Source organism: Petroclostridium sp. X23, from assembly GCF_030013905.1.
In the GTDB taxonomy this organism is placed as follows: domain Bacteria; phylum Bacillota; class Clostridia; order SK-Y3; family SK-Y3; genus X23.
This window is the reverse complement of record NZ_CP124862.1, coordinates 4,498,371-4,613,359: the sequence shown is the minus strand read 5'-3', so window position 1 is coordinate 4,613,359 and position 114,989 is coordinate 4,498,371. Positions and strand designations below refer to the sequence as shown.

General features: G+C 39.2%; 131 protein-coding genes (2 of these 131 cut by a window edge). 22 read left to right on the top strand and 109 right to left on the bottom strand.

The window, feature by feature from the left end; genetic code table 11:
• The 5 genes from QKW49_RS21650 to murJ all read right to left on the bottom strand — a co-directional run.
• On the bottom strand, positions 1-1,088 hold the 5' portion of the coding sequence (locus tag QKW49_RS21650; protein ID WP_282864721.1) for a glycosyltransferase. 4 nt of this gene lie to the left of the window's left edge; only the first 1,088 of its 1,092 coding nucleotides appear in the window; it begins with the start codon at positions 1,086-1,088; its stop codon lies off the left edge, out of view.
• A gap of 195 nt (positions 1,089-1,283) precedes the next feature.
• Positions 1,284-2,930, bottom strand: coding sequence for a glucosyltransferase domain-containing protein (locus tag QKW49_RS21645; RefSeq protein WP_282864720.1), 1,647 nt, complete (start codon positions 2,928-2,930; stop codon positions 1,284-1,286).
• Positions 2,927-3,982: a lysylphosphatidylglycerol synthase transmembrane domain-containing protein gene (locus tag QKW49_RS21640; RefSeq protein ID WP_282864719.1), complete on the bottom strand. Its 1,056-nt coding sequence runs from the start codon at positions 3,980-3,982 to the stop codon at positions 2,927-2,929. Before QKW49_RS21640 ends, QKW49_RS21645 begins: the two co-directional genes overlap by 4 nt.
• A 1-nt stretch (position 3,983) precedes the next feature.
• Positions 3,984-4,733 (bottom strand): dolichyl-phosphate beta-glucosyltransferase, encoded by a 750-nt coding sequence (locus tag QKW49_RS21635; protein WP_282864718.1) that lies wholly within the window; start codon positions 4,731-4,733, stop codon positions 3,984-3,986.
• A gap of 12 nt (positions 4,734-4,745) precedes the next feature.
• Positions 4,746-6,284 (bottom strand): murein biosynthesis integral membrane protein MurJ, encoded by a 1,539-nt coding sequence (gene murJ, locus QKW49_RS21630; protein ID WP_282864717.1) that lies wholly within the window; start codon positions 6,282-6,284, stop codon positions 4,746-4,748.
• 152 nt (positions 6,285-6,436) lie between these two features.
• Between murJ and QKW49_RS21625 the strand changes: the two genes are divergently transcribed.
• Positions 6,437-6,631, top strand: coding sequence for a hypothetical protein (locus QKW49_RS21625; RefSeq protein WP_282864716.1), 195 nt, complete (start codon positions 6,437-6,439; stop codon positions 6,629-6,631).
• Positions 6,632-6,706: 75 nt separating this feature from the next.
• On the opposite strand, the gene QKW49_RS21620 is transcribed toward QKW49_RS21625, so the two are convergent.
• The 5 genes from QKW49_RS21620 to QKW49_RS21600 all read right to left on the bottom strand — a co-directional run bounded on the left by QKW49_RS21620 (position 6,707) and on the right by QKW49_RS21600 (position 10,935).
• Positions 6,707-7,525 (bottom strand): polysaccharide deacetylase family protein, encoded by an 819-nt coding sequence (locus tag QKW49_RS21620; protein WP_282864715.1) that lies wholly within the window; start codon positions 7,523-7,525, stop codon positions 6,707-6,709.
• A gap of 340 nt (positions 7,526-7,865) precedes the next feature.
• On the bottom strand, positions 7,866-8,765 hold the full coding sequence (locus QKW49_RS21615) for a hypothetical protein (RefSeq protein WP_282864714.1): 900 nt from the start codon (positions 8,763-8,765) through the stop codon (positions 7,866-7,868).
• 28 nt (positions 8,766-8,793) lie between these two features.
• Positions 8,794-9,354, bottom strand: coding sequence for a zf-HC2 domain-containing protein (locus tag QKW49_RS21610; protein WP_282864713.1), 561 nt, complete (start codon positions 9,352-9,354; stop codon positions 8,794-8,796).
• Positions 9,351-9,911: a sigma-70 family RNA polymerase sigma factor gene (locus QKW49_RS21605; protein WP_282868208.1), complete on the bottom strand. Its 561-nt coding sequence runs from the start codon at positions 9,909-9,911 to the stop codon at positions 9,351-9,353. Before QKW49_RS21605 ends, QKW49_RS21610 begins: the two co-directional genes overlap by 4 nt.
• Positions 9,912-10,092: 181 nt before the next feature.
• Positions 10,093-10,935 carry a hypothetical protein gene (locus tag QKW49_RS21600; RefSeq protein WP_282864712.1) on the bottom strand — a complete coding sequence of 281 codons (843 nt, stop codon included), beginning with the start codon at positions 10,933-10,935 and terminating at the stop codon, positions 10,093-10,095.
• Positions 10,936-11,105: 170 nt separating this feature from the next.
• Between QKW49_RS21600 and QKW49_RS21595 the strand changes: the two genes are divergently transcribed.
• A complete protein-coding gene (locus QKW49_RS21595; protein WP_282864711.1) occupies positions 11,106-12,722 on the top strand; it encodes a hypothetical protein in 1,617 nt (538 codons plus the stop codon).
• A gap of 185 nt (positions 12,723-12,907) precedes the next feature.
• Here QKW49_RS21595 and QKW49_RS21590 read toward each other — a convergent pair whose 3' ends face one another.
• From QKW49_RS21590 to QKW49_RS21580, 3 genes are all read right to left on the bottom strand, one after another.
• On the bottom strand, positions 12,908-13,231 hold the full coding sequence (locus QKW49_RS21590) for a phage holin (protein WP_282864710.1): 324 nt from the start codon (positions 13,229-13,231) through the stop codon (positions 12,908-12,910).
• Between the two features lie 12 nt (positions 13,232-13,243).
• Positions 13,244-14,410 carry an N-acetylmuramoyl-L-alanine amidase gene (locus tag QKW49_RS21585; RefSeq protein WP_282864709.1) on the bottom strand — a complete coding sequence of 389 codons (1,167 nt, stop codon included), beginning with the start codon at positions 14,408-14,410 and terminating at the stop codon, positions 13,244-13,246.
• 154 nt (positions 14,411-14,564) lie between these two features.
• Positions 14,565-15,698 carry a hypothetical protein gene (locus QKW49_RS21580; RefSeq protein WP_282864708.1) on the bottom strand — a complete coding sequence of 378 codons (1,134 nt, stop codon included), beginning with the start codon at positions 15,696-15,698 and terminating at the stop codon, positions 14,565-14,567.
• Between the two features lie 388 nt (positions 15,699-16,086).
• On the opposite strand from QKW49_RS21580, the gene QKW49_RS21575 reads away from it, so the two are divergent.
• Positions 16,087-16,671: a hypothetical protein gene (locus QKW49_RS21575; RefSeq protein WP_282864707.1), complete on the top strand. Its 585-nt coding sequence runs from the start codon at positions 16,087-16,089 to the stop codon at positions 16,669-16,671.
• Between the two features lie 54 nt (positions 16,672-16,725).
• Here the strand turns inward: QKW49_RS21575 and QKW49_RS21570 are convergent, their stop codons facing one another.
• The 3 genes from QKW49_RS21570 to QKW49_RS21560 are packed head-to-tail and all read right to left on the bottom strand — an operon-like array spanning position 16,726 to position 19,583.
• Positions 16,726-17,832, bottom strand: coding sequence for a glycosyltransferase (locus tag QKW49_RS21570; RefSeq protein ID WP_282864706.1), 1,107 nt, complete (start codon positions 17,830-17,832; stop codon positions 16,726-16,728).
• A gap of 49 nt (positions 17,833-17,881) precedes the next feature.
• Positions 17,882-18,469 carry a hypothetical protein gene (locus QKW49_RS21565; protein ID WP_282864705.1) on the bottom strand — a complete coding sequence of 196 codons (588 nt, stop codon included), beginning with the start codon at positions 18,467-18,469 and terminating at the stop codon, positions 17,882-17,884.
• Positions 18,470-18,494: 25 nt separating this feature from the next.
• Positions 18,495-19,583, bottom strand: coding sequence for a glycosyltransferase family 4 protein (locus tag QKW49_RS21560; RefSeq protein ID WP_282864704.1), 1,089 nt, complete (start codon positions 19,581-19,583; stop codon positions 18,495-18,497).
• A 145-nt stretch (positions 19,584-19,728) separates the two neighbouring features.
• On the opposite strand from QKW49_RS21560, the gene QKW49_RS21555 reads away from it, so the two are divergent.
• Positions 19,729-20,742 (top strand): CotS family spore coat protein, encoded by a 1,014-nt coding sequence (locus QKW49_RS21555; RefSeq protein ID WP_282864703.1) that lies wholly within the window; start codon positions 19,729-19,731, stop codon positions 20,740-20,742.
• Positions 20,743-20,772: 30 nt separating this feature from the next.
• On the opposite strand, the gene QKW49_RS21550 is transcribed toward QKW49_RS21555, so the two are convergent.
• Both QKW49_RS21550 and QKW49_RS21545 read right to left on the bottom strand, forming a co-directional pair.
• Positions 20,773-21,858 carry a glycosyltransferase gene (locus QKW49_RS21550; RefSeq protein ID WP_282864702.1) on the bottom strand — a complete coding sequence of 362 codons (1,086 nt, stop codon included), beginning with the start codon at positions 21,856-21,858 and terminating at the stop codon, positions 20,773-20,775.
• Between the two features lie 21 nt (positions 21,859-21,879).
• A complete protein-coding gene (locus QKW49_RS21545) occupies positions 21,880-22,977 on the bottom strand; it encodes a glycosyltransferase (protein ID WP_282864701.1) in 1,098 nt (365 codons plus the stop codon).
• 183 nt (positions 22,978-23,160) lie between these two features.
• Between QKW49_RS21545 and QKW49_RS21540 the strand changes: the two genes are divergently transcribed.
• A complete protein-coding gene (locus QKW49_RS21540) occupies positions 23,161-24,126 on the top strand; it encodes a GDP-mannose 4,6-dehydratase (protein ID WP_282864700.1) in 966 nt (321 codons plus the stop codon).
• Between the two features lie 47 nt (positions 24,127-24,173).
• Here the strand turns inward: QKW49_RS21540 and QKW49_RS21535 are convergent, their stop codons facing one another.
• The 6 genes from QKW49_RS21535 to QKW49_RS21510 form a co-directional block, all read right to left on the bottom strand.
• A complete protein-coding gene (locus tag QKW49_RS21535; RefSeq protein WP_282864699.1) occupies positions 24,174-24,974 on the bottom strand; it encodes a hypothetical protein in 801 nt (266 codons plus the stop codon).
• Between the two features lie 23 nt (positions 24,975-24,997).
• On the bottom strand, positions 24,998-26,290 hold the full coding sequence (locus QKW49_RS21530; RefSeq protein ID WP_282864698.1) for a UDP-glucose/GDP-mannose dehydrogenase family protein: 1,293 nt from the start codon (positions 26,288-26,290) through the stop codon (positions 24,998-25,000).
• Between the two features lie 119 nt (positions 26,291-26,409).
• On the bottom strand, positions 26,410-27,405 hold the full coding sequence (locus QKW49_RS21525; protein ID WP_282864697.1) for a glycosyltransferase: 996 nt from the start codon (positions 27,403-27,405) through the stop codon (positions 26,410-26,412).
• A gap of 41 nt (positions 27,406-27,446) precedes the next feature.
• Positions 27,447-28,739, bottom strand: coding sequence for a glycosyltransferase (locus tag QKW49_RS21520; protein WP_282864696.1), 1,293 nt, complete (start codon positions 28,737-28,739; stop codon positions 27,447-27,449).
• Positions 28,740-28,741: 2 nt separating this feature from the next.
• On the bottom strand, positions 28,742-29,383 hold the full coding sequence (locus QKW49_RS21515; RefSeq protein WP_282864695.1) for a class I SAM-dependent methyltransferase: 642 nt from the start codon (positions 29,381-29,383) through the stop codon (positions 28,742-28,744).
• A 144-nt stretch (positions 29,384-29,527) separates the two neighbouring features.
• Positions 29,528-30,457 (bottom strand): UDP-glucuronic acid decarboxylase family protein, encoded by a 930-nt coding sequence (locus tag QKW49_RS21510; protein WP_282864694.1) that lies wholly within the window; start codon positions 30,455-30,457, stop codon positions 29,528-29,530.
• A gap of 243 nt (positions 30,458-30,700) precedes the next feature.
• Between QKW49_RS21510 and QKW49_RS21505 the strand changes: the two genes are divergently transcribed.
• Positions 30,701-31,846 (top strand): hypothetical protein, encoded by a 1,146-nt coding sequence (locus tag QKW49_RS21505; RefSeq protein ID WP_282864693.1) that lies wholly within the window; start codon positions 30,701-30,703, stop codon positions 31,844-31,846.
• A 162-nt stretch (positions 31,847-32,008) separates the two neighbouring features.
• Here the strand turns inward: QKW49_RS21505 and QKW49_RS21500 are convergent, their stop codons facing one another.
• Both QKW49_RS21500 and QKW49_RS21495 read right to left on the bottom strand, forming a co-directional pair.
• Positions 32,009-33,148, bottom strand: coding sequence for an aminotransferase class V-fold PLP-dependent enzyme (locus QKW49_RS21500; RefSeq protein WP_282864692.1), 1,140 nt, complete (start codon positions 33,146-33,148; stop codon positions 32,009-32,011).
• Positions 33,149-33,224: 76 nt separating this feature from the next.
• A complete protein-coding gene (locus QKW49_RS21495; protein ID WP_282864691.1) occupies positions 33,225-33,878 on the bottom strand; it encodes a hypothetical protein in 654 nt (217 codons plus the stop codon).
• Positions 33,879-34,218: 340 nt separating this feature from the next.
• Between QKW49_RS21495 and QKW49_RS21490 the strand changes: the two genes are divergently transcribed.
• Positions 34,219-35,664, top strand: coding sequence for a hypothetical protein (locus QKW49_RS21490; protein WP_282864690.1), 1,446 nt, complete (start codon positions 34,219-34,221; stop codon positions 35,662-35,664).
• 236 nt (positions 35,665-35,900) lie between these two features.
• Here the strand turns inward: QKW49_RS21490 and QKW49_RS21485 are convergent, their stop codons facing one another.
• From QKW49_RS21485 to QKW49_RS21435, 11 genes are all read right to left on the bottom strand, one after another.
• Entirely contained in the window at positions 35,901-38,348 is a 2,448-nt protein-coding gene (locus QKW49_RS21485) for a galactose oxidase-like domain-containing protein (protein ID WP_282864689.1), read from the bottom strand.
• 89 nt (positions 38,349-38,437) lie between these two features.
• Positions 38,438-39,748 carry a nucleotide sugar dehydrogenase gene (locus tag QKW49_RS21480; protein ID WP_282864688.1) on the bottom strand — a complete coding sequence of 437 codons (1,311 nt, stop codon included), beginning with the start codon at positions 39,746-39,748 and terminating at the stop codon, positions 38,438-38,440.
• A gap of 99 nt (positions 39,749-39,847) precedes the next feature.
• A complete protein-coding gene (locus QKW49_RS21475) occupies positions 39,848-40,783 on the bottom strand; it encodes an SDR family oxidoreductase (RefSeq protein WP_282864687.1) in 936 nt (311 codons plus the stop codon).
• A gap of 15 nt (positions 40,784-40,798) precedes the next feature.
• Positions 40,799-41,566, bottom strand: coding sequence for an SDR family oxidoreductase (locus QKW49_RS21470; RefSeq protein ID WP_282864686.1), 768 nt, complete (start codon positions 41,564-41,566; stop codon positions 40,799-40,801).
• A 200-nt stretch (positions 41,567-41,766) separates the two neighbouring features.
• Complete coding sequence (locus tag QKW49_RS21465) at positions 41,767-42,792, bottom strand: ketoacyl-ACP synthase III (protein WP_282864685.1); 1,026 nt, start codon at positions 42,790-42,792, stop codon at positions 41,767-41,769.
• A gap of 4 nt (positions 42,793-42,796) precedes the next feature.
• On the bottom strand, positions 42,797-43,024 hold the full coding sequence (locus tag QKW49_RS21460) for an acyl carrier protein (protein WP_282864684.1): 228 nt from the start codon (positions 43,022-43,024) through the stop codon (positions 42,797-42,799).
• Between the two features lie 44 nt (positions 43,025-43,068).
• A complete protein-coding gene (pseH, locus tag QKW49_RS21455; RefSeq protein WP_282864683.1) occupies positions 43,069-43,653 on the bottom strand; it encodes a UDP-4-amino-4,6-dideoxy-N-acetyl-beta-L-altrosamine N-acetyltransferase in 585 nt (194 codons plus the stop codon).
• Between the two features lie 31 nt (positions 43,654-43,684).
• Positions 43,685-44,707, bottom strand: a complete 1,023-nt coding sequence (locus QKW49_RS21450) for a glycosyltransferase (protein WP_282864682.1) — start codon at positions 44,705-44,707, stop codon at positions 43,685-43,687.
• 41 nt (positions 44,708-44,748) lie between these two features.
• Positions 44,749-45,774 (bottom strand): glycosyltransferase, encoded by a 1,026-nt coding sequence (locus tag QKW49_RS21445; RefSeq protein ID WP_282864681.1) that lies wholly within the window; start codon positions 45,772-45,774, stop codon positions 44,749-44,751.
• Positions 45,775-45,787: 13 nt separating this feature from the next.
• Positions 45,788-46,795 carry a glycosyltransferase family 4 protein gene (locus tag QKW49_RS21440; RefSeq protein ID WP_282864680.1) on the bottom strand — a complete coding sequence of 336 codons (1,008 nt, stop codon included), beginning with the start codon at positions 46,793-46,795 and terminating at the stop codon, positions 45,788-45,790.
• A 13-nt stretch (positions 46,796-46,808) separates the two neighbouring features.
• Positions 46,809-47,234, bottom strand: a complete 426-nt coding sequence (locus QKW49_RS21435; RefSeq protein WP_282868207.1) for a DegT/DnrJ/EryC1/StrS family aminotransferase — start codon at positions 47,232-47,234, stop codon at positions 46,809-46,811.
• 125 nt (positions 47,235-47,359) lie between these two features.
• On the opposite strand from QKW49_RS21435, the gene QKW49_RS21430 reads away from it, so the two are divergent.
• Entirely contained in the window at positions 47,360-49,099 is a 1,740-nt protein-coding gene (locus tag QKW49_RS21430) for an IS1634 family transposase (RefSeq protein ID WP_282863996.1), read from the top strand.
• 296 nt (positions 49,100-49,395) lie between these two features.
• Here QKW49_RS21430 and QKW49_RS21425 read toward each other — a convergent pair whose 3' ends face one another.
• The 3 genes from QKW49_RS21425 to QKW49_RS21420 all read right to left on the bottom strand — a co-directional run bounded on the left by QKW49_RS21425 (position 49,396) and on the right by QKW49_RS21420 (position 51,132).
• Positions 49,396-50,043: a DNA adenine methylase gene (locus QKW49_RS21425; RefSeq protein ID WP_349239052.1), complete on the bottom strand. Its 648-nt coding sequence runs from the start codon at positions 50,041-50,043 to the stop codon at positions 49,396-49,398.
• Positions 49,971-50,153, bottom strand: a complete 183-nt coding sequence (locus QKW49_RS26065; protein WP_349239051.1) for a hypothetical protein — start codon at positions 50,151-50,153, stop codon at positions 49,971-49,973. The genes QKW49_RS21425 and QKW49_RS26065 overlap by 73 nt, the downstream gene beginning before the upstream one ends.
• 412 nt (positions 50,154-50,565) lie before the next feature.
• A complete protein-coding gene (locus QKW49_RS21420; RefSeq protein WP_282864679.1) occupies positions 50,566-51,132 on the bottom strand; it encodes a hypothetical protein in 567 nt (188 codons plus the stop codon).
• A 75-nt stretch (positions 51,133-51,207) separates the two neighbouring features.
• On the opposite strand from QKW49_RS21420, the gene QKW49_RS21415 reads away from it, so the two are divergent.
• Positions 51,208-52,419, top strand: a complete 1,212-nt coding sequence (locus QKW49_RS21415; RefSeq protein WP_282863267.1) for a transposase — start codon at positions 51,208-51,210, stop codon at positions 52,417-52,419.
• 251 nt (positions 52,420-52,670) lie between these two features.
• On the opposite strand, the gene QKW49_RS21410 is transcribed toward QKW49_RS21415, so the two are convergent.
• The 3 genes from QKW49_RS21410 to QKW49_RS21400 form a co-directional block, all read right to left on the bottom strand.
• Positions 52,671-52,955, bottom strand: coding sequence for a hypothetical protein (locus QKW49_RS21410; protein ID WP_282864678.1), 285 nt, complete (start codon positions 52,953-52,955; stop codon positions 52,671-52,673).
• A 141-nt stretch (positions 52,956-53,096) separates the two neighbouring features.
• Positions 53,097-53,297: a hypothetical protein gene (locus tag QKW49_RS21405; protein WP_282864677.1), complete on the bottom strand. Its 201-nt coding sequence runs from the start codon at positions 53,295-53,297 to the stop codon at positions 53,097-53,099.
• A gap of 126 nt (positions 53,298-53,423) precedes the next feature.
• Complete coding sequence (locus QKW49_RS21400; RefSeq protein ID WP_282864676.1) at positions 53,424-53,606, bottom strand: hypothetical protein; 183 nt, start codon at positions 53,604-53,606, stop codon at positions 53,424-53,426.
• Between the two features lie 303 nt (positions 53,607-53,909).
• On the opposite strand from QKW49_RS21400, the gene QKW49_RS21395 reads away from it, so the two are divergent.
• Complete coding sequence (locus QKW49_RS21395; RefSeq protein WP_282864675.1) at positions 53,910-54,161, top strand: DUF2892 domain-containing protein; 252 nt, start codon at positions 53,910-53,912, stop codon at positions 54,159-54,161.
• Positions 54,162-54,446: 285 nt separating this feature from the next.
• On the opposite strand, the gene QKW49_RS21390 is transcribed toward QKW49_RS21395, so the two are convergent.
• The 53 genes from QKW49_RS21390 to QKW49_RS21130 form a co-directional block, all read right to left on the bottom strand.
• The gene (locus QKW49_RS21390) at positions 54,447-54,797 is read right to left on the bottom strand and encodes a hypothetical protein (protein ID WP_282864674.1); all 351 of its coding nucleotides are present in this window, start codon (positions 54,795-54,797) and stop codon (positions 54,447-54,449) included.
• A 12-nt stretch (positions 54,798-54,809) separates the two neighbouring features.
• Positions 54,810-55,481: a peptidoglycan recognition family protein gene (locus QKW49_RS21385; RefSeq protein WP_282864673.1), complete on the bottom strand. Its 672-nt coding sequence runs from the start codon at positions 55,479-55,481 to the stop codon at positions 54,810-54,812.
• Positions 55,465-55,962: a phage holin family protein gene (locus QKW49_RS21380; RefSeq protein ID WP_282864672.1), complete on the bottom strand. Its 498-nt coding sequence runs from the start codon at positions 55,960-55,962 to the stop codon at positions 55,465-55,467. Before QKW49_RS21380 ends, QKW49_RS21385 begins: the two co-directional genes overlap by 17 nt.
• A 76-nt stretch (positions 55,963-56,038) precedes the next feature.
• Complete coding sequence (locus tag QKW49_RS21375) at positions 56,039-56,239, bottom strand: CD1375 family protein (RefSeq protein WP_282864671.1); 201 nt, start codon at positions 56,237-56,239, stop codon at positions 56,039-56,041.
• 9 nt (positions 56,240-56,248) lie between these two features.
• Positions 56,249-56,389, bottom strand: a complete 141-nt coding sequence (locus tag QKW49_RS21370) for a CD1375 family protein (protein ID WP_282864670.1) — start codon at positions 56,387-56,389, stop codon at positions 56,249-56,251.
• Positions 56,389-56,583, bottom strand: a complete 195-nt coding sequence (locus QKW49_RS21365) for a hypothetical protein (RefSeq protein WP_282864669.1) — start codon at positions 56,581-56,583, stop codon at positions 56,389-56,391. The genes QKW49_RS21370 and QKW49_RS21365 overlap by 1 nt, the downstream gene beginning before the upstream one ends.
• Positions 56,584-56,595: 12 nt before the next feature.
• A complete protein-coding gene (locus QKW49_RS21360; RefSeq protein WP_282864668.1) occupies positions 56,596-57,291 on the bottom strand; it encodes a hypothetical protein in 696 nt (231 codons plus the stop codon).
• Between the two features lie 15 nt (positions 57,292-57,306).
• Positions 57,307-61,341 carry a hypothetical protein gene (locus tag QKW49_RS21355; protein ID WP_282864667.1) on the bottom strand — a complete coding sequence of 1,345 codons (4,035 nt, stop codon included), beginning with the start codon at positions 61,339-61,341 and terminating at the stop codon, positions 57,307-57,309.
• A 4-nt stretch (positions 61,342-61,345) separates the two neighbouring features.
• On the bottom strand, positions 61,346-61,639 hold the full coding sequence (locus QKW49_RS21350; protein ID WP_282864666.1) for a hypothetical protein: 294 nt from the start codon (positions 61,637-61,639) through the stop codon (positions 61,346-61,348).
• Positions 61,636-62,721 carry a putative phage tail protein gene (locus QKW49_RS21345; RefSeq protein ID WP_282864665.1) on the bottom strand — a complete coding sequence of 362 codons (1,086 nt, stop codon included), beginning with the start codon at positions 62,719-62,721 and terminating at the stop codon, positions 61,636-61,638. Before QKW49_RS21345 ends, QKW49_RS21350 begins: the two co-directional genes overlap by 4 nt.
• Positions 62,718-63,830, bottom strand: a complete 1,113-nt coding sequence (locus QKW49_RS21340; RefSeq protein ID WP_282864664.1) for a baseplate J/gp47 family protein — start codon at positions 63,828-63,830, stop codon at positions 62,718-62,720. The genes QKW49_RS21345 and QKW49_RS21340 overlap by 4 nt, the downstream gene beginning before the upstream one ends.
• A 17-nt stretch (positions 63,831-63,847) precedes the next feature.
• Positions 63,848-64,297 (bottom strand): DUF2634 domain-containing protein, encoded by a 450-nt coding sequence (locus QKW49_RS21335; protein ID WP_282864663.1) that lies wholly within the window; start codon positions 64,295-64,297, stop codon positions 63,848-63,850.
• A gap of 11 nt (positions 64,298-64,308) precedes the next feature.
• Positions 64,309-64,722, bottom strand: coding sequence for a hypothetical protein (locus QKW49_RS21330; RefSeq protein WP_282864662.1), 414 nt, complete (start codon positions 64,720-64,722; stop codon positions 64,309-64,311).
• Positions 64,722-65,714, bottom strand: a complete 993-nt coding sequence (locus QKW49_RS21325; RefSeq protein ID WP_282864661.1) for a hypothetical protein — start codon at positions 65,712-65,714, stop codon at positions 64,722-64,724. Before QKW49_RS21325 ends, QKW49_RS21330 begins: the two co-directional genes overlap by 1 nt.
• Positions 65,715-65,724: 10 nt before the next feature.
• Positions 65,725-66,387 (bottom strand): LysM peptidoglycan-binding domain-containing protein, encoded by a 663-nt coding sequence (locus QKW49_RS21320; RefSeq protein ID WP_282864660.1) that lies wholly within the window; start codon positions 66,385-66,387, stop codon positions 65,725-65,727.
• Positions 66,387-70,313, bottom strand: a complete 3,927-nt coding sequence (locus tag QKW49_RS21315; protein WP_282864659.1) for a tape measure protein — start codon at positions 70,311-70,313, stop codon at positions 66,387-66,389. The genes QKW49_RS21320 and QKW49_RS21315 overlap by 1 nt, the downstream gene beginning before the upstream one ends.
• 184 nt (positions 70,314-70,497) lie before the next feature.
• Positions 70,498-70,992 (bottom strand): hypothetical protein, encoded by a 495-nt coding sequence (locus QKW49_RS21310; RefSeq protein ID WP_282864658.1) that lies wholly within the window; start codon positions 70,990-70,992, stop codon positions 70,498-70,500.
• A 40-nt stretch (positions 70,993-71,032) separates the two neighbouring features.
• Positions 71,033-71,482 carry a phage tail tube protein gene (locus tag QKW49_RS21305; protein ID WP_282864657.1) on the bottom strand — a complete coding sequence of 150 codons (450 nt, stop codon included), beginning with the start codon at positions 71,480-71,482 and terminating at the stop codon, positions 71,033-71,035.
• A gap of 13 nt (positions 71,483-71,495) precedes the next feature.
• Entirely contained in the window at positions 71,496-72,920 is a 1,425-nt protein-coding gene (locus tag QKW49_RS21300) for a phage tail sheath subtilisin-like domain-containing protein (RefSeq protein WP_282864656.1), read from the bottom strand.
• Positions 72,920-73,132 carry a hypothetical protein gene (locus QKW49_RS21295; protein WP_282864655.1) on the bottom strand — a complete coding sequence of 71 codons (213 nt, stop codon included), beginning with the start codon at positions 73,130-73,132 and terminating at the stop codon, positions 72,920-72,922. The genes QKW49_RS21300 and QKW49_RS21295 overlap by 1 nt, the downstream gene beginning before the upstream one ends.
• 1 nt (position 73,133) lies before the next feature.
• Entirely contained in the window at positions 73,134-74,021 is an 888-nt protein-coding gene (locus QKW49_RS21290; protein ID WP_282864654.1) for a hypothetical protein, read from the bottom strand.
• Between the two features lie 15 nt (positions 74,022-74,036).
• Complete coding sequence (locus tag QKW49_RS21285; RefSeq protein ID WP_282864653.1) at positions 74,037-74,483, bottom strand: HK97 gp10 family phage protein; 447 nt, start codon at positions 74,481-74,483, stop codon at positions 74,037-74,039.
• Positions 74,483-74,812, bottom strand: coding sequence for a hypothetical protein (locus QKW49_RS21280; RefSeq protein WP_282864652.1), 330 nt, complete (start codon positions 74,810-74,812; stop codon positions 74,483-74,485). The genes QKW49_RS21285 and QKW49_RS21280 overlap by 1 nt, the downstream gene beginning before the upstream one ends.
• A gap of 8 nt (positions 74,813-74,820) precedes the next feature.
• A complete protein-coding gene (locus QKW49_RS21275; RefSeq protein ID WP_282864651.1) occupies positions 74,821-75,207 on the bottom strand; it encodes a hypothetical protein in 387 nt (128 codons plus the stop codon).
• Between the two features lie 3 nt (positions 75,208-75,210).
• Positions 75,211-75,615, bottom strand: coding sequence for a hypothetical protein (locus tag QKW49_RS21270; RefSeq protein ID WP_282864650.1), 405 nt, complete (start codon positions 75,613-75,615; stop codon positions 75,211-75,213).
• Between the two features lie 19 nt (positions 75,616-75,634).
• Positions 75,635-76,621, bottom strand: coding sequence for a major capsid protein (locus QKW49_RS21265; RefSeq protein ID WP_282864649.1), 987 nt, complete (start codon positions 76,619-76,621; stop codon positions 75,635-75,637).
• A 32-nt stretch (positions 76,622-76,653) separates the two neighbouring features.
• Complete coding sequence (locus tag QKW49_RS21260) at positions 76,654-77,049, bottom strand: hypothetical protein (RefSeq protein ID WP_282864648.1); 396 nt, start codon at positions 77,047-77,049, stop codon at positions 76,654-76,656.
• A gap of 1 nt (position 77,050) precedes the next feature.
• A complete protein-coding gene (locus QKW49_RS21255; RefSeq protein ID WP_282864647.1) occupies positions 77,051-77,950 on the bottom strand; it encodes a hypothetical protein in 900 nt (299 codons plus the stop codon).
• Between the two features lies 1 nt (position 77,951).
• Positions 77,952-78,359, bottom strand: coding sequence for an XkdF-like putative serine protease domain-containing protein (locus QKW49_RS21250; RefSeq protein WP_282864646.1), 408 nt, complete (start codon positions 78,357-78,359; stop codon positions 77,952-77,954).
• 65 nt (positions 78,360-78,424) lie between these two features.
• Positions 78,425-79,348, bottom strand: a complete 924-nt coding sequence (locus tag QKW49_RS21245; protein WP_282864645.1) for a phage minor head protein — start codon at positions 79,346-79,348, stop codon at positions 78,425-78,427.
• A gap of 3 nt (positions 79,349-79,351) precedes the next feature.
• A complete protein-coding gene (locus tag QKW49_RS21240; RefSeq protein WP_282864644.1) occupies positions 79,352-80,773 on the bottom strand; it encodes a hypothetical protein in 1,422 nt (473 codons plus the stop codon).
• A 104-nt stretch (positions 80,774-80,877) separates the two neighbouring features.
• Positions 80,878-82,122, bottom strand: a complete 1,245-nt coding sequence (locus tag QKW49_RS21235; protein WP_282864643.1) for a hypothetical protein — start codon at positions 82,120-82,122, stop codon at positions 80,878-80,880.
• A gap of 133 nt (positions 82,123-82,255) precedes the next feature.
• Positions 82,256-82,864, bottom strand: a complete 609-nt coding sequence (locus QKW49_RS21230) for a hypothetical protein (protein ID WP_282864642.1) — start codon at positions 82,862-82,864, stop codon at positions 82,256-82,258.
• A 181-nt stretch (positions 82,865-83,045) separates the two neighbouring features.
• Positions 83,046-83,504, bottom strand: a complete 459-nt coding sequence (locus QKW49_RS21225; RefSeq protein WP_282864641.1) for a hypothetical protein — start codon at positions 83,502-83,504, stop codon at positions 83,046-83,048.
• Positions 83,505-84,285: 781 nt separating this feature from the next.
• Complete coding sequence (locus tag QKW49_RS21220; protein ID WP_282864640.1) at positions 84,286-84,717, bottom strand: ASCH domain-containing protein; 432 nt, start codon at positions 84,715-84,717, stop codon at positions 84,286-84,288.
• Positions 84,718-84,749: 32 nt separating this feature from the next.
• Positions 84,750-85,667, bottom strand: coding sequence for a radical SAM protein (locus QKW49_RS21215; protein ID WP_282864639.1), 918 nt, complete (start codon positions 85,665-85,667; stop codon positions 84,750-84,752).
• Between the two features lie 231 nt (positions 85,668-85,898).
• Positions 85,899-86,591 (bottom strand): hypothetical protein, encoded by a 693-nt coding sequence (locus tag QKW49_RS21210; RefSeq protein WP_282864638.1) that lies wholly within the window; start codon positions 86,589-86,591, stop codon positions 85,899-85,901.
• Positions 86,592-86,601: 10 nt separating this feature from the next.
• Complete coding sequence (locus QKW49_RS21205; protein WP_282864637.1) at positions 86,602-87,240, bottom strand: putative metallopeptidase; 639 nt, start codon at positions 87,238-87,240, stop codon at positions 86,602-86,604.
• Complete coding sequence (locus tag QKW49_RS21200; protein WP_282864636.1) at positions 87,237-87,773, bottom strand: Holliday junction resolvase RecU; 537 nt, start codon at positions 87,771-87,773, stop codon at positions 87,237-87,239. Before QKW49_RS21200 ends, QKW49_RS21205 begins: the two co-directional genes overlap by 4 nt.
• A 4-nt stretch (positions 87,774-87,777) precedes the next feature.
• Positions 87,778-88,803, bottom strand: coding sequence for a DnaD domain protein (locus tag QKW49_RS21195; RefSeq protein WP_282864635.1), 1,026 nt, complete (start codon positions 88,801-88,803; stop codon positions 87,778-87,780).
• 29 nt (positions 88,804-88,832) lie between these two features.
• A complete protein-coding gene (locus tag QKW49_RS21190; RefSeq protein ID WP_282864634.1) occupies positions 88,833-89,141 on the bottom strand; it encodes a hypothetical protein in 309 nt (102 codons plus the stop codon).
• A 191-nt stretch (positions 89,142-89,332) separates the two neighbouring features.
• The gene (gene recT, locus QKW49_RS21185) at positions 89,333-90,211 is read right to left on the bottom strand and encodes a recombination protein RecT (protein ID WP_282864633.1); all 879 of its coding nucleotides are present in this window, start codon (positions 90,209-90,211) and stop codon (positions 89,333-89,335) included.
• 13 nt (positions 90,212-90,224) lie between these two features.
• Positions 90,225-91,163, bottom strand: coding sequence for a lambda-exonuclease family protein (locus QKW49_RS21180; protein ID WP_282864632.1), 939 nt, complete (start codon positions 91,161-91,163; stop codon positions 90,225-90,227).
• On the bottom strand, positions 91,163-91,384 hold the full coding sequence (locus QKW49_RS21175) for a hypothetical protein (protein ID WP_282864631.1): 222 nt from the start codon (positions 91,382-91,384) through the stop codon (positions 91,163-91,165). Before QKW49_RS21175 ends, QKW49_RS21180 begins: the two co-directional genes overlap by 1 nt.
• A 163-nt stretch (positions 91,385-91,547) precedes the next feature.
• Positions 91,548-91,715 (bottom strand): hypothetical protein, encoded by a 168-nt coding sequence (locus QKW49_RS21170; RefSeq protein WP_282864630.1) that lies wholly within the window; start codon positions 91,713-91,715, stop codon positions 91,548-91,550.
• Positions 91,716-91,735: 20 nt separating this feature from the next.
• On the bottom strand, positions 91,736-92,170 hold the full coding sequence (locus tag QKW49_RS21165; protein ID WP_282864629.1) for a helix-turn-helix transcriptional regulator: 435 nt from the start codon (positions 92,168-92,170) through the stop codon (positions 91,736-91,738).
• A gap of 99 nt (positions 92,171-92,269) precedes the next feature.
• Positions 92,270-92,581, bottom strand: coding sequence for a hypothetical protein (locus QKW49_RS21160; RefSeq protein WP_282864628.1), 312 nt, complete (start codon positions 92,579-92,581; stop codon positions 92,270-92,272).
• The gene (locus tag QKW49_RS21155) at positions 92,553-92,720 is read right to left on the bottom strand and encodes a hypothetical protein (protein ID WP_282864627.1); all 168 of its coding nucleotides are present in this window, start codon (positions 92,718-92,720) and stop codon (positions 92,553-92,555) included. The genes QKW49_RS21160 and QKW49_RS21155 overlap by 29 nt, the downstream gene beginning before the upstream one ends.
• A gap of 25 nt (positions 92,721-92,745) precedes the next feature.
• Positions 92,746-93,003, bottom strand: coding sequence for a hypothetical protein (locus tag QKW49_RS21150; protein WP_282864626.1), 258 nt, complete (start codon positions 93,001-93,003; stop codon positions 92,746-92,748).
• Between the two features lie 42 nt (positions 93,004-93,045).
• Complete coding sequence (locus tag QKW49_RS21145) at positions 93,046-93,171, bottom strand: hypothetical protein (protein ID WP_282864625.1); 126 nt, start codon at positions 93,169-93,171, stop codon at positions 93,046-93,048.
• Between the two features lie 344 nt (positions 93,172-93,515).
• Positions 93,516-93,758, bottom strand: a complete 243-nt coding sequence (locus QKW49_RS21140; protein ID WP_282864624.1) for a hypothetical protein — start codon at positions 93,756-93,758, stop codon at positions 93,516-93,518.
• Positions 93,759-93,863: 105 nt separating this feature from the next.
• Positions 93,864-94,130, bottom strand: a complete 267-nt coding sequence (locus QKW49_RS21135) for a helix-turn-helix transcriptional regulator (protein ID WP_282864623.1) — start codon at positions 94,128-94,130, stop codon at positions 93,864-93,866.
• Entirely contained in the window at positions 94,127-94,357 is a 231-nt protein-coding gene (locus QKW49_RS21130; RefSeq protein WP_282864622.1) for a helix-turn-helix transcriptional regulator, read from the bottom strand. Before QKW49_RS21130 ends, QKW49_RS21135 begins: the two co-directional genes overlap by 4 nt.
• 171 nt (positions 94,358-94,528) lie before the next feature.
• Here QKW49_RS21130 and QKW49_RS21125 point away from each other — a divergent pair, with 171 nt between their 5' ends.
• The 5 genes from QKW49_RS21125 to QKW49_RS21105 all read left to right on the top strand — a co-directional run bounded on the left by QKW49_RS21125 (position 94,529) and on the right by QKW49_RS21105 (position 98,112).
• Positions 94,529-94,876: a helix-turn-helix transcriptional regulator gene (locus QKW49_RS21125; protein WP_282864621.1), complete on the top strand. Its 348-nt coding sequence runs from the start codon at positions 94,529-94,531 to the stop codon at positions 94,874-94,876.
• Between the two features lie 164 nt (positions 94,877-95,040).
• Entirely contained in the window at positions 95,041-95,937 is an 897-nt protein-coding gene (locus tag QKW49_RS21120; protein WP_282864620.1) for an SAP domain-containing protein, read from the top strand.
• Positions 95,938-96,009: 72 nt separating this feature from the next.
• Positions 96,010-96,135: a hypothetical protein gene (locus QKW49_RS21115; RefSeq protein ID WP_282864619.1), complete on the top strand. Its 126-nt coding sequence runs from the start codon at positions 96,010-96,012 to the stop codon at positions 96,133-96,135.
• A 2-nt stretch (positions 96,136-96,137) separates the two neighbouring features.
• Positions 96,138-96,440 (top strand): hypothetical protein, encoded by a 303-nt coding sequence (locus tag QKW49_RS21110; RefSeq protein ID WP_282864618.1) that lies wholly within the window; start codon positions 96,138-96,140, stop codon positions 96,438-96,440.
• 460 nt (positions 96,441-96,900) lie between these two features.
• Positions 96,901-98,112, top strand: a complete 1,212-nt coding sequence (locus QKW49_RS21105) for a transposase (protein ID WP_282863267.1) — start codon at positions 96,901-96,903, stop codon at positions 98,110-98,112.
• 149 nt (positions 98,113-98,261) lie between these two features.
• On the opposite strand, the gene QKW49_RS21100 is transcribed toward QKW49_RS21105, so the two are convergent.
• The 5 genes from QKW49_RS21100 to QKW49_RS21080 form a co-directional block, all read right to left on the bottom strand.
• Complete coding sequence (locus QKW49_RS21100; protein ID WP_282864616.1) at positions 98,262-99,041, bottom strand: Shedu anti-phage system protein SduA domain-containing protein; 780 nt, start codon at positions 99,039-99,041, stop codon at positions 98,262-98,264.
• Positions 99,042-99,168: 127 nt separating this feature from the next.
• A complete protein-coding gene (locus tag QKW49_RS21095; RefSeq protein ID WP_282864615.1) occupies positions 99,169-99,969 on the bottom strand; it encodes a hypothetical protein in 801 nt (266 codons plus the stop codon).
• Between the two features lie 264 nt (positions 99,970-100,233).
• Positions 100,234-101,106 (bottom strand): DNA adenine methylase, encoded by an 873-nt coding sequence (locus QKW49_RS21090; RefSeq protein ID WP_282864613.1) that lies wholly within the window; start codon positions 101,104-101,106, stop codon positions 100,234-100,236.
• A 58-nt stretch (positions 101,107-101,164) separates the two neighbouring features.
• Positions 101,165-102,670, bottom strand: coding sequence for a ParB N-terminal domain-containing protein (locus QKW49_RS21085; protein ID WP_282864612.1), 1,506 nt, complete (start codon positions 102,668-102,670; stop codon positions 101,165-101,167).
• 369 nt (positions 102,671-103,039) lie between these two features.
• Positions 103,040-104,470: a transposase gene (locus QKW49_RS21080; protein ID WP_282864611.1), complete on the bottom strand. Its 1,431-nt coding sequence runs from the start codon at positions 104,468-104,470 to the stop codon at positions 103,040-103,042.
• Between the two features lie 162 nt (positions 104,471-104,632).
• On the opposite strand from QKW49_RS21080, the gene QKW49_RS21075 reads away from it, so the two are divergent.
• Both QKW49_RS21075 and QKW49_RS21070 read left to right on the top strand, forming a co-directional pair.
• Positions 104,633-104,908, top strand: coding sequence for a hypothetical protein (locus tag QKW49_RS21075; protein WP_282864610.1), 276 nt, complete (start codon positions 104,633-104,635; stop codon positions 104,906-104,908).
• Between the two features lie 7 nt (positions 104,909-104,915).
• On the top strand, positions 104,916-105,158 hold the full coding sequence (locus QKW49_RS21070) for a hypothetical protein (protein WP_282864609.1): 243 nt from the start codon (positions 104,916-104,918) through the stop codon (positions 105,156-105,158).
• An 8-nt stretch (positions 105,159-105,166) separates the two neighbouring features.
• Here the strand turns inward: QKW49_RS21070 and QKW49_RS21065 are convergent, their stop codons facing one another.
• Positions 105,167-105,787 carry a hypothetical protein gene (locus tag QKW49_RS21065; RefSeq protein ID WP_282864608.1) on the bottom strand — a complete coding sequence of 207 codons (621 nt, stop codon included), beginning with the start codon at positions 105,785-105,787 and terminating at the stop codon, positions 105,167-105,169.
• A gap of 271 nt (positions 105,788-106,058) precedes the next feature.
• Here QKW49_RS21065 and QKW49_RS21060 point away from each other — a divergent pair, with 271 nt between their 5' ends.
• Positions 106,059-106,733 carry a hypothetical protein gene (locus QKW49_RS21060; RefSeq protein WP_282864607.1) on the top strand — a complete coding sequence of 225 codons (675 nt, stop codon included), beginning with the start codon at positions 106,059-106,061 and terminating at the stop codon, positions 106,731-106,733.
• A 30-nt stretch (positions 106,734-106,763) separates the two neighbouring features.
• Here QKW49_RS21060 and QKW49_RS21055 read toward each other — a convergent pair whose 3' ends face one another.
• The 3 genes from QKW49_RS21055 to QKW49_RS21045 all read right to left on the bottom strand — a co-directional run bounded on the left by QKW49_RS21055 (position 106,764) and on the right by QKW49_RS21045 (position 108,411).
• On the bottom strand, positions 106,764-107,654 hold the full coding sequence (locus QKW49_RS21055) for a stalk domain-containing protein (RefSeq protein WP_282864606.1): 891 nt from the start codon (positions 107,652-107,654) through the stop codon (positions 106,764-106,766).
• A 103-nt stretch (positions 107,655-107,757) separates the two neighbouring features.
• On the bottom strand, positions 107,758-107,985 hold the full coding sequence (locus QKW49_RS21050; RefSeq protein WP_282864605.1) for a PF20097 family protein: 228 nt from the start codon (positions 107,983-107,985) through the stop codon (positions 107,758-107,760).
• A gap of 39 nt (positions 107,986-108,024) precedes the next feature.
• Entirely contained in the window at positions 108,025-108,411 is a 387-nt protein-coding gene (locus QKW49_RS21045; RefSeq protein WP_282868206.1) for a VanZ family protein, read from the bottom strand.
• A gap of 391 nt (positions 108,412-108,802) precedes the next feature.
• Between QKW49_RS21045 and QKW49_RS21040 the strand changes: the two genes are divergently transcribed.
• From QKW49_RS21040 to QKW49_RS21025, 4 genes are all read left to right on the top strand, one after another.
• A complete protein-coding gene (locus QKW49_RS21040) occupies positions 108,803-108,991 on the top strand; it encodes a heavy-metal-associated domain-containing protein (protein ID WP_282864604.1) in 189 nt (62 codons plus the stop codon).
• 185 nt (positions 108,992-109,176) lie between these two features.
• Positions 109,177-109,593 (top strand): Nif11-like leader peptide family natural product precursor, encoded by a 417-nt coding sequence (locus QKW49_RS21035; RefSeq protein WP_282864603.1) that lies wholly within the window; start codon positions 109,177-109,179, stop codon positions 109,591-109,593.
• 275 nt (positions 109,594-109,868) lie between these two features.
• Positions 109,869-110,375: an ImmA/IrrE family metallo-endopeptidase gene (locus QKW49_RS21030; protein ID WP_282864602.1), complete on the top strand. Its 507-nt coding sequence runs from the start codon at positions 109,869-109,871 to the stop codon at positions 110,373-110,375.
• A gap of 34 nt (positions 110,376-110,409) precedes the next feature.
• Entirely contained in the window at positions 110,410-111,927 is a 1,518-nt protein-coding gene (locus QKW49_RS21025) for a recombinase family protein (protein ID WP_282864601.1), read from the top strand.
• On the opposite strand, the gene QKW49_RS21020 is transcribed toward QKW49_RS21025, so the two are convergent.
• The 4 genes in view from QKW49_RS21020 to QKW49_RS21005 are tightly spaced (at most 31 nt apart) and all read right to left on the bottom strand, a layout consistent with a single transcriptional unit that may run on beyond the window.
• Positions 111,906-112,682, bottom strand: a complete 777-nt coding sequence (locus tag QKW49_RS21020; protein ID WP_282864599.1) for a DegT/DnrJ/EryC1/StrS family aminotransferase — start codon at positions 112,680-112,682, stop codon at positions 111,906-111,908. The genes QKW49_RS21025 and QKW49_RS21020 overlap by 22 nt on opposite strands.
• Positions 112,683-112,713: 31 nt before the next feature.
• A complete protein-coding gene (gene rfbB / locus QKW49_RS21015) occupies positions 112,714-113,691 on the bottom strand; it encodes a dTDP-glucose 4,6-dehydratase (protein ID WP_282868205.1) in 978 nt (325 codons plus the stop codon).
• A complete protein-coding gene (locus tag QKW49_RS21010) occupies positions 113,691-114,152 on the bottom strand; it encodes a dTDP-4-dehydrorhamnose 3,5-epimerase family protein (RefSeq protein WP_282864598.1) in 462 nt (153 codons plus the stop codon). Before QKW49_RS21010 ends, rfbB begins: the two co-directional genes overlap by 1 nt.
• Before the next feature lie 9 nt (positions 114,153-114,161).
• A protein-coding gene (locus tag QKW49_RS21005; RefSeq protein ID WP_282864597.1) for a glucose-1-phosphate thymidylyltransferase crosses the window boundary here: on the bottom strand, positions 114,162-114,989 show its 3' portion. Its footprint extends 237 nt past the window's final position; 828 of the gene's 1,065 nt are visible here — the last part of the coding sequence; the start codon falls outside the window, past its right edge; its stop codon occupies positions 114,162-114,164.

The following is a 114,989-nucleotide window of genomic DNA, read 5'->3' as shown; positions in this document are numbered from 1 at the left end:
TCCTTAATATATAAATTATATGTTTCCTTTAGCATGATTTCAAGATTAAATTTATCTCGTACTACAATAGGAGCATTTCTTTTATATCCGGCATAGAGGTCCTTCTCAATAATCATTTGATTTATAGCTTGTGCCATCGCTTTCTCATCTCCGAAAGGTACCAGTATTCCACAGTCGTTTTCTTTACTGATGATATCGCTGTTACCGCCCACATCCGTAGCGATTACCGGTACCCCTTTTGAAAGCACCTCCAAGATCGCAAAGCTTAACGCCTCATTAGAGGAAGAATTGATAAACAAATCGCTTCCCATAATAATATTTTCTATATCGGTCCTAAATCCCGTAAATATCACATATTCATCAAGGCCCAACTGCGTGACCATCCCTTTTATTTCGTCATATAGCGCTCCATCTCCTACCATTAAGCATTTAAATTTTTCCCGGGAAATACTGCTGAATTGTGCAATCGATTTCACTAAAAAATCAAGCCCTTTCTCGGAAGAAAACCTCGATAAGCTCAGCAGTACAAATGTATCTTCATCAATCCCCAATTCTTTTCTTATATTAGACGACTCAGGGAGGTAATCCGCATCATATTTTACTCCATTAAAAACTACTTTTATTTTTTGTTGAGGAAGACCATTAGAGATCATTACCTCTTTTCCTCTATTGCATACGGCAATCACTGCTTTCTCAAAAGGAATGAGCAGACGATTGGTAAGCTTCTGTATAATATTGTTATGTAAGATAAAATGATTGGTATATACCACCTGAACCTTAGGATTAAATATTCTGGATAAAATGGCGATATAGTTCTCTCTTAAAAACTGGGTATGTATAATATCAATTTGTAACTTCTTGCAGAGGCTGCTCAACTTTTTTGCCGCTTGAAGGTCAAAAGGATGCTTCATAGGAATTTGAAATGTTTCTACTCCCAAGCCTTCCATTTGCTCTACCAGCGGCCCATCTTCATTATACGCAAAAAAACACTCGGCCTTCTTTTGGTGAAAGTCCTCGGTAAGTATGCGCACATATTGCTCTGTTCCCCCTTTTCCTGCATGATTTAATAAATACAAAACTTTTATCATCATCATTCTCCTTGTTATATATAACGCATTACAGAAATTACAGTAACGATAGTTTTGAAGTGGTGTATGTTTCCGTAAGAGACCGTCCACTGTTTGAACGAAGTGAGTTTGGGCGCGTCTCTGAAGGACACATACACCGCCTCAAAACCGTTTGGCAATGTAAAAACTTTAATACGTTGTAAATATTATTGAACTTCAAGGCATTTGAAGCACATATGTCCCATTCCCCTGTTTTTCCAATTGTCCAAAGTAATCTCCATTACGCTTAGACAGTAAAATATCGCCATTGTTCCCGCTAGCAGCCTTTAATGGAAAAACGCTTAAATCATTATCTATACCCAATAGGATATTCTTGCTCCATATATCATCCTTAAGCGAAACAGCATGCCATTTATGCATCGGCTTTACAGATTGAATTTTGACATTCCCGGCAATCGCCCTCACTCCTCCTGTAAACGCCCAATCGCTCTCAGTAACATTGTGAATATGCTCATGAAAATACATATTCTGCTCTATATAGACCGGCCGGGTTCCAAATACGATGGCACTTTTTCTTCCCTTATAGAACTCCTTGTTTTGTATGGCAGATACGACATTGCTGCATATTTTTCTGTCTATTTCACTAATGCTTTTATAATCGGTAAGCTCCGAAACATTTACAATCAGAAATATAAATACGGCTGCAAATATCCCTAAACCTTTTATGTAATTTATGATCTTTCCACCGTTAAAAGTACTGATCATACCCTCGGCCATCAATCCTAACCCTATAAAAGATGTAAAAGCGTTACGATTGCTGATCCAAATATCTTTCAGCAGGAAGTTGACACCGAACGGTACCCAAAACAACAGCAATCCTATTGCTATCTTTAAGAGGTTTTTTTTGATATTTTTATCAGTTTTATCGTTAATTACATATAAACATGCTAAACTGCTCATTAACAAGATAAGTATCATGTAAAAATATGAATGATTGTGGAATAATACCTCTATCCCTCTTCTAAAACCATTCGTATATAAGGGCAGATGCGCGCGCCCCCATACATCGGAAATCTTGTCAATCACCTTATTGAAATGTTCTATGTACTTTCCGTCTACAACCTGCCCTCTTTGTGCAAGGTTGCCTGTATTCCCGAAGAACTTGTAATATGCACCAATGATAAACAAATTAATAAAAGGCACTGTCACAATCCATTTATTCTTTACCCTTGACCAATTTAATATGATGACTAACAATGCACTGACAAAACTTAGAATAATAACCTGTTCATAGTAACCAAACGAAGCAAGATGCGTTAACGCAAAACCAGCCAACAGTGTATTTTGCTTTTTCTCTTCACTCCCCACTCCCCACTCCCCACTCCCAACATGTATATGTAAACTCAGCAGATACAGTGATAACGCCATAAAAAACATGCCTACCACAATTCTGGAGGAAGCGGAAATCCAATAGGTGGCCTCACTTCCGAGCGGTAGAAGGAGATATATGACAGCAAAAATCATGCTTACCGGCATCTTGTTATATGCAAATACCTTGTATAACAGCCATGCACTTATAAAATGAAGGATGGTTATGATCAAAAACGCCGCCCACATATACTCCCACATTTGACCCCATATATAAGGATCGGAGAGTGACGCCAGAGGCCGTGTCGTATAGGTGCCCACCCGCAGGATTACATCTTTGAATATATCTTCATAAAGTGGATATCCTCCATATTGAATCCAATCATCTATGACCGGAAAATATCGAAACCCGTAATAGCCGTATTTAACCAGTACCAGTCCAAATAGTACGATCCAAAACATTCCGACATTGAGTCTCTTTTGCAGTTTGTTCAATTTGCGTCCCCCGCTTTTGTTCCTTCCCCGTTATCCATTTCCTCATCCGGCTCCATATCATCGGATAACTGAGAATTATTGTCTATCATCGTTAAGTTCTTATTTTTAAAAACCATCTTTTCAGTAAAAACAAAGTAAAGTGCAAGAGGCAATAAAGCAGCATACTGGACAATATGCAGCAAAACCGAAAGTACTGCCGCTGCCGTTCCCCCGATACCAAGTACACCCAGTGCATATATGCATGCATATTGGAAAACCCCTATGCCTCCGGGCGCCGCCGGAATGAGCATCGCAAGATTGGTCAATATGAGTACTGCCAGCGCACCGGATAACGCTTTTGACATGTCCAGCCCAACACTTAAAATACCTGCCAGCGTGCAAAAATACACACAAGACCATGATACAAACAAGAAACCGGCTGCTTTTAAGAGATTTACCGGAGATTTGAAGACCTGTATCTGTTGTATGATACTAATCACTCTTGCTGCAAGCGCATTATCACAAAGCCATGAAAAATCATTTCTTCCTGTCCGTTTGATCCAGATCATGCTGCCACCTGCCAACAAAGCTAATACAACCACCACCATAATGAAATTCCGCAGTTCTTCAATTTTATTTAATATAGATTCACTGAAGTTTATAAAAAAGACTGCCCCTACCGCAAGCGTCATTAATATGATGATGTCTGTTAATCTTTCTACCAGGAGGCATACACCGGCATTTGCATAGGAACGGCTTTTACCGTTTCCCAGCACAGCGATTCTCGCTGCTTCACCTAACCGAAAAGGCATAACCATGTTCGTACCGTTCCCAATGCATACAGCCTTAAAAACCCTCAAAGACTCAAATTCCCTGTCCATGCCTCTGCTCCATGCCAATGCCCTGAACCATTGAGACAGAACAAAAAAAATCACAGATATCAGTATCAGCAAATAATTGATCGGATATGCCATTGCTGCCTTTAACCCCAAACTACCCACTCTCTTATACGAAAGGTATAAAAATAATGCTGTAAATAATACTCCGATGCCAAGTTTTATATATTTTCTCAACCTATTTCCCCTCCGCATAGCGATAAGAAGCAGATGACTCATAATAACCTTTCCAGTCGTTGAATCTCACCTTAAATGCATCGGCCATCATCTTTAGGGAATCCGAAATAAGATTGACTTTCGAACCCCCAGAGTGACTCAAATTGACTGCAACCAATTTAATATTACATCCAATCTTCCTAGCTATATACAGCATTTCAAAATCAAAACCAAAGCCATTGATGGTTATAAGCGGAAAGATCGCTTTAGCAGCATCGTTACGAAAGCCTTTAAACCCACACTGTGTATCTGCAATCCCCAGATGCAGCACACTATTAATAAACATTGAAAACGCCTTAGATATAAGTTTTCGGTGAAACGGATAAGGGATATCCGGCTTTTCCTTATATAAATCCCTCGAACCGATCACCAGATAAGCGCCTGTTTTTTCAAAGATTTCTATCGCTTGCAGCATGCTCTGCAAAGGATAAGGCAAATCGGCATCGGTAAAAAAAACATATTTGCCTTTTGCTTGCATCATCCCTGTTTTTATTGCTTGTCCTTTTCCTTTATTGACGCCTTGGCATATAATTCGTAAGTTACTGCCGGCATATCTTTTTAATATATTAACTGTCTTGTCAGTACTTCCATCATCCACTACCATCACTTCATATTCGGTAAAATTCTCATCCATAAACTTCAATACATGATCTATAGTACGCGTAATTCTTTTTTCTTCATTATATGCAGGTATTACAAGAGAAACTTCCACTATAAACACTTCCTATTTCCTTAATTTAACCACATTATGTACAATCTCAGAAACCTCTTTTACCCTTAACACCATAAGACAAATGCCATATACTACCGCACCTAAGCCGACTTGAATCACCAGCGTTAAAACATATCCTGCTTTAGATGCGCTTGTTCCCATCCCGTGCAATGCTTGTCCTATGATTAATACCGCCGCACTCATTACAGCACAGGCTGCGAATGATTTTATACCGGTAAAAAATATACTTTTCATTCCAATGCTTCCTATCTTTCTCTGAATCAAAAACAAAAGCAGCACGCCCCCTGCCAATGCCGCTATTGAGTAAGATAGAGAAACTCCTTTCAAACCCATGTATCGTACCAGCATAACACTCAACCCGATATTTATAATCATGATAAATACGCCGTTGTATGCGGGGATCTTTGTATTCTTTATTGAGTAAAAAGCTCTATCTATAATTTCCTTAAATCCTATCCCAATTATTCCTATTGCATACAAAGAAAATATCTCTGCGCCCAATGCCACATCTTCCGCTCCAAATTTTTTGTAACCGTAAATGATATCCACCATAGGTGTGCTTAGCAGAATAAATCCTGCCGACACCGGTAAAAGCAAAAGAACTACAGCTTTAATGATGGCGTTCAAACTTCGCTTAAAACCTTCCATATCCTTGCTGGCTGCATATGCGGCTAGTTTGGGATACATTACCGATGTGATGGCATAAATCAGTGTCAATATGACCTGGATGCCTAAATTCTGCATATTATTCAACACGACATATTTCTCACTGTTATATGAAATAGCAATAGAACTGTTGGTCAGCAAATTGATCTGATAAGCACACACTCCGATAATGACCGGCCCCGTTAGTTTAAAGACACGTATAATATCCTTATTTTTATAATCAAAAGATAATTGAAACCTAAAACCGGTTCTAACCATGGGAGGTACCAATATTAAGGCTTGCAGTAAAAAGCCTGTCAAAGTAGCTGCCACCAATCCTCTCATCCCGAAAAATTTTGACATTGTAAAAATGTATAGGATATTTACCAGACTACTGGGGATGCTTACCATTGCAGGCATATAAAACCGGCCGGAAGCTTGTAAAACACCACTGAAAACAAAGAAAAGACTAATAAAAACAATCGCCGGCAGCATTACCCGAATAGAATAAACCGCAAAGTGAAAATTCTCTTCTTTTATGACTGATGCAATAAAAGGTGCGGCAACCATCCCTGCCGCAGCAAGTAAAGATCCGACCGCTACCGTAAGCCAAATGGTGTCATTGATAAATTTATACGCCCTCTCTTTATTATCCTCCTCCAGCAATTCAATAAATATAGGTATGACTGCTGTTGTTAGCGCAGTGCCAATCACTGCTGTAACCGTATTGGTAATAACAGTGGAAAAAGAATACGCACTGGTCTGGGCTGTTGCTCCATAAAAAGCCGTAATAATGGAGTTTGCCATAAGCGCCAATGCGCGGGACAAAACATTTATGATTAATACTATTAGTACAGTTTTTGCTGTTTTATGTACTGTTTTCATTTGGGCACCGTACTCTCTAAATATTTTAGGAATATCACCACACCTATTATATCCATTTGTTTATACTTTGTCTATATGATCAAATTTTATGTAACTTTTCCGCATTTCAAATCATATATTATTAATAGGACTTATATCAAGGAGGGACTATTATGATTGTGTGGAAATGCCCGAATCCTAAATGTAACATCAATAACGTTTTTCAACAAGAACACAATCTGCTTGCAATGAATAAAAAAGAAGTAATCCAGACCTATGAAACCCAATGCAGTAATTGTCTCAAAAAGTATGAAATCGTTATCAATACCCGGTTGAACGAGCTCAAAATTCGGGATAAGAGCAAATGATGGTTCACAGTTCACAGTTCACGGTTCACAGATTCAAATGGTGTCTCTGTGAACCGTGAACTGTGAATTGTGTGTTTAGTGACCTTCCGTATTCTGCTTTATCATCTCAATTAGTTGCTCTCCATTGATATTGCCAAAAGCTGTTAGTCTTTTTAGCTGCCGAAGGCTTGTATCATCTTCATTAACGCCTTTATCCCCGACAAACACCTGCATCTTATATCCGGCTTTCTCGGCCATTTCTTGTGCTTGATTATTATATAGACCGTAAGGATAAGCAAATACATCACATGTCTTATTTAGATTCTTTTCAATCAAATACTTTGAACGTCTTAATTCTAACTGCACACGGCCCACACTCTGTTGCATCATATTGGGATGCAGATCCGAATGACTTTGTATATCAATCACTCCGCTTTCCTGCATTTCCCTGGCTTGCTTCCATGTAAAATGAGGATATGTCACATCATCGGCCGCTCCCATTCTTCCTGTCAATATAAAAATAGTCGCTTTCATATCCAGACGCTTTAAAGTTGGAAACGCTTGTTCATAATTGCTGCTATATCCGTCATCGAAAGTAATGATAACCGGCTTCTCAGGTAAAGGCTGTCCATTGATCCTATAATCGTAGTACTGGTTAAAATCAATAGTATGGAACCCTGCATTTTTCAGTGAAAGCATATGTTCCTCAAATAGTTTGGGACTTATATGTACCGAACTCTGCTTTGGGTCAAAGTCATCCATAATGTTATGATACAATAAGATGGGAACTTTTGCGTCATGTTCAACTGTGTCGGCGATTGAACCATCGGTTAAGGTGGTGTCTGCTGCGGCAAAATTAAACACTAAAACAGCTATCAATATAATTCCAAACAAAAATTTACTTAATTTAAACATTTTTTTCTCCCTCTCATTGACATTATTTTTTCTTTTGTATTTAGAAATCATTAAATAAGGAGTGGAAAGTTTTTCATTTTCTCCCCACTATTCACTCCCCACTCCCCACTTATTATATTATGTCACAAACCATATGTCTACCTACTATTCATCAAACAGCAGAAAGCACAGAAACTTAGGTTCTGTGCCCGATTAAAAATATATCATAAATTATTAGGAGGCAAATTTTACTGAAAACTTCTTACAAGTATATTGTATAGAATTAACCAAATAATATCAATATTTTCCTGGAATGTTAACAGTTTATTCATAAAGTTTTAATGTTTGTGTAATATGAATGTCAGTTGTTCATCCGTCTAGCATTTTTACCAAACCCGGTATCAAAAGATATCCCGATAGATAGTATGGTTAAGGCAATACCGATCCATCCCGCAAAGTGAATTGTTGAAATTGTAATAGCAAAAATAATAGCTCCAATGATAAATTCCCCATATATGTTGGTATCACTATTTAGCAGCTCTAAAATCTTTCTGCCTATATAAACGCACAATGATGAAAATCCAAGAATAAATGCAATCCCTAAAAAAATAACTGCAATTGGCAGGCCAATGATGGTCAGCGCCAATAAAATAGCAATAATAGGGAAACAGAAGCATATCACTATTCCTATGATGACTTTACGAATGATATTTTGTTCTATGCACTCAGACATTCTTCTTACCCTTTCACCTGAAAAGGATATGGTAAGCAGTCCGAATAATGTAATAATCACAAATCCAATATTGCCCAAAAATCCGAAAAGCCCCAATCCGGTATTGATACGTGGAGGAAGCTGCATTCTGAAATTAGGCAAATCTACCGTCCCAAAGTTTATCCCTACAGAATCTCCATGGACTTTTGAACCTAGAGACCTGTTTATACCACCGGGCCCAATAGCTACCACATCCCCATTTACAACAGCTTCCTTTCCTAACGCTACTCTTCCGAATACCGAAACAACATCTCCGGCAACACTCGACTGTACATTCACATTTCCAAAAACCGCTACAACATCTCCACTCACCGGATATTTGGTGTCTACACTGCCGAAAATCGCCACTGCACTCCCACTTAAAGGCTTATCAATATTTATGTTTCCAAATATACTGACTCTATCCTCAAAGTTTGCTGCAGCGAAAGCAGTGTTTACAACGCCTATTAGAAAAACACACAAAATTATAACTTTAACGATCTGCTTCATATTAACCTCCGTCCATTACAGCTTCCCATCAATGCTGTCTCAGTACTCTTGAACTCATCGTATAGCTGATGACCAATATAGCAGCCATAGAAAAAAATACATCATAGTAATTTTTAAACAATACATAGTATATATCAAATATAGAATTACCCAGAACCATTAAGGCTCTATATGCATTCTCTGCTGTCAATAAGATGCTGTTTAATATATCTATACTAAATCCCTCACTTAGAATCATACTTATCAGACTAATTGTAGAAAACCCTTGTAAGAATAAAATAGTTATAACAGTGATTATCAAGAAAGAGGCCCCTATCAGCAAACATACCAACCCTGCAGGTATCCGTAAGAAATTCTTCTTTCTAGAAGAAGTATCTCTTATCGACTGCATGACACATTCTTCAAAATCCTCCGGAGGGTCCAGCAGTGGCTGTTCTTCCATAAAGCCGATCACTTCGGATAAAACCGCATACTGCTCTGCACAATCAGGACAGCTTTTTAAATGTTGCTTAAAATAATAATGGTCAATATCGTTTGTTTCACCGTCAAAGAACTTCATCATCATTTCGTTAACTTCACTGCACTTCATAGAACATCCTCCTTTCTTACTTCCGCCAATTTCTCTCTTAACATCTGCCTTGCCCTATGCAGCCGGTTTTTCACAATACTTAAAGGTTCATTCAAGGTTTTACATATTTCATCATAAGAAAATCCCTGATGATGAAATAATACCACAAGTACTTTATATTTATCCGGCAATGATTGAATAGCCTCATCAATTTGTTTAGTTCTCTCAGTTTTTAAATATACCGCTTCCGGATCTTCTTCCTGTCCGGGCGGGTAAGTTAACTCATCTACCGATACCGTTTCGATTTTTTTCTTACGTAATATATCGAGGCATAGATTCGTGGCTATCCTTACAGCCCACGTAGAAAACTTATATTCCGGATTATACTTATCAAGAGAGCGATAGATCTTTATAAATACTTCTTGGGCTATATCATTCACTTCTTCCCTGTTATGAATCATCCTGTATACAATTGTATATATCAGCTTCTTATACCTGCCGACAAGTTGTTCAAATGCTTCCCGATTTCCTTTTAAACAAAGCTGTATTATTTCATAATCGGTGAGCTCCAACACCATCATCTCCTTGAGCTGTCTTCATAATATCATACGATATTGCTTTTTATTTGTCTGATAAAATACTCTCCTTGAATAAATGTAATTCCTATATGAATAAATTATAATAGCTATATTATATCAAAAAATCAACACATAATAAAAATCCGTATGCTTTTTAGCATACGGATTTTTATTATCCTCATTAGTCACTGCATGGTCTTCTTTCGTTGAAAACGTCTTCTGCACCTTCAAATTCAAATTTCTGAGGCGGGAAGAACTCATCAACCGGGAATCTGATTCTTTCAAACAATTCACACGGATTATCTTCAGTAGCCGCGATACATTCGTTTTCAGGAATACAGAAATCATATGCCGGGATAAGTAATTGAACATTTCTTTCGATCTTGATGATTGTAAACAATCCAAGGGAAACAAATACTCTCTTTCTTTCTGCACCGGCTACCAATTCATCATCAAAGCAGTTGCAAACACTTTCAGGTACTCCTGCCAAGTCGATTTCATCTGTCTCGAACAATCTGTCGGTAATGTCAACTAGTTTTGCTGCCAGACAGATTGGATCCACGACTTCAACTTTGGACTTCGGCATATTGGTTTTTTGCCATAATTGCGGGTCAAAGGCATCTTCTTTATACTTAGATTCAAAGATTTTAGCATTACCTTCCGAACCGAACAATATGACTGTCTTGTCGAAAGTGGCCAAACCTTCTACTTCTGTAGGTCTTCCTATGCCTGTAAATACGTCTAATGTGATTCTAAAGAAGAATTTTACGCTTACAGTATAGAAACCTCTGTTAAATGGCACAGCCTCTACATCGGGGAAAACCCAGATAACTTCAGATTTTCTGCATTTAACGTTGATCGCTCTGTCAACGATTTCCTGTCCCCGTCTGGTAAGAAATACTCTTAAATCTTCCAAACAGTCTTTTTCTCTGCAGGAATCGTAAACCTTATCTGTTTGTATACATACTGCTTCTTTAAAACATGGTGAGCCTTGAATTGGACCTGGTCTAAGTCTTTCTCCCATAATCTATCCTCCTATTACTGATTTTTTATCCTTGTTAGGATAACTTCCTTCAATAACATAATATGTTAATCGTCGTTATGTGTGATTAATTCGAAAAAAAATTATAATTTGCATAAGTAAAACATATATATGTATTAAAAGATCATAACAGAATAGAACGGGGTGTTTATTTGGCTAGAATTGCTTCCAATCAATATCTGCTTCAACAATCTGCAAAAGAACAATGGCACTTTTTCCATCTTCCAAGCGTTGGAATCTGCTATAAAAAAAAATCCGAAAACCAGTGGAATGATTACGAAATCCTTCTCAAAAACGGAGAAGGAGATTTCGATGTAACTCAAGATGCGCGTGATAACATACATCTGGTATGTCAGGATAAGCTGGGGAGTATCATTTATCTGATGTATAACGGACAGCAGTGGCATAAATATACTATTCTTCAAAGCAAAACAAATAGAGCATACGCAAAGCATTTCAAGATAGTATACGTCAATAAGTGGATTAACCTGTTTTATATTATCGATTATAAAGATAAGAGTCTTCTCATTCATCACATGTTGGATAACAGTAATGTACCTCCTAACGTGATAGATTATGTAATCAAAAATGAAAGACCTTTCTCTATTTCAGTAGATAATTCCGATAATATTCATGTTTATTATCAAAGCAGCATTGACTCGGAAAGAATGGGGTATAGAATATATCTTTGGTCTAAAAAAACATGGACTGGATTTACTGCCATTGATCAACAAGATCGGAATGTTTGCCTGCCCTATACATTAATAGACCGAGACGATAATATTCATCTGGTATATCTAAAAAAGAATGAGAAATATTATGATATCTTGTATACGCGCAAGCCTTTTAACAGTTTTGACAAAGCCTTATGGGACAAAGCGTCTATCATTTACGCACGATGTCCGGGAGGCACCCAACCCGTCATGTTCAAAACAGAAGGGAAGCTATGGATTCTATGGCAGCAGGACATTAAAGTTTACAGTTCTTCTTCAGATGATGACGGCATCACATGGAGTAGAGCCTCACAATTTATTGCAGGCAGATATGGCAATATCTCGTTATTCGGATGCAGGCTGCCTCCGGCTTCGGATAAGAAAAACATAATCTGTGACCTGTGCTATGGTTACAGTACAAACTCCGATATTAACTTATATCTTTTATCCAACCTTCTCGAACGGCTGCCTTCTAAAAGCATGGAGCCGGAATATAAAAGCACTGGTTTCGAAGTAGAAGAGTTTGCTGCGAGTAATAGAAAGTCCTTTGCACCTTCTTCATTTGACCCTGCCGGTACTTCAGCTCCAACCGGCTCTATTGCCGCGGAAGATTTCTCTCAGCTATCCAGTGATCCTTCAAAGGCTGCGGAATTATTTCGTTCTTCGTCCGGTTCTTCACCTTCACCGTCGTCTTCGGGTATGGATAGCGTAGAAAACACCAAATTAAAAATTATGCTGAATATGCTGCAAGAAGACCTGACTCAAATTAAAAAGAAACTATTAGAATTAAATCAAATATCCAAATTTGATAAAGACTTAAAAAAAGACCTGGATGTACAACACAGATCCGAGATTGAAGAGTTAAAAGAAAATTTTCAAGAACTGCTGATGAAAATCGAACATATAGAAGATACCCAAAAAAATATTATCAACTCGAATATCACACGTATTGACAAAGAGATTGCGGCTCTAAAACGTAAAAGTGACAGAAAAAACTTCGAAGACTTAATTAAAAAAGCTTTAAGTGATCCTGATAAACAAACCGCCGGCATTTAGGAATGACGGAATAATAATACCCGATTTTCAAGCGAGGGATTTTTTGATAGTGCAAGACGGAGGAGGCTTAAATATCTAGATATTTAAGCCGACGACAACGAAGCAATATCGAAAAATAACCGCTTGAAAAATGGGCAATTATTATTTTATGATTCCTAAATATGCCCGGCGGTTTACCCTATATGTTATTCTTTAAGACCGTTTAAGATCAATACTTGATTCATTTCATAAACTGCTGCCTCGATGAGCTTGTCAAGTTGTTCATCGCTCAATTTTCCTTTGGTCAGATTTCTCAGCACTTGCATCGCCTCCTGCTTTTTATCGGCCCCGTTTCCTCCTCCGAAAATTTGTTCTATTGCCGTAACTACCATTTTTGAATAGCTGTAGTATGTGTTCAGTTTCTCTTCTCCAACCTTGGCTCTTATAAATTGAATAATATAAGTGCCCACAGCCAGAACAAGAATTTGTATCAATACCGATAGTAATTGTGTTATTAATTCCTCAAACATATGATAACCTCCCTATTCCAGATTTTTAATTCTTTGCTGCGTTATGACATACTCTCCCCATGTAATAGGCGTATTCAAGTCATGATCTTCAAGCACGATCCCTTTTGCTTTCCATTCATCATAAGCCTCCTGCGCATAGTGTTCTACTTGATTTTCCACGCTAACTGTTAATATTTCATTCCATATCTTTACGACATTTTCACCATAGCCATTACCGGGTACTGCCCACTTGCCGTTCAAGTCCTCCCAATAAGGTGCACTTCCTCTCTGAACCAAATTAAAACGAGGATCTACTTGTACGGTATTTAAAGGGTTGGTGGTGGCATATGCCTTCAAATGCTGTATTTGCGCCGTAATACCTTCCTCCGGTGTGCCAAAAACCGCTCCCTGAACACCGTTACCGGTAGCACCTAATCCAGCAAAATTATTTTGTGCTTTCGATACCGCCCCTTCAAATCTGAAATAGCCTGTTTCCAATATTGACTGTGCAAAAGCAAGGTCTCCTCTCACTCCTTCCAGTTTCCCCACTTTCAAATACAATTCAGCCAGATATGGCGCATCCGCATTAAACTTCCTTAAAAAGATATCCATTTGCTTTGCTGTAGCTTCCGCCCCTCCCATAATGGGGGTTTTATTTGATAGCACAGGTGTAAATCCCAGATATACACATATGGCTTCTGCCAGATAACTTGTAAATAAATCCTGCCACTGTGTGTTATTTAGCCGTTCTTCTTCCTGCTGGTTGGATAAAAACATGGTTTCGATAATAACTGCCGGCATATTCGTATATTTTAATACATAATAATTGGCTACCTTTACGCCTCTATCCTTGTTATTATTAAACTCAATCATCGCTTGCTGCAGCACTTTTGCCAGTTCATAAGCTTTTCCTCCTGTCGCGAGACAGTAGGTCTCGGTGCCGCTTGCACCGGTATCTTTAGCGCTATTGCAGTGCATGCTGATAAAGTAATCAGCCCCGTAGTTATTCGCAATATCACATCTCTTCTGCAAGCTTACTTCGCTATCATCCTCTCTGGTACAAATGACACTTATACCGCTGGCTGTAAGTTTATTCTTGAGTTTCAAAGAAAGAAGCAGGTTAATATCCTTTTCTTTGCTGTAGCTTCCCACCGCACCGGGATCACTACCTCCATGTCCCGGGTCAATTACCAACTTCATTGAATCATCCCTTTCTCCACAAAGCGGATATATTCGACTCTTTATTATTCATATTATTTAAATAACTAGAAAAATGAGACAAAAAAATAAGAATATTTTATAATTGAGGATCCCTATTATTTTCGATTCATACTATTACTTGACCACTAAACAGTCATACGATAAAAGGCCTTTCTTTTCGAATTAAAGATACTGCTTCCGCAAGGTCACTTTTCTTAGTATCTTTCAAAATATTTATGTCTTTAGCTAATACATCTGCACCATTGGTCGGGACTTTTGCAAAACTTTGGACATAGATATCCTCCATAGAAAAGCATTCACTAATACAAGCTCCTAAATTTGAAGCACTAATTTTATTTATAATGGGCAGATTATTTGACAGCAGTTTATTTAGCAAATCAATCTTAACATCTCTTTCCGGACTATCTGCTGGAACAAATAGCAACTTTTTTTTAGCAGCAATACAGTCTTGCAATATCCCCATTCCGGGTTTAGAAATCACTAATTCGCTTGCATTTACCAAATCTATGCCGTTATAGAATATTGGCGCTTTAATGATCCCCGAATGAAACGGGAACTCATGATTATCTATACTACCTGCTATTACAATTCTATGTTCACTTTTAAGTCTATTTATTGCATCATAAAACGGATATAATTTTTTATACACATTTGTACTTACCGCCGCACCGGCATGCACTAAAATAAATTTTTCATCGGGCGACAACCCCAAAAGCCTATTTACACTCTGTTTGCTCATGGAAACTTGTCTGGTTATAATAGGAATAGGGATATACATACACTTGATATCAGGTTTATTTTTCGGTTGCTCCAAATTTATATGAAAAAAAACATCATGCTGATTTGCTCGCTTACAAACACCATTTTTAAAAAAGACTACCTCTTTGCTGTCATTTTTCGAAATGCTTATATCTCCATGATATAGTCCACAAGTAATCGTTTTATTAGAGAATAGCTTCCTCAGTCTCGCATATAAGAAAAAATCATCAATAAGAACGGAAGATTTTTGGAGCTGTTGAATCAATTTTTGGTCACCTTTCTTCATATTCTTCTTCGGTTTTACTGCTTTTTCCTCCATTAATGCCAGGTAGTAATAAAGGTCATATGGTTTGCAATTGTAATTTGCTACATTACTTTCAATAAACTTTTGCATACATTCCGGTGCCAGGTATGAGATTTTTTCATCACTATACTTTCTTAAATTTTCTACCATAGCTATAAATCTGACTGAATGTCCGAATCCGGATTTAATAAGACTAGTTATCATAAAAACACCGCCATTCCAAATTGTATTATTCCGACGCTAAACTACATGGATTTCAACAAAAATATTGATAGACTGCTTGCTGTTATTCAGATAATTTATACTATGTTTAGATTATAAAATAAGTTACAAAAGCGCTACATTATGTATTGCAAGGATATAGGCGGATGTGAAAAAGTCGAGTTTAGCATGCAGAAGGGCAAGACTTGGGCACTGGTCTGCTGTCAGGCCTGGCTTTTGGCCGGACTGCGGCCCTGTCCCCATGTGTTGCCCTGACCAATTAAGCATTTTTCCACATCCACCTATCTATATTTATATATGCACCAATCCGCTTTTTTTACATATTATGTTAATAACAGTAGTGTACCGTAATAAATTTGGAGGCAAAAAAATGGACGATTTCAGATTAATATCCGTTACACGCAGGGCAGGTAAAACAGTGGAATTTGATAATCCTACTCATTATGAGTTTATCGGAAAGGGTTCCCAGGGAGCTGTTTTCAAACTTTCTCCAAGCCGTTGTGTAAAGATATATGCATTGCCCGAACATCGAAAAATAGAAAGCAAAACATATATGGCGATGCAAAACTCGCCCATCATTCCTAAATTATACGAGGTAGGGCCAAACTATATTATCATTGAATATGTTGAGGGATCAACATTAGAAGAGTACCTAGAAATAAAACATACCATAACGGAGGAACTGGTAAGACAAATTCTATTTATGTTAAAAGAGATGAAACGTCTAGGATTCACACGGTTGAATGTACGTTTAAGACATGTCGTTGTAAGTAAACAAGGAGTACTCAAAATAATAGATCATGTAAATTCATTCAGGGCCACAGAACGCCGACCAATCAGGTTATTTGATAAACTAAAGGAATTAGGATTATTGAAGCCATTTCTTAAACAAGTAAAAAAGATTGATAAAAAGACATATCGAGAATGGAAAAAATCGATGGCTAAGTATTTATAATGAATACGAAGGAAGTTTAAGACCTAACGGCGTTAAACTTTCCTTCTTATTTGTCTAGTTGCATTTGTTTTTTTTCTTTTCTTTGTCTATAAAGCCGGAGTAGATCTCTTCAAGTTTTTTTGTTTGCTTAAATCTATCAAAATTCTTTTCAACATGCTTCCTTCCCCACTGCCCCATGCTTTCCCATATTTCCGGGTGATCAATCAGATAGATCAATCTATTAGCTAGTCTATCAGCATCTTTTTCAGGAACAAGAAAACCATTTTCCCCATCTTTCACCAGATCGGGTATACCGGAATGATAAGTAGAAACTACCGGCATACCTGTTGCCATAGCTTCTTTCAATACAGTTGGCGATCCTTCCTGGTCACCGGTCGAAGAAGTAATAGATGGAAGACAGAATATATGGCATTTATGCATAATGTCTACAATTTCATCATGGGGCATGAAGTCAACAATCTTTGCTTTGGAATTGAGATTTAATTTTGAAATTTGCTTTAGCAGCTTTTGTTTTAATTCTCCCTGCCCAACGATTAACAGTTCTGTGTTAGGTTTTGCTTTTACAACATCGGCAAAAGATTGAATAAGATATTCAATTCCTTTTTTTTCTGTAAAACGTGCAACTGTTAGAATCTTCACCGTTTGATTGTTATTGATTGTCCGCGGTTGATAATGGAATTGCATTACATCAATTCCACTGGATAAAACGGTTATCTTATTTTCAGGACATCCTGCGTTTACCAGGTTATTCTTAAGATTCTGCGATACTGCTATAAAATGATCTGCTTTTGTGAATAGCTCTTTTCTATATCCGGATCGAATTGAAGGATCATTCAATTTTTTTGAAGCATCATATCCATGAAAAGTTACAATATAGGGTAGGCCGGTTAGCTTTTTCAGCTTCATATATTGAAGTCCTACCGTACCAAACTGAACATGAATAAGCTTAGCCTCTTTCTTTTTTATAACTTTGGAAAATTCTTTGAGTATTACTGAAGAATTCTTGCATACATATAAATTTTTATATGGAAACTGTTCTTTATTTTGCAGCTGTCTTGTCAATACCAGAATATTAAAGTTTTTGATTGCTGTAACTTCATCATAGACGAAAGTTTGGGTAGGAGGAAGAAATATCTGAGATATCAATGCGACTGTCTTCATATCAAAATCATCCTTTCTCATTAAATAGGCGTATGGTGTGCCCGAATCTTTATTTAAAATATTTACTCATTGTTACCTTCCATTCGTCATACATGACCCGATCTATCTCTTTTGCATATTTTAAAAAAGAACGCAGCAAGCCTAACTCATCCAAATAATCAAACAACTTGAACGGGTAGGGCTCATGATGCTTAAGTGAATTAACATGATCGATTACCTTGAATGAACGTTTTTTTGCTACAATAATATGGCGAAGGTTGACATTCAACCGGCTGATTCCTAAACGCTTCATTTCTTTAAACGCAAATAAAATTTCACAAGCCAGCGATTTGGAAATTCTACCTTTTATTTGAAGATATTTCTTTAATGTCAGCCCTGGAACATATTCTATAATAATATATTTATGTCCTATTTCGTATAGTTTGGGAATAATACGAGAACCTTGAAGGCTTTTATATACTCTGCCCTCAATTTCGGCATGTTGTTTGCAGGCATATATTTTTACACACTGTTCAGGTGAAATCTTAAACACAGCACCTTGTTTCCCTTTTCCAATAAGGGGATAATTAGTAGGATTATGAATCTTTAGTTCTTTGGTAGGTGTTTGAGTGACGTAAATAGATCTAAAGTCTTCCATCTCTGTTATCCTCCTGCTTTCTATTTTATAAGCCTTTAATAACTTTTTTAGCACGCTTTCTCCATGTATAATGCTCCGAAAATTCATGATGGGCAGTTTCGGCTAACTCTTTTCGCAGTTCAACATCATTTGTTAATCTTAGTATTGCCGTTACCCATGCTTCCACATCTTCAGGCGGACATAGCAAACCATTCACCCCATCCACAAGGACCTCCCGCAAAACCGGCAGGTCCGAAGCGATAATCGGTTTGGTATACGCCATATATTCAAATATTTTTAACGGAGACATCCACTGGCTTATATTGATTTTGCTACTTCTAAAAACGGCTACATGATACTGATAAGGAGCAAGAACAATGTCAAGATATCTATAATATGCTGTTAACTGCCCATGGGGAACAAATCCATAGAAATAAATGTTTTGACTATTCGTGTTTTTTCTCCAATATTGAATATCCTCTTTTATTCCTCCAACAATATGAAAATCAATATTCGGAAGCCTTGCTGCTATTTGTACAATCATTTCCATTCCTTTACCGGGATATAAATGGCCGATATATCCTACCTTCGGATTTGTGCCACGGCCTAAAGTTTTAATAGCAATGTCGGAGTAGTCTGATTTTTCCGGTAAATCGGCACCATCAGGTGCTACCTGTATTGTTTTTGCTTTTAAATCAGGAAATTGTCTGAGATACTCCAGCCGTAAAGCATCTGAAATAGCTATCAGTCTTTTGAAGTTTTTATAAGAAAAAAGTTTTGATATACGTTCTCTATCACGTTTACTCTCTAGAGGACGATGTACTTCTAATATAAGTGGTCTTTTTAAAGGAGCAACTTTTAGCAGGTCATTTAAATCCCTGGCATAAAACAAGTCGGGGATTTTTTTATAAGATTTTTTTATATCTTTGATGTCACCGAACTTCCGTTTTTTTATTTTAAAGCATTTCTTTACGCCATAATAAGCATATACATCCGTGATCTGCTCTTTCGAAAGGTCAGCATGCAGCACCACTTTATGACCATTATTTGCAAATGCCTGGCACATCTTCATAACATGAATGCTATTAGCAGAACGTGACGGAATGATCGAATTGGATAAATATTCAATTTCCAATGTGATTCCCCTTTCAAGTTTATATATCCTTAAAAGTATTATATTAATTAAAAAGCCGTATGGTTACTTTTAAAGGTAACATTCATTTTCTGTTTTCATATAATGCAATTAATATGATACTTATTTATGGATGGAAGTGATTATTTTGCAGCGTGACACCTGGGAAACTATTGGGGATTGCACCGACATTATCAGTAAAGGCTATGGGCTAAAGATATCTCATTATGAACCTGTCCGAAAAATAATGAAGCTTGTTACCAATAAGGGCGTAAAAGCAGTGAAAATAGTAGACACGTCATATAATAGAGTTGAATTTTCTTTTGAAGCGATGGAACATGCCCGCAAACATGGTTTCAAAAACATCCCCAAGGTATTGCCGACAAGGGATGGAAAGATAGGTATAAACACAGATGCAGGCATACTGATGATTATTGATTGGATTGATGCAAAGGAGGCTAAATATAACAATGATTTGAATTTAAAACTTGCAACAGAAGCTTTAGCGGAATTACATCAAGCCTCAAAAGGATTTAAACCCAGCAAAAATGCCAGTCCAAGGGTTTACTGGGGAAAATGGATAGAAAACTTTAATATGCGATGTAAAGACATGTTGATTTTTAAAGAAGCAGCTTATTCTAAAAAGAAAAAAAGTGATTTTGATAACATGGTTATCGAATATGTTGATTACTTTTACAGTTTAGGCATAAAATCAATTCGCCATTTAAAAAAGAATAACTATGCCAAAATATCAGAAAAGTATAAGAAAGAAAAAACTTTCTGCCATCATGATACGGGAAATCAAAATGTATTAATCACCAAAGACAATAATGTCTATTTGATTGACTTTGATTTTTGTATCCTTGATATGACCATTCATGACTTAGCAAACTTCATCATGAAAAACGTAAGATATAAAGAATTTAATATAGATAAAATTGATTTCATATTAAATACTTATCAGAATAAAAATCCTGTCACAGAGGATCAAATTAAAATCATGAAAGCGTTTATGGAGTTTCCCCAGGAATTTTGGGAATTTGGATCCCGTTATTATATGAGGAAATCTCCGGTGGAGAAGCAGAAATGCACCCAACGGATGAGACAGATTGTTAATGATATCCCCACTATAGAGAAAGTAATTAAAAAGCTTCCGGGATAATATAGATAAAAAACCGAGGATGAGGATCAGCTACCGCTTCCCCTTAGTTGACTTAAGAACGTCTGAGTAAAGTTTTTCAACCTTCTTTGCCTGTTTAAATCTTTCAAAATTTTCTTCAACATGATTTCTTCCCCAATGGCCCATACTCTCCCAAATCTCAGGATGATCTATCAGAAAAAGCAGTCTATCGGTTAACTGCTCCGTATCCTTTTCCTTAACGAGAAAACCGTTTTTCCCATCTTTTATCAATAGTGGGATTCCTGCATGATACGTAGAAACAACCGGCATGCCTGTTGCACATGCTTCTTTTAGCACATTAGGAATTCCTTCCTGATCGCCATTAGCTGCTGTGATTGATGGGAGACAGAAAATATGATGGTTGTATAATATATCCGCAACATCCCGGAAGGATATAAAATCCAAAATCTTTGCTTTATCCTGGAGCTTCAGCTCAGAAATCTGTTTTTGCAGCATATCCTTCAGTCTACCCTCTCCTATTATTAAAAGCTCTGTATTAGGCCTTACTTTTACAATATTTGAAAAAGACTCTATCAGATACTTATGCCCTTTTTTTTCTGCTAACCGGGCAATACAAACAATTTTCACTGTCTCATTGTTTTGTATTACACGGGGTTTATAATAAAACTTTTCTACATCTACCCCACTCCAGATCACAGTAATTTTACTTTTAGGGCAGCCTGCCTTTACCAAATTGTCTTTTAATGTTGGAGATACGGCAATAATATGGTCTACTTTTGGGAAGAGCTTTTTTTGGTACATAGATAGCATGCAACGACTCTTTAACTGGTGAGAAGCATCCACACCATGAAAAGAAGCAATAAAGGGTACGCCGGTCAGCTTCTTGAGTTCTAGATAGCGTAGTGCATTTTGCCCGAATTTTGTATGAATTAATTTAATATTCTGCTTTTTAATAGTTTTCGAATACTCTTTCATTTTTTTACATATATGCACATTTTCAAATGGGTATATGTCTTCACTTAATCTTTCTTCTGTTAACACAAACATATTAAATTTATTTATTGCAGTTAACTCTTCATAGATAAATGTCTGTATACCTGGAAGAAACTTCTCTATAAGGATTGCTACATTTTTCATGCTCATCACCTCTATATTGAATTAATGACCCCGTTTTGACTTTTTGATCAAATCAGCGTAGATTTTCTCTATTTTTTCCGCTTGTTTTATTTTATCAAAATTTTCCTCAATATGGCTTCTTCCCCATTGGCTCATACTCTCCCAAATTTCAGAATGCTCAATAAGATAGATTAAACTTTGAGCCAGTTGTTCAGTATCTTTTTCATTTACTAAAAAGCCATTTTTCCCATTATTAATTACATGGGGAATACCTGAGTGGCTTGTAGCTACAACCGGCATACCTGAGGCACATGCCTCTTTCAGCACATTTGGTGTCCCTTCTTCAATCCCATTGGACGCAACAATAGACGGAAGGCAAAATATATGATGATCATTCATAACATCAGGGATCTTATGGGGTGATATAAAGTCATAAATTTTAACTTTTTGATTTAGCTTTAGGTCAGAAATTTGCTTCTTTAATTCTTTCTTTAAAGGCCCGTTTCCTACTATAGAAAGCTCTATATCAGGTTTTATTTTTACAATCTTCTCAAAAGCTTCTATAAGGTATTTTAATCCTTTGGCTTCTGTTAACCGCGCGACGGAAAGAATCCTGACCGCCTCACCGTTATTTAATGTTCGGGGTTTATAATAAAATTTTTCTAAATCTATTCCACTCCACAGAACTGTAATTTTGTTAGAAGGACATCCTGCAGCTGCCAAATTATCTTTTAGTTTTTGTGATACTGTTACGATATGATCTGTATTCGGAAATAATTCCTTTTTATATTTATGCAATATCCAGGGATTCTTCAAAGCACCGGAAGCATCATATCCATGAAACGAAACAACTAAAGGAAGTCCTGTTATCCGTTTTAACTTGATATATTGAAGTGCATCGTTTCCGAACTTTATATGAATAAGCCTAGCTTTTTGCTTTTTAATCATATTTACATATTCTTTCATCGGGTTTTCTTTATTTTTACATTCATATACATTCTTAAACGGATAAATATGGCTATTTTCTCTCCGCTTTGTAAGCACAAGAATATTGTATTTTTTCATTGCAGTAATTTCTTCATAGATATACGTCCGTACGTCAAGAATAAACCTATCTGCTACTACCGCTACGGTTTTCACTTGTGTGGTCACCCTTCCTTTATAAGTTTTAATATATCGTATTCGAAAAGAATATAAACCGTTACAAGCAATATGACCTATATCTTCCTTTGAACCTTGAAAATCCGTCTATAACAAATCAGGATGCTATTGCATATGATGTTAAATAAGATAGTACCCTATTCTTAATTTGGAGGTTAGAAAATGGAAACTGTTTTAGTCACCGGCGGCGCAGGTTTTATAGGCTCTCATTTATGCGAAAGACTTATAAGTATGGGATATAATATTATAAACTTGGACTGTTTTAACGATTTTTATAAACCCACACTTAAAATGAAGAATATTGATAGCCTTTTGCTAAGTAATCATTATAAACTCGTTAAAGGAGATATAAGAGATCATCTGATTCTTGAGCATATATTCAGTACATTTCATATAGAGAAGATTGTACATCTGGCAGCGCTTGCAGGGGTAAGGAAATCTATTGGTGATCCTCTGGAATACATAGATGTGGATATCAGCGGAACGGTTAACCTGCTTGAATTTGCTGCAAAATACCATGTAAATAAATTCGTCTTTGCTTCCTCTTCTTCAGTCTATGGAAACAGCCGCCATATCCCGTTTAAAGAAAATGACCCATTAGATTTACAGATATCTCCTTACGCAACAGCAAAACGCTGCGGGGAACTTTATTGTGCAACTTATAACCGTCTATACGGTATCCCTATAGTTATTTTGAGGTTTTTTACTGTTTACGGACCAAGGCAAAGACCGGAAATGGCAATAAATCTATTCACAAGATGTATCGATAAAGGAATAAAGCTTCCGTTGTATGGTGATGGTACAACACAAAGAGATTATACTTATATAGATGATATCGTAGACGGCATCGTTTCAGCAATCGGGTATGAATGCAGCTATGAAGCATTTAATCTGGGAAGTTCAAACCCTATTAGTCTAAAAGATATGCTGGAATTAATAGAAGTCAAACTGAATAAAAGAGCGATCACAAGCTATTTACCGGATCAGTTGGGAGAAGTTAAAACTACTTATGCTGATATAAATAAGTCAAAAAATCAACTCGGATATTGCCCAAAAGTTAGTTTTGATTCCGGAATTGAAAGATTTATAGACTGGTATTTAAAAAACAAGGAGATATATGATATTTAAAAAGAGATTGCAAAAAAAATAAATCTGCCTATGATGAATAGACAGATTTATCTTTTTTTATTTTTATCTTTACTATATGATTCTACAAGGCTTCTAACGAATACCCTGGCATCATTTTTCATGTTCCGAGGAACAGGATGTACGAGATAGCATTTACTATTACTCTCTATTTTTTTCTGCAGTTGCTTTTTGGTCACGTAAGGTCGGTATCGAATGTGCTTCGCAACATCTCTGGGGTAGGCTTTTATTCTACCGCCAAGCACATTTGCAAGTGTTACGTATAATATTTCTTCAAGAGCAAAAGAACTGTTTTCAGTTATATTGCTCTTTATTTCATCAATTTTATTAAATGCGAGAATTCTTTCTACCAGTGTTTTTTTAAAAACTTGCCCAACATTAAAACAACCGTAAAAATCAGGACATTTGAATATAGGCCTCCACACATGCCACTTTTTTTTCATTTGCCGCCCGGGGCGCCATGTATCATCATATTTTTTTGCTCTTACCCCCATATAATCGGCATTTTTCATTTGAGAAGCGATAAATTGTTCAAAGCCTTTTTTACTAAATAAAGCATCCGAATCAAGGGTGCATAGATAATCGTAATCATAACCAATATCCTGAAGCCATTCCATCACTTCCAATATAAATAGCGCAAGATTACCCCAGTACATTTTCTTACTGGTTGGACAAACCGGATATCCCAAACCATTGCATAAATCAGGATCATCCCCCCCATTATACAAGACAATTGAGCTCTGTGGACAAAAGTGCTTGATGTTTGAAAGCAAATCTTTTATCACTTTTCTTTTTTCATGTACCAGTATTGCAAAGCATATTTTTTTCAAACCCACTGCCTCCTATTATACGTCTACCTTCTACCTACGGAAATATATTCAAAACCTTTTTCAGCCATTCTTTTGGGATCAAACAGATTTCTTCCGTCAATCATCAAAGGTGCTTTCATTTTACGTTTTACCAGATCTAAGTTCATATTTTTGAACTCATCCCACTCAGTAACAATCAGCACTGCATCAACATCATTACAAGCTTCGTATAAACTACTGCAATACTCTATGTCTGATATTACTTCTTTTGTTTTGCTTATGGCAATAGGATCATATGCTTTGATTCGTATACCGGTTTCTCTCAATTCTTGAATAATATATAGAGATGGCGCCTCTCTTATATCATCAGTATGAGGCTTAAATGCCAGCCCTAATACACCAACTGCAGGATTTTTGATATCACACAATTGATTTAATACCTTTTGAACAAATATTTTTTTTTGATTGTCATTTACCTGCATAACCGCATCTAGTATTTTAAAGTCATATTTGTTTTCTTTTGCAGTAGCCATCACTGCCTTTACATCTTTAGGAAAACAGGAGCCTCCATAACCTAATCCTGCATTTAAAAAGCTTGGACCTATTCTTTTATCCATTCCCATACCACATGCAACTGCAGTGACGTCGGCTCCCAGCTTTTCACATATGTTTGCTATTTCATTGATAAAGGATATCTTAGCTGCCAAAAAAGCATTTGAAGCATATTTTATCATTTCGGCACTTATGATGTCCGTAATATAGATAGGAACTCCGAAAGGCTCATAGAGATTCTTCATTATTTCTTGAGCTTTTTTATCTTCTACTCCTATTACAATCCGGTCACCATCAAAGATATCTCTCACTGCAGATCCTTCCCGTAAAAATTCCGGATTTGAAACGACAGAAAAAGGAATATGATTCATTTTATTTTTTTGTATGATTTCTTTTACTTTCATTGCAGTCCCTACCGGAACCGTACTCTTATCCACCACGATTTTATATTCATTTAATGAAGCAGCAATATCATGCGCTGCTTGGAAAACATATGAGAGATCCGCACTGCCATCTTTACAAGGCGGTGTTCCAACAGAAATAAAAATAAGTGTTGAGCTTTCTATCGCTTTCTTTATATCATAAGTAAACTCTAATCTTTGATTGCCTAAATTCTCTTTAATCAGCTGCTCTAAACCCGGCTCAAATATTGGTATTTCTCCGCTATTCAATTTTTCAATCTTTGATATATCTACATCTGCGCAAATCACTTTATTCCCCACATGTGCGAGGCAGGCTCCTGTGACTAGTCCGACATACCCTGTACCTATCATACATATATCCATCTTTAAATCCTCCACAATGTAAAAGTTTCAATACCATATTATGCAAGTAGTACATAAATTGTTATTGTCCCCCTCAAATCCTATATAGAAGATTCCTAAATTGATGCCGATATATCTTCCTATAATATTTTCTTGCTTGTATTACACTCTTTCAAAAAATCCTCAACATAATTTACAAACTGCCGGGCCCTAACCTGATTTGTATGATAGGTATGAATAAAATCGTATCCGTTTTCTATGATATATTTTCGTTCCTCTTTGTTTTTAATATAGTACATTGCTTTATCATAAAAATTTGATTCATCACATGCAACAAAATGAATCCCGTCAATAAAGCCTAAATCCAGAATGTCCTGGTTCGGTTTAGCCAATAATAACGTACGGCATGCAGGGGCTTCAAAAAATTTTGCAACAGCATAATTAAACTCTCCGCCGCAAGTAAAAAAGATTTTCGAGCGATTCAATTCCTTTGCATATTTTGCATTAACCACCAGATTTTTTGAAGGCAAGGCATAGTGCCCCGGATGAGGATGAAAAACAAATCTTCCCTCTTCCTTCATTCTTTCTAAAACAGCCTCCCTGAAAGGATATCTTCCTTTCGGAGGATTCCTCTTGGGAGGGTCATTCTTGTCATCGACATGAACTTGACCCATTAAAAGAAAGTTGATATTCTTTCTCAAACCCCAATCCTTCATTACATCAGGATTTATGGAGAAAGGCAGCCACCTGTGTTTATCTTGATGTTCCGGGAAAGCCTTAAAGAACGGCTCCCTATACGTGGAGAAGATCAAATCAACTTTACCATCTTCAAAGCAAGCTATCCTCTCTTCCCTTGGATTATGAACATCATTTACATAACAACCTTTAGGTATCTCGATCTCACCAAGGCCGGTTATATGTGGCGCATAAATAAATCCCCAACCGATATCATACTGAAATATAAAGTCAGGTTCAAAACGGATTTTCTCTAAAATTTCTCTAATATCTCCATCTTCATGCCAGTATTCTATATCTGCCAAATCCTGTATTGCGGGAATCAAATCAAATAAAAATCTTTGCTTAGGATATTTATCAGCAAACTTTCTAATAAGAATTAAAATTTTTAACTTATCCATAGAAAAGCACCACCTCGCTAAAACTTTTTCATAGGCCTTCTTTAATGATCTTTGTTTACCGGAAGACAAAGCAAATCTTTAAATCCTCTTACCAGCTCATTATAATGACCTGATCCAAGAGATTCTTTCTCTAATTGCTCTAACTGCTCTTTGACTTTTTCAGCAAAAGCAGCTTGCCACCTATCGAATCCTATTTCAGATGAACTTAACAAAGGTAAATCCAAGTTGCTTAATATCCTTTCAACATGCCATCGCAATGTCTCTGCAAGATCTCTAAAAGCGATTATAAATTCGGGGTATAAGATGCCGTGAGTCTTTTCCATTTCTTTAAAGGAGGTAACTATTTTCCCCCACCTTTCTATAGACCACTTAAATGGTTCTATGGTCAAAGCAGCTACAAGCAGCACCTCTACTTCCGGGAACTTTTTAGAAAAGTAAAGATAGTTTTCCATTCTTAAGTTTTTATTTGTGCCTATAGGATGATTCTGATGACAACAGACAATATCATCAGCATTATAAAAAGTTGCTCCCGCCTTATATAAACGATACCCCAATTCCCAATCTTCCAGCCATGCACCCTTAAACTTTTCATCAAATAATCCTACTTCATTCAGCATCTCTCTTGGAACCGATATTCCATTGGTAACAAACATAAACCACGGTGCAGCCATTCTTTCCAGGTATAAACCATAGGCATCTTGCAATGCATGATAAATTTTCGAAAGCTGCTCTGCTTTAAGCCCGAATTGTAAAACGCTGTGGTTTATGGCCTGTTTGGGAGAAATCAAACGCAGTACTTCTTTTTTATATATTTTATGCTTATCCTTTCCTTCACTACCGGAAATTTTTTTTTCTTCTTTAAGTGACTTATGCTTCGAACTATGCATTTTCTTAGAAATTTTCTTACATTCCTTCTGCTGACATCTTGCAAAATCCAGATAACAATGTGTGTAAATATATCGGCCGCTAAAAGTTGTAGTAACTACCATTTTCTCTTTTTCATGGTAATTCAAATGACCCCTGACAAAGTCCTTGTCTACTATCATTTCATCCAGAAAAATAATAATCTCTCCTTTAGATGCCATTACACCCCTGTTGCGTGAATAAGCGGCACCCCGGTTAGACTCATTATGCAAAACTTTCAATTTAAAGGGAGGACGCATCTTGCTTAAAACTTTTAGAGTTTTATCCGTAGAACAGTCATCCACTACAATAACCTCAAAGCGATTGGAGGGAACGCTCTGCTTATATAAAGATAATAGAGTCAATTCTAATAGTTCGATTCGATTAAAAGTTGGTATAACAATGCTTACAAGCTTATTGCCGCCGGCCATTATTATACCTCCTTCATTAAATCTATTTCATATATAAGCCGATAACAAGGATCATCATTTAAGTTGCCGTAAAAAAGCCGGTTGAACTTCTTATTTAATTTTTGCTTGAGCTCTTGCGGAGCATACCACTCTGCAATGGTCATAACAGCCCAAACAGCCGCATCCAAATTTCTGTACACTTTATAAGTGACAGGCAGCCCATCCAGTATATCTTCCACTTCTTTTTGTGAAGGAAGCCCTTTTTCAATATGTTCTTTTAACCATCCGTTTGTAAATTTGTTCATAAAGAGAGTTACTTCTGTGGCCTCACTGTGAGGAAATGCCAAGATAGTTTTTTTGCGGCTGACCCTCACCATTTCAGTTATAAATTTGGCCCTATCTTTTTTTATAACATGCTCGAGAGCATCAATGCTTGTTACTACATCAAAAGATCCGGTCTCATAGGGCAGCTGCGTACCATCTATTCCTTGTTTAATATCCACACTAGTGGCGCTATGGTCTTTCAAGAAATTTAAAAAACGGCCTGCACCGCCTCCTACATCCAATACACTTAAGCCTTTTTTCCCCATAGCATCAATAATTTCAGCTACGGCCTTATAACGAAAATATTCATCAAAATTCAAAAAACATTGATCTTTATACATGAAAATAACCTCCTCTTTTATATTAAATGCATTAAAGATTTTATATGGAATATATTGCTTTAGTGAGGTGAGCGTAAAGACTCCCCACTCCTCACTCCTCACTAAATAATTCCTAATGTAAATTCTTTATCGCAATTTATATAGTTATAAATTTTTAAAATATTCGATCGTCTTTTGCAAACCATCATTCAAGCCCACTTTAGGTTTCCACCCCAATAATTGCTTAGCCTTTTGAATGCAGGGTTTTCTTTTCTTAGGATCATCTTGCGGTAACGGTTTAAACTCAATATTGGAACGGCTGTTTGTAATATTTATAATTTTATTTGCAAGCTCCAGCATTGTATATTCTTGGTCATTCCCTAAATTTATCGGTCCCGAGTCAAACTCTTGGTTGGCTGCCCTGATTAATCCTTCCACCAAATCATCAACATAACAAAAACTTCTGGTTTGTTTACCATCTCCATAGATCTCCAGAGGTTCATTCTTAAGTGCTTTTACAATAAAATTGCTTACAACCCTGCCATCATCCTCAGACATGAAAGGACCATACGTATTGAATATCCTCACAATTTTAGTGTTTGTCCCATACATTCTGCGATAATCCATACATAACGTTTCAGCAGCTCTCTTTCCTTCATCATAACAGGATCTTACGCCAATACAATTTACATTCCCCTTATATTCCTCTACCTGTGGATGTTCTAAGGGGTCACCATAAACTTCTGAAGTAGACGCTTGCAATATAGGGATATTTAATCTTTGTGCAAGCTGTAATACATTGTTTGCTCCATAAATATTTGTTTTAAGCGTATAAATAGGGTCTTTTTGATACTGCTTCGGTGAAGCAGGGCATGCTAAGTTGTAAATTCCATCTACAACAATGTTCTTATTAAAGTTCAAAATATCTTCCTGAAAAAAAATAAAATTGGAATGATTGATTAAATGCTTAATATTATTTATACTACTGCTAAACAAATTATCAACACAAACAACCTTATGTCCCTCGCCGAGGAGTCTCAAACATAGGTTTACACCAATAAATCCTGCGCCTCCAGTTACTAATATAGCATCCATTTTCTTTCCCCCAGATTAATAAACTAACCTATTTATTAACTTATAGATGACTAAAAGCTAAGCTAGTACAACACGTTAAATTATGAGCATTAATGTACCTTTTACATAATATGCAAAGATACGCGAATTGGTTAAACAGTACGGTTATTCTTCTATCGTGTATAGAGATGTAATTTTTACAATCCCCTATTCATATATTAGAGTAATTGTATTAAACTATCTTAATGAAATGCAGGTGCTTCTATGATAACTAGTATTTTAAACTCCGGATTCGGTCATTCTGTGAGGTTTATAGCAATGGTAGAAAATTTAAGAACATATACTGATGAACAAGTCTCATGCCTAGTCGGCGATAGTATGAAAAACTTTATTGATATGAATGTATCCAAACACAACTGCAATGTATATAATTTATACCATTATCACTCATTCGTAAGTTCAAAAAAGAAAAAATTAAAGACGTCAATTAAAACTACAGATAAAAGAATACTACACAAGATTAAAACATCTTCCATAGTAATCAATGATTTCTTTTCAAATATAAACAGTCTCAAGAATCTGTTTTCAGATAAAACCATTACCAGTTGTCTCTACCATGGCGACATAAACATTGCAAATAGCGATGACTACAAAACAGCGTCATTTAAGAGGCTTGTCAGTAGCACTGCTTCCAGACACAATGTCTTTTTTCATATAAACCTTGAACACCCCCAGGACAAACCGAATATGAAATGTGCCTATATACCTATTCCAATTATATCGAGGAAAGTTACAATGGATAAAATGACTGTTAATAAAGTTTTAGGTCTGTCACCTGATGATCAGTTCATTTTAATCCATGCCGGTTCTGCGGTAATGGAAAATGTTTATAAAGATTTACATGATTTTTATCGTGCAGTCAATCATTTAAAACTAGATTATAGGATTGTAATATCAAGTAGTCTGGAAAATAATAGATTTCCCTTTCACCCGGATATTATCAGGGCTCCACTTTTTAATAACGGAATAAACCTGATCAACGCTAGCAAATTGGTAGTATCCAAACCTGGGATGGGCATCCTTCAAGATTGTATCGCCGCAAAAAAACCGCTGCTGTTTCTTCCGGGAGATTTTCCTGAGCGAAATCTTAAAATCAAACTGTTGAACGACTTGCTTTCCGGTAATTTACCGCTGATTGAAAATATCAGCACACAAGTACTGAAAGAATGCATTGACCAATGCTTTTCCATCAGCCATTTGTATCAATCCGCCTATGATAAAATCCCCACCAATGGTGGGGAAATATTGGCAAAAGCAATAAATATTTTAAAAGATACCAATAAAGCAGATCTCCAGGATACTATAGCGCAAATACAACAATTTAGTCCTTTTATAGATAAGCCACTTTGAAGCTATGGATGTGAAGGAGTCGGAAGAAGATGTTGTCGACACCTCCGTCTCCATCCTTCACTCCTTCTATATTTTTCATTGTACATTGTCCATTGTCCATTATTCATTATTCATTATTCACTGTTCACTATTCACTGTTCACTATTCACTGTTCACTATTCACTAATTTTTCGCTATTCTGCTAATCGCATATAAAGCCCAATCGATATCCTTTTTTGTATTAAACCAACCGATACTCAGCCGTACCGTTCCACATTCAAGGGTTCCCAATGTTTCATGTGCTATATACGCACAATGCAATCCACCCCTTGTTGCTATTTCATATGTACTATCCAGCTCTGAAGAGACATCCACACAATCTTTCCCTTCGATATTGATGGACACAACCCCTACATTCTCCTTCAATGTAGTATCTCCATATATTCTCACTCTCGGAATGCTGCGAAGACCATCAAGAAGTCTTCGTGTTAGCTCTTTTTCATGTTGCATAATACTATCCATACCATTGGCAAGTATAAATTTCACCCCTTCATTTAAGGCTGCAATCCCGGGTGTATTTTGAGTACCGCTTTCGTATCTGTCGGGAACAAAATCCGGCTGGTACGGACTTTCCGACATACTCCCGGTACCTCCTTCTGTCAGCGTGTCCAAGACAAGGTCTTCACGAACGTAGAGTCCTCCTGTACCCTGCGGGCCCATCAATCCCTTGTGTCCCGGGAAAGCCAATATATCAACATTCATATCTTCCACATCAATAGGATATACTCCTGCTGTTTGAGCCGCGTCAACCATAAATACTATTTTTTTCTCTCTGGCAATCCTGCCTATTTCTTTAACGGGATTAACAGTTCCATATACATTGGAAGCATGAATAGCTACAATAAGTTTTGTATTATTGTTTATACTATTTTCCACCATTTCCGCACTCACTCTTCCATAGGCATCCGCCTTAACAATGGTCAGCTCCACACCTAATTGTTCCAGCTTTTTCAATGGCCGCAATACCGAATTGTGTTCCATACTTGTAGTAATCACATGGTCTCCGGGCTTTACCAGTCCTTTAATGCCCTTATTTAAGGCTTCGGTAGTATTACTCGTAAAAGAAACACACAACGGGTCCGGGATCACAAATAGTTTTGCAATATTTTCTCTACACTCATAGATTTTTTCACTGGCACGCAGTGCCATTCTATGACCGCTTCTGCCGGGATTTGCACAATAATTTTTCATGCACTTTAACATTTCATCGCATACTGCATATGGTTTTGGCCAAGTTGTAGCTGCATTATCCAAATAAACCAATCATCAGCACCTACTTTCAAAGTTTTTAAAAAAAATATCGGTGATGACATCATCACCGATATTTTTTTGTTTCAGCTTACATTCCACAAGGATATATTGAGGTAGCTTGTTCCGGATAGAAGTCATCAGGAAATTCGATGGAATCAAAGTCATCACATGCACTAATGTCGGAGAAATCTTTGCATTCTCTTGGTGGAACACAATATGGGAATTGCTGATCAAGTTTCAGTTGTACTCTCCCGATTACCTTAGGAATAATAAATGCGCCAATCGCTAATGTTACGGTGCTATCTTCGTCACAGCCGCATCCTTCTTCAACTAATTCATCCAATACCTCTCCGCGTGTTTCAACAATAATATCAAATTTAAATTCACATCTTGTATCAGGATGATACATTACTATATCAAGAGGTATTTCCGGAAGTGTTGCAGGAATTTCATAACACTTACCATTACAGGTTACTTCTACTATGTAGCATATTACTACAGTCATTTTTACTCTTTTGCATCCTTCCGGAAGTACTGAGCTGTCCAAAACCTTTAGAGAACCCGGCTTGATTACTCCGTTTTCAAAACAAACTTCGATGTCGCAAAAATTAGGATCTATGCCGTCAGGCAGTACAATTTTTATATCATCGAAGCAAGCCTTCTTTAAGCAACTGTCAAATACCTTATCTACCAGTATGCATTCAAAGTTTCTTTCGTACATGCCATTGAAATCTTTTGCCATATCTTGCAGCCTCCTTAATGAATTGATTATTAATTGATAATCTCTCAGTTCAGTATATACGCCTTACTGTTAAAGTGTTACATATTAATCAGAAAAAACTTTAAGTACAGTAAATCTTTAAATCGTTCCTTCATCTTCTATGTACCTCCTGAACCCACCTCTTATACTAATATATGTTTAGTGAAAAAATCTGTTACTATCAGTTGAAAATAAATTTTATCAATTATATGCTATAAATCTATTATCTTAACCTAAAGATATCCAATATTTAAGGAAAGTCCTATAAAAATAAGCATATAAATATAGTAAACATTCAATTTTTATAAGGTGGTGAGTTCCATTGCAACAAAAAATGTTTTTGATAAAAAAATCTAGCGGCATCATCTATAATTTTCACTTCTCTAAAACAGGTGGTATATGCTACAAACTATATTCACTACATAACAATGAAAAGATAGAGCCTTTTGAGATCAGCATTACTGATGAAAAAATTTTAGAATTTTACGTAACTATTGATAAAGAAGATAATATTTATATTCTATGCCTAACCGAAGATGGAGACCTGAAATACTTTATCAATAAAGAGAATATATGGAACAGTAAGGTTTTCTCCCATTTTGATCTTCGTTCAAATATTGTAAAATCCCTTTTTATACACGTGGCAAATAAAAGACTTTTTATTATGTATGCCGCCAGCAACTTGATGAATGTAAATCTTTGGACTATCTACTTTAAATCGTGGGACGGCTCTAAATGGATGAATGCAAATATTGGGATGACGATATGCGATAGAGAGTTTCCTCCGTATTGTGCTTCGGTAGACTACCAGAATAATATTCATGTAGTATATAAGAACACCGGAAATCGGGGAACTCAGATATTCTACAGAAAATTTCACATGCAGTTTTCACTATGGAGTACACCGGAAAAAAACGTGAGTTCCCCTGAAACTATTGGCTTTTATTACTTATTCGCCGGTACTAACAACCAGTTACATCTGGTATGGACAACATCCACCGGAAATAAGTTCAAGTTATTATATAAAAAGCTTGCCACTAAGGCTTTTAACAACAAAAGTTTTGACAGGATCATAACATTAAATATGTCCAATCAATCCTACTTGCAGCCGGTAATATTCGAAATTGAAAAAAAGATATGGGTCATGTGGAAGAATGATGGAGAATTTCAGGCATGTGAGATAGAATCTTCAGGTTTGTCATGCAATAGCGTTTCCCCAGTACAATGTCCACAGCATTCTTCATCCATACTTGTGGAATTCCTTAATAACTACGATATGGAAAAGCACAGCTTTAGCGGACGTCTTCTATATGGTATTGCCGATGATTTTATAGATTTGATATTACCTGAAAGCTATGCATGTGACTTTTACCAAAATATCCCTCCTGAAATTCCGGACGATGAACCTGAGGAGTTTATATCTGGTATCCATATCGTTGAAAATAATACAAATGAATTATCTGTTGTCCCCAAACAATCTCAGCAGTTAGAAAATACATATTCAACGACAGAATCTCTGCCAGTTAAAATATCGGAAAAATTTGATGAAATGAAGGCGGATAATCAAAAAATCGCAAATGTTCTGGAAGAAGTAAAACAGCACTTGAAAGAGAGTGATATGTCTGCGTTACTGAAAGAAATCAGAACACAAAACGCGCTGCTAATGGAACTGATCACAAAAAAAATAGACGAAAGTACTTCTTTACAGACATCTGTAGATCAAAAAAACGATGGTGTATTGAAAAAAGTATTTAATATATTCAAGTAACACCTATTTGTTATACTATTAAGTTGAATTAAAGATTTGAGTCGGAACGACACAGGGGCCGTTCCCTACATAAAACACCGAATTCCATTCATACATGATTTGCAATTCGTAGGGAACGCCCCCCGTGGCGTTCCGTTGACTTGCAATATCCAATTATTTAATTCACCTTATATAATATAGCAGTAAAAATTGCCGGAACTTAAAATCCCGGCAATTTTTATTGAATGTCCGAACTGCTACTCCAAATGAATGAAATTAGCTATCGATGGGACTCCTTCATTCGACAGCAAGAATAACATATAATCCCCCTCCGGTGCAACATTGGCATTAGGAGGTGTCTCCACCGTAATGCTAGTTGAAGTACGGTCTGTAATGTCAAGTCCGATAAAGCGCTGTGACATGTTTACGGAATGTGTGACCGAACCCGGGCGGATCAATGCCGCAGACGTAATATCTTGTGCAGCAACTGCCGTATTATCTATTTCAACCGTTAATAAATCACCATAACCGGTTTCCTCATCATTCTGTATAATTACAGGTCTGGATCCTCTAAACAAGTATGGCGGACTGAACATTTCTACACGGTATTCCGGATATTGATAAGGTGTTTGATTATATACGCCGTCTTTCCCGGCGATCATTACACGGCCATCACTAAGCAGTATTGCTGTCGAATTATTTAGACGTGGCACGTTCATAGTGCACATAGTAGTCCATATTTTTGTTTCAGGATCATATATCTCAATGTTCATAACAGGCTCTATGCCGACACTACCTTCTTTTGCACTTCCCGATGCACTGCCGTTCACTACTAATACCGTCCCATCCGGCAGCAGAACACTATCCGGCATTACACGCGGATATTCCATGGGTGAGGTATATCTCCACTGCGGTGCCATCTCTCCAAGGTCAAGTACTTCTACCGTATTGGTGGCCGGGGTATCCTGGGTTATGTTTTCAGGATCTGCTCCTCCGCCGCCTGCAACAAGTATACGCGCCCGATACGGCGGAGTACTATCCGGTAATAACGGCAGTAACACAGAAGTTCCTTGATTCGGATACGAACGTGAAAATGGATACTGTGTTCTTAATTCTACATTACTCCAAGTATTGGTAGAGGGATCATAAAACCTTGTTGTGTTGCGTGAATGCACCAGCACTTCTCCATTTGGCAGTGAATAAACAAATGGATATAAATCAATCGTGTTAAATCCTTGTGGAAAATAGCTGGAAAATGGAGAGGGCAGTGCTTTCTCAGTTCCTAACCCCGTTGCCTCATCGTATATTTGCAATGTGTTATTCACAGGAGAATCCGGTGAGATATCCCCGCCTTCCCCTTTGGTTCCTGAAATAATAAACACCTTTTTTTCCGGCATACCTGCACAAGTAGGACTCCAGCGACCATTCTGCAATGGACCTTTATAAATCCATCTTTGTTCATCAGGGTTAAAAATATATAATGACTTCAAGTCTTTTCCATTTCCTCCAGCCGTTAAAAGTTTTCCATCACTCAGGAAAGTATGCCCACTATAGAATAAATGATGGCTGGTCTCTATCATTTCCATACTACCACTGTCATAATGATAAACTACAGAGAGGGGCACCCATGGAGCAAATTCCAAGAATGAAAACATCAGATTCCTATTGTCTGACAAAATCGCAGAATGTGCACCCACTACCGGCGACACATAAGAAGCTATGTTGGTCTCTCCGGCAATCTGCGGATCATACACGGGCGGTTCAGGAAGAATCGTAGGTTCAGACCATTCCCAAGGACTTTGATCCTGTCTGGAATAGTGAATATATTCTTCACCTTTTTTTGCGATTACTTCCAATTGGCCTATAGTACCATAATTACTTTGGATCAGAGATGCTTCACTAAAATCGCCTTCACCGAATATAGTTGGTCCGTACCAGTTATAGGGCAAGCTGTCATTATCCCTATACCAGTAACCTAATCCTCCGCTTTCCATAGGAACAACCAGTTCAAAATTCCCCTTAGTTCCGTAGTTACTCTGGATGAATCCGGGCTGTCCTGTTATGCCACTTGCAACTGTTCCAGTATTATACCATTCAAGTGTGCCGCTATCCCGGTAATAATGCACTAATTGATTTCCAATCGTCGCAATCACCTCAAGATTTCCGGGGTTTCCAAAATTACTCTGAATCAATGCAACTGCCTCTACATGTCCGCTTCCGAATAAATACGGTCCATACCAAGGGTGCCCGATTTCATCGTTATCTCTGTACCAGTGGGCTAGCCCGCCACCGGTTACAGGTACCACCACTTCAAAATTCCCTTGTTCCCCATAATTGCTTTGAATTAAAGCCGGAACACCCGAAATGTTCCCTCCGTCAGGAAGTACTGTAGTAAAATACCATTTCCACTGTTGGATATCGTTCCCATAGCAATGCTGAAGATTATTACCCTCCCACGATACAATCTCTAAATTTCCTGGATCTCCATAGTTGCTTTGTATCAATGATGCGCCGTTTACAGTTTTTGTGCTTCCAAACATCAAATTAGGACCATACCAATAAGGGCCATACCATGGAAAACCGGCCTCATCATTATCGCGGTAATAATGCTGTAATCCACCTCCCTTTCTGGGAACAACCACTTCAAAGTTTCCTTTAAATCCATAATTGCTCTGAATAAAAAAGCCGCTGTTTGTATCTGCCATTTTCTTTCACCTCATTTATTAATTAACTTATATGTCACAATGCTTTTTCTAATTCACATTGCTCATATCCTAAAAGACTCTTCAATCCATCACAAAACAAATATTCCATCATCATTTTTATTTATTTTTTTAAGTTCTTTTAGAATGTTACGCGTATCAAACAATGTGGAACAATTTTCAACAATCCATTCATAGTCATAGATGCTGTGATCCGTCAGTATTACCACACAGTCATAGCCATTTAATAATTCTTTGTCAAGCTCCCTTGAATAATACTTATTTGACTCGACTTCTACACTATCGATATATGGGTCATTATATAAAACTTCACATTTTTTCTTTAATAATAAATCCATAATTTTTAATGACGGTGATTCTCTTAAATCACCGATATCCTTTTTATAGGACATACCTAATAGTAAGACTTTAGATTTACTTATCGCTTTACCCTTCATATTTAGAATATCTGCTACTCTTTGGACAATAATATGGGGCATATTACTGTTAATATCATCTGATAATTGAACAAGTGTCATCATATAATCAAACTCATTGGCTTTCCATATTAAATATAATGGATCTACAGGGATGCAGTGACCTCCTACTCCCGGGCCGGGATAAAATCCCATAAACCCAAAAGGCTTTGTGGAAGCGGCATCTATCACTTCCCATACGTTTATTCCCATTCTATTGCATAAAATCGCAAACTGATTAGCCAGCGCAATATTAACATATCTAAAAGTATTTTCAAGTATTTTTGCCATTTCAGCAGTTTTAGGAGATGAAACCTTAATTAGTTGCTTGATGAATTGCCTGTAAAAAGAAAAAATATGTCCCAAGCATGCTTCAGTCATTCCACTCACGATTTTAGGCGTGTTGCCAACATCATACTTATGATTCCCGGGATCAACTCTCTCGGGAGAAAAACCTAAAAAGAAATCCTTGCCTACATGAAGTCCCTTACTCTCCAATAAAGGCAGTATATATTCTTCTACCGTACCTGGAAAAGTAGTACTTTCAAGTATGATAACCTGATTCTTTCTTAAATGTTCAGCAATCCCGTTGACTGCCATATCAACATAGTTTAAATCCGGCTGCTTATTATTTGTTATAGGGGTCGGGACACAAATAATAATAACATCAAACTCATATAAATGATTATAGTCCTCCTGTACAGCCAGTTTCTTTTGTTGTACCAATGTTTTTATTCTGCTATCGTCTATATATTCTATATATGACTTACCGGCTTTGATTTTTTCGGTTTTTTCTTTATCAAAATCAATTCCTGTTACATGAAACCCGCATTCTGCAATTCTTATGATTAAGGGCAATCCCACATATCCTATACCGATAACTCCGACTTTTGCAGTTTTATTAATAATAAGTTCATTTATTTCCATGATAAACCTCCAGTTGCGCTTATTATTTCAGACATAATACATTATATGTCTACCAACATATTAGCGTTACTGTTAATTTTCAGTTATAGAGGACTAATTTCAGTGTAATTTAAACCACTCAACCGTTCGCCTCAAGCCTTCTTCAATACTTACTACATCACCATATCCCAGGAGTTCTTTTGCTTTTGAAAGATCTGCCAATGAGTGCGATACATCTCCTTTTCTAGGCATAGTATAATCGGGCGTACATTCATACCCGGTCATATCGCATAAAAAACTGATAAGATCGTTTAGCGTAGTTCTACAGCCGCCGCCTATATTTATTGTTTCTCCATGCCCCACCCCTTCTGACAGGCACGCAAGTAAATTAGCTTTAACAACATTATCCACATAGGTAAAATCCCTCGACTGGTTTCCATCTCCATAAATAACCGGATTCATCTTATGAAGCATCCTATTAATAAATATCGGGATAACCGCAGAATATTCAGAGTCAGGACTTTGTCTAGGCCCAAATACATTAAAATACCTGAGACATACTGTTTTCACACCATAGATTTGATAAAAAATCCTGCAATACATTTCACCCGTAAGTTTTTGCAGCGCATAAGGTGAAAGAGGGTCCGGCCGCATGTTTTCGGCTTTAGGAAGAACCTCCGTATTGCCATATACTGAAGAAGATGATGCAAATACTACTTTTTTCACCTGCTCTTGTTTCGCCGCTTCCAGTATATTTAAAGTACCCTGAATATTTGTTACATTTGATAATACTATGTCATCTATAGATCTTTTGACTGATGGAAGCGCTGCTTGGTGTATGACATAATCCACATTTTTCATAGCTTCCCTGCAGGTATTTAAGTCTGTTATATCACCCTGAATAAACTTCACCTTACCAATGCTGCCTTTTAAGTTTTCCAGCGTTCCTGTTGAAAGATTATCAAGTACTACAACCTTCTGTTTTTGCCTTACCAATTCATCTACGATATTTGAACCTATAAATCCTGCTCCACCTGTTACCAAATAGGTATACATATGATTCCCTTCCTTTTACTTTTTTATTGAATAACCTCCATCTATAATCAAATTACTTCCCGTGGTCCACTTGCCTGCTTTGGACAGCAAAAATGCTGCGGCATTAGCCACATCTTCCGGCTCACCCATATCCAGCGGGTGTTCCGATATGATATCTTGAATCTGTTTCTCTGATAAAAATTTCGAATAGTTCTCAAACAGTTCTGTTTTGACCCATGCCGGTGATATGCTGTTAACTCGTATTTTCCTGTCGGCCAGTTCAAGCGCCAATGTCTTTATAGCGCTATTAAGAGCACTTTTGCTGGCACTGTAAGCCGACAATCCCGGTTTATTTATCATACTCATTACTGAAGAAATTGCAATAATACTGGCTCCATCTTTTTCATAGTTTCCTTTTTTTGAGAATCCTTTTGCCATCTCAATAAAAGAAAGACAATGAATGTTAAACATATTTAAATAATCAGCAATAGACGTATTTCTGAAACTTCTGGTAATCTGTACTCCGGCGCAGTGAACCAAACCATAAAGAGGACCATATTGCCTTGCGATGTTACAAATGGAAGTTTGAATGGTATTGATATCGGATAAATCCAGTGGGTAAATGATATGCCCTTCTCCTTCCAACATCTCTTGTGTTCGCTTTAGTTTATCTTCACTGCGTGCAATCATTATGACCCGAGCTCCTAGGCAGCTAAAAAGAATACATGATGCCCTGCCTATTCCGGACGAGGCACCTGTAACGATAATTGTTTTGTTTGATAAGTCCATTAGATTTACATCCATTTCGATATCCCTCCGACTTATGAAAGCATAAAACCAATCATCAAGGAATGACGAAATAATAATTTCCCATTTTTCAAGCGGCTATTTTTCGATATTGCTTCGTTGTCGTCCGCTTAAATATATAGATATTCGCACCTTCTCCGCCTTGCACTATCAAAAAATCCCTCGCTTGAAAATCGGGTATTATTATTCCGTCATTCCTAAGCATGATATGAAACTACAGTACCGCCCCATGAATAACCTACTCCAAAGCCTATCAGCATAATTTTATATCCGGGCTTTATAAGGCCTTTGTTCAAAGCATTTCTTATGGCAATAGGAATGGTTGCCGATACGGTATTCCCACCATCTTCCATGTCCATATAAAATCTATCAGAGGGCAGCTTCATTTTTTTTCTGAGATATTCCAGCATATATTTATTGGCTTGGTGGAAAATAAATAGCTCTATCTCTTCTACTCCCATATTGTGCTTTAATAAAGTGTCTTGTACCAGATTAGGTACCGTTCTTACTGCAAAGTCAAAGATTTCCGGACCGTTCATGTATAAGTGGTTCATACTTCTTGTATTGTTGTTCTGATCTGTAGTTAATAGAGCAGTGTCATCATCCCTGGGCATTCTTGTTCCTCCTGCCGGAATAATGAGATTGTTCGCTCCTGAACCATCGGTTCCCAAGACAAATTCTCCTATAGAAAAGTATTCTGACATACATTGACTGCTAATCATTACTGCAGCAGCACCATCTCCAAAAATACTCCTGGTACTCTTATCCATATCACATATATGCTTTGTATAAGTCTCTGCCATAATGAGTAATACATTGCTGCATATCCCTGCCATAATCAATCCCTTGGCTATGCTTAACCCATATATATACCCCGAACATCCTAAATTAAAGTCGAAGGCACCGGCATACTTCGGAATACCTAAACGGTGCTGCAGTATGCAAGCGGTAGTCGGTAAAATATAATCGGGGCTTTGGGTACACAATATAACAAAGTCTATATCACCGGCATCTATATTATATTTTTCAAATAATTTTAGCGCTGCCTTTTCAGCTAAATCGGATGCACATTCATCTTTTGAAGCAATATGCCTCTTTTGAATTCCAATCTTCTTATAAATTTTTTTTGCATCCCAATCTTTATAGACAAGCGCCAATTGCTCATTATCCAAAGTGTCTTGAGGCAAATAATATTCTATTCCCGTAATATATACTTGCGGCATATCACTACTCATCCCCTAATGCAATACCTATTAAATCTTTTACTGTACTACAGCTGGCAATATCGGATACCTTAATAGGTTTTCCAAAAAATTCATCCAAACCTACAGCAAAAGAAAGTGCGGCTACCGAATCCCATTCATCGATATCATCCAATGATTGTTCTGCTTGAATAGAACCGGCTTCCACCTCCAATATCTCTTCCAAAAACTCAATAACCTGTTGTTGTGTCATATTCTAAAGGCCTCCTTTTTATAAATCACAAATAGTAGTTTTATTTATTCAGTAAAAGTACTGCTCTTCCTAAACATATCAATCATTTTTTTATAAACCGGTTGCTGCGCAAAATATTCTTGCTTCAATAATCCTACAACAGCAACATTTTTATATTCTCCTTCATGGTAAACATGTTCCCTTAAGATTCCTTCTAGTTGGAAACCAAACCGCTTATGCATGGATATTACCTTTTTATTAAATGTAAAGACGTGTCCGTAAAGTCTATGAAGATTCAGATATTCAAAAGCATATTTAATCAAAAGATATTCGGCTTCCACTGCATATCCGGCATTTCGGCCTTCTTTGCTCCCCATAAAGAATCCCCATTCAGCAGTACGGTGTAGATTATCGATATTATTGAGCCAAACTAACCCCACAGGCTTCATATCTTTTTTTTCTATCACCATCATATATAACTTGCTTTTATCGCGAAGTAAGTTTTCATACCAACTTTGCTGCTGTTCGGGAGTAATAAAATAATGTGAAAATAAATACCTGTAAACATCCGGACTATTTCTCCAATTTCTTATCACATCAATATATTCTTTTGACAACGGTGTCAAATCAACCAATATTCCCTGCATCATTGGCATTCCTCCCAAAGTATCTTCCGGCATATTAGGAATTTTTTTTAATACACATGTTGCATATTTGGATAGCTCGCCGTGCTGCATAATCCAAAGAATAGTGTTGTATCACATCATTATAAGCATTCGCCGCAATCTTCTCACGAAATCCTTGGTCATAGTAGACCTTCTTAATGGCTTCCACCCAATCTGATACCGTATCATCCACTAAAACTCCATTTTCATTGCTTCGGACAGCATATTGATACGATTCGGTTTTGCTTGACATGATGGCTGTTTTGGCAGCACCTGCAAGCACATATTTTATCTCCGACTTACAATCTAAAAATTCTTTTACACTTTTCTTGCTTCTTTCTTCTACAACGCGAATACTCTTTTCTATGAGTGACATAGGATTGATTAATAACTGGCACCCTTTCAAATAAGATACAAACTTCTCAAAAGGAATAATCGGATACCTGATGATCTTTTCACCCTTATCAATATATCTTGCTCCTCCTCCAATGCAAATAAATCGCACATCCAGTTCTTTTAATGTATTTGCAATAATGGAAGGCACAATGTCCAACCCTAGACCTCCCGTACTTGCCCACAAAATGTTAAAACCATAAAAATCAGTTTTCTGGACAGATTCTATCTCTTCCATATCAGCAAATGTCCTCATAACATATACATTTTTGTTGTATTCAAAAAGAATCTGTTTCATCTTATTAGTAGAGCAAATAACAGCATTGCAATGTGCCGACATTCTTTTTGGCAGCTCTTCTTGGTCCTCTAAAACAGCATCATCAATAAGATAGATAAATACCCGGATATTTTTAAACTTATCGATCAAGCCAAACATCTTTTTTTCTTCCTCTTTTGAAATGATGACGGCATTCGCTCCTATCCGTTGAAAAATGATCACATCATGTTCAATGATGTGGTTTTCCTCTAACTGCGTATAATGAATAATCATGTTATCGGAATATTTCTTTAATCCTTTCGCCAGTTCGAAGCATGCTTTTTTAGTACACGCACAATTTTTATCAGAATATACAAATAATATCTTCATAGTGCCTTCCTTCTCTAAAATAGTAATAACATCAACAACTACTAAGATTGAGTGATAAACGGAGGAATATGTTTTTTAAGTGCCTCTAGAAAAACATCTACGCATTTTTGGTAGCTATATTGGCTTTCTACGGCATTCCTGGCATTTAACGAAAACTTTCTTCGTAACTCCGGTTTTAAAATCAGGTCTTCAATTTTTGCATACCATTCATCCTCATCTTTTGCTAAATATCCGTTCACTCCATCTATAATTAACTCCTGATGCACACCAAAATCAGAAGCAACAACAGGAATTCCCATCATCATGGTCCTTTTTAGCCCATAAGCACTTTTGCCATATCTATCCGGAATATCTATATATGGCGCAATACATATATCACATTTTGATATTTCAGGTACGATTTCTTTTAAATAGTTTTCTAGCGGCTGAAATGGAATAAACTTTGCAAAGGGCATCTCTTTTCTTACCTCTATGCTTTTATCAGGCCAGCCATAGTGTCTGCCTTGATGCCAGCCGTATAACCGGATTTCAACATTATAATTCTCATAAATCCGGATTAAAGTATCTTTCACCATCAACAAATCCTGTACATATGCGTCAGCTAAGTTCTGCTGCCAAAATATCTTAAGAGGATGATTATTTCTTTCCTCAAAAGATACATAAGGATAGTTCTGGAAATCCGAAATGGAATAGATGACTTCTCCCGGTATCTTAGTATAATCTTTCAATAACTGAGCATGCTTTTGGTTGCCGACTAAAATCAAGTCAGCTATATCCAATGCTTTCAAATGGGGCACCTGGTTCATGCCTAAAAAATCATCATCAATATAAATCAAATAAACTTTTCCTTTTAGATGCTCCACATCTTCATATTTGTGTCCCGGATAAAATGTCTTTTGGAAAAATATTACATCACAATCCGCATTGATTAATATATTTTTCTTTTTATTTGCATCCTGTACGATTTCTACATTATAGCCTTGGTCTTGCAGCGCTTTTGCCAATTGTTTTCCGGCGATGGTAGTAGGCGCCATTTCCACATCCGATAAAAAAAACTTAATGTTCAATTTTATCACCGCCTTAGGTATTCATAAGAGTATTGATTTGTTCATAGTATTTTCCACACATTTCTTCCTGCAAAAACAGTTGTGCACGTTCTTTTACCTTTACCTTATAATGATCATACTCTTGCAGGGTCTTTTCAATTTTACCGGTAAGATCTTTCACATTCACCTCAGGAAATGTTTCAAAAGATTGTACACATTGGGCTGTTAATCCTGCATCTCCCAATACTTCTGAAGTCCCGCCAAGATCTAAGCCCACAACCGGTTTTCCTACGTGCAAAGCTTCTATGATTAAATTAGAGCATGCTTCATTAGGACGGATATGAAGGATTATATCTGCTGTCCTGATATATTCAGGCATATTCTCATGTTTAACAGGATTTCTCAACTCATAGCGTGTCACATTAGGCAACGCCGCTTCATGTATGAACTTCTCGGTTTTAGGATAAGCGGCGCCTAAAATCCAAAACTCAATGTCTTTCCGTTCCCTAAGCGATGAAGCCACAGCCAATATATTTTTTATACTATAATCCGCCATTAAGGGAGTGCCCCAATAAGCAATAGATAGTACTATTTTTTTATTATCCGGTCTTGACAATATACTTCCTTCCTGTTTAAATATATTCGGATCTGCCCCGTTATATATAATCACTCCCGGAATGTCTTTTCCGTCAAATAAGAAAGATGTGATCTTCTTGGAAAAATCACTTTGATATATCACTAAGTCAGCAATTTCTATAGAATCTCTGATCTCTTGGTTAAACTTTTTTATATAATTCTGATCATCATAAAGATATTTAAAGAAAATGCCGTCCATCCTGTGAATGATTTTAGCCCCTCTTTCCTTATGTTCTTTCAACTTAGATAATGACGAAAGATTCGCAAGTGTAATAAATACATCGACGGGGTCACTGATTGAATAGGACACGGCGTCACCCTTAGCAATACAATAATCGCTGAATATTTTAACCCATGTTCGCACTCCTCCCGGACCCTCCGGTGATATAGGAAAACCTATTCTCATATTGACATCACTCCTAAAAATGTTGTTTTACCGCATCGATCACTTTTTCGGTCTCAGCTTCTTGCATGTCAGGATATACAGGAAGCGTTAGAATCCTTTTCCATATCTCACTCGCAATAGGTACATTCGCCCTAACACTTCTATAGCATGGATGCATATGGATAGGCATGTAATGTACTCCCGGTGAGATATCCTGCTCTTTTAGATGATTAATCAAGCTATCTCGCATTTCTTGGGTTGGCAATTTTACCTGGTACAAATGCCAACTGCTCTCTGCATATAACTTTTCATTGGGAATCTCCAACCACTCCACAGCCTTAAATGATTCGGTGTATTTTTGGGCGATTTTTTTCCTTTTCTCATTTAGTTGATCCAATTTTTTCAACTGTGCAAGTCCTATTGCTGCATTAATATCGCTCATATGGTACTTATATCTTATTACATGTTGTCTATTAACTCACATTCAGCATGAATAAATTACCATGCATTATTTATGTAAACTTGAATGGAATTTAGAACTTTTGGCGAATCTCTTTTATATACAAAATTATAGGAGTGATTCGTATGGCAAAAGCTTCAAAGAAGTCACATAAACACAAAAGAAATAAAAAGCGTAAAATTACTATACTGCATCCGGCAAAAGTAGAGCAACCTTTGATCCTTCCTTTTGCTTTACTGCTTGCAAACAAGTTTTTAAAACTCATTGGTTTTGTTGAATTCATAGATGGTAGTGTTGAATGGGATGAAAGTCATTGGAAAGTGTCTCCCGGTAATTTAGCTAAGGCCGTGATATTGGCAACATTTATGCAGGTACGAGCCCCACTTTACAGGATCAAGCGGGCATTTGCCGGTTATGATACTGAAGCATTGTTTGGCAAAGGGGTTATGCCAGAACACTTAAATGACTATTCCATCGCACGTGCATTAGACCGAATCAGTGAAGCTAAACCTGAAGGATTGTTTTCATCTATCTGTTTGTCTATGTACAGCGTGTTTCATATTGCTTTCAATCGGCTGCATTCTGATACAACAACATTGTCCTTTTATGGGCAATATATGTGCGACGATGCGCCGGAGGGTGCTTTGAACATCACCAAAGGATATAACAAGGATCACCTTCCGCATTGCAAACAGGCCGTAGTAGGTAAGATTGTCAATGAACATGGTATTGCCGTAGCCAGTTCAACTATGGATGGAAATACTTCCGATATTGAATGGAATCAAAAAGCCTTAGCCCTTACAAAGCAAATATTCGGAGATTGTTTGAATGAAGTAACTTATATTGCTGACTCTAAGCTTATTAATCTGCCAACGTTCAAGCAGCTTACCGATCCAGACAACAGGATACGGTTCATATCGCGGTGTCCTGCAAATTTTTACGGCAAGGTTGCCGGAAGACTGATCGAGAAAGCTTATAAATTTGATCAATGGACTGATATCGGTCAGATAGGTTCTGGCAAGAACGCATGTACCTATGAAATGCAGGAGTTTATGGAGGCTGTTGAAAATTGTGATACCCGGTTTATTGTTGTCCGCAGTAGTGCGGGAAAAGATCGTTTTGAGCATAAGCTGGAGAAGCAACGTATGGAGCTTAAAAAAGATATCCTGACATTATCGGGCAAAGTATTTGTTTGTGAAGCGGATGCCCGTGAAGAGTGGGCTCGCTTTGAAAAAGCTCACAAGAAGAGTCTTTTTCTATTTGACGTCTGTTTCAAGGAAGAAAAAACAGAAAAAAGACCACGTGGTAATCCGGGAAAAAATCCTAAACCTCCAGTTATCGTAATATCTTGGCGTGTAACTGTACACATACAAGCAGAAAATGCTACAGCTGTGGAGAAACTAAAACACGAAGAAGAATGCTTCGTGCTGATCACAAGTATTCATGAGACAGAATTTGATGGCAAGGAGATCCTCCGTCAGTACAAAGAACAAACTGTTGTTGAGGCGCAGTTTAGACTGTTGAAAGAACCTGCACTTGCAGCTTCAATCTTTTTAAAAACGCCAGAGCGAATTAATGCCTTGGTCATGCTCATGAACATCTCACTTCTGATTCGTGCAATTGTTCAGTACAAGATTCGTAAAAGTATCAATGAATCAGAAGAGGAGCTTCCACGTATTGGCTGGAATAACAAGAAGCTTGAAAACCCTACCATCAAATATGTGCTTGAAGCTTTAGAAAAAGCATACTTTGTGAAAGAACAAGAAGATACCTACAGTTATGGGTTTTATAGCGAACACCAACAATTAACTGTAACAACAGTGCTGGAACTGCTAGATATAGACATTGAAGAATTCTTAGAATGACAGTTAACACGACATCCATAGTAATCTCGAAAATGTATTATTAATAAAAGGGATATATTGGGTTGCCGGAGTTAGTGGTATACCTTGGTTCAGTGCGCTTTTTTTACGTAAGCTATGGTAAATCCACTAATTCTGACCGTAATCATGCTCATTAGCAAGTTGATATATCGCTACGCAACATAAAAGGGTAGTGGTAATTTATTCATGCTGAATGTAAGTATTAAAGATAATAAATAATGATCCTCCGGTATACCGGAGGATCATTATTGCAGTAAACAAATTAAATATTTAATATTCTAGTAATTTTTAATAAGCAATTCACAATAAGTATTGTTTTTGTCACCATATCTATTTATAAGATTGTGATTCCTATGTATTTCTTCAATGGTAAAATTTTTATACATTTCTCGGATATACTCACAATCGTTATAAGATAATAAGAACTTTCCCTTTACCTGCTGCAAGGTATTATTTAACCTGATGTGATCATCTGTAGAAAATTTGGCCTGGTAGTACCGCTCTGTTCCGTAGTATGGTGGATCTAAGTATATTAAGGCATCAGGTTTATCATAAACCTTTATCAGGCCTTCAAAATCTTTATTTTCAATAACAACAGTTGATAAACGTTCTTCTATCCGGTCCAAGTACTCACACATGACATGGATATTTTTCTTAACGCATCCGAAGTTCTTTTGGTTGCTACCGTAGCTTGTTTTTAGTACCATAAAGAATCGGGCTGCTCTTTGAATATCGGTCATCCCACGAATATTAAACTGTGCCAGGAAATCCTCGAACATTTCCCGGGCATTAAGAAAATATGACAATTCCCGCTGTAATTCAGGACGGTGATACTTCACACACCGGAAGAGATTCACGAGTTCGCTGTTGTAGTCATTGTACACTTCCATGTCCGCATGCTTGTCCTTATAAAACAGTACCCCCATGCGGCTCCCCCAAACACTTCAATATATCTGCCGAATTTCTCCGGAAATCTCTTTACGATTTCCTTCTTCAAGTAGTTCTTTCCACCAATCCATCCAATAAAGCTGTTCAATATATTATTCCTCCTGTTGCTTCAGCCTTGCTGTAATTAAAATCACACTGCTTGTTTGTTTACATTTTTTCTGTAGTAAGACGCTGACAAAATGTTCTCAAGCTTGAAAATCCGGTTTTGATTTCTCAAATAACAAAAAGCTCTTATACTATTTCCTGAAATACTCAAGACCTTAATATTCCTTTGCGTGATTTCCTTACCTTTTTGGTACATGATTGTGACTATCCAGTTACGTTCTAATGATGTGCTTAAAATGTGCTGTACCATAATATCACCGTCCATATTATCCCATTTATTTATATTATATACGAACACTTGTTCGTTGTCAAGATAGAAAAATAAGCTCCGGTAATTCTCGAAGCTATACGTCAAAATTTAGTTCCCTATTATACAAGCAAACAAATCAAGTATATTAGTTTATCTGGATTAACTCTTTGATTTTTTCTCCTTCATATTGTTCTGCATCTCTTACTAAAAATTTCGCATTACTACTTGCAAATTTAAAGTTATCCAATCTAAAAATAACAGATAATTCATCAGAAGAGGTTATTTGTGATAAGACAACTTTACTATCCTTTTTAAATACTATTAAGTAATCACTATCATCTACAGACTCATGCTCTATATCATGAAACAGTAGAAATCCAATAAATGTTTTATATTCTGTCCACTCTGTTCCCGTCTTTTCGTAAACCCTCTCAGGTGGATAGTATGGAGGAAATACATAACATTCATCCCAGTTAAAATTAATAAATTTTTTTATATCTATTTCAGAATATGTTTTAGAAGCTTCTTTAATCTTAATTGCAAAATCCGAAAAATCTTCACTTTTTATTTTCATTGACTGATATTTCGGTGTTCCAAATATGAAAAAAAATATTATGATAAAAATTATTCCTATAACCATCATCGTTTTTTTATACATTGAGTTAATTTCATAATTTCTAATCCTTGAAAACACAAGGTTAGAAAAAAGCATAAAAAATAGTTTACCCCAATCCGATAAATAATTCGTCCAAACAATCCACAGAAAGGAGTAAACGTTGTACGAATTATGAATCGGCAAACAACATTATTTACTTTAGAGCAAATTATAGAAATTCAACCATTAACAAAATTACAAGCTGTTTTAACATTTATTGATTATTCAATTATGCTTGAAACTTTTAAAATTGATGTCAGCAAACGTGGTCCTAAAGGATTTGCGTATACCAGCTTGCTCAATGCTTTACTTGCAATGCAAATAGATCAAATACCTACTATTAAAGCATTAGTTAAAAGGTTGAAAACAGACCCCGTTTTAAGAGTAACCTGCGGGTTTGATACTATTGGCAAAACGCCTAGTGCTTCAACTTTCTCTAGGTTTATAGAAAAGCTCTCTAAAACCGATGTACTTGAAAAAACTTTTCAGAGAATGGTTCGTAGAGCCAAAACCTTGGGACTTATTAATGGTTCCCATGTCTCAATAGATGCATCGAAAATTGATGCCTTTGAGCATGCTGTACCAAAATCAAAAATACCAGAAAACAATCCAGAGTTTCCTCACTGGGGTGCCAAGCAAGATACCAATGGCAATATGATAAAATGGTTTGGTTGGAAGATGCATGCTGTAGTAGATACAACAAGCGGAATCCCATTAGGGTACATCATAACCCCTGCAAATGTTGCAGATATGGTAATGGCAATACCACTAATGAATAAGCTTAAGGCAGATTATGAAGACTTATTCAAACCATCTTACTACATTATGGATACAGGCTATGATATACCATCTATCTATCAACATGCTGTATCATTTGGTGCTCAAGCTATTATGCCAATTAACTGGAGAAATACGAAAACTCCACCTGAAGGCATTAACTGGGAAGGTCAACTTGTTTGCACCATGAATTATCCGTATGTGAATGGTGGAAATGATAATGGAACCATTCGGTTATTATGTCCCCACGCTTGCGGAAAAGCCAATTGTCCTATGGGTTCAAGTTGGTGTACGAGTACAAAATCAGGATACATTGGCAAAGTTAAAATTAAGGATAATCCACGGTTTATATCTTATCCATTACGAGGAACAGAAGCATGGGACAATCTATATGATGAAAGAACATCCGTTGAACGCTTTTTTGGTGATGGAAAAGAAAACTATGCTTTAAACAATCTGCGTGTAGCAGGGCTAAAAAAAGCAAAAGTATTCATGGATTTAGCCTGCATTGCAATTATTGCTACAAGAATTACAAAAGCAGAACAATCAAAAAATATTGCAGCTTAGTATTTTAATTATCAAGGAACAGGAGATGATATTTCTTAATTTCAAAACTATATAGTTGTGGATAACTATCTATTGTAAGGATAGTCTAACCTTTTTTTGCACAATTTCAAAAATATCAGTAGGAATTATCCACATTCTTGATTTTTGAATTATGAAATATCCTCACATTACTATTTAAACTCCATTTATTTTTATGAATTCGCAGTATAATGTAAAATTCTAGTTTCGTATAATATAAATATTATTTAGAATCAAAAAACATTTTTCTGTAGCCCGACATAAACTGTAAAAATCATCACAAATAGCAAAAACCCGGAAACAATCCATAGAAAAGAACCCACTACTTTTTGCTTGTGATATACAAAACAGTTAACCCCATGGAACAGCATTGTTAGGAGTAGACTCCCTTGAGTTAAAATACGCAATACCCAACTTTCTCCATCATAGATAGATAGCGCTGCACATACTACACCCAAAATGGAAGCAAATATTATTGCAATTACAATTGGTCGTTTCTTTTTAAATTCTATTTTCATAAACATTAACCTTTCTTATTTACTTTAGTTTTACATTATCCTACAAGTACAAAATTTATAATATTAACCGGTAACTTTTAGTTTCGTATAATAAGAATGCTGTAACATATGAAAGACCGAAGATAATGCTCATAACCTTTGTTAGCTAAAAGCAGGTGCAACGACTCCGGCTAAAATAATCAAAAGAGAAACGGCTGCAATCAATATGTTTTTTCCAGAAGCATTTTCATCTTTTATAATTTCAGCAAGGCCAAAAGCAAATGAAAATATGAATACAAAGGGCCAAATAAACCAAGTCCAGTAATAAAAAATTCCAATTCCTTGCATAAGTCCAATTAACATTTTGATTCCCTCCGACTTCGTCCAAATATAAATAATCTTCGTTTCACATTAATCTACCTATCCGACACAAAACTTTAGTCTCGCATTATCAGAAGATTGTGCCTTAACTGCAATTACAGGTTAGGCTCATTTTACAGGATTGTTCTTTCTTTCAATAAGAAAGGCAACTGTATACAATATTGCGGTAATAATCAACAATAATACTCCCAACCAATTCGGAAAAGGAATATTCGCCAGTTGAATTAATGCAAGAGCCATAGTAACGATGGGTGCAACCCATTTCATTACAGAAACATATTTTTTGCTCATTGCCCTCACCTCAAAAAATATAAATAATCTTTACTACACATTTAATTACCTATGCAACGTAAAATTTTAGTTTTACGTATGTTTTATTCAGTTATCCATTCTCTGAAAATCCTATAAAATCCTTCAAGAAACAAAAACTAAATATCGCAAGTTTCGACAAAGCTTTTGCAAAATCGTTAGTAACGCTATGCTAAACTATCCTTTAAGATAAAAATATTTTTACTTTCAGGTGAATAATTGATTGAATATATGAAAACATAAAAGTAGTTAAATAAATAAGTTTATAAGAAAAGGGTGGAAATTTTGGATTTAGATTTTGAAAAAAATTTAGGCATAACTGAAAGAATAATAAGAGCAGTTATTAGTTTGTTACTCCTAGGATTGGCTTTTTCTAAGATATCAAAAAAATGGTTAGCAACTATCACAAAAGTATTTGCTATAATATCATTAGTTGAAGCACTTTTCGCTTACTGCTTTGTACATGACCTCATGGGATGGTCAACGCGAAAAACAAAGTACCCTTTTGTACTGAGTCGCATGTATCATAAAAAATAACGCCCCAGGGCTCTCCGGTGCAATAGTATTATAGAGATTTATTTGTATCAGGGGTTTATAGATGTCATTTATTTGTCGTCTAGATTATCTTTTGATAAAACAAAAAATCGCCCTACCCGGACGACTTCTTTATATAAAAGGCCTTACGCCTGTATGAAGAAAGGAGGGGAAAATGAAAAAAGTTTGTCAGTTGCCTTGATAATATATTATCACTTAAATATAGATATTTTATGAACAGATTGTAAACAAAAAAATAAAGCCCCAGGTCTCCCCGGGGCAATAATATTATAGAGATGCATCTGTACTAGACGATTTATAACTATCATTCAGCTGGCCATCATCCGCATAATCTTTAAGCTTTGCAAACAAAAATTTTACAAAAGCTTTGAGACGTTCATCCGGAAGGAAAACAAGGATCTCTTTTGGCAAATAAATTTTTGCTTTCTGAACTACCCAATCTTCTTGCTCCTGGCCGGACTTGAGGACCATATCTTTCGCCATCCGCTTTGCTTGCAGCATCAAAGCATATAATATAGTTATTGCCCTTTGACGCTCAAATAAAAACACCAGCAAGAATGCTAGTACCAAGATGATAATAAACCGATACTCCCATGCGATTTTAAGAAATTGTTCCATCGTTAAGCCTCCTTAAATATTTTTTGCAATCTTTATTAATAGATCTCTTAGGTACCCTACATAGTCGCAAGCACCTTTCCAGTACTTTACATCAATACCAATCTTCTGATCCAGTTTCTCCAGTGCTTCATCGATGTTCATCTGCTTTCCCCCCATCAATTCGTTATATTCTGCTTGTATGTCTTTAACCAATTGCTCAATTGACATTCCATGAGATGCTAAGTATGCCACCGGATCCGTGTGGTTGGTGCCTCCTAGGTTCTTACTTACCCAATCGTGCGTCACAAGGGTTTTACCGTATTCAACCCCTAGTTTCTTTTGTGCCAATCTATATGCCGCAAGCCATACATACCGGCTATACGATTCTTTAAACTTTGCCGAATCCTTGGTATTGCATAGTTCGATGTGGACATATAAATCATTTCCTTTCCGTCCTGCTGCCCAAGCACGATAGTTGATATCCGCCATATTAGTGATAGAATCATAATCCACAAAATCATGTGCAAATGCCTGTACTTTTTCCCAGTTATCTTTGAAATACTTTAAATTGCTTTCATCCGTATCCTCTTTTCCGGAAGATGGCGCTGTGTGGTGTAGGCATACGCCAATATAACCACCTATTCCATTCGTATACGATTTTTGCGGTAGTCCTGTAATTAGATCCTGCTTAATTTGATACTTCATCTTTTTTCTCCTCTCCTTTCGATAATGCCTCATTTCCTCTTTTTTTCACCCAAAACAAAAGGGGCTGTAAATAATCAGCCCCCGCATCGATTAGATTTTCAATGTTACTGGCAAATTCCCGGAAAAACATAAAAGAATAGACTACTGTGGCTACAATATTGCTTATGTAAGGAATGGACGCAAACCTTAATGACAAGCCGGCAAGAATCTGTATAACCAGATAGGCTACTATTTTAACAAAAGTCTTTTTAAACATCGCCTCAGAATTCCATGCCTTAGACTTTAGTGATTCATTGACTCCTCCGCTCTTTATAAAGATAGCAAACCACCTAGTTAAAAGATCTAGCACCATTGCTGTCCATAGAGCAATGCACCAGGCAATAAAACTTTGCTCCGGAAACATCAAATAAGTCGCAATAGCACTAAAAAATGCTATGGCGGGCCTAACAGTGTCCACAGTCTTATTAAATAGTTCATGCATATACCGTCCTCCTTTTTAGGGGAAATAAAAAAAGCTCTCTTCTGAGCTTCTCTATTTCCCTTAAATTCTTTTACTATTATTCTGCAGAGATCGAATTTCCGTATCCATCCAATCCAAGCACTGTAAGGTCCGCGAGTACAGCATCTTTTAGCTGTGCCGGTACCTGGTCAATGGATCTTCTTTTGTTGATTATTAATGCGACGTAAATATCAACCATGGTTCTTGTTCCTCCTTTCCAAAGTGTTATAAAAAGCCTCAATTTGTTTATTATGCTCATGGCTCCCTCCTATTCTGCCGGCGGCTCACTTGCTGCCTGGCTGTCAAGTATGGCCTGAACTTCTGTTTTTATTTGGGCGGGTACCTGGTCGATGGTCTTTCGATTTGCATCTATCAATGCTGCATATGCTTCAGCTATTTTACTTGCCATTATACGGTTCCTCCCTTCAGTGCTTCCACTTCTATTTGCAATGTGAGGGCCAATTCATAAACTTCTGTCATGGCCTCATATGCTGTTAAAGTATCGTTTTTTGCCTGGTTTAGTTCCTGCTGCAGAGTGGCGATCTGCTCCTCCGGGGTCGGGTCTTTCGGTACCACCGGTGTGGTTCTAGTTGCTTTTATCACGGCTCTCCCTCCTTAGTACCCTATTGCGTAGGCTCTTACGCTCTTGGGTTTGTCGATAGTATTCTCAAATCTAATCGTGCAGCTGGCTACTGCTGATGTCAGCTGCAGCTTCCCATCGGTGAATGGTTGGCCGGCAAGGTAGATCACTACCCCATCGTCTGCATCAAATTCTAACAATGCAAATGCGTCCGCTGCCTGATCCAGTGTAATGGACTTAGTCTTGGCTTGGCCTCCTGGGAGCAATTGCAGGATTCCCACACCGGTGTTTGCGCTGTGACTTGGGTCTGCAATGTCCAGGTCGTTCTCATCCAAGAATACGTCGGCCAACAGGTGTGTGAAGCTGCTCTCCTCTAATGCCTGGCGGTACTTCTCCTGTATGACTTCCTCCAGCGTGAATTCATACGGTGCCTTTTGAAACCCCACGGTCTCTTGGACTTCGTTGGGTACCATGACCGGCTCCAGTGCTTCTCCATCTATCTCCTGTGTTGTTACCTCATCCCATACTTCTTGTCCGTCTTCTCCTATACGGACGTTGGTCTTGTAGAGCAGCTGGCCTTCTTCGTTGGTCTTTTGCTTTTCTCCGTCGATCCGGATAACGGTCTTGGTAAAATTAAAACTATCCGGAACGGTTATTTGAATTCCACTCTGTAAATCGGACCGGTCTATGCCGGTCACTTTTTCGGTGAATCTGTCAATTGCTATTTTCATTATGCTTGCCCTCCTTTACTTGAGTAATGGCTTTTTGTTTAAGCTGAACATAATTCCTCTACCGCTTGAATTATCCATGCCTAACCCTATATTTGATGTTCCTATTACCGACAGTAGAACCATATAAAGTTGTCCTGTGGTGTCTTTCACCAACATCGCCACAAGTGGCTTATACTTTGCTGTACTTCGTACATTTGTCATGTCAAAATATGCGTAGTAATACTGTTGTCCTACTATTGTTTGAATCCTGTTTAATGAAAAACTAGCTTCCCTTCCTGCCCCAAAGTTTTCATATGCCTTATTTGTTCCTTGAATTTCCCGACGCACAGTATGGTCTGCCACTGATTCGCTCACTGGTGTTTGATATATGTGCCCTCCATCCGTATAAATTGAATTTATTTCGGGTGTATTTACTGCAAACTCGTTTAACAAATCAAAGTTTGATATTAGATTGGCACTAGGCGCTGGGTTTGTAGTTCCTAAAGTCGTAAAAAATGCCATAGGAGTCGTCAATATTGTTCCTTTTCCTATGTTTAGAGTGTCTGCTTGCTTTGGAACAAAATCCCCATATGTGATTAAACCATCGGTCTCTGCGACGTTAAAATAACTTTGTATTTCTTTAGTCGCTTTCCTTACTAACAGGACTGCTGCTGCTCCATCGTCTCTGCGTGGGTTTTCGGGTACCAGCATATCGTAACCTGTAGGACACGTTAATTCTATATCAATACTTACATAATCTGTATATATCGTACTGGCTGTGGTTCCATTGCTTGCATCGGTATACACAATTACTTTATACGTACCATCGCTGTCTATTAATGCTGGAATTGACGCGGCGCTAATAGTCAAAAGCGCTGTTTGACCATATGAATGACTAGCAGGCGTCCCCCAAGCATTATTGTAGTATGGTGCTACGTAAACCTTATAACCGTTAGGTCCAATACCGTATCCGTACCAATGGGGCGTTATTTTTACAATATTTGTTTCCAGCCACCCTACCTTATCTACTGCAGGAATAGTTCCGTATTTTTCTTCTATCATTTTCACCAGGTCAAAGCTGAAAAGCTGCTGTGGTATCTCGCCGTTTACGGAAGTGGTTATACTAGAAGTAGTTCCGTCTAATGCTTCGGAGGTATCGTATCCTGCCTGGTCAAACTCTGTACTAAAGTTTGTAGGCGCCTGTAGCGTAGTCGCTGCTATCTTTTTAGCCAGGTTCGGGTTTTCTGTTGTGCTTCCTACTACCTTACCGACAAAATCGTCCTGTACTGCTACAGTTCCGGGTACTAGCTTTTTCCCTTTCGCTTCCCCTGCCAATGTTGCCGTATAAACTTCAGCGATTCCGCCCTGCCCTGCAGGCATGTCCAAGCTGTACTCTATCTGAATATCTGCATTCACCAAACTTGCGTTAGTTCCAAGCGTGAACGTTGCTTCATTGGTTCCTAATCCTGCCCATGTTCCGGTTACGGCCGTAAGTGTTCCTGCACTCATAAATTTAACGACTGGAGAACTGCTGCTGGCTGTGGTTTCAACCACCATATCCCCGACTGCGATTCCTGTGACGCTGCTAAACGTCGCCGTCTTTGCTGTGGTATCAAGTGCGCTTATGGTGATATCGCTTGTTACGGTACCATCGGCTTTTAAGACTTTCACCGTGTCTGAATTTGCTAGGCCGGTTACGCTATCAAGTGTTACGGTGGTTCCGCTTATTGCTGTAACCCTGGCCAGGATTGTATCGCTATCTATTACCCCACTTATCAGCTCTCCTGCTAATCCTTTAACCTTTATGGTATCTCCTGCTGCCCATGTCCCCGGTGTTGCCTGGGTTACTGTTACCCCTTTACTGTGTCCGCTGCCGGTCCCTTTTGCTACTCCTGTGGTGTACTGACCGGTTATTGCGTCACTGAGGGTTTTCCGCTGGCCAGTCATAGCTGGCATAATTCTAGCATATCCTGCGATGAAATCCTTTGGCAATGTAGCGAATTCATCGCCACGGTCTATGTTGGAAACAGACATATCTGATATGGTTACACCATAGATGGTTTCTGCTATGTCAATCTGTGTAGGCCGATTTATATTACCTGTAGGGCTTTTGAGTGACGAAATTTGAGTAAGTTCTTTTCCATTTATATATGCCTTAAATAATACCCCGTTAATTGTTACCCTTACGTGTATAAATGGTTGTTTATTACTATCTATTTTACAAGTTAATAAACCATCATAAGGTGAAAAATTGTCGCCCGTACTCCCTCTATATGTCCTTACCTGTATATCTTTATTAGAATCGAAACTAACTAGAAAAGCAGAATTCCCCGCAGCATCCCATGCTTTCATTATGATATCAGAGGTTGATATCTTCACTTCTTCATAATTTACCCAAAAATCCACCGTTATTTTTTCATTTACATTTGAAATAGAATATCGCGTTGTATTTGTGGCATGATTAAACTTCAACCCTCCACCCGTTGGCGATGGCTTATAGCCAGGACTCCCGGCTACAGTAAGTTCCCCGCCAACTTCTGCTGTCGTAGTTCCATCCAATGAAGCATAAAACACTGTATTCGCATCTATCGGCGTTTTTCTTATACCATGGTATACCTTAAGCCGTCTTTTGCGCTCTTTTGTCTGCAATTCTCCCCGGAGCAGCTTATCGAAGTTTTCTTCTAGCAGCTGCTGGTAATTAAACCCGGTCAAACTCACCTGGTGGCGTAGGTCTATGATGTCACGATCGTCTATGATGCGGGCACCTAGCACAAATCGTTTATGCCAATCGCTTATGCTGTTTATTTCGGGGTTGATTTGTTCCACCGCCAATTGATAATTGAGCGCAAGTATCCCCTCAATTTCCGTTCTTGCGGTTGCTACTGTGCCTTTTTCAATTATGAAATATATTCTGTTTTCGCCTGAAGCATTTCCAGTAAAAAATTTTCCAACTTCTGCTGTTGGAATTTCACTTTGGTATATAGATTCAGTTTTATTTGGTATATAAACTTGACCTGTTATAGTACCTGTAAGACCAAGATTTGCACAGTCGCTTGGCATTTTGTATACCGCATAATCAACATATGTTTGACTTGTTGTTGTAGTAATATAGTCGCTTCCTTGTAACGTATATGGTTTAACCTTCTTCGTTAACAACCCATCAACAACGTCAATTACATCTGTAACGCCGTTATCCAGCGTTAAAATCTCGATTATTCCTAGTTCATTTCCTTCGTGGTCCAGCGCTCTGTAATGGGTATCATCTATATACTCATAGCTGGTTGCTATATCTCCGATGCCTCCATTGGGGTTCTGTGCACTGTACTGTAGTTTGTTTCTTCTCCTAATCCTAAACATTGGTATGGCGTAAACGTAGCCGTCTGAGGTATTCAAGGTATCTTTTGCTGTTTGGGTCCCATCCCCAGCTACGTAAACCCCCACATCTTTTAATGCTACTTTGAGGTTTGCGATCCCCGTGATATTTCGTAATTGCATGCTAGACCATTGAGCAACGTTACCTATAACATAACTTACAGGTGCTACGTTTCCCCCCTGTGGTAGTATAGCTGCATTATTATCTGACCACGCACTGTTTGCTTGCTTAAAAAACCCGTCTATCGGATAGGTTGCAAAATCTACTCCAGGCAGTACCCTTATTCTCCAGTTCGGTTTCACACCTTCAGTATCGGTAGCTTGATCCAGCCATGCTTCCAAGAACACCACATCGTCCCTCTCTCCAGTCGCTGGTGGGTCCGGCATTGTAATAACAGTTCCATCCGGTATTTCTATCTTGTACCCATTCATCATGGCCACGCCGCCACCGGTTAGTTTGATTTTATTGTTTTGGTTTGCTGTCATATACGAAAAATCAAAACCACTGAACTTCGTAAATCCGCTAGGTATTGCTTCTCTCACGGCTCCGGCCAGGTTGTTAATTTCATTTTTGGCCCATGCCTCCCCATCCTCTATATTGTTCAGGTTAGCAGCATTCACCGGGGTACCTTGCTGGATCACCGCTCCGGTGCTCTCATCCACTATATGGTCGAACCATTTCTTTTTTGTGTACTCCATTTCATTACACCTCACTTATTGTAATTTTAAAACTAACGAGAATACCCTTATTCGACGCCTTGCTTATGCTGTCCGGCCGGTCCGCATAAATGTCACCGTCTTTGTCTATTAACTTTAGGTTTGTTATTGTGCCGGCATCCTCATTTGCAATATAAAGATATTTTGTAATGGTATTTCCGGAAACCTCGGTTTTGTAAATATCAATGTACTTTACCACGCCGCCTATTGTGTATCTTCCTCGGGCAATAAGGTCATTGATAAAATTCGTTGTCTTGGTCAGTCCGGTTGCTGATATCATATATTCCCCTCCCCGCAATTGAATGTTCCTGCTATCAGGAATGTTTTTACTGTGACCACCGCTGTGTCGCCTACTTCTATACCTGTTTCGTAGTTCTTACTTTCAAATTGCTGCGCTACCTCCGGATAAGTACCGCATAAAAATGTTGTCCCGGCTAATTTGTATTTATATTCATACATTTTTGTTGCAATATCCGCACTTACTCCTACGCTCGCTTCGTAGTTTTTGCTCTCGAATCTCTGCGATATAAACGGGTATGCCTCGTCTCCACAAAGAATAGTTCCAGTTAAGTTATATTTATATTCGTATATGCTTACTGCAAAATCTCCGCTTACTCCTATCGCTGCTTCGTAGTTCTTGCTCTCGAATCTCTGCGATATAAACGGATATGCTTCGTCTCCGCAAACGGTCGTACCGGCTAAGTTATACTTATACTCATATACTTTTGTTTCTGTACCTACTTCTATTACAATTGAAGCTTCATAGCTTCTGCTCTCATAACGCTGCGCTATCTCCGGATAAGTGCCGCATAAGAATGTTCCGCAAAATATCAAATCGTTTTTTGTTATGTGCTTAAACTCTGCATTGATTTGTAATTCTTTCTGATAAGCGATTCCATACTCTGCTGTCAAATGGGCCGGTTTCGCGTAATTCATGGCCTCGTTGAGTTTTACCAGGTCCACTCCGCTGCCGTTGCTCTCTATGGTCACCCGGAACGTATATGGACTTATCCGGTTTTCCACCCTTGCCGTCTTGCCGGTATCCCCCTCGGCGATTTGCCTTATCTTCGCTGGGGTTATCGGTATCCTGGTCACCATTTTTGAGAGGATAGCTTGCCGCCTTTTTTCTATCGAGGTACTCTCTTTAGTGGGTAATCCAAGAACATACTCCCAATACGGCAGTCCCCATGTGGCCCGCTGCGGGAATAGTTGGTCTCTTATCTCCGCCGTCCACTGCTGCAGATCGTCGACCTCGGTTCCGGTGGCCTGGAATATGGCCTGCATGACCAGGCTGCTGTAATAGACCGGCGCTACGTAGCCTAGCATCCTCTTTCCGCTCACGCTGGTTAAAATATCATTCATACGCCGTTCACCGTCCCGGTGGCAGGGTATTCTTCATCGGTTACTTGTATGTTTTCAGTGCTGCCGTTCATGGTTAGGCCGGTGAAGTCGCTGACTCCTTCCGTGCCGGCTATAATGGCCGCTATCTTAATGTATTTAACCTGGCCGCCTACTCCTACGGTTTTATAATACTCGTTAAAAGACTCTTTAATGGCCGCAATAACTTCTGTTTCTCCGTATCCGGCTTCAAGCTGCAGGGTAAAGGCGTAATTTATTACATGGGCCGTCGGTGCTATCACGGTTACGATGGCGCCTATCGGCGCTTTCCCTTCTTGATCATCCGGTGCTATGTATTCTTTTACCGTTTCCACCAATGCTGTGCTGGCCGGCTGGTTGTTGCTGTCCACAACAATGACTTTAACCGTTCCGGTCCCAGGCCCTTCCCACTCGGGTACAATATATGCCTCACCGACGCCGTCCACTTCCTTTGCCCACAGCTTGTAGTCTGTTACAGAGCCGCTCATGGGTGTTAATCGCCTTGCTTCCAGTATCCTCTTACGGAGGCTGTCATCGTCTTCTTTCGTTGTTCCTCCGGTGGTGGGTGCTGCATTGGCTATCCCGGTTATTCCTGTTACCGGCGTAACCATTAAGGTGATGGTATTGGCTGCTACGTTTCCGGATATGCCCGCTTCCTCCGCTTCAATAGCCACCATTCCTGTTCCGGTTTCATCCAGTGTTAATGCCTCTGTCGTTTTGAACACAATGGAAGGCTGGTCTCCTACCGCCGGTGTTGCCAACTTGGTTCCTGCCACCATTGACGCGCCTGCCTGCCCGGTAACCGTAACCGTACCGGTTGCCGGTACCGCTGCTTTTCTTTCAACACCGGCGCTTTCGGCGTGCAAGTCCAGGTATTCGCCGTATGCCCACTGTGGGAATATCAACTGGATTACTTCGTTTAGCTGAAATTCTACCATCTCCGCTTTTTCGATCGCTACAGGCCTTGTAGCGTCCCAAAACATGGACGCCTCACTAGTATCCAGGTTCGCGGGTGCATCTGCCACCATGCGGCTGTAAACGCTGTCAACATCTTGATTTCTTAGGAAGCTTGGCGGTGTGTATGCAATTGCCACGGTTATCCCTCCTTCCCTTATGTAGTAACCGATGTATTGATGGTGATGGCCACTCCTTCTTTCGGGTATACTGTAAACTCGGTCCCCAGGTTATCTCCATCCCACTGAAAGCTAAAACCCCGGACAGACTCGGTCATGGGGTGAACCAGCAGCGCTTCTGTGATGGTTCTCTCTAGAACAGCTTCTGCCGCTTTCCTGGTTGGCTGCTTTCTTACTTCTTCCATCTCTATCCCAATATCGCTGCTGTATGCCAGGCATGCGTACCGCTCTATCTGAACGATTTTTAGGCACCACTGTGCCCACGCCGTATGTCCGTCTGCCTGCCGTACCCGGTTCCCTCCGTCTTTCGCGAAGTCCCCGGTTTCATAATCGAAGTAGTAACTGCGTTTAAACTTCTGCGTCTCTGTTGTTGTCTCTTGTAGCACTTCCGGTGCCTCAAACACCGGGAAAAGCTGTTTATCTGCCATTGTATTCCCTCCTAACTTGGGATAACGATGTCAATAATGACCGGGTCTGTTCCCTGATTCACCCATGCCACCAGGACGCGGTCCCCTGGTTTTAGCCACCGCATTTTTTCCGGTATGAGGATATCGTGCTTGTGGTCCACACCTATGCCCACATGGCTGTACACAGGGTCCGGATATGGGTCGCTGTATACGTCGTGGCTTCCATCAGTGGCGCTAACAGTGAGGTTGCCGCCGGTATCCCCGAGTGTAAGCTGCCGGGCGATTAAGTATTCACCCTTTGGGATGGGTATCGGGAAATGGTCTGTCAGCAGGCTCATATCGTCTTTTATCGTGCCAAGTTCCAGCTGGTCCTGGTTTTTGTTGGTTCTTTTCATCCTGTCAAACAGTACCCTGGCCAGTTTGTTTGTGCCTGCATTCCCTGCCATTATTCCTCCACCTCCATCGTCATAATCTGATTGGTTGCGTCGTGCTGTACACCCTTTACATAGAAGTATCCGCTTAGGCTCCCCGCGCTTACGCTTATTTTATCACCCTTGCGTAAGAATGGCAGATCGGGTGATTGCAGCTTCCTGGTGATTTTTGGGGTTCCGCGTTCCTCCAATATCGCTTGTGCTGAGGCTTTGGCGGCTACCAGGGTGTCGTCTTGGTTTCTTTGTACCACGTCCTGCAGGATGCCGAATTCCGTCTTTCCATCCATTACCGCTTCCACCGGTGCCCGCTCGTCTTTGTCTTCTTTCCCGATAATCTTAACCCTTGTGATTAAATCGTCTAAGTCCATGCTGTGGCCGGTCATCACGACGTTTTCTCCCGCCTCAAACACGTATACGTCGGTATTGCTTCCTCTCGGGATAATCTGCGCTTTGCCCTGGACGCTCCTGGCGATAAACTTGCCGGCGCCTTTTTTCCTGGCATCGTCCAAGATTTCCATCACCATGTCGGCGATATACTTCCCTTTGAACACTTTCTTTCCCATGGGCACGTCCGGACCTTCGTATTTGCCTACTGGGATTCCCCACTCGTTGAAAATATCCATGAGCATAGTCTTGCTGCTGGTCCCGGCGGCGTACCACCGGTAGTCCTTGCTTTTTTGATGGTATATTAAATTATCATAGGCCATGTTGGTAAGTTCCTTCTTGGTAGAACTATCGTAATTGTAGTTCCATATCGGCCCTTGGAATATCTCCTTGCTGCCTTGGCCCCAATCGGCATATATAAAAAACTGCGCTCCCGGTACCGCTATTGCCGACAGCCATGTGCTGCCGTATGCCTGGTTTTTGAACGCCAGGTTTGCCCTCTGGGCCAATTCTCCGGGGTTGTCTTCCCATGAAAGGCTCTGCAGCAGTTCGTTGGCGTCTAACGCCTGGCCGTCGGCCGTCAGTATTGCAGTCTGATATGTGATTCGTCTAATATCAATCATGGTTTTTCCCTCACACCGGTATGGTTAGCACTTGGCCCGCATATATCACATTTGGATTGCTCCCGATCGGCGGCTTGCTGGCCTCATATATCTCCCGGTACCGGCTGCCGCTTCCCAGGGTCTTTTGCGCTATCTTCCACAGCGTATCTCCTGGTTTTACTGTATAGGTTTTCTGTACCGGTTTGCTGGCTCTGCTGGTGCTTGTGGCCCCTCCGGTGTTCTCCTTTTTGGTCTTGGCTTCGCCTACGGTGTATATCTTCAGTTCCCTGGCTTCTGTAAGCGTAATCCGGTAGTCGATATCTCCCATCCCTCCCGACCATCTCGGCACGATTTCTTCGATGAACACGTCTATATTAATGGGGGTTTCGGTAATCAAAAGCCGCAGCTTGCTGCCGGCCGTTTTGAACTTCTTCAGCAATCCATATATTTCTGCCGGGTCCATCCAATCTTTCACAAAACTCATAGCCGACCTGGAGGAGCCTGGGAGTTTTCCCTCCCAGGTCACCACGTCAAGCCTATTGCCGTAGGGAAACCGGACTTCTCCTAAGTTCATAATGTTGTAATCTTGGGTAACCACCCCGGATGTCAGCGACACTTCTTCCGGATTCATGGGAAAGTGTATCTGCGTTCCTTCCTGGTTGTTCGCTTTGATTTCTGTTAGGTAAAAATCCATTATGCTCCCTCCACTTCCGGCATGTTGTTAAAGATTGCAACCAGCTTTTCCGCGATCTGATCACTGAACTCGTCAACAATCTTTGATTGATATTGCCTAATAACCGACAGAATTTCTTTGTCGCCTGCTGCGCTCTTTATCTCAAATTTCGGATTTGCGCTGACGTCTATTTTCACGCTGACCGGCTTTTTATTGCTGCTGCTTGTTGGAATGTATGTTGGCACCGGCACGGATGTCGGCACCTCCACTGTCCTGGTTGTTCCGTGCTCTTGTGTGTGGCCCACGATACCACCATTGGCGTATGGCAGGACACCTAAGAACCGGCCGGTCTTTTCCCAAAGGTCAAGGCCACGCTGGCGCTTCCCTTCGCTTAGTGGAATAATCGCTTCGGGTCCTGCTTCCGCGACTAATCCCATGTGTGGACGTGTCATAATTCCTCCTACAGCGTGTTTTGTTGGGTTCATGCCTGTTATACCTTCCCCTCGGGTCCTTGCTGTTTCAACGGCAACACTAACCGTTCCTGCAGCGCCGTTCCATAAACTTGCTATCCATTCTTTAGCGTCTGTGAACTTATCGCTTATCCAATTTGCCGCTCTTTCAGCTCCACCTTTGACCGGTTTCCATACGGTGTCTTCAAACCATGCATCGAACCCGGTCCATGCTTCGGTAACTGTGTTCTTTGCGTTGGTCCACTTATCATTTATCCAAGTACCCGCTACTTCCGCTCCGGATTTTACCGGAGATAATACCACCTCATCGAACCATCCGGCAAATCCGGCCCATGAGTCGCTTGCCCAGGTTTTTGCGTCAGTGAAGCGATTGCTTATCCATAAACCGGCCGCGCTGGCTCCGTTTTGCACTGGTGTCCACACGGAAGCACCGAACCATCCGGAGAAATCAGACCATGCGCCGCATACCCATGATTTTGCCTCGGTAAACCGGCCGTTTATCCATTTTCCTGCTGCGGTCGCTGCATTTTGAATAGGAGTCCATACGCTGGCACCAAACCAGTTGGTGAAAGTACTCCACTTATTTATAACCCATGTATTCGCTTCGGTAAATTTATTGCTTATCCATTGGCCGACAGCTGCAGCTCCGTCTTTGACCGGCTCCCATACATTGGTGTTAATCCAAGCACCAATAGGTGCTAATGCCATGGTAACTCCTTCTCTGGCTATGTCTGCGGCACCAGCAAGTGTATTTACCGTATTTATAGAATTATCTTTTATCGGTGTAATAATATTATCTGAGAACCACCCACTGACGGTACTCCATGCAGTAGTCGTCCAGTTACTAGCATCGGTAAACCGATCTCCTATCCATGTAGCTGCATCACTAGCTCCTTGCTTGAGTCCTCCCCACGTATTACTCACCCAATCTTTTGCGTCACTGAATTTAGCACCTATCCATTGACCGACATCGGAAGCACCTTGTTTTACTCCTGTCCATGCATCCCCAAAAATTTTGCCGACATCTGCAGCCCATGCGGTAGCAGCATCTTTTTGATCATATAACCATTCGGTGAATTTCTCTCCGCCAATTGCCCCGCCTATGCCGCCGAGAATGCCTCCTACTGCAGTTCCGATTGCCGTTCCTGCTCCTGGTACTATAGAGCCTCCTACTGCTCCTCCAGCTGCTCCCGCTGCCGCTCCTGCTGCAATGGAACCTATCCAGCTTCCGGCTTCTCCTGCCGTTTCCCGACCTCTTTGTTCCGGTGCCGCAGCTGCGACGGTGGTCGCGCTCCCCAATATGCCTAGTGCGGTACCTAACACTGGGATAAATTTTACCTTACCTAACATGCCACCGAATTTTCCAAGTTTCCCGGCCGCTTCCGCTACTTCTCCGGCCACTTTGGTTTCGGTTCTTGCCCCGCCTTTGAATGGATTCATATCTTTTACGAAACTGCCGGCCCTTTGAATCATTCCCGGTGCCTTGGCTCCCCCAAATGCAGTCACAGCATCATCGTACTTGGACAAATTTCCGGCGTTGGCCATCTCTACGATAGTCTTTCGCTGCTCAACGCTCTTGAGCTTCACATCTTTCCAAAAATCGGCACCAGCTGGTTTGTATCCCGGTGTGACTGTGGCCGTTGGCTGTGCCGGTGCTGGTATCGGCGCTTTGGATGGAGTCTTAAAAAACCATCCGGTGATTCTATCAAATAGTCCCGGTGCCTTTGTCGCTGTCGTTTGTACTGCCTCTGCTGCCTTCGATCCGGTCGCTGCTTTTGCTCCGGTTGGGACATTTTTCACAGTCCGTGTTGCCGTCTTTGCTATATCCGCTGCATCGTCTACTGCTCCCGCTGCCGCTTCTGCCCCTTTGGCTCCTTTAAAGGCATTGAACACACTCTTACCACCACTGACTACACTCTTTCCGCCTTTAAACAGCTTGGCTGCTCCTTTTCCAGCTTTGAAAAGCAAAAACGCGTCCATAGCCAGGGTTGCGTAAGATGCAAAATCCGGACCTTGCCCTCCTGGTACAAACCCTTTAAGGTTCCCCTGGGCGCTTGTAAAGGCTTCTGCTGCTTTTGCCGCGATTTTTTCTACGTTGAATGCCTCCATGAACGAATCAAGGAAGGCCTTTCCGGCCGTGGTTCCGGCGCTGATGAATGGAGACTGTTGAATCAAATCATCCGGCTCTGTAGCCACACCAAAGGCGGCCATAATAAACCCGCCAAGCGCGCCTCCAAAACCCCGCCCCATGTCTTCTGCTATGCCGGTGACTTTGCTCTTTCCTGGTCCGTCCCACCATTCCTGGAACGGTTCGGCGATAACCTTATCCCATGCGATTTTCATTTTTTCACTCATAGTGGTCGCATTCTTCCACTCAGTGCTGCCTGTTAGGCTCCCTATTCGGCTCTTAACGGTATCTAACCTGGAGACTATCCATTTACTGATTCCTTCTCCCACTTTCCGGAAGTCTTCGCCCCATTCCTTTACCTTGGCGCTGTTATCGTCCAACCAATCTACAATTTGGGTAAGCCCTGGTTTAAATCCTCCCCACAGGCCCTCGCCCCATCGTCTGAGCAGTTTATTCTTAATGGTATCTGAGATGGTGGATATCAACCCCATTGCTGTGGTAGCCTGCTTATCCATCATCCCTCCGAATCGTTTGTCCATGCCTCTTAATAGCGCGTCTATAACCTTGCCTGCTGCGATGCCCTCTTTTCCTATATCCGCCACCTGTGCGGCCGTGAGACCTAACTCCTCCTGGAGAATCTGCGCTGCCGGCACACCTAGTTCCTGCAGCTGCAGCATTTCTTCGGCTTGCGCCCTTCCTTTGGCTCTCATCTGCCCCAATGCGCGGGTAATCCTGTCTATACCCTCACTACCGGCGCCTAATCCGGAGGATGTGTCTCCTATGGTCCGCATCAAACCTAAGACGTTTTCCGCTTCAAATCCAAAGGCCATGAGTAGTTTACTGCTGTTTATCAGCTCCGGAAACTCAAACGGCGTCTTATCCGCGAAGTCCGCCGCGTCTTCTAAAAACTTGGTTGCCCGCTCCCCGCTTTTTAACATGGTCTCAAAGGCGATCTGCGTCTGCTCATAGTCCCCTTGGATTTTCATGGGTATAACAATGCCCCCGGCGATTCCCGCTCCGGCCGTCATCATTCCGATGGCACTGGTCGCGAATCTTCCGATTGCTCTTAACGGTCGTGTGGCTAAGTCTAACACCCGGACCGTGATGTGGTAGCTTTTTCCCACCAGGCCCTTGACTTTTCCGCTTATCCCTGCAATCACGCCGGAGGCTTTGTCTATTGCGCTTATTAATAACTTCACCGTAATCCCATTCAGTTTATTCATTATTTCCTTGGTTCTTTTCATGCCGCGCTCGAACTTGCTTACTTTTTTCTCGGCCTGTCCGAGCGCTGGTTCTGTGTTGTCGATGGCCTCGACCGGTATCTCTATTCTAAAAACTTCTTCTGCCACCAGCGCTCCCCCCTTTCAGGCTTTTACTAATCGGCCGATGGTTTGTTTTCCTGCTCTAGCTGCACGATCATACTAGCAAAGCAGAAGGCCCGAACACCTGGGGCCTTGCCCATTATCTCGTCCGGGGTTCTTCCTGTCCGCTGGAATATCTGGTGCAGCAGTGTTGCTCTGCCACCGGCCTCTATTACTTTTTTGACACTTCCTCAATATTGCTGCTGTATCCGGAGATCTCGTCTAATTTTTCCAGGATGGCGTCCTTTTCCCCTGCCAGCAGTACCTTGTCGATTAAGTCCGGGCCATTGATAACTTTTAACTGTGTCCATGCCTCTTTGTTATCCCATAGCTTTTTCCGGTCTTCTTCGATGGTGGCCGTGTATATGAGATAGCTGCGGTACCGTACTGCATCGGTGCTTTCCGGCATCTTTAAGCCGCCCATGCTTTTGTTCCGGACGTACTTGGTGGCCTTTTCCCTTTGTTTGTTATACTCGTCTTCTCCGAGTGGTCTAATCCGGAAACGGAAAAGGACTTTTCCCTTCCTGGCGATCTCAATCGGCAGCGCATTGCTAGTGTCTTCTTTGTCTTCTGCTGCAGCGAGAAGACCTTGTAAAAGGTCCTGCTCACTCATTAATATTTCTTCTTTGGTTATTTCAGTGTCCACATCGTTTTCATAGTCTTTCATGGGTCTATTCCTCCTCGTTTATTGTCTCTTTCTTATCTCTTTATGCTCCTAACAGAGATTGCAGTTCCGGCGGCTCGTTACATCTCCATGCCCATGCCCGGTTTAGGATGTCTCCCGGTTGAATGTTCATCAGATCGATGCTGCCATCCGGCACGCATGCTCTGAACACCTGGCGTCCTGCCGTATCATCGTGGCCGTTGATTTTCCCTTGAAACGCTGCCTCCAACTGTTTCCCGGCTCTAATCTTTTCTACAAATGCTTTCAGTAAGTCTGCATCATTTATAACGGTCTCAGTAAATGTCAGCGTCACAGTATAGCTGGTTAATACCGCCACTGTCAGCGCGCTTCCTGCCGGTTGGTAGTCGGTGTTTGTCACATTCACCTGGGCCTGGAAGGTGTTCACCTGTGCCAGGAAGTTCCCTTCCTCGTCGTAGAGTTCCCCTTCCTTACCGGTCAGTATTTTCCGTGGGTCCAATAATTCTTTTGGCATCCGTTATCCCTCCTTATGCTTCAGGTGCAAACCTAAATCCGTATGCGAAATAGAGTTTTTCGCCGCTGTCTAGGTCATCCACCGCTATTTTAAACCATGCCGAATCTCCTGCCGGTGCGTTATCCGGGTCTTCCGTAATGGTCCCGCCCTCTAAGAGTTTTCCTTCACTTGCCATCTTGTTAATAATCCCTTGTGCCGCGGCGATAATGGTTGCCCTTCCGTCCGGACTGTTATCCACCTTACCGATAAGTGGATCCACCGTTGTGGCGATCCGCTTCATGAGTTCAAATCTTGTGCTAACCCTGCGGATTTTCTTCCATCCTGCGTCCTGGTCGGCTGTCAGTGTCACCAATGTGTTAATGCCGTATTCTATCCATACCTGGCCTTGCGGACTTGTGGTAAATACTAGCGCGCCTTTTTGGAGCGCTGACTCAATTTGTGGGTTGGTTAAGGTCTCCGTTAGCGCGGTGGCTCCGGTTATGACATAATGGGTTAGGCTCCAGTTTGCCGGCGCTGCAGCGATAATTCCCGCAATCCTGGCAGCTGTCCTATACCCTTCGTACTTATTGCCTGCGGCATCATACCAGCCGTTTAAGCAGTAATGCATGCAAAAGTCATTGAAGCTTGCTGCGTTTGTCATCCTGGTTGCCAGTGGTACCGTGGTTTTTTCTCCGACTACTCCACGGATCAGCTTGCCTTCCCGGAACACACGGCTTACAAATCCCTGCAACAACGCGTGAATCGTTGTATCCTCAGTATCTATCGCGATTGCGTCCCAATTTAGCGCCTCTATTACACTAAAAGCAGCGCTGTAATCGCTGTTGGTGATGGTTGGGTTTGCTCCTCCGGCCAGTGCTTGCTGGCTTAAGGTTTGCAGGGTGCCGTTTCCTGCCGCTACCTTGGTAAGATCTACCCAATCACTGCCGGCTTCAGTCCAGGCCGCTATCAAAGCGTCCACTTCTCCGGAACCTTTGGAAAACGTTATTTTTTGCCGTTCCTTGGTTCCCTCATAGACGATGAATTCCCGCATAGTTGCATCGGTCAAACTGTCTTTGATGGTAAGGCTGATCGCCCTGGTCCCTGGGTACTTTGCCACGGCGTTTATAACCGTTGCCGGTGTTGTAGCTGTATCCTTAATGGCGTAAGTACCTTTCGTTCCTCCGGAACCGAGCCTAATGGCGATAACTTCTTCGCAGTTTGCCAATTCCTCTGTGATAACGTCCATGTTGTTGTTTGTCCCTACGGAGCCATAGTATTTCTCCGCTTCCGTTGGCGTTAATATGGACTTTGAAACCCCTAAAGGTCCCCAATCGGCTTTGAAAACTGCCGCGCACGCGCCTGCCGGCACGATCCCTTCGGCCGGTGCCCCGGTGTTTTCATACCGTATGTACGCACCTGGTCTGATTTTTTGTTCTCCTACGGTAAAAAATCCCCCCATTATTTAACCTCCTTCTTGTTAAACTTATCTATTGCCGCCTTCGCTTCCGCTTTGGTGGCTTCGGTTATGCCTGCCATCTTCATGGCCGCCATGACTACTTCCGGTTTAACGGCGAACGCCGCTTCTGCAGCTACCATAAGTTCGTCTTTGCTATATTTCGCCTCCTGTGGTGCCGCTGTGGCCTCCTGGTCGGCTTTTGTCTTTGTGCTCATCTTACACACCTCCGTCTATAATAGCGTGATTTAATATTTCGTATATTGGCTTTTTATACAGTACTCCGTACCTTGCGGTTACCCTTATCTGCCCTTGCCGGAACGGGTCTCCGCTGGAATCTGCGCTTAAACGGCGGATGAACATCGGCGAGGTGTCCAGCATATAAATTCTGCCAGTCTGCGCGATCTCCTCTGTTAATTGCTTCACCCATTGGAGACGCTCCGACGGTCCTCCGGTTAAAATATGACCGGCCATCTCCACGTCCATCCATGTGACGCTGTTGGTCTGCTGTGCCAATGACAGACCAACAAGCCGCCAGTAAATGGCCGGGGTGCTATCGGTCGGTGCCCACGTCTGTGGATCCACCTGGAGGCTGCCAAACGTATCAACAGTCCATTGATTAATAGCCGCTATCGGATCCGGATCGGTTGTGGTTTGTGCCGGGAAGGCCAATAGGTCAAAGGCCACCGTTATACCTATGACCATACCATCCTTCAGGTCATTTCTTATTTTCTCTTGGAAAGGCTCGCTTCTGTTCCATTTTATGGCTGTTACCGGCTCGTCGGTAGGATGAAACACAGCACCATCCACCAGCGCTCTAACCTCCGCTTCGATTTGCTCGGGCCACACACTCTGTGTATCTACACCACTTGTATTTACACACCATATATCAAACACCACCATGCCGCTTACTTTGCGTTCCGGGTCTTCTGCCCGGTCCACAATGTAATTCATGCGGGGGTATTGTCTGCCGGTCCATCCTTCATCCGTATCATCCGGTGCTTGTCCTTCAAAGAATGCCGGAGCGCCACTATATGTTGTCAGCAGCGTCTGTATGTTGGTGCTTCCGATTATCTTGCTGTATAAATGCTCCTCGAGACTAGGCATTTTAATCCCCCCTACCTATGGCGTTAATGTATATGGTGCTTTGTAAATGCTTCTAATCCTTGGCATGGCTTTTTCTTTTATCTTGTCTACGAACGGCCTGGGGGCGATCCTTCCGTCCCTGGTGCCGTCTTCTAGTATCTTTCCGTATTTGAGTTCCGAAGCGATTGCCGGGTAAACAGTGACTTTGCTGCCCTCTTTGATGGCCCGTGGGCGCTGCCACCAGCTTGCCCTTAACGCCCCGGTTCGGTTTGCCGGTGCTTCCCCTGGCGCTGACGCGGTGTAATACCGTGGCTTCCGGCGCTTTCCTCCGGTAAACGGTACCCGGTACCTCCGCCCGGTGCGCTGTCCCCTCAGAACAAATTGAGAGGCGTTCCGGAGTTCATTGCTGGCCCGGTATACCCTAGCTTTGACTTGCTGCTCAACTTGTTTGAATAACTTATGTCCGGTGCTTTGAATATCCATCAAACATCCCGTCTTTCCTCAACATAATACAGCGTCCAAAGGTCTAAGGCTCCGGGGTTGTTTACTTTTTGTATTTTAAACTTCCTTTTTTCTGTTGGCATTATCAAATAATCGCCTTCTTTCCCGACTGGCTTTCCTTTTTGCGCTATAGTATGCGTCACGGGGTGCTGTATTTGATTCCATCTTTCCATCTCTTGTGGTGTAGAATCTGCAATAATCCCTCTGATAGTCACCGTTTCACTGGTCGCCTCATGTTTAGAATAACGACCACGTAAATCGACACTCGTTTCATTTTCCTGTACCTCAAAAGTTTTATATATCTTACTCATACATTCCCCTATGCCTCTCTGTTATCATGTAAACCAACACGGAAATATGCACCTTGTATGTCTCCTTCTCCTCCGGCCGAAGCAGCAGCCACCGGTACCGCCATCCCTGCTTGTTCGCGTTTTAAATTAGCAACCTTGCTTTCCCAAAACTTTGCCCTATCCATTAAATCCATCTTGATTGGCCCAATTTGCATATTTGCTTCTGTTGCAAACTTAGACGCTATTTTTTCTGTACACTTCAGAATTGCACGTTTCCATGATGATTCTTCAGTAACAAAAATATTAATTTCTTCATCCTGCAGGATGGGTTCATCCATGTTTGTGTCTCCAAGTTCAAACCGCATGCGGTCTTTCCCGAATTCACCCAGCTTGGTTGCGTCATATGTCGCTGTCATGATCTATCCCTCCTGATCTGTAAGGTTTTTGATTCTTGCCTCAATTGCTTCTTTACCGGTTTTCCTTGTCTCTTTTTCCAGCGCTATCTGCAGTACGGTTATATCATCAATCTCTTTTACTGACTTTTCCATCTTCTCAACACTCAGGCTAAGAAGCATTTCGGCTGTTGCCGCTTGCGCTGCGGTGGTTTCGGTATTGCTTGTATTTTCGCCTGTCCCTTCCGGATTACTATCTCCCGGCGGTATCAGCTCCTGTTCTTCAACAGGTTCCGGCGCTTCGGCCACGTACTCGATTTTACCTTGGGACATTAACGCTCTCCTGGTTGGCCATGTTTCAGCCGGTACTATGTCTCCCTTTCTGAAAACCTTCCCACTGGCTTTAATCTGCCGTCTTACAATGTAAGGCATCTTAATTCCTCCAATTCACTTACTCTACAACGTCTTTAAAGAACACGCCGAGATCTCCAGCGACTTTCTTAATATCAAAGGCCATTCTAACCTCGAACCAATCGGAGTGTGCTCTTTCAGCGCGGCCGCGATTTACAACAGCTTCCCACGCTTGGTTGCCGAGAAGTCCTCTCCAGCTAAACGTATACCCTGCGGAAGGCTGGTCTAGTGCTGCATTTGGTGCTGCATAGCAAAGAAGAATATCACTCTTTGGTACGATAAATTCGAATGCTTCTCCGCCGTTATCCGCTTCGGTTTCTGCTGCTGTGTTATGGATTCCTCCTGGTACTAAGAACTTTTGCACATTGAATATCTGTGCCAACAAATCAGCTGTAATAATACCCTTCCCGCTGTATTTGATAAGGTCTAAGATTGCCGGGTGATTCTTTAGTTTCCGAAATGCTTTTCTTCCGCATACCATTACGTTTGGTTCAAACCCGGTTAACTCCAGTACATGGTCTCTGTAGCTATCGATGGTATCCACCGGGTCACTGTCTGCGTTATCAAACTGCAGGAATTGATTTGCTCCTGGTGTAGTATTAACGCCTTGTAATTCTGTGGTCCATATTCCGGATTTAAAGTATGCGTCTGACCATCTGCGGTCTCTATGAATCAAATGCTGCTGCGTTAACGCCAGGATTCTGGATTTCTCCGGGTCATATGGTGCTACCGCGTTGGCTCTTTCCCTATCATCTAAGTCACTGGACAATCCTTCTTCTATGCAGAAGTAGCTGTCCTTTCCGGTTTTGAAGTCCATTCTTGGGGATTCTCCGCCGAGAGGTCTTTCTTTTACCTGGTCACGGAAAAAATATCCTCTTGGATACGTCAGGAAAATGTCTGCAGCTTTTTGTACTGGTACTATCGGGAATACTTTGTCTGCAATGAACATTTCCTGGCTCTGAATGTAGTTTATGGATACGTTTGACAAATAGGCGTCTACGTGTCCTGTCATATTGCTGTTTGGCATGTTTCTTTCACTCTCCTTTTTTTATTTTAGTCTTACTGGAGTCCACCTTGGACAATTGCCACCGGCACCAGCTGCCCTGCTGCGGTTGCTGCTTCTAATGTAAGAACAAACGCTTTTGTTCCGGTGATTGCTCCTGTACCTGTGTCTGCCACAGCCTCTGTGCATACTACCAGCTTTCCGTTTGCATCGGTGTTTCCGAATACTCCTGCTGCGATAGCTGCTCCTGCGACCATCTTTGTTCCACCCAGGTATTGGATGGTTACACTCTTTCCTGCGGCACCTTCTTCTAGGAGAATCGCGATTGCTTCGCCGGCTCCTGCAAGGACCACATCGCCCTGGGCGTCTAATTTCACACCGTAGTATTTTTTCCCGGTCAGATCTGCACCGGCTTTTTTGACTATTCTACCGCCTACATATTCAACTGCCATCTTATCTCATCTCCTTCCTGTATTCAGCTAAGAGCGCCGGGTCTTCTGTTTCTATTTTCTCCCATGCTTTATGAACAGATATTCCGTCTCTCTTTGCTATTTCCTCAACCCTCTTGTTGATTTTTTCTACTGCGGTACCGCCTGCTCCACCGCTGCCGGCGCCGCCATATTCTTTGAATACTTCACCGGTCTTGGTCATGGCCGCTGCGCTCTTTAGTGCTTCCTCTACCTTTGCGTACTGTTCGGGGCATGCCTTGGCGATTGCCTTTAGGACCGGTCCGAACTCGTCTGCCTTAACGCCTAACGGTTCAAAGTCTTTAGCTTTTGTCACATACTCTGCAGCCTCAGAGGCGTCAAGTCTCTTTTGCATATCCTCCATCATTTTGCGTGCTGCAGGAGACATTCCCTTGAAGATATCATCCTCTGTGGGGTGCTCATCCTTCATTTTTTGCAGTTCTACCTCCGCGGTTTGCTTTGCGGTTTCCGCAGCTGCTTGTGCTGCCTCCGCATCTGTTGCCCTTTTCTCCAAGCTGGCTATGTATGCCTGTGCTTCCGGAGAAAGTTTTGTTACATCGAATCCCATACTCTCGCCCTCCTTATTTCCCTTGATTACGTCTTCTTCAGATTCATTATCTTTTGGCTTTATAACTTCTGTTCCTTCTTCTGTTAATGCAGCGGCTTTCTCTATTTGTTCCTGATCCCATCCGAGAGCCTTACCAATCATGACCATTAGGTTTTTTAACAATCCAAATTCTGTCGCACCTCCTTCTGTATCACTTTCTTCTGGAGCACTTTTGCTTTTAAAGAGCATTATCCTAGCCCCGGGGTTTGCTCCATCGTCTACCAAATCTACTTTATGGATATCTGGTTTTCTTAGTTTGGTTTTACCGTCTTTTCCCATCTTATTTCACCTCCTCTCTAATTGCCGTTCCTTCAATAGAAAAGGCTTTATACATACCGCTTTTTATGCCTTTCCAAGCATCATCATCGGTAACATAAAAGCCTATCCACCAACCAACTGGAAGAGCTCCATCCGGAATACCCATCGCTTGCTGTTTCTCTTTTGTGAAAACAATAGATTCAATCATCACGGCACTGCCACCCTTAATGTGCATTTCTCCACCCTCACGGTAATGAAGCACAAATCTATACGCCATCTCTTCCAGATCCGCCTCATCTACCAGGTCCTTTTGATGGTCCACTATTTGGTTACCATCCTTATCAAAAGCAACCAATGCCCAGCCGAATACGATACGCTTTTCATCATTCATTTTTTCGATATTGAACCGGTGTCTCCATGTTTTCGGCATTTTCATCCCTTCTTTCTTGCAATAAAAAAGGACTTGAGCTAAAACCCAAATCCATACTAACTCTTTTAAATTTCTTCATATATTACCGTGCATCTGCAATGTGGATGCGCCGGAGGGAGCCGATGATGACCGGTGATTTTTTGTGGGAGCAGAATATAAAACTCTACGTCTTGAGAAACCACTTGACCATCTAGTGGACCACATATCTCACATACCCGTTCATCATCAGCTGTCATCCAGCGTTTTTGCACCTGACCGATATATCCTTGCGCTTGCGCCTGTTTGATACCTTCATCTATACCTCGATTATAAGCAAAGCATAGTTCTGTCCTGGCTATTCGCATAGCACGATGCCTATGAACACGGCCTGCATAATTGGCTACCTGGTGCTGCGCCTGTTTTATGGCCATTCCATTGTTACGAAGGGATTCGTAATATTTGAGGACTGCCATTGCTTCTCTTGGTGCCATACCAACTAACGGCCTTATTGCACGACTTAATTCATCCGGACCAAAGTCTCCCATGAACGCGGCCCGGTTTATTACTTGCCGAAGCGCATCATGCTGCGTTTGTGTCAGATTTACGACCAGATCACTACCATGTTCTTGTACCCACTTTTGTACTGCCGGCCAGTTCGGGTCAAATACCCACTCCGGATATTTCTCTTTCAGCTGGTTGGCTGCCGCCCCCATTGCTTCTAACCATGCTGGAGCCAGCTTTGTATTTACGATATATGCATAGTCTTGTTGCCATTGCTTCAAGTAGGTAAGGCTCAAACTTCCTGCTATGATGGCGTCCCTTAACTCCTGGTATTTTATGGCCTTGGCCTCGGCGTTCCAGGTATCGTAAAGCCACCGAACCATTTTCGGCTCTACGGCCTTCAAGTAATCCCGCAGCTTTTGAAGAGCGATGGCTCCTGCCTGGCTATAGGGTTGATTGCTATTAATCTTGAATAAATGTACCGGTTGGTGCGCATGTTTACACGGCATGCTTTATTCCTCCCTCCCGAGGTACCTCTTTGCAGCTGCCTGGACTTCTGGATCCTCTTCATCCGGTTCTTCATTTCTCTCCGAACTTTGTTGCAGTGGGTTCATTCGCTGATCTCTGGCCATTTCCCAGTATTCGCCCATATCATCTTCTTCTGGAAGATCCGCGGCCTGTCTAATATGCGCTTCCAGCTTCGGTCCTGGCACTAGTACGCCTACACCAGTCATGTCTTTGATAAATGCTCCGAGTTCAGCCAGATCCGGTGTTTCTATATCGCTATGGGCCAGTTTTGGATAGTCCTCAACATGAAATTTAGGGTTTAATTCAAATAGCCGAGGAATAGCATATCGATTAAAAACTTCCGCGATGCTGTCCAACCATGCACCTATCGCCATTCCGAATAAATTTGTTTTACTGCTAGAAAGTGCAAAGCTTCCGACCTTCTCATGCCCTAGAAGTATGAAATCCGCTAGTACCGTCATAGCCATGCGCTGCTCATATCGGTTTATAATCTCACTGGTGTTTGCTCCTCCACGACTGCTTCCACTTCCACCTGAAGCGCTTAAAAGTTCAAGTTCCCATCCGTTCGGTTTTACAATGCCCTCCATTTGGTCTCGGCGGATGTTTTGAACCAGCCTCTCGGCCGTATGAAGCAGATGAACCATATCCGGGTCATTCTTATCCCATATGTCCATTTTCTCCGGTGGGGTCAGTACCGGCAATCCGGCAAGGTTCCTTTCCACCCCTATGCCCTCGATCTCCTCCATGCGGCGCTTAAAATACCACGGCCGGTACGCATTCCTTAAAATAGACCTTCCTTCCGGATTCCCCTTATTACTTCTCGTCCTAAATAAAAGCGCCTTTTCGATTGGGATTATCCTGTTTCGGTAATCCGGAGGTGGCTGCTGCTCCATGGCCCTTATCCCTCCGTCTTCTTCATCTAAAATCCATTGATAAAGAGTGTCTTGGCTACGGATGGGAAGCTTTCTCCATCCTATAAGTCCGTCATTGTATTTGCTCTTTCGTGCAGGGTCCTTAACATTACCTCCACGGCGTTTATAAACGATTTCATGATATGACCATCCAAACGGTAGAAATGTTAAAATCTCGGTCATTGTGTCCTGCCACGTTGCACTCATATCATCTAAACAGCTTTCCACAAACTCTGCTGCCTCCTGGTCGGCTCTGCTGTTTTCATTTGCCGGCTCTACATGCCATACTGCCTGCCGCATAAGCATTTCAATGGCAAACATAATCGCTCCGATGATAGGGTCATTGTCCCTCATCTCCTGGTAAACCTTAGCGCCTTGTTTACCGTGCAGCTCCCGAAGGAACTCTTCACTGATTACACCTCCCCACCGTTTGAGACCTGTCGACCCTACTTCGGAGAAATCTACTCTGCTATTTGTCTGCGTGGTCTTTGCCATCTGCCTCACCCCCGGTTAAACTATCACATAGTTTGTTATCATCATACTGTAATTTACCTTTTTTTCAGATTCCTCGCCATGTTTTTTTCTTTCCTTTTCATTTGCTATCTTCTCATCCAGTAGCTTCCTCCAACACCAACCGGTGCCGGTGCCTTCCGTATTGGCCCTGATTCCGGAGCGAATGCCATTGCTATTGCGTCAGCATAATCCGGTGACTTTCCACCACGCTTTCGGATTTCCTCTTTGCTTTCCAATTTGTATCTACCATCGGATAGTACGGTGTATTTCCTTCCAGATAGCTGGCCGACAACTCGTTTATTTGCAAATACCGGGCCTATAGCAGCCTCATTTTTAAATCGCAACGCCAGACCGTCGTACCACTCCGCGTCTGCCTGATAGTACTTTTTATCATTATGAGCCTTACTGCCGGCGTTCATATCGATAATTTGAACCGTGCGCGGCAGATCTCCTATCTTTTGCAGTTCTCGAAGCCGATCTGGAACGCCTCCACCGAGTCCCACGGCGTCACATCTGACTTTCATCGGTTTCTTACGGCTGTCATAGTGCTTTAATATAAAGTTTTTAAGCCGTCCGGCTGCGTACATAATGCCGGTGCTGCCCAGGTCTTTGGCTCCGAATACTTCCATATCGTGAGCAAGTATTCCGCGCCTGCAGATGAACACGCTCTCATCCGAACCATAACGGGCCAAGTCGGCGCCGATCTCCTCTGGCTCGTCCGGGTCAATCTCGGCCATTTCCGCCGCTGTCCATATTCCCTGCCCGGCGTTTGTCACCATGCTGATAGTGATCAGAGTATTCTCCATCGTGTCCGGAAACTGACCTAATATACGGCTTGTCCATAAAGGGCTTCCTTCTCCCCAATCCTCACGGGCGTTTTCTATATCTTCCGCAGTCACTAACCCCGGAACAATAGCCTTACCGCTAATAACGTTAGGTGTTTCGAATGCACTGATATGCATGCTGGCCCAATTGGGAGAGGTGAACGCATTGAAGAATTCACCTTCTACAGTGGTGGGGTTCCCGATAACTAAGAGCCGACTGTGTCCTCCGCGCAGACAGCTGTAAATACCTTCCCATATGGCCGGTGCTATCCCGGCTCCTTCATCAACAATAATAAGTAAATGCGGTGCGTGAATCCCCTGAAATGCTGTGGCATCATAGTTCCTTGTGGCAAACCCAAATGCGAAATGTTCCGGATTGAACTGCCATCTTTTTGTCTTTGGTTCGGGTCCTAGGATTGTACCACGTTCTTTAGCATGGTTATAACAGCTGTGTATCTCTTTCCAGATGATGTTTCTCACCTGTCTGTCGGTCGGAGCTGTTGTCAACACAACACTCGGACTATATGTATTGAGAAACCAAGTTGCGACACGAGCCGCTAAATATGACTTCCCTGCTCCATTGCAACTGGCTACTGCGGTTCTAGGGTTAACTGCTACACTGCGGATTATCTGGGCTTGCTTATTCCACAGCTGGTCCCCGGTCTTCGTTGCTATCCATTGATCCGGTAGTGCTGCTGCTAGTACTGCTTCCCTCTGCTTGGCTGAAAGCTGATTGAACAGCTGCCAGGAATCCTGGGTCTGTGGCGAGTGTTTCGATTGCCTTATTGGCTGCAATGTCTTCCACCCTCCTTCTTTCTTCAGTTATGCTGTCCGGTTCTCCGCGGGATACTCGTTCTAATTTAGCCGCTATATCTATCATCATAGTGATGTTTGCTGCTGTCATTTCCTTGAGCGACAGGTTTTTCAGTCCCTTAGCCGCTTTTGCTAGCATATCGGTAGCCAGGTCAGCATGGCGCTTTTTCATCTTTTTGATTTCTTCCAGCTGCTCCAGACGGTTGAGCCGATCTTGTTCCGCATCCCAAGAGAGTGCTCTTTCCACCCATCCGTATTTGCTGCTCCATTCCCCGATGAGTGTCCTACTTTTGTCCAACCTTCGTGCAACCTCACGAATGCCTCTGGACGGTCCCAAATCCCGGTAGACAGCGAACGCTTCAAAGGCCTTTGCTGTCTCGTCAGGAAGCCTTTCCCATGGTTCTTTATACTGATTATTCTTGTTACTCCTGGCCATATGCGTTCACCTCATTCCTACCGTCGGAAAAGTCCTCTCACTATACACTCACAAACGACAAAAAGTTGCACCCTAATATGCAACCTTTTCAAAAAAATCCGAATATCTTTTTAACTTTTCCTCCGCTGACTTCAAATGCCTTGAAACCGTGGACTTGTTCCTGTTCAATCTCTGTGCTATCTCAGGCATTTTTAATCCGTCGTAATAATACATCAATACAACTTCCCTTTGCTTGTCTGTAAGCTCGTTTTCTACTACCACAGACAGTACCTTTTGCATTATATTCCTTTGATTCATATTTGTCTCCATACCCCCGTTCGATATATCCATAGTATATACAAGGTAATCTTGATTTTTTTGAGTTAAGTGTATATTTGTCACTTCTCCACCACCCCCGCTCAAAGTAGTTGGCTGCCTCTCTGCCTATTTCGATTAGATCCCTATGCATCGCGTTCAGAGGTTTGAGTCTGTCTTCTATTTCTTTGATTCTTACTTTTATCTCTTCCTTATCGGCTTTCTTTTTTCTATACTTAGCTGCTTCTAGCTTTGCTCTCTCATTGTTTAGTTCCATAATTCTTCGTCTAATTAGTCTGCTAGATTTTTTGTATTCCTCCCCCAGCTGCTTCCACTGTTCATACATTGTTCATCCTCCCTCACGCACCGAAAGCCCAGCGTAAAACGCTAGGCTCCAAGTCTAATATATTTTTTCCCCGGCCACCGGGTATATATATTGCCCCCAACTATTACCTCTAATCTGCCGCACCTGGTACATATAAACCCCTTCCTTTTGAAATACTTGTCCAAAAAATACATACACATCATCATTTTACTTTGCTTATTGGATTTCTATTACATTCGTGATATAATCATCTATATTTCTTATTTGGAGTGATACAGTATGATCCCAAAGATTATAAGCGCTATCTTTCTATTTTCTGTGCCTTTTATTCAAGCAATGAATCATTGTCCTAATAGGAAGATTACTCTCAAAGAAAAAGTAGTCAGAGTATTACTAAGCTACTGCTATTTTTTATTAGGTCTTATTTTAATTGGCAATGTCAATTCTTTGGCACTCTTTGTTAACGATATACTAAATGTTGTTTTCATTTTTATAATATTTCTTGTATTTATTTCTTTTCATAAGTTTTTTTACAATGAGTATCATTCAATATTTGATAAACAGAAGATGTAACATGATTTAGTAAATATCTTCTTAACCTCTATAGAAGCCTTCTTCATCAAAACTAATATCATCACGCTGAAAATTCTTGCATCGTTCGGCTTCTTTCCCAAAAGATTTTTGCTTTACCTGTCAAAGCCAATCAAGGCTATATATACATTTCACAATCACAATGTACTTAACAAGTTATCTTTTACAATTGCAAACCTCCTAAAAAACTACTATTTTAGATTTTTCTGCTCTACTCCCAAAGACCCAAGGTTCCCTTTGCTGGGATTGGCTCCTCTAACATCTTTACCTTTCTCAATAGCCACCCATAACGATTAGGTGTATAATCTCCAAAATGATATTCATTGCCTTCAGCTACCACCCATTTATCGCCACCATCCAAAAAAGCCATTTCATTCAATACATCTTCTGTTTTAATTCTCAGGCAAGCAATCAATTCACATTTTGCGATAATACAACCTGTAGGTAAATTATTCACCGAAAATCCATATGCCTTTAAAATCGATTTAAACGGCTCCTGCGTACATATATTTTTATCGATCTTTTTACCGGCATGTATTGCAATCTCACCGGTATACTTTGTGGACCATGATCTAGTTTCTATCTTCTTTTCACCCAGGGCGATCAATGTTGCCCAAGGTTGAATAAGTGTTAATGCCTTCATTTCATCAACTCCAAACTTTAATTTAGCGTTTGTTATGCTATCTCTTGATAATACTTTTTGTACCAATGTCCCCGTTCTGTTTCAAGGAATTGCTCGAATGTCATTCCGTGGAATATATTGTGTTGATTCGCCCATGCTGCCATACCGTTATATATTCTTATTTCTGCCTCTGTATAATTGGGATCCGGCTGATCATCGAATACTTTTCTATATCTCATTACATAAGCATTTTGATTTAATGCTTTTAATAAGTTTAACCTGTAGAAATCTTCTTTGATTGTTGTGTCGTATCCCACCAAAACATAAAAACTTGATCTTTTTATACCATTATTTTTCAACATGATTGTTTTTCTGATTATAGTTTCTTCGATAGCCGGACTATCAAAAGCAAACCTATACTCGAAATGCCTTAGCTTTTTCAATATCTTTACGGCATCTATATCCAACAACCTCATATCTAACCCCTGATTGAAGTCAACCTTAATGTTTTCTTTTTTAATCTGCCAAGCTATTTTGTAAAAATGATCTGGTATAGCAAGGATATTATTGTCCTGGAGAGTTATTTCTTTGCTATCTCCGTCCCATATTTCGTATATGTCAGCATATTCTTTAATAAATCCTTCTTTTTGCGGTACTACACAAAATTTGCAGTTCCTTATACAACCCCTTGAACAAAATCCATAATTCTTTTTAGGCCTTAGCACTTCAATTTTAGACGGAAGTTTTGAATATATATCAAACCCAGTACCGCCACATACCCACCGTTCATCTATAGGCAATTCTGACTTATCAGTAAACGTAAATATCGATGAACAATAGATGATATCAAAAAGATGATTAAGTAGTGGTTCCCACTTCTGAACTTTATCTCCTAATGCCGTGTGATGCATTACGATTTTATCTATTGCATAATTAGGATATGGTTCACAACAATGTACTCCTATATTCAAAACCTCACCCCTTTAAAAACCTCCGTCAACCGTACATTTAATCCTCATATCGTGTTGATTAGATTAGTTCTAACATGATATAATCCCCAATATAAACATTTGAAAGGATATAGTATGTTAAGACTAATATTACACATTTTTATGATGTTTCTCTTATTCGGTGTCTCTTGGTCTATTGCTCGATCACTACTATCTTTTTTTTAACTAAAGAACATCAATCTCGCAATTCATTTACGCAATATCAAACAACGATAACTGCTCATATATAACCTTTTTAGGTTTCTCCACTTGCTTAGGCTTCACTGGTGCTGCAGGTGCGGCGGATGCTGTCGGAATATTTCTTACAGGAGCATTTACCCCTACCACTTCCACCCGGCTCTTAATATTTTTATTGCCCAATGCTTTTGAAATCTTATCCGCATAATATTTCTTGATCAGGTATCCGTTAAAATTCAGTATATGGTACTCCTGGTCCCCTACCGTCATCACAGCCCTGCTGTTTGCCGGAAAAGGATCTCCTTCCGTTGGTCCCTCAATGATACATTCATCCGACCGCTTTTCCGTCTTGTACGGAATCGAAACCATATCGAAATATTGCCGTATTGCTTCCACCTGCTCCTGCTGCAGCTTATATGAATACGTGTTTCTATGCCGGTACCTAATGGCAAACAACCGGTTATAGCAGGATAAATATATCTCTTCCGCTCTGGCCGGTTCTGTCTCTTTTTCTTTTTCTGCCGGAATATCCTGTTCGGGTACCTGCAGGAGGTCTTCCCTGAAAGCATTCTTGCCGTAGAACACCCTCCCCCGTTCCAGATTCTTTCTGTACGAACATCCCGCATATTCCGGATCGGCTTCATGAATACAACGCAATGCATCCGAACATTCCACATAGCTTGAACAGCAGCCAATAAACTCACTCATACTAACACCTCTACTTCGCCGCCCTCATGGGGATGATATTTGACTCAAACAAACTCACCTGGGTGCCAGCCTTCCGGTACTCATCCCATCCTGGGAACTCCTCATCCAGTATGTCAATGATATTCGCCTTGCTAGTAGCCCAATTCTCTCCAAGCGTCCGCACCATATCGCTCCAGTCCTCGATGTCGTGTTTTAGCAATGCGCCGTCAACATCAATATGCCGTAGTTCGTGATACACAACCCCGATTACCTGTTCCCGGGTCATTTGCTCAATGTAATACTGCCGCAGCTCCATCACATACTCATATCCGGTCATGGCCAGCAGTTGGTTGTTTGCCATCCTGATCTGCGCCATCCAAGGCTGCTTCGCTGTTCCCGGTGTCCACTCGGTATCCTCGATGAATAGAATCTTTGCAGTAGGTACATGCCGGATCTCATCAAACTTTCTCACTAGCCTTTCAGCAATCGGGCGGTAATAATAATTTTTAATCCAGTGCTTAGTATCATACCTGCCATTATCCAGCGTCCTAACATGTTTCAAGTTCCCACCGTCATGAAGGTTGGTAAACGTAATGTTGTATCCTCCGGAAAACTCTATTTTCTCCAGCTCGTGGCCAGTTTCTTTATCGATAACCCTCAGCTCTTTCATAACCCCACCAACCCTTCAAGATAATGCAGCACGATCCCGTTCTTGGACCTGACCTCAACCATATCCTCAACAGGTATAAAATTCACACCGCGCTTTCCCTTGTTGGCCTGCCAGTAGTCCCAGTAATCGAGCACGGTCTGCCCCGGGATCCGGTACCGCTTGTTAAACTTTTTCATATAGCACAGAATGAATGATACCTCCATCACACCAAGTGCGTTACGGATATATTCTATTTGGTGCGGCGCTATGTTTTTGAGTGGCAATCCAACCGTTTCTTCCGTCTCCTTGGCGTCAAAGGATATGGATATACCACCTTTTACGGTCCCCCTGAAATCCAGCGTACTCTTCCCTTCCGGAAACGCAGAGACACTTTTCCCCCTCCGCACCACTTTCCAAGGCGTGCTTATTTTCTGTATCAGCGCGATACCCCGGTTTAGGTACCCTTCATTCGCTTTTTTAATCTCCTCTTCGAAGAGCATGCCTTTATTGCCCATACGGTAGTTCTTAGGGCATACTTCTGCCATGATGCTCATATTGCTATCCCCCCACTATCTCTTTTTGTCTTCTCCGTTCCTCCATCAGTTCTTCAGCCGTTTTAGCAGGCTGACTGAGTCTGTTTTGCATGATCTTTTTCTCAATATCGTTAAAGTCCCTTGAACGTTGTGTGAAATTAATAAACTTACTTGAGGGCCTTGAACCTTGCTTGCTCTGCGGATGCCCTCTCTGTTTCTGCTCCCTCCATTGGCGCAGGAGTCCTTCCGCCTGGACGAAGGTTTTTACGCTTTGTTTGTGCCATGCTTGGACAATAGACTCTGCATACCTGAGTTTGCTCTTAGCTCCAAAATCGATAGCCTCCTGCAATGCCAAAATCACGATCTTTTCTTTGTCTGAATCGTCAAAGCCGTAAGTGTCTGTCATTGAATTCAAGACTTGGTACTCCCTCTGGCTAGGCATTGGATTTATGTTTTGGCAGTAATAGCTGCAGGCTGTATCTGGTTTTTGTTCTGTATCATCACTTTGCTGCTGTTCCTCTTCCTGTAACACGCCCGGCTCGGTATATATAGCTGCTGCTATAGAAGGCGAAGGTGAAGGTGAAGGCGAAGGCGAAGGTGAAGGTATGCAAATGCGCGCGTTTTCGCGTTCCTCCGCGCAACTGCGCGCACCTGCGTGCAAATCATCATTAGAATCCATCCATGGCGCGTCTTTGGGCGCAGGATAATTGGAAGTATCAACTTCCCTTTTGGAAGCTCTTATGTAAGTTTGATACTTGTAGTATTTATCCGGATCTATTGCAAGATAGTATTTTCCGTCTACTTCGTACTTATGGACCAGTCCTGTTTCTGCAAATAGATCTATCGCCTGGCTTATATCATCCGGAGCAAAAGGAAATGCCGGAAAAATATTAAGCTTTATCTTTATAGGAGATGCTTCCATCCTTCCCCAATCATCAAAACCTGTTATAAACCACGGCCACATTAATGCCGCCGTTGGATGTTCCATTGCTATTTCGGCCAGTTTCTCATCCGAGCTCATTTCACTTGTAATAAACCGTTTCCTTGCCATGTCCTACCTTCTCCTTCCAACCTTTTGTTTCAACCTGCCTTCTGTAATCTGCTTAAAACATTTAATCTTTCTTCAGCTGCCTTCATCCTGTATATTGATGTATCAACAAATGCCTGTTCAGCGTAATCAAAATCCTGCATAGCTATATATAAATCAACCTTCGCCCTATTAATCTCTTCTACTGGTGCTGCCTGAACCGGATCCTCCTCATCTGGATAATCCGTATTCGCTGCTTTCCAAATCTCTCCTGGTTCCTTTTTAAAAAAGACTGCTGCAAAGCCTAAAATCGCAATGCATATAAGAACCATGAGAAGATGGATAAGTGTAAAAATATGCATCTAAATACCTCCTTTTTTAAAAACAAGGAATAATCTTCCATAAAAATGGTCATAATATAAATATTGGGTTACATGCCCCTATACGATGCAAAGGCGTATCAGCAATTTGCAATGGCGTAATAAGAGCATGTTTTCCAAGTTACTAATTAATTTCCCCCAAAACCTGCTGGATGGGCAACCTGGCAGGTTTTTTATTTTATCTCCTGCTGATCATTCTCTTGCCCTGACTCCTTATCTTCATTCTTTCCTTCATCGTCAGTAACTTCGTAGCTATCGCTTTCAAAAACATTTTCATTTTGGACCTCACTCATATCCCCGGCAAGCTCCGTTTTAATGCTGCCATCTTCAGCAACGCTTCTTTGAAATTCAACCTTTATAGGTGCATACTTGAGTACCTTCTTAAGAACCGTTTTCTTGGCCATTTCATCAAAGTTGTTCGTCCAAGGAGAATATTGGGAGTTATAACTCTGTGAATATGATTTTGCGTGACTTAATACATCCTGCCGGCTCATTACCTCAAAGCCATATCCGCCGTTTTTAAGCCTGTATACGGCGTAGTAATATTTAACCTTCCCCCTGTCTTCCATTGCCGGCTTATGGACTAATTTGGGCTCTAGTCCGTATTCATATTCAAACTGGTCATTCTCATAAACCTCATGGGCTTGTATAGATGTAAACTCACTAGACCTGTGGGCTAAGTCGATCAACCCTTTGTAACCAATCTGAAATTGTACTTCCGGTACCTTAACCCACTGTCCGTTTACCTGCCGTTTGTTCTCATAGGGTATCAAATAAGCTTGTCCTAATTGTGTGTTGGGTTCCAGTCCCAGCTGCGCCGCATTCATCAGCGCACCCATAAAACTTTTGGGAGTGCAGTTGGCCAGTTTCGGGTTTACAGTGATTGCGGTCAGGGCCATTCGTGTGAACCTTTCCGGAGTAATGACACTGGGCAGCGCCTTTTTAATCTCCGGCTCCATCGCCTTGATCCATTCCCTCATATTGCTTGGCTGTTTCTTTTCGCTTACAGCGTTTTCCGCCTTTTTCTGAAGTTGACTCTTTACGCCTGACATACTTCTCTACCTCCTACATATCAAATCTTCTGTATGATGTTGTATTCGTGTATTTCTCATATAACCCGGGATGATCCTTTTTGAAACCCTTGCTGTCAAACCTTGTTTGGCTGATGCTTTTCCATTTTATTTTCCGGTCCCCGAATTGGAGTATTTCATTTTCTCCCATCCTCAGTTGGATATTCTGGGCAATCTTTTTCTTTTCTGTCTCAAGTTTTCCGATCAATTCCTTCAGTTCGTCATACCTGTTAGCCTTTTCCTTAAATTCTTCATCCATGGGATCTATGTAGACAGTAGCCCCGGCCACTGACATGCCGTACTCCCCGTTTATCAGCTCCTGGGAATAGTCCGAACCGTCCGGGGCAGGCATGACTTCTTTTAGTACATAGTTCTCCCAAAAATCTTTCTCTATATTGATCAGGTAATTGATAACGTCCTCATCCCGATCAATTCTTTTGTATACAAACTTTTCGTTGCCTATCAGGACCGCAATCCACCAGGCATCATATCCGGTTACGGCCATGTAATGATGGCACTGTATTTCATAATGAGCGGGTATCTTGTCCCCTTCCCAGTCACCTTTTGCGTAGGAATTCGTTGTTTTACACTCAAGGCCTTCCCTTTTGCCCACGATATCCCTGTCGATGTTCGCTAACATGAATTCATGCTGCGGGTGCTGCAGTATGGAGTTGCAGCGCCGCACCTTTAACCCGGTAGCTTCTGAGAACCTGTCTGCCACATAATCCTCCAGGTCCCGTCCAATCCTCATTCGCTCATTATCTTCGAACGTTTCTATCTCTTTGATTTTATCCAGATATACCCCTAATGGACTTTTCCATGGGTTGAGTCCTGCAATAGCGGCTGCGTCACTGCCGCCGATACCGTTCTTTCTCCATTTGAGCCATTCTATTTCTGACATTCCTAATGTTTTAACCAATACATTTGCTGACATTATGCCACCTCCAACGCGTCTTCTATCGTAGTATAGTAATCTTCAAAATATCCCTTGGCATAGTCTCCAAGGCATCTTTCGTGAATGATATCTCCTTCTATTTCATAAACACCCTCACCGGGATATATCTCCCCGCCGCACTCATCGCAGCGGTGAAGTTCTTCTGTATCCTGCGCGTCCTGTAATCCAACCGCGAATCTATCTAAACTTGTACCTGTCATTTGATGATCCCTTCCTTTCCATTTAAGCCGGTCTGCCGTCGGGGTATAATAAAATATATGTATTCTTGGGGGCGTCACGTACAGACCAGCATCTTGCAAGCCCGTGTTCTATCTGTTATACTGAATTTGAGATTTTTTATTTGCGCTTAATAGAGCGCTTTTTTTATGCCACTTCATCATCGTCCCCAATTTTTCTATCTTCTTCTATGGCGTTAATATGTATATCTATGACCTCTACAGCCGCATCAACTTTGCCTTCTTTAAGAAGCTTTTTCAGATGCTTAAGGGTAATAAGGTTTGTTTCCTGAATATCTTTTAACTTGACTAACATGCTTGTCCACCTCCTAAATATTAATTTGCAACCAACAGGGCCGCGCAGGCTCCCATTAATTCTGATATTTCTTTGTGTACACTGCCCCACTCGTTTTTTTCATGTTCGGATATTTCATCATCACAAGCTACTTCAACAACGGTGGGATTAATCTTTGTTACATCCGCCATTTCCTTTTGCAGCCTTAGTACGTTAGAAGATAACCTCCCTAACCTGACATCCGGTAAAAACCTTTTGCCTACCGGATCGTTCTCTTTCAGGTGCATATACCAAAGCCACTTAGCTCCATAAACCTCAATCATCTTGCAAACCAGCTCACCGTGTGGCAGCAGCTTGCCGTTTTCATAGGCGCTTAATGTCCGGATTGGCACCCCCAGCATCCCTTCTGCCTGGTCCTGGGTCAAACCTGCATCAATCCTGGCTTTTTTATAGATATCCCCGTAATATTTCCTCATGGTCTCACCCCCTTCCGTGTGCTACAATTTAAGTAACATATAATTCGTTCATTTCAGAGGTTCATTTCAGAAAACCACTTCAAAAACATATTGCAAAAATCAACCTGTCACTTGTTCCACTTCCGGGGCTTCTGCTCCAATGATTCTTTTTCTTTCCTCACGCAGTTCCTGAATACGCTTCCGAATTTGATCTCTTCTCTCCTTGGTAGTGCTGCTTAAAAAGGTTTCTTTTACTAACTTTGTATGCTCTACAAGGTTATCTTCCAGCCTATAGCACTCGGCATCGGAAAGCCTATGAATCACTGCTCCTATATTCAAATTCCACACCCCTTTCGATATAGTTGTAAGGCCGATACCTGCCCATCCCTGGATTTTCCCGCACCTACCCGGCATTCGGAATCTTTTTAACACTAAACAGGAATGCTCCTTTCTTGCCTCCAGCTCTCTGCAAATGGACGTTGTAAGAGTTTTCATTTTCGACAATGTACACTTTTCCGATGGATAAATTCCTTTCCTGCAGCTTTTGATATAACAGGCTCGCTGTTCCCATGACCTCACCTCCTTTAAGTGGTCTTTTAATGCTCTTTCCAAATCCTTATACACAATCCACGTGTGCTCTCTTGCTTATTTAATATCATGTTAATGGTATCTTCTAAATCTTTTATGCGTTTTTGAAGTTCTTCTTCAGTCATTGGCGGCGGTGCAACAACATTAACCGTTGTATTGCCAAACTTGTAAGTTGCATCGTATTTTTCTTCCATAAGACCACCTCTAATAGAAGATATTAAAGAATCCTTTTGTCCTATTACTTTTTTCTCTAATGTTTGTTGCATCCGATTCACCCCCATAGAACATGTTGAATTTAAGCAGCATAACTAACCTATTTCAATCTCTAAAAGGGTACAGTTGCAGCTGTGCTCTTTTTCAATCTTTTCAATCATTTTGATAAGCTCCTCCATATCTTCTCCAGTTCTAAGCCTTAATTTTACTTTAAGTTCCATCCGATTCACCTCCCTACGATGGTTTCTCTCTTGTCCATCTCCGCTAGATATAAAAATAGATCTTATGAAGAAATTAATTTATCGATTTTTCAGCCGATTGTGTTAAAATTTGTATGAGGGGATGTCACTCCTGATGAATAAGGAGGTATTGTCATGATAATAACCTGTAAAGTTTGCAACAAAGAATTTGAATCTGAGCCAGTTCCTCAGACTCAATGTGGAACCCAAGTTTCCTCTGAAAACTCTTTCGCTGTTTCTGTAGTCGATACCATTTGTCCGGACTGCCGAAAGTCCGAAACATCTAGTTAATAACTTTGGGTGACTCCCCTCATCCTTAATGTTTTTTATCTGCATATCAAGTTATCAACTCTCTCAACCAACTTTGCAATGGTATCTTCATATCGTTGAAGAAGCTCCGCATTTATCGGCGTTCCTTCCTTGAGGACGTTACCACTATGGTCAATAATCTGATCTTCAATGATTTTTTTTTCGAACATAATTTTTTCCACGTTAATGCACTCCTTATCTTTTAAACTAATTCCATCTACATATTTTAGCCTTGCAGTGTACTTACTCAAATCTTCCATATATCTCACCTCCCTCTCTCGATAGTTTGGATCTGGTATTGATCTTTTTTGTCTGTGACTTGGCCTGCCATGACACTCCATCCCCCCCCTTTTTAAATAATGTTTTTATATAGCTTTAACTGCTTGTCCTCCTTCCTCTACTTCAATATAGAACATCTCCCCCAACCCCACCCCGAAGTACAAGCATATCTTCACCATTAAGTCCGGCCCTGCAGGATACTTTTGGTTTTCTAACTTGGATAGATAGCTTCTTGATATGCCTAACTCCCGGGCAAGGTCTTCTTGGTTGACGTCTTTGAGTTCTCGATGCTTTTTGATGTTGTTTTTGATTGGTGCTATACTGTCGATTTGAATCACCGCACTTTCTTTCATGATGCCGTTCTAATATCTTTGTTTCTATTTGGGACTTTAATGTTTAAAAAAATATTATCATCTTTTGTTTCTAGTATTTGTTTAAGCCTAACTGCAACGTCAAACGATGGATTCTTTATTCCAAGCTCAATATTAGTATATGTTGTCCTTGCTATTTCGGCTTTTTTAGCAATTTGGTCCTGGGTAAATCCTATTTCTTCTCTTCGCTTCTTTAAATTTACTCTCAAAAAATTCACCTCCATCATGTCCCATATAGAAACATTTTATGGTGTAATTATAGTCCCAATTAGAAACATTGTCAAGCATTTTTTTGAATTTATTTTTCTTTTTGGGACATTTTTATTATTAATGTTTATTTTAGGGACATTTTACAGTAGAATTGATATGAGGTGTTCATTATGAATTTTGCAAAAAGATTAAAAGAATTACGGTTAGAACTAAACTTAACACAATCAGAATTTGCTGAGAAAATTAATAGTACTCGGTCTACTATTGCTGGATATGAAACCGAAAGAAAAGAACCTGATTATTCTACATTACAATCAATTGCAGAATTCTTTGATGTGTCTGTAGACTACCTCATTGGTAGAACCGATATTCGCAATCACTACAAAATCGAAACCAAAGCTTACCACAACCTGGACAAGTCCGGCCTGCCGGAAGAAGCGATTAAGCAAATTGAAGATTATATCGAGTTCGTGAAACAGAAGTACAATCCGGATGGGACGTTAAAGAAAAAAGGTTAAAATTAAAGCACACTATACATCCTCTGAAGGATGAGAACCATATACAAAGAAATCAATATAAGTTCTTCACTTTTCCTTCTCTTGTTCACGAAAGTTTTTGATTTTGTATCTACCAGTTCGTTATATATAATATACTTAAGTATAGAAAAATAAAAGGTGATGTTATGGGATTATTTAGTTTTATTAAGAAAGTTGACTTTAATAATAACCTACAACCAAATACTTCTTCATTATCTCCAGTTGAAGTTCTATTTCTTAATTATATCAATGGACGTAACACCCAAAATCCAAATATAGCAGGTTATTGGACGTATGAATATAATCTTAATTATAAAAAAGTGATTGACAAGCTTATCAATAATGGATATATTAAAGAATCAGATTATAAGTTTAATATTTCAAAACTAAAAATTGACGAATTAAAAAAGATGCTTATAAATCGCTCTTTAAAAACTACTGGAAAAAAAGCAGAGTTAATCAAACGAATATTAGATAATTATTCCGAGGAAGAATGTAAAAAGCTGTTTAATCAATCTTTTTTTCAGCTTACAGAAAAAGCTGTTGAGCTTTTAAGCCATAACAAGCATATACTTTATATACATAGTAAGAAGAGCTATTTTGCCATTACGGTCGACGCAGCCGATAAAGTAAAAAAACTCAATCCTCATTATACCGAATACGATGTAGCTTTACATATTCTTAGAGAAGACCTTGGAAAGCATTATAAAAATAAAGATTGGGGACTTTATAGAAATGTTATATATGCTATATCGTTAGTTTATGGAGATTTAGAGGAATATGAATTGCAGTTAAATTCATTATTTGAAATATGCTATAGAGACTTAAGTGGTCTCTCAAATAGCAATCATATAGACTCAAAAGATTTAGTATGTTTAGCTCCGGGAATAATAAATAGTATTATTAGAATTCAAGAAAAATTATCTCTTTCAGACCAAGAACTTAAAACTAAATATTTACAACTTATTTCCAAAGTAAAACTTGCTCATCATCACTATAGCAATGAACAGACTTGGAAATTAATATACTCAGAAATTAAATGAATGATTTGTGATAATAAATGAAAAAAGACAGAGTAAGAATTTTTAAAAATCATGCTCAAGAACCATGTTATTATGAACAACAAAGAACTATTAGAGCAGATATTGGAAAAAGTATCCGCTATTGATGGTATTACTGAAAAGCTTGATGATATAGCCACTAACATAAAAGAAATCAAGGATCGGTTAAAGGAGCGATAAACATGGAAAATATATTACAATCTATCAAAGAACTACTCCAGGAAGAATTAACCCCTATAAAAAATGAGATTAAAACTATCAACCAACGTCTTGGCCAAATGGAGCCTCAGTTAGAGGAAAATACCCAAATGCTACGTTCTCTCGTTCACTCCAGTGAAACCCATAAGGCGGATATTGACAACCTCACTCACCAGGTTGCTAATGTATCCGGAGAAATTAAATCTTTGAGAGCCGATGTAACCTTTGTGGAAGAAGCTACAGGAAAGAATATTGCTGACATTGCAGTGCTGAAACGGGCGAAGTAAGATAGGGCCTTTTTTTAAGCCTAACAACCAAAAATCGAAACCAAAGCTTACCACAACCTGGATAAGTCCGGCCTGCCGGAAGAAGTCATTAAGCAGATCAAGGAGTATATAGAATTTATAAAGCAGAAGTATAATCCGGACGGGACGTTAAAAAAACAAAACAAGTAAATTTTGCTTTGTTTTTCAATGCTATTTTATAACGTATCTAATTAGTACTTTCTATGTTTCCATTGATATGTGCTTAAGTGCTTCGTATGATATAGACAATAGGAAGTTGATAATTAGTCAAAATTCTTATCGATAAATATTAATATCTACTATCTAACTTAATTGAGTTAATTTCATAATTTCTAATCCTTGAAAACACAAGGTTAGAAAAAAGCATAAAAAATAGTTTACCCCAATCCGATAAATAATTCGTCCAAACAATCCACAGAAAGGAGTAAACGTTGTACGAATTATGAATCGGCAAACAACATTATTTACTTTAGAGCAAATTATAGAAATTCAACCATTAACAAAATTACAAGCTGTTTTAACATTTATTGATTATTCAATTATGCTTGAAACTTTTAAAATTGATGTCAGCAAACGTGGTCCTAAAGGATTTGCGTATACCAGCTTGCTCAATGCTTTACTTGCAATGCAAATAGATCAAATACCTACTATTAAAGCATTAGTTAAAAGGTTGAAAACAGACCCCGTTTTAAGAGTAACCTGCGGGTTTGATACTATTGGCAAAACGCCTAGTGCTTCAACTTTCTCTAGGTTTATAGAAAAGCTCTCTAAAACCGATGTACTTGAAAAAACTTTTCAGAGAATGGTTCGTAGAGCCAAAACCTTGGGACTTATTAATGGTTCCCATGTCTCAATAGATGCATCGAAAATTGATGCCTTTGAGCATGCTGTACCAAAATCAAAAATACCAGAAAACAATCCAGAGTTTCCTCACTGGGGTGCCAAGCAAGATACCAATGGCAATATGATAAAATGGTTTGGTTGGAAGATGCATGCTGTAGTAGATACAACAAGCGGAATCCCATTAGGGTACATCATAACCCCTGCAAATGTTGCAGATATGGTAATGGCAATACCACTAATGAATAAGCTTAAGGCAGATTATGAAGACTTATTCAAACCATCTTACTACATTATGGATACAGGCTATGATATACCATCTATCTATCAACATGCTGTATCATTTGGTGCTCAAGCTATTATGCCAATTAACTGGAGAAATACGAAAACTCCACCTGAAGGCATTAACTGGGAAGGTCAACTTGTTTGCACCATGAATTATCCGTATGTGAATGGTGGAAATGATAATGGAACCATTCGGTTATTATGTCCCCACGCTTGCGGAAAAGCCAATTGTCCTATGGGTTCAAGTTGGTGTACGAGTACAAAATCAGGATACATTGGCAAAGTTAAAATTAAGGATAATCCACGGTTTATATCTTATCCATTACGAGGAACAGAAGCATGGGACAATCTATATGATGAAAGAACATCCGTTGAACGCTTTTTTGGTGATGGAAAAGAAAACTATGCTTTAAACAATCTGCGTGTAGCAGGGCTAAAAAAAGCAAAAGTATTCATGGATTTAGCCTGCATTGCAATTATTGCTACAAGAATTACAAAAGCAGAACAATCAAAAAATATTGCAGCTTAGTATTTTAATTATCAAGGAACAGGAGATGATATTTCTTAATTTCAAAACTATATAGTTGTGGATAACTATCTATTGTAAGGATAGTCTAACCTTTTTTTGCACAATTTCAAAAATATCAGTAGGAATTATCCACATTCTTGATTTTTGAATTATGAAATATCCTCAATTATATTATCTACCAGCCTATCGTAAGATATTATTTTTGTATTATTCATTTCATAGCAAATTTGACTTCTTAAATCAGCAGACTTTCTATCCATTAGATCCCTTCTACTCACTACTAAACAATAGAAAATTCTTGAAGTTGGAACATCAATTCCTTTATCTCTAAATCCACTACTTTTCAGAAAATATTCTCTATTGTCATCCAGCCAACGTTTCCAATCTCTTATTTGTGTAATGCCTTTGCGAACACTTTCATGCTCAGTGTTTGATGATGTCAGCATAAAAGGCACATTTGCTTTTTCAAATTCAACCAATACTACACTATATCCATCCGAACTCCTTCCTAGCAAAGCATAATCAACAGCATATTCACTACCCAATGAAAGCTCTGGGAACAAGTAAGCTTCATGATGCCCAAAATTGTATTCTTTATAAATTGAAGCAGGAATAAACCATTTCTTACTGGTTTTTATGTATGACTGAATTTCATTTTCGTTTTGAGCTTTATATATAACATCTTTAAAACATTTAGACTCAGTTTCTAAATCCATCGTAGATGGCTCGAAGTAGTATAAATAATTATTTGGAAATAATGAATTATGACACCATAAAAATTTTCTGCACTCAAATTCAGAGTGACTATGTCTTGGATCATCTCCTGTATTCTTTAATCCTTTAATATTGTCATATCTTTCAAAGGCATCTTGTAATTCCCGTTCCTTTTCTGAAATAATTTTAGAGTAATCTCTTTCGTATAAGTTCATTTTATCACATCCTATAATACTTTCAACTTACTTAATTACAATCATTTTTTATTTATATGTCCATTATTAATCCAATTGGAATTTTCATTTTCCACTTTTCATTTTAAGGAATGCTTTGTTTACAGAGTTAAGCAATGAATTTGAATCCTCCACAATTACTTACACCTTTTATTTGTAATTCTATACTTTTGGCAAAATTCAATTTGCAGAAGTAGTTATGATATTGTGCTACCCATTCATACTTCTTCAATACTTTCGTATCATTATTAAAAAGATTAATCTTACTCATAACAATATCTCTGTGCCTTATCATAACATCATATGCACAAGAATAACCTTCTTCATCTCTAGATACAATTGCCGCCTCTAAATAGTTAATAAACCACTCTCCGTCAGTATCTATAAAAACATCTCTAACTTGTGGTGCATGCTTAGGATTCGAGTAATATGTCAAATGATATTTTACTAAATTTTTTGCATCCTGACTTAGAACAATTCTTGGTGTTTTAGCAGAACAACATTCAATGTTGTGTGCTTCTAATAAAGCTGGTCCATATGCTAAGTATTCATTAGCGTAATAATCTCCAATACTTACGCCACCTCTTACAAAAAACCCTTCAAGCGTTAAAGAAAGTTGATATGCTGCAAATCCTAAAAAAATTTGACCTAGTTCACTTTCTCCATCATCATAAACCGGTTTTCCAATAACTATATTATCAGAAAAAATATTCATTGCTCCAGAGTGCTGAGTTGATGACTTTATAAATTCTATATTATCTTTAATACTATGATATAACTTATTAAGCAATTGGTTCCCATTACAGTTTTTGCATGATTCTTCGATCATGCTCGAGAACCCTAAAATATCAATAAAGCATACTGCTGAATTTAACATCTTAGGATTTTTTTTATCATATGTTTCTCTCATTATATGTTCACCTCTCAATGTTTACAGATGAAATGCGTCTTTATGTACAAATTGTCAAAGGGACGGAATTACTAACAGCACATCTTAATTTATTCTGCCAGCACTTCTCGTCCCATTAATATGTTGTACATTGCTCAAAGCTCTCCTTGTCAATGCATATTAATACAGAGTTGATATAATTATGTATACCTTATATCTCGTTAAGAAGCTTTACATCATATACTCTGCCACTTATAAAGAAATGAAGTTTTACGTGTTTTCAATTTAATAACAAGCTTCTAAACGTCTTAAGTTCGGCGATACCACAGGAATAAGGTTATCGCCGCAAATCAATATTTCTTGACCTTTATACTTATTATTCACACTGTAGTTTAATGAATATTTTGTTTGATAATAACCGCTGTATAATTGGGATATTTCTTCTACATTGTCATACGTTACAATCCATGGCTGCCTTAGTGTTTTTCTTATAAGCCTTGCTAGTTCCCTATGATCTTTATCTTTGTAAAAGTTGGTATAAAGTCCCGGACCTTTTGTATAATATGGAGGATCAAGATATACTAGAGCATATTTAGATACATGTGGTAAATAATCAGTTATAAAGTTACATGCGTCCATGCATGTTAGAGTAATCTGGTCTTTATATAAAGCTATCGTCTTGATTCGTTTCATCAGGTCTGATTTTGTAAACCTGCAATTCAACTTATATTTACCTTTTTGCTCCATACCACCAATCACTCCACCTTTAATTATTCCTGACCTGTTTGTTCTATTTAAAAAGAAAGTAGCAAAACCTAACTCTAACAAGTCATCAGATGAAGAAAATATTTCTTTTTGCTTGTACCATTCATCCATTGTAACTGGCGTCATGAAAATTAAGTCACACAATTCTTCTGTGTGATTTAATACGGAATACCAAAAGGAATAGATTGCCCGGTCATAATCATTTATTATAATATTACCTACTATTTCATTAAATAATAGCGCAAGAGCTGCCCCTGCACCACCGGCAAAAGGCTCAATATATGTACAGCCTTGCAAATTGTTCAATTTCATCAAATCTATAATGTAATTCGTAAGCTTTGCTTTCCCACCAGGATATCTTAGCGGTGATAAATTATGAGTCTGCAAGTGCATCGCTCCCTCTAGCCATTTATAGTGATTATAACATAAACTGTTTGATTTGGCCAGAGATTTATTCTGTTTCGAAATAGTCTATTATATGTTGAATCAACGCCAAATATCCTGACTGTGCTATGCTATCAAGAAGCTCAGGTTTAGCGGCAAATTGATGAGGATGATGCACTATCATATTAAAATATTCCTTTAAGCCAGGTGTATCTTTCAAAATAATAAATTTACGCTCTAAACTCTTGTCCTGAGCAAAAATATCTGTATCACTAGTATATTTTTCAATAATTTCAGTCAATGTTGGATCATTTCTTTTCGATGAGTATAACTTCCTCCACTTCTTTCTTATTTTCAAATAGTATATCAAACATTGCTCCAGTAGATTTCGCATTAACATAGCTGTAGCAATTGGATATTCTTGATACGAACTGCTTAATGACATCTTTTTAAGCTCGCTAACCAACCTTATAATTCCATCTGTATCCTGATCCGATTCCAATGCACATGTAATATTCCCTAACAAAGGTTTGGGTTTAGTTAAAGTACGTTTTTTCTTATTTGTTCCAGCAGCAACTACTGTTTCCACCTCGGCCTCTTCGTTCGTATCACTTTGATGTCCATTATCTTTTTTATGTGTATCTTTTGTATCTTGTATATTATTATCTTCTATCTCGCTTTCTATATCTACAGCATTTCGGACGTTATCTCTTACTATATTTTCTTCTGCTTCAGGCATATCTGAACCGTCTAATTCAGATGTGCTCTCTCCGGCTTCTCCTATTATTTGATTGAAATTGAATCCTTTAAAAAAATCATGTATTGATTCATTGTCATACACTAGTCCAACGGACTTACCTGATAATGCTTCTATCGTCTGAGCTATCCTTTTCTTAAATTCTTTTTTGGGAATTATTATTTTATATACACTGTTTTCATAATCTAACCCTAGATATTCTCTTCCCACAGTGCCTAAAATACGGCTCCAATTAGTCTTGCTAACACCATCTATTTGCTCAGCTGTTAAAATTCCATTAGAAATCAAATAGTCATGGAAATCAAGCAAAGGGGTTTTTTTCCCTCTATATTTATTCCAATTTTCAATATGCATAGATTTCCACGAGTCTAATCCCTTACCTCCCTGCAATCCATTATGACGCAATTCAATCCATAACTCCATATCTTCATTTTCACTCTCATCAAAAATCCGTGCAGGTATTCTGTTAAAAATACTCTTATTAGCCTTGGTTTTCAATTTATTAAATGCCTTCTGCAAGACAACGTACTCAGGTGGAATTATATTTAGGTTATTTAATAATTTTAGACATGCAATGCGGCGATTGCCTTCTTTCACCACCATAAATCCATCTTTATACTTTAAAACTCCGATCGGTTCGAAAATTCCTTTATCAACTATAGAATGTGCTAGCTCGACTAACTTATTTCCGTTTTTAGTTTGTTGCTCTTTTATAAGGCCCATTATTTCTTCTATTTCATCATCTACTGTTCCTGTTCTTGGATTATCTGTCCATACGTGAATTTCCGAAAGCTTCACATAAGCTAATTCTGACATTTTTATGCCTCCTCATAAGCATCTAAAGATAGATATCGGAATAAATAAGTACATAGTTCGTACTCCTGAGTAATGATCAGCTCTTTCTTATTAATCATAACAAAGTATTTCATAACGTGCAATAATTTTACACAAAAATGCATATAATATATAGTTTTGTTATTTTATGCTATGGAAAATTGTGATAAGATATTAGAAATTAGTTAGGTAATTGTTAAATGATTTTCTCCTATAATGTGGATAACTTTTGCTATATAAGGAGAGAAAAACGGGTCATTATTCGGAATTGTTTCTGAATTGGCATAAATCATTGGATTTTGAGCGTACTTTAATAAGCTCAAATAAGGGATTTGAAAATTGAATAACTTTTCAGGCAATTAGTGGCTTCAGGCTTCTGATGTATTGTGGACAACTCAGCCGGTCAGCAATGATTGCAGTAAACTGGCTAGCGATACCTGCCAGATAGACATCAGCTTTTGTGGTCAGATGATTCCGGGTTTTTCTTCCGGCGATGCACATGTTGATTTTAAAATGGTTAATGGCACGTTCCACAATGGTTCTGATTTTATAAAGGGAAATCCATTCATCAGAATCACGCTGAATACCAGGAAACATACGGAAGTCAAGGTTTTCATAGGTGTATGTGGTACGTCCCTTCTTCGCTGTACTGCATGGAGATTTGCAGTCACAAACCCAGGCTCCATTTACCATGTGGACTTTGGGGCAACACCATTTGATACGGTCAGAACGTCCTTTTTCCTTTGTGATTCCACAATAACGCATGGCAAGGGAAGAATCATTAGGACAGGTAGGATAACCGTATTCATTGTAACCGACTTTTTTCAAAGTACTTTCATTTCGTGGATTATAAGGAATGAGAACTTTGGAGAAATGGAAATCATCTTTTAAAAAGCCGTAAGTTTCAATGGTATCGAAGGCTGAATCTCCGAGAAAAGTGTCTGGATGGAAGTCTGGGTGCAGGGCGAAGAAGTCGGATAAAACCGGTTTTAAAGCGGAGGAATCGCCAACCGATTTATCTTCCTCAGGAGAATCGGATTTCTTACCCACAGATAATTCAGGATGAGCAGATTTGAAGTTATCATCTAGGAATGCGATATGACGAACAATGCCCAGACCGTTGGTAAGGATGACGAATTTATCAGCATAGCAGAAATGCCCGTTAATATACTGCTGTTTAGCATCAGGACATGAGGCGGCCTGTGAAGGCATAAGACCATAAGCCATTTTATAAGGGTCAACATCAGAATTGTTCTTATAATAAGCCTTCAGCTTACGGATTAATGCATTCAGGGTTTTAGGGTTGTTTTCGGTGACATAAAGTTCGATGCCGGAAGTATCAAAAGTAAGGATGTTTGCAAGGACGGGGTCTATGGCATGGCAGATGGGTTCTGTATAATCAACCATACGTTGAAACATCTGTTCCAGATACGGAAGAAAGTTCTGCTTGAATCTTGTGAAGAGCGGAGCATCCGGCACATTGGAAAAACCGCAAAAATCCCTGAGTTCCCGACAGAGTGAAAGAAAGAGGATGAGAAGAGAATCTGTCGGGATGGAAAAGATTTTTTGTAGAATGAGTGCAGAAAGGAAGCCGGAAAGAGGGAAAATACGTTTTCTGCCAAGGGATTTATAGAAGGCAGCATAGAATTCCGGTGAGATGAATTCGTCGAGGTCCATGTGCTTTTCGAGAAGCTGGAAAAAGAAAGAGGCATCATCGATGAACATGTCCTGACAGTTTGAAAAAGTTTCTTTAAGAGAAATCTGATGATATTTAACAGCCATAAATTTTCCTCCGTTTCGTGTGTAAGATTGTTTTGTTGTTATTACTATTTTATCACAAGCGGAGAGAAAATTTATATAAAAGAAGTAAGGAAACCTAGTAAAATCAATGGGTTTGGGCATTTAACAAATGCCTATTAGAAATTAGTAGAAGGGAGAATAAAAATGACTGATAACAATCCAAAAAAACGGGAAAATAAATCCGGCAGGTACTATATACTAACGGGTATAGTCCTTATATTATCAAGTCCAATTATCGGATTCTATTCAGTTTACTTATACTCTTACCCTGTTACCCCTATAATCAATATGATTAATATGATGAATTCCGATGGCGCTATGACAACGCTAATTCTATTATGTGGCATAGCCTGTTCATTGCTGGGACTTAGCCTTGTTATTATCGGATATATGAAGAATATCATTTCAAGAATGAAATAAGGAGATTATGTATGACAGAGCTGCTGTGATCGCCGGGTTTACTATAAGTGCTGAGCACGCTGGTATTACCTATACCCTTGCAGTCATACTCTTCTGTCTGGCTATACTACCTCTCTTTAACTTCATTGGGGAGGTTATCGCATACGGGTATATTACTATGAGTATGAAAAAGAATAAGAAACCTCTTACTCAAAATGCTATTTTACTCTATGCTCTTACTATGGTAATTAACGCCGGAATAGCAATTTAAGCAATAATCTACTGTGACATACTGTATGTACAAAAATATTTATTCTTACTAAATAGATCTGATAAAGGAATATGTTTTTTGATTTCATCAATCAATAAATTACATATACCTTTTAAAACTAACTCATCACTTGTTTCATGAATCGACTTTGATTTTCTAAACTTTCTAAATAGCATTTCAAAGAAATTAGCTGGGGAATAAATAATATTATCTTTTACCATTCGATCAAGCCAAAATACCATTAGTTCTGAAAAATCGAGCTGACCTTTTCTATAGTTAAGTAGAATCAATTCTACTTCTCCTGAAAATGACCATTTACTCATGCTTTCAAAATCATTAATAAAATCACTAAACATTTTATCGCTGAATAACCATTCAACACCGTCTATACAGCATACAGTTTTTTGGGGACCACAATGCCCATGCCAATATGCACCATACCCTGGAAAATAAAAATCAACATCATAACTACTCCTGTGATGATATTGATTGATTCTATTCAATATATACTCTTTCATAAAAGGACTATTAGCATCTCCAAAAAGTATTCCAATTGTAACTTCATCTGCATCACCATGTTTCTGTTTTAGATCATTAAGTATCCCCTCATACGATATTGCTTCTAACATAATTCCTCTCCTTCTAATTTTACAGAAGCACAGGCACAGTCCGTCCTTCTGCTTCTTTTCTATTTATAAAGTCTCAGCATAATTTAACTCAATATACTGCTTGTTGCTTTTAAATTCTAAATATGTACTCATTACAATCATACCAAAATAATCCATAATGTGCAATAATTTTACACATAAATACATATAATATATAGTTTTGTTATTTTATGCTATGGAAAAATGTGATATGATATATACTAAATTCTGTAATAACTTATAGAGGTGCAATATGAATAAGATGCTCTCAGAAAGCCAAGTTCTATCAAATTACATATTCACAGAAAAACAGAAAGAACAAATACAAGAAATCCTTAATGAAATAAGACAGCATCCTCGAAATTATTCTACCCAAGCCATTTGGGTTTTTGATTCAGAAATCGGAGGAATCGGCGCATATTGTATGCCGGCAAATCCTGTTTATAATCCCTTTCCCGGCGGTATTAATAGGTCATTATTTAGGCCCCTGCAATATGCTAGATCGGAAATAGACATCCAAAACATACACTTATCCGCCCGGTATGTAATCCAATATTCTGGTATGCACTTAGAATCACTTATGCGATTAATTCTTTCTAATACCAGCTTTCTAGGGCATATGCGCTTCTACAATTCCACTTTTGGCAAAGCCGTACATAAAATCAACCAGCGCAAATTGCTGCCAAAAGAAATTATTGATGCATTGTATAAATTCATACCTATTTACAATATATCAAAACATGAAATAAATCATAGTAACGAAAGAGAAAGACTGTTCGACCCCGCAGATGCATTAATATCTTACTTTGCAGCACGAATTATCGGATATAGAATAATATTATTACTTCCTCCTGACTCTGTGCCACTTGTACCGTCAAATAAGTTATTAAATTATACAGAGCAAACGAACAACAAAGGAGCCTTATAAAGGCCCCCGTATTCTCAGACATTTTCAATATTATTCGATAACTTCATACTTTATACATTTAAGTGTAAGAGGCATTACTCCACTATCAATCAAAGCCGCCAATTTATTTGCAGATTCTTCAGTAAAATCTCCAGTTAGTATACTTAGATCAGAAATAATTTCTTCCTCAACCCTTGGAGTGGCTATTATTCCATCATCCAAGGCAATAGCTATATGATTATCTTTACCTTCTAAAGCTGATATTCTTTTAGTTGCATCAGCGAATTTTTGTTTTCCAATTTCACTGAACTCAATAACAACATAATATTGCTTCGAGTCAGTTCCGTTAATACTTCCATATTGGCTCTTAGAACCCACTATATCATTTGAATCCAATATAATATTATTTTGATTATCTAGAAATTTCAACATTGCTTTTGCAGTTAAATAATTTATAAGGTTATCTTTACCCATTGTAGGAACCTGCGGAATTTCTATTCTGATCTGCTTATCTTCAACATTGAATACCTTTGCTTCATTAATTCCAATTGCAGTCAACCGCTGTCGGATAATATTAATGGTAGTTTCCAAATATGTATTATCCACTTTTTCTTCTTCTATGTTTAATACAATTACAGTACCTTGTTTTGCTGAAGATATATAGATACTATTTGTATTTCCATCCCACTCGACATTCTTTCCTAAAGCACTGCTAACCCCTCGGACTGGTAAGTACGTGGTACCGTTGTACGTAAACGGTTCTACCTCATTACCATTTGCATCTTTTAGTGCAATTATCTTTCCATCAATATAAATTTTAATATTATCATATATAACTTTTATATTTTTTTCTACTGATGATGCAAAAGATACTGTGCTGAAAAACAAACTCGTTATTACAACGCCCATAATAAATCCTTTTAATTTTTCTTTAATACTCATACTTACATCCTCCTCTTATTCTCTTTGATAATCTGTCAATAAACAAAGAATTCATTTATTACATTTTCTAAAAAAATAGCAACTTCGGTTATAAATTTGCGTTCTATTCGGCGTTGTTGCCATCGTAATATATAATGATCTTTTTGCAGTTATCACAGCAATATGCTTCAACACATGAGCCTTTTAGTAAAGATAATTTAGATAGAACAATCGCTCCTTCATGGAATCTAGCGGCCCCAAAAAGCTTTGCCTTTTTAGGTTTCCAATTTATTTCATGCGGACTTTCAATCACCCCGTACTTCATTTCTTTGTCACAGTAAGGACATTTCATAAAGTCACCCCCGAAATCAGTATTCATCTACATTTATGTTTATTCTAAATACATTTTTATAATTCTCCAACATAAAAGTCCTATGATGCAGCCCAACGTATTCAATATAATGTCATCTATATCAAACACTCCAACATTCAGAATGAACTGCATTACTTCGATAGTCGTAGTAATTATAGTAGCAATTACGCCTATATTAACGATATTATTGAGTCTTTTGACCCGTAACGATAAATAGAATCCTAATGGTATGAAAGTTATTATATTAGCTGCAAGATTGATAAATAAAATATGAAAACTATATTGATGGCTGTTCATAAAATAGTCCCTCATCGTTTTGAAGGGACAAAGGTTATATCTTCTCTCTCCACTATAACTCCGGTAGGGTCCTATAAACACTTCCCAGATCATTAAACATGCATACATGAAAAAAAGTATACTTGATATTCTAAGAAGCATTTGTTTATTTTCTCGCAGTAAACCCTTTATATGCTTCATTATCGAAAAGCCTCTTCCTCTAATTATCCCTACTGACGTATATCCTGTGTATTCATAAATGAAATAGTTGAATACTTAGTATTTTACCATAGTTCTCCAAAATGTGAAATATTTTTGCATACAATTGCATATAATATATAGTTTTGTTATTTTATGTATTATAAAATATGGTGTTGTATGGAAATGTACTGATAAAGATCGAAATTAAAATTTAAAGAAATCTTGAGTTTTATCTGTTCAAGCTGGAGACCATAAAGATTGTAAAGATAGAATTATCAAGGTGGTGATATTAATAATGCCTGTAAATGCAGAACTCAACGTGGATCAGGTTAATGACGGTAACCGTACATCTATTACCAAAAGTCTTACTGGCCTTGACGGCGTTGAAAATGTTAATGTAGACCTGGAATCTAAAAAAGTTACCGTAAGGTATGATGAAGCAAAGGTGAGACTAGTCGATATTAAACAGACAATTATGGAAAAAGGCTATAGTGTGATTGAAATATAAAACAAAAAAGTCTCCCTATGATAATTTTTTTATCTATCCATAGGAAGACTTTTACTTATTGCATTTCTAACTGCAGGATATCCCTTCCGTCAAAGCAAGCTTGTTTTTTTAATCATCCTCGTAGAGCTACTTTATTAGCTAGTGCGTATAAATAGTCATAATAAAAAAACTTCGAGGTGAGAATTTTGTCAAAAGAAAATATAGAAAAATTTATTGAAGAATTGAAAAATGATCCCGTATTTTTAGATAAGCTTAAAGAAGTAAAAACGAAATCTGAACTTTTTGCTATTTTAAAAGAAGCTGGATACGAGTTCAATCAAGAAGAATTGAAAGAATTTACATCCTCTGATCAGAAGGCTACCGAATTATCTGACGAAGAGCTTAACAATGTAACCGGCGGAGGCTGGCTAGGTGATCTAATGAATGATTTATATAGATCATTAATGTGTCGCAAATTATATTGTTCCAGTATATGTTGGAGTTGTTCAAAATTCGATTATCAGGTTGGTGATGGTAATAGCCGTGAGTGGAAATATTACAAATGCAACAACGGATATTTCTTTTTTAAGGAAAAAACTGAAATAGTACGTCTTGATAATTAAAGTCAATGAGTCAATGGGCCGTGTAATAATAGTAAATTACCTTTTTCATATACACGGCATAGTATTTTCATGTATCTTAACCACATGTTCAATTGTCAAAGTTTTTATTTCGCCATTCCTTTCAATTCTCTTTTACTTTCATTAATTTTCTAAAGCATACACAAAAATATAATTGTTATCTCCACTTCCCTTCTTTACCTTCTTTTCACTTTACCTCTTTTCCAAAATGTGTTATAATACAGAACACATATTCGTATTTTGTGGAGGACATTTTTATGATAGAGACAGAAAAACTAGAAACAATTCTTACAAAGTGCCGTATTATAATAGAATTTGCCCCTCTTCCGGAATCAGTACTAGGCTATTACAACTATGACGGGGACTATTACATTATTCTAATAAATGAATGCATTAGAAATAATGAAAGATTATACCGTACCGTGCTAGCCGAAGAAATAGGCCATTACCGGACTACCATTGGGGACATTACACCCAGGAAGTACATGTGCTACCAGGACCGTATTGAAATTGACAAAAAGGAGCTGCTGGCCTTAAAATGGGCCACTGATTTTCTGATCCCCACCAGTAAGGTGCTGGATGTTCTAAGGGACAAGCTTGCCACTTCCTTCTCACAACTAGCAGATTATTTCTTGGTTACACAGGACTTTCTACTACAGAAGTTCAAATTTATGGCAAGAAAGAATCCTATATGGGATATCGACGATATAAGATATTTATATCTTTATAACTTGCCCTCTATACATATTTTTGAGAAAATATAGATAGAATGTATTAAATAACAGATAAGGTGATTGTATGAACAGAGTATGTATATATCTGCGCAAATCTAGGGCGGATGAAGAAGCAGAAAAGCACGGCGAAGGAGAAACCCTTGCAAAGCATAGAAAAGCACTGCTAAAGGTCGCCAAAGAAATGAACTTAAATATAGTACAAATATATGAAGAGATCGTATCTGGTGAATCCTTGATACATCGGCCTAAAATGCTTGAGCTTTTGCAAGATATCGAAAATAAATTATATGATGCAGTATTATGTATGGACTTAGACCGTCTTGGCCGTGGTAACATGCAAGAGCAGGGGCTTATTTTAGAAACATTAAAGAAAAATAATACTAAGGTAATTACTCCACGGAAGGTATACGATCTACATGATGAATTTGATGAAGAATATAGCGAATTTGAAGCATTTATGGCTAGGAAGGAATTGAAGATCATTACCAGGCGTTTGCAATCAGGTAGAATCCGATCACTGCAAGAAGGTAATTATATTGCCAGCGTACCTCCTTATGGATATGATATATACTCAGATCAAAAAAGCAGAACTTTAAAAGAAAATAAAGAGCAAGCTGAAATAGTGAGATTTATTTTTAATGAGTATGTAAAAGGGAACGGTTGTACAATCATTGAAGAAAAGTTAAATGAGATGGGGTATAAATCGGCCATGGGCCTAGACTGGAACCACCAAGTAATTATTAATATGATTAAGAATCCTGTATATATTGGTAAACTTTCCTGGAAGAAACGTGAATACTTTAAAGAAAAAAAATATAAAACATCTGCTCAAAGGCCAAAAAACGAATGGATTATCGTCGATGGCAAGCATCCGGCGATTATTGATGAAGAATTATTTTATAAGGCTCAGGATATATTAAATTCACGAAATAATGTACCTTGTGTAAAAAGTAAATCTATTACAAATCCATTGGCCGGTATTGTGATATGTAAAAACTGTGGCAATAAAATGGTATTAAGACCATATAAACATGTAGATGATCAACTAATGTGTAGAAATAAATGTGGAAATAAATCAAGTAAGCTAAAATTAGTAGAAAAAAAAGTTTTACAAGGCTTACGAGATTGGATTACAAAATATAAATCTGAATTAGACAGCGCAGATATTGAACCTGATAATAGTCAGATTATTTTATATGAAAAGTCTTTGAGTAATATGCGTAATGAACTTACAGAGTTGCATAAACAAAAAGGTAGTTTATTTGATTTTCTAGAGCGTGGTATATATGACGTAGAAACTTTCACGCAAAGATCACAGATAGTTGCTGATAGAATATCTCAAACAGAAAAAAACATTGCTGATATGCAAGAATTAATTAAAACCCATATTAAACAAGAGAAAGCAAAGGTAAATGTAATTCCAACAGTTGAAAAAATCTTAGAAATTTATGATTCTATCGAGGATGCCGAAAATAAAAATAAAATGCTAAAGAAAATACTAGACAGCGTTATATATTATAAGAAAAAAGAATGGCGAAATGATAATTTTATTATTACCATTCACCCGAAATTGCCAAAATAATCTTTTCTAAATATCCAATTGCATAGACAACGTGTAATTGGATATTTGTATCCAACCTTATCAATCCAATACTGCCATGCGTACACCTTTTCTTTGGAAGACCGAATCCAGGTATCTTTAGAAATACCAACCCACCGCATTTCTTTAAAATATCTGTTATACCATTCATTATTGCAAGTAATTGCCCCACCTTCACCACAGGTTAGGTTTTTAACCGCATGAAAGCTAAAGCAAGTTAAATTAGAACTGTTTCCTATTCTTTTTCCTTTATATTTTGCTCCGCAAGCATGGGCTGCATCTTCTATTACATAAAGCCCATACCGGGATGCAAGTTCATTGATTCTATCCATATCGCATGGATGCCCGGCCATGTGTACTACTATAATTGCCTTTGTTTTATCGGTTATTTTCTTCTCTATATCATCCACATCTATATTCATGGTGTCTTTCTCAATATCTGCAAATACCGGTAAAGCGCCTTCATATACTATGGCATGCACTGTAGATACAAAAGTCATTGGCGTCACAATCACTTCATCACCTTCACCAATTCCAAGCACCTTTACAGCCAGATGCAGTGCTGCAGTTCCCGAATTTAATGCCACAGCATAATCTGCTCCGATATATTGTGCAAAGTTCTTTTCAAATTCTTCTGTTTTAGGTCCCAAACCCAGCCATCCTGATTTCATCACCTCAACGACAGCATTTATTTCTTCTTCACCTATAGAAGGTTTCAAAACGGGTATTGACATCATTGCTCCCTCCAAATTAGCATTACTTTTTAGACTATCTTTGCTGAACAGATTTCCACCAGTCCTTGTTTCGCATATACCATTCAATTGTATTAGCGATTCCTATTTGAAAGTCAGTCTTTGGTGTCCATCCCAGCTCTCTTTGTATCTTTCCGGAGTTCATAGCATATCTTCTGTCATGTCCCGGCCGGTCTTTTGTAAATTTAATCAAGTCTTCTGTTTTCCCGAGATGTTTCAATATGTGCTTTACTATATCAATATTAGAAATCTCATAATTTGCGCCTATATTATAAACTTCTCCCGCAATTCCTTTCTCTAGTACCCTTTGAATAGCGCTGCAATGGTCTTGAACATATATCCAGTCCCTTACATTCAATCCATCACCATAAATGCCTATAGGCTGCTCCCTTATTGCATTAACGATTGTTTTAGGGATCAGCTTCTCAGGATGCTGGAACTCACCATAGTTATTTGAACATCGTGTAATCATTACGGGCAGTCCATAGGTATGGTAATAGGATTTGACCAACATATCGGCACTTGCTTTAGTTGCGGAATAAGGGTTACGCGGGGATAAAGGGGTATCTTCAGCAAAAGCATCTGTACCATCTAAAGATAGTGATCCATATACCTCATCAGTAGAAATCTGAATGTATTTTTTTACGCCATACTTTAAACTGTTATTTAGAAGAACTTGTGTCCCTAAAATATTACTTTTGATAAAAACTTGAGAATCTTCAATGCTTCTGTCCACATGTGATTCTGCCGCAAAATTAATAACGTAATCTATTCCCTGTTTAAAGATGGCCTGCATTGCATCATCATGACATATATCTTGTCGGATGAAAGCATAGTTATTAAGCCCGTTAATATCCGAGAGATTTCTCATATTTCCGGCATAAGTGAGCTTATCGATATTTATTATAAAGATATCATCCTGTAATTGTAGCAGATGTCGTATGAAATTGCTTCCTATAAAGCCGCAGCCGCCTGTCACTAAAATTTTCTTCATCATCCATCTTTCCTTTCCCACGAGTATGGAATATCATCTCCATGAGGTGGAATCCGATATTCATCAGGTTGAGAATAATCATACAGTTCTGTAGGAATATTTAGTACCATTGCTTCTTGCTCACTTATACATTTAAACCCGTGAAACACTCCATTAGGTATTTGAAGCAATATATGATTTGACTCTCCCATAAAAAATTCATTAATCTTTCCAAAAGTAGAGGAGCCCTCCCGTGCATCATAGAGTACTACCTTCATCATCCCTTTTAACACGACAAAATGGTCGGTCTGCTTTTTATGATAGTGCCAAGCTTTTACCACTCCCGGATATGCAGCGGTAATATAAACCTGACCAAATTTAATAAATAGCTCATCATCATTACGAAGTATTTCCATTAGCCTTCCCCGCTCATCGGGTATACATTTGAGCTTTTTAATTTTTACTCCTTCAATTAATTCCATAAAATCGCCTCACTTGATCTTGATTTTACACTTATCTCCGATAACAAAAGAAGCGGTTGCCGGCAGCTCATCATTGCTTATGATTTCTACATTGCTGCCAATCAAACTGTCGCTAATCCTGCTTTTAATATTGATAATCGCACAGTTCTCCATGATGATGCTGTTCTCCACTTCCGCACTTTCTATAGTGCATTCTCTGTCAATAGCCGTGTAGGGACCGACATATGCATCTCTGATTGTGTTTTTTTCTCCTATAGCTGCCGGCCCTCTAATCATACTGTTAACTACTTTTGTATCTTTACCTATGATGACTTTTCCTTGTAAAACCGAATGTTGATCTACTATTCCGTCATTACGGCTGCTAATATCATCAAGCATCCTTTGATTGGCTTCCAGTATATCCCGGGGATTGCCCGTGTCTTTCCACCATTTCTCTAATTCACTGTAACCTACCTTATATCCCCTCTTCACCATTTCCTGAATAGCATCGGTTATTTCCAGTTCATTGCGCCAGGAAGGTTTTATACTTTCTATTGCAGAAAAAATATTTTTATCAAAAATGTACAGCCCGACAATGGCCATATCACTTACATATTTCTTTGGCTTTTCAACTAATTCCACAATATCTCCGTTTTCCAATACGGCGACACCATACTTTTGGGGATCATTCACTTTACTTAATACAACCAGTGCATTCATTTTTTTATTGTAGAATTGATCAATAAATCGCTCTAACCCATCCCATATAAGATTGTCTCCCAAAAACATTAGAAAATCTTCTTCTTTAAGGAATGGTTGTGCAACCTTTACCGCATGTGCCAGCCCGAGAGGCTCTTG

What these genes read in the sequence shown, in the direction of transcription:
- murJ (WP_282864717.1), bottom strand. Translation starts at nt 6,284, where the DNA reads ATGAAAACAGTACATAAAACAGCAAAAACTGTACTAATAGTATTAATC.
- QKW49_RS21625 (WP_282864716.1), top strand. Translation starts at nt 6,437, where the DNA reads ATGATTGTGTGGAAATGCCCGAATCCTAAATGTAACATCAATAACGTT.
- QKW49_RS21620 (WP_282864715.1), bottom strand. Translation starts at nt 7,525, where the DNA reads ATGTTTAAATTAAGTAAATTTTTGTTTGGAATTATATTGATAGCTGTT.
- QKW49_RS21615 (WP_282864714.1), bottom strand. Translation starts at nt 8,765, where the DNA reads ATGAAGCAGATCGTTAAAGTTATAATTTTGTGTGTTTTTCTAATAGGC.
- QKW49_RS21610 (WP_282864713.1), bottom strand. Translation starts at nt 9,354, where the DNA reads ATGAAGTGCAGTGAAGTTAACGAAATGATGATGAAGTTCTTTGACGGT.
- QKW49_RS21605 (WP_282868208.1), bottom strand. Translation starts at nt 9,911, where the DNA reads ATGGTGTTGGAGCTCACCGATTATGAAATAATACAGCTTTGTTTAAAA.
- QKW49_RS21600 (WP_282864712.1), bottom strand. Translation starts at nt 10,935, where the DNA reads ATGGGAGAAAGACTTAGACCAGGTCCAATTCAAGGCTCACCATGTTTT.
- QKW49_RS21590 (WP_282864710.1), bottom strand. Translation starts at nt 13,231, where the DNA reads ATGTTTGAGGAATTAATAACACAATTACTATCGGTATTGATACAAATT.
- QKW49_RS21585 (WP_282864709.1), bottom strand. Translation starts at nt 14,410, where the DNA reads ATGAAGTTGGTAATTGACCCGGGACATGGAGGTAGTGATCCCGGTGCG.
- QKW49_RS21580 (WP_282864708.1), bottom strand. Translation starts at nt 15,698, where the DNA reads ATGATAACTAGTCTTATTAAATCCGGATTCGGACATTCAGTCAGATTT.
- QKW49_RS21575 (WP_282864707.1), top strand. Translation starts at nt 16,087, where the DNA reads ATGGACGATTTCAGATTAATATCCGTTACACGCAGGGCAGGTAAAACA.
- QKW49_RS21570 (WP_282864706.1), bottom strand. Translation starts at nt 17,832, where the DNA reads ATGAAGACAGTCGCATTGATATCTCAGATATTTCTTCCTCCTACCCAA.
- QKW49_RS21565 (WP_282864705.1), bottom strand. Translation starts at nt 18,469, where the DNA reads ATGGAAGACTTTAGATCTATTTACGTCACTCAAACACCTACCAAAGAA.
- QKW49_RS21550 (WP_282864702.1), bottom strand. Translation starts at nt 21,858, where the DNA reads ATGAAAAATGTAGCAATCCTTATAGAGAAGTTTCTTCCAGGTATACAG.
- QKW49_RS21540 (WP_282864700.1), top strand. Translation starts at nt 23,161, where the DNA reads ATGGAAACTGTTTTAGTCACCGGCGGCGCAGGTTTTATAGGCTCTCAT.
- QKW49_RS21530 (WP_282864698.1), bottom strand. Translation starts at nt 26,290, where the DNA reads ATGGATATATGTATGATAGGTACAGGGTATGTCGGACTAGTCACAGGA.
- QKW49_RS21525 (WP_282864697.1), bottom strand. Translation starts at nt 27,405, where the DNA reads ATGGATAAGTTAAAAATTTTAATTCTTATTAGAAAGTTTGCTGATAAA.
- QKW49_RS21520 (WP_282864696.1), bottom strand. Translation starts at nt 28,739, where the DNA reads ATGGCCGGCGGCAATAAGCTTGTAAGCATTGTTATACCAACTTTTAAT.
- QKW49_RS21515 (WP_282864695.1), bottom strand. Translation starts at nt 29,383, where the DNA reads ATGTATAAAGATCAATGTTTTTTGAATTTTGATGAATATTTTCGTTAT.
- QKW49_RS21510 (WP_282864694.1), bottom strand. Translation starts at nt 30,457, where the DNA reads ATGGATGCTATATTAGTAACTGGAGGCGCAGGATTTATTGGTGTAAAC.
- QKW49_RS21505 (WP_282864693.1), top strand. Translation starts at nt 30,701, where the DNA reads ATGATAACTAGTATTTTAAACTCCGGATTCGGTCATTCTGTGAGGTTT.
- QKW49_RS21495 (WP_282864691.1), bottom strand. Translation starts at nt 33,878, where the DNA reads ATGGCAAAAGATTTCAATGGCATGTACGAAAGAAACTTTGAATGCATA.
- QKW49_RS21485 (WP_282864689.1), bottom strand. Translation starts at nt 38,348, where the DNA reads ATGGCAGATACAAACAGCGGCTTTTTTATTCAGAGCAATTATGGATTT.
- QKW49_RS21480 (WP_282864688.1), bottom strand. Translation starts at nt 39,748, where the DNA reads ATGGAAATAAATGAACTTATTATTAATAAAACTGCAAAAGTCGGAGTT.
- QKW49_RS21475 (WP_282864687.1), bottom strand. Translation starts at nt 40,783, where the DNA reads ATGTATACCTATTTGGTAACAGGTGGAGCAGGATTTATAGGTTCAAAT.
- QKW49_RS21470 (WP_282864686.1), bottom strand. Translation starts at nt 41,566, where the DNA reads ATGGATGTAAATCTAATGGACTTATCAAACAAAACAATTATCGTTACA.
- QKW49_RS21465 (WP_282864685.1), bottom strand. Translation starts at nt 42,792, where the DNA reads ATGCCGCAAGTATATATTACGGGAATAGAATATTATTTGCCTCAAGAC.
- QKW49_RS21460 (WP_282864684.1), bottom strand. Translation starts at nt 43,024, where the DNA reads ATGACACAACAACAGGTTATTGAGTTTTTGGAAGAGATATTGGAGGTG.
- pseH (WP_282864683.1), bottom strand. Translation starts at nt 43,653, where the DNA reads ATGATGCAGGGAATATTGGTTGATTTGACACCGTTGTCAAAAGAATAT.
- QKW49_RS21450 (WP_282864682.1), bottom strand. Translation starts at nt 44,707, where the DNA reads ATGAAGATATTATTTGTATATTCTGATAAAAATTGTGCGTGTACTAAA.
- QKW49_RS21440 (WP_282864680.1), bottom strand. Translation starts at nt 46,795, where the DNA reads ATGAGAATAGGTTTTCCTATATCACCGGAGGGTCCGGGAGGAGTGCGA.
- QKW49_RS21430 (WP_282863996.1), top strand. Translation starts at nt 47,360, where the DNA reads ATGGCAAAAGCTTCAAAGAAGTCACATAAACACAAAAGAAATAAAAAG.
- QKW49_RS21425 (WP_349239052.1), bottom strand. Translation starts at nt 50,043, where the DNA reads ATGGGGGTACTGTTTTATAAGGACAAGCATGCGGACATGGAAGTGTAC.
- QKW49_RS21420 (WP_282864679.1), bottom strand. Translation starts at nt 51,132, where the DNA reads ATGCTTTTTTCTAACCTTGTGTTTTCAAGGATTAGAAATTATGAAATT.
- QKW49_RS21415 (WP_282863267.1), top strand. Translation starts at nt 51,208, where the DNA reads ATGAATCGGCAAACAACATTATTTACTTTAGAGCAAATTATAGAAATT.
- QKW49_RS21410 (WP_282864678.1), bottom strand. Translation starts at nt 52,955, where the DNA reads ATGAAAATAGAATTTAAAAAGAAACGACCAATTGTAATTGCAATAATA.
- QKW49_RS21405 (WP_282864677.1), bottom strand. Translation starts at nt 53,297, where the DNA reads ATGTTAATTGGACTTATGCAAGGAATTGGAATTTTTTATTACTGGACT.
- QKW49_RS21400 (WP_282864676.1), bottom strand. Translation starts at nt 53,606, where the DNA reads ATGAGCAAAAAATATGTTTCTGTAATGAAATGGGTTGCACCCATCGTT.
- QKW49_RS21390 (WP_282864674.1), bottom strand. Translation starts at nt 54,797, where the DNA reads ATGGAACAATTTCTTAAAATCGCATGGGAGTATCGGTTTATTATCATC.
- QKW49_RS21385 (WP_282864673.1), bottom strand. Translation starts at nt 55,481, where the DNA reads ATGAAGTATCAAATTAAGCAGGATCTAATTACAGGACTACCGCAAAAA.
- QKW49_RS21380 (WP_282864672.1), bottom strand. Translation starts at nt 55,962, where the DNA reads ATGCATGAACTATTTAATAAGACTGTGGACACTGTTAGGCCCGCCATA.
- QKW49_RS21375 (WP_282864671.1), bottom strand. Translation starts at nt 56,239, where the DNA reads ATGAGCATAATAAACAAATTGAGGCTTTTTATAACACTTTGGAAAGGA.
- QKW49_RS21370 (WP_282864670.1), bottom strand. Translation starts at nt 56,389, where the DNA reads ATGGCAAGTAAAATAGCTGAAGCATATGCAGCATTGATAGATGCAAAT.
- QKW49_RS21360 (WP_282864668.1), bottom strand. Translation starts at nt 57,291, where the DNA reads ATGAAAATAGCAATTGACAGATTCACCGAAAAAGTGACCGGCATAGAC.
- QKW49_RS21355 (WP_282864667.1), bottom strand. Translation starts at nt 61,341, where the DNA reads ATGGAGTACACAAAAAAGAAATGGTTCGACCATATAGTGGATGAGAGC.
- QKW49_RS21350 (WP_282864666.1), bottom strand. Translation starts at nt 61,639, where the DNA reads ATGATATCAGCAACCGGACTGACCAAGACAACGAATTTTATCAATGAC.
- QKW49_RS21345 (WP_282864665.1), bottom strand. Translation starts at nt 62,721, where the DNA reads ATGAATGATATTTTAACCAGCGTGAGCGGAAAGAGGATGCTAGGCTAC.
- QKW49_RS21335 (WP_282864663.1), bottom strand. Translation starts at nt 64,297, where the DNA reads ATGGCAGATAAACAGCTTTTCCCGGTGTTTGAGGCACCGGAAGTGCTA.
- QKW49_RS21330 (WP_282864662.1), bottom strand. Translation starts at nt 64,722, where the DNA reads ATGGCAGGGAATGCAGGCACAAACAAACTGGCCAGGGTACTGTTTGAC.
- QKW49_RS21325 (WP_282864661.1), bottom strand. Translation starts at nt 65,714, where the DNA reads ATGATTGATATTAGACGAATCACATATCAGACTGCAATACTGACGGCC.
- QKW49_RS21320 (WP_282864660.1), bottom strand. Translation starts at nt 66,387, where the DNA reads ATGGATTTTTACCTAACAGAAATCAAAGCGAACAACCAGGAAGGAACG.
- QKW49_RS21310 (WP_282864658.1), bottom strand. Translation starts at nt 70,992, where the DNA reads ATGAAAGACTATGAAAACGATGTGGACACTGAAATAACCAAAGAAGAA.
- QKW49_RS21305 (WP_282864657.1), bottom strand. Translation starts at nt 71,482, where the DNA reads ATGCCAAAAGAATTATTGGACCCACGGAAAATACTGACCGGTAAGGAA.
- QKW49_RS21300 (WP_282864656.1), bottom strand. Translation starts at nt 72,920, where the DNA reads ATGGGGGGATTTTTTACCGTAGGAGAACAAAAAATCAGACCAGGTGCG.
- QKW49_RS21295 (WP_282864655.1), bottom strand. Translation starts at nt 73,132, where the DNA reads ATGAGCACAAAGACAAAAGCCGACCAGGAGGCCACAGCGGCACCACAG.
- QKW49_RS21290 (WP_282864654.1), bottom strand. Translation starts at nt 74,021, where the DNA reads ATGCCTAGTCTCGAGGAGCATTTATACAGCAAGATAATCGGAAGCACC.
- QKW49_RS21285 (WP_282864653.1), bottom strand. Translation starts at nt 74,483, where the DNA reads ATGGATATTCAAAGCACCGGACATAAGTTATTCAAACAAGTTGAGCAG.
- QKW49_RS21280 (WP_282864652.1), bottom strand. Translation starts at nt 74,812, where the DNA reads ATGAGTAAGATATATAAAACTTTTGAGGTACAGGAAAATGAAACGAGT.
- QKW49_RS21275 (WP_282864651.1), bottom strand. Translation starts at nt 75,207, where the DNA reads ATGACAGCGACATATGACGCAACCAAGCTGGGTGAATTCGGGAAAGAC.
- QKW49_RS21270 (WP_282864650.1), bottom strand. Translation starts at nt 75,615, where the DNA reads ATGCCTTACATTGTAAGACGGCAGATTAAAGCCAGTGGGAAGGTTTTC.
- QKW49_RS21265 (WP_282864649.1), bottom strand. Translation starts at nt 76,621, where the DNA reads ATGCCAAACAGCAATATGACAGGACACGTAGACGCCTATTTGTCAAAC.
- QKW49_RS21260 (WP_282864648.1), bottom strand. Translation starts at nt 77,049, where the DNA reads ATGGCAGTTGAATATGTAGGCGGTAGAATAGTCAAAAAAGCCGGTGCA.
- QKW49_RS21255 (WP_282864647.1), bottom strand. Translation starts at nt 77,950, where the DNA reads ATGGGAAAAGACGGTAAAACCAAACTAAGAAAACCAGATATCCATAAA.
- QKW49_RS21250 (WP_282864646.1), bottom strand. Translation starts at nt 78,359, where the DNA reads ATGCCGAAAACATGGAGACACCGGTTCAATATCGAAAAAATGAATGAT.
- QKW49_RS21245 (WP_282864645.1), bottom strand. Translation starts at nt 79,348, where the DNA reads ATGCCGTGTAAACATGCGCACCAACCGGTACATTTATTCAAGATTAAT.
- QKW49_RS21240 (WP_282864644.1), bottom strand. Translation starts at nt 80,773, where the DNA reads ATGGCAAAGACCACGCAGACAAATAGCAGAGTAGATTTCTCCGAAGTA.
- QKW49_RS21230 (WP_282864642.1), bottom strand. Translation starts at nt 82,864, where the DNA reads ATGGCCAGGAGTAACAAGAATAATCAGTATAAAGAACCATGGGAAAGG.
- QKW49_RS21225 (WP_282864641.1), bottom strand. Translation starts at nt 83,504, where the DNA reads ATGTATGAACAGTGGAAGCAGCTGGGGGAGGAATACAAAAAATCTAGC.
- QKW49_RS21220 (WP_282864640.1), bottom strand. Translation starts at nt 84,717, where the DNA reads ATGAAGGCATTAACACTTATTCAACCTTGGGCAACATTGATCGCCCTG.
- QKW49_RS21210 (WP_282864638.1), bottom strand. Translation starts at nt 86,591, where the DNA reads ATGAGTGAGTTTATTGGCTGCTGTTCAAGCTATGTGGAATGTTCGGAT.
- QKW49_RS21205 (WP_282864637.1), bottom strand. Translation starts at nt 87,240, where the DNA reads ATGAAAGAGCTGAGGGTTATCGATAAAGAAACTGGCCACGAGCTGGAG.
- QKW49_RS21200 (WP_282864636.1), bottom strand. Translation starts at nt 87,773, where the DNA reads ATGAGCATCATGGCAGAAGTATGCCCTAAGAACTACCGTATGGGCAAT.
- QKW49_RS21195 (WP_282864635.1), bottom strand. Translation starts at nt 88,803, where the DNA reads ATGGCAAGGAAACGGTTTATTACAAGTGAAATGAGCTCGGATGAGAAA.
- QKW49_RS21190 (WP_282864634.1), bottom strand. Translation starts at nt 89,141, where the DNA reads ATGCATATTTTTACACTTATCCATCTTCTCATGGTTCTTATATGCATT.
- recT (WP_282864633.1), bottom strand. Translation starts at nt 90,211, where the DNA reads ATGTCAGGCGTAAAGAGTCAACTTCAGAAAAAGGCGGAAAACGCTGTA.
- QKW49_RS21180 (WP_282864632.1), bottom strand. Translation starts at nt 91,163, where the DNA reads ATGTCAGCAAATGTATTGGTTAAAACATTAGGAATGTCAGAAATAGAA.
- QKW49_RS21175 (WP_282864631.1), bottom strand. Translation starts at nt 91,384, where the DNA reads ATGACAGGTACAAGTTTAGATAGATTCGCGGTTGGATTACAGGACGCG.
- QKW49_RS21170 (WP_282864630.1), bottom strand. Translation starts at nt 91,715, where the DNA reads ATGTTAGTCAAGTTAAAAGATATTCAGGAAACAAACCTTATTACCCTT.
- QKW49_RS21165 (WP_282864629.1), bottom strand. Translation starts at nt 92,170, where the DNA reads ATGAGGAAATATTACGGGGATATCTATAAAAAAGCCAGGATTGATGCA.
- QKW49_RS21155 (WP_282864627.1), bottom strand. Translation starts at nt 92,720, where the DNA reads ATGGGAACAGCGAGCCTGTTATATCAAAAGCTGCAGGAAAGGAATTTA.
- QKW49_RS21150 (WP_282864626.1), bottom strand. Translation starts at nt 93,003, where the DNA reads ATGCAACAAACATTAGAGAAAAAAGTAATAGGACAAAAGGATTCTTTA.
- QKW49_RS21145 (WP_282864625.1), bottom strand. Translation starts at nt 93,171, where the DNA reads ATGGAACTTAAAGTAAAATTAAGGCTTAGAACTGGAGAAGATATGGAG.
- QKW49_RS21140 (WP_282864624.1), bottom strand. Translation starts at nt 93,758, where the DNA reads ATGGAAGATTTGAGTAAGTACACTGCAAGGCTAAAATATGTAGATGGA.
- QKW49_RS21135 (WP_282864623.1), bottom strand. Translation starts at nt 94,130, where the DNA reads ATGAAAGAAAGTGCGGTGATTCAAATCGACAGTATAGCACCAATCAAA.
- QKW49_RS21125 (WP_282864621.1), top strand. Translation starts at nt 94,529, where the DNA reads ATGAATTTTGCAAAAAGATTAAAAGAATTACGGTTAGAACTAAACTTA.
- QKW49_RS21120 (WP_282864620.1), top strand. Translation starts at nt 95,041, where the DNA reads ATGGGATTATTTAGTTTTATTAAGAAAGTTGACTTTAATAATAACCTA.
- QKW49_RS21115 (WP_282864619.1), top strand. Translation starts at nt 96,010, where the DNA reads ATGAACAACAAAGAACTATTAGAGCAGATATTGGAAAAAGTATCCGCT.
- QKW49_RS21110 (WP_282864618.1), top strand. Translation starts at nt 96,138, where the DNA reads ATGGAAAATATATTACAATCTATCAAAGAACTACTCCAGGAAGAATTA.
- QKW49_RS21105 (WP_282863267.1), top strand. Translation starts at nt 96,901, where the DNA reads ATGAATCGGCAAACAACATTATTTACTTTAGAGCAAATTATAGAAATT.
- QKW49_RS21100 (WP_282864616.1), bottom strand. Translation starts at nt 99,041, where the DNA reads ATGAACTTATACGAAAGAGATTACTCTAAAATTATTTCAGAAAAGGAA.
- QKW49_RS21095 (WP_282864615.1), bottom strand. Translation starts at nt 99,969, where the DNA reads ATGAGAGAAACATATGATAAAAAAAATCCTAAGATGTTAAATTCAGCA.
- QKW49_RS21090 (WP_282864613.1), bottom strand. Translation starts at nt 101,106, where the DNA reads ATGCACTTGCAGACTCATAATTTATCACCGCTAAGATATCCTGGTGGG.
- QKW49_RS21085 (WP_282864612.1), bottom strand. Translation starts at nt 102,670, where the DNA reads ATGTCAGAATTAGCTTATGTGAAGCTTTCGGAAATTCACGTATGGACA.
- QKW49_RS21080 (WP_282864611.1), bottom strand. Translation starts at nt 104,470, where the DNA reads ATGGCTGTTAAATATCATCAGATTTCTCTTAAAGAAACTTTTTCAAAC.
- QKW49_RS21075 (WP_282864610.1), top strand. Translation starts at nt 104,633, where the DNA reads ATGACTGATAACAATCCAAAAAAACGGGAAAATAAATCCGGCAGGTAC.
- QKW49_RS21070 (WP_282864609.1), top strand. Translation starts at nt 104,916, where the DNA reads ATGTATGACAGAGCTGCTGTGATCGCCGGGTTTACTATAAGTGCTGAG.
- QKW49_RS21065 (WP_282864608.1), bottom strand. Translation starts at nt 105,787, where the DNA reads ATGTTAGAAGCAATATCGTATGAGGGGATACTTAATGATCTAAAACAG.
- QKW49_RS21060 (WP_282864607.1), top strand. Translation starts at nt 106,059, where the DNA reads ATGAATAAGATGCTCTCAGAAAGCCAAGTTCTATCAAATTACATATTC.
- QKW49_RS21055 (WP_282864606.1), bottom strand. Translation starts at nt 107,654, where the DNA reads ATGAGTATTAAAGAAAAATTAAAAGGATTTATTATGGGCGTTGTAATA.
- QKW49_RS21050 (WP_282864605.1), bottom strand. Translation starts at nt 107,985, where the DNA reads ATGAAATGTCCTTACTGTGACAAAGAAATGAAGTACGGGGTGATTGAA.
- QKW49_RS21045 (WP_282868206.1), bottom strand. Translation starts at nt 108,411, where the DNA reads ATGTATGCATGTTTAATGATCTGGGAAGTGTTTATAGGACCCTACCGG.
- QKW49_RS21030 (WP_282864602.1), top strand. Translation starts at nt 109,869, where the DNA reads ATGATAGAGACAGAAAAACTAGAAACAATTCTTACAAAGTGCCGTATT.
- QKW49_RS21025 (WP_282864601.1), top strand. Translation starts at nt 110,410, where the DNA reads ATGAACAGAGTATGTATATATCTGCGCAAATCTAGGGCGGATGAAGAA.
- QKW49_RS21020 (WP_282864599.1), bottom strand. Translation starts at nt 112,682, where the DNA reads ATGATGTCAATACCCGTTTTGAAACCTTCTATAGGTGAAGAAGAAATA.
- rfbB (WP_282868205.1), bottom strand. Translation starts at nt 113,691, where the DNA reads ATGAAGAAAATTTTAGTGACAGGCGGCTGCGGCTTTATAGGAAGCAAT.
- QKW49_RS21010 (WP_282864598.1), bottom strand. Translation starts at nt 114,152, where the DNA reads ATGGAATTAATTGAAGGAGTAAAAATTAAAAAGCTCAAATGTATACCC.